Source organism: Ferrimonas senticii DSM 18821 (genome assembly GCF_000422665.1).
Lineage (GTDB): Bacteria > Pseudomonadota > Gammaproteobacteria > Enterobacterales > Shewanellaceae > Ferrimonas > Ferrimonas senticii.
The window spans coordinates 343,709-459,051 of sequence record NZ_AUGM01000001.1 but is presented as its reverse complement, the minus strand read 5'-3'; the positions used below and the strand labels follow the sequence as shown (position 1 = coordinate 459,051).

General features: G+C 52.1%; 92 protein-coding genes, 4 tRNA genes, 1 pseudogene and 1 CRISPR repeat array (2 of these 98 running past the window's edge). Of the genes and pseudogenes, 35 read left to right on the top strand and 62 right to left on the bottom strand.

Annotated elements, in window-relative coordinates; translation table 11 throughout:
* The 11 genes from G506_RS0102115 to G506_RS0102065 all read right to left on the bottom strand — a co-directional run.
* Positions 1-3,696, bottom strand: the 5' portion of a protein-coding gene (locus tag G506_RS0102115) for an NAD-glutamate dehydrogenase (RefSeq protein WP_028115436.1). 1,146 nt of this gene lie to the left of the window's left edge; 3,696 of the gene's 4,842 nt are visible here — the first part of the coding sequence; the start codon lies at positions 3,694-3,696; its stop codon lies beyond the left edge, outside the window.
* A gap of 230 nt (positions 3,697-3,926) precedes the next feature.
* Positions 3,927-6,275, bottom strand: coding sequence for an efflux RND transporter permease subunit (locus G506_RS0102110; RefSeq protein WP_028115435.1), 2,349 nt, complete (start codon positions 6,273-6,275; stop codon positions 3,927-3,929).
* A gap of 44 nt (positions 6,276-6,319) precedes the next feature.
* Complete coding sequence (locus tag G506_RS0102105) at positions 6,320-7,312, bottom strand: WD40/YVTN/BNR-like repeat-containing protein (RefSeq protein ID WP_084631076.1); 993 nt, start codon at positions 7,310-7,312, stop codon at positions 6,320-6,322.
* A gap of 62 nt (positions 7,313-7,374) precedes the next feature.
* Positions 7,375-8,736: a DUF1329 domain-containing protein gene (locus G506_RS0102100; protein ID WP_028115433.1), complete on the bottom strand. Its 1,362-nt coding sequence runs from the start codon at positions 8,734-8,736 to the stop codon at positions 7,375-7,377.
* A 12-nt stretch (positions 8,737-8,748) separates the two neighbouring features.
* A complete protein-coding gene (locus G506_RS0102095; protein ID WP_028115432.1) occupies positions 8,749-10,884 on the bottom strand; it encodes a DUF1302 domain-containing protein in 2,136 nt (711 codons plus the stop codon).
* Positions 10,885-11,198: 314 nt separating this feature from the next.
* On the bottom strand, positions 11,199-11,426 hold the full coding sequence (locus tag G506_RS0102090) for a DUF2835 family protein (protein WP_028115431.1): 228 nt from the start codon (positions 11,424-11,426) through the stop codon (positions 11,199-11,201).
* 2 nt (positions 11,427-11,428) lie between these two features.
* Entirely contained in the window at positions 11,429-14,032 is a 2,604-nt protein-coding gene (gene pepN / locus G506_RS0102085; RefSeq protein ID WP_028115430.1) for an aminopeptidase N, read from the bottom strand.
* Between the two features lie 166 nt (positions 14,033-14,198).
* Positions 14,199-16,241 (bottom strand): carboxy terminal-processing peptidase, encoded by a 2,043-nt coding sequence (gene prc, locus G506_RS0102080; RefSeq protein ID WP_028115429.1) that lies wholly within the window; start codon positions 16,239-16,241, stop codon positions 14,199-14,201.
* Between the two features lie 30 nt (positions 16,242-16,271).
* The gene (gene proQ / locus G506_RS0102075; RefSeq protein ID WP_028115428.1) at positions 16,272-16,940 is read right to left on the bottom strand and encodes an RNA chaperone ProQ; all 669 of its coding nucleotides are present in this window, start codon (positions 16,938-16,940) and stop codon (positions 16,272-16,274) included.
* Positions 16,940-17,230 (bottom strand): hypothetical protein, encoded by a 291-nt coding sequence (locus tag G506_RS18490; protein ID WP_051201824.1) that lies wholly within the window; start codon positions 17,228-17,230, stop codon positions 16,940-16,942. The genes proQ and G506_RS18490 overlap by 1 nt, the downstream gene beginning before the upstream one ends.
* On the bottom strand, positions 17,227-17,703 hold the full coding sequence (locus G506_RS0102065) for a GAF domain-containing protein (protein ID WP_028115427.1): 477 nt from the start codon (positions 17,701-17,703) through the stop codon (positions 17,227-17,229). Before G506_RS0102065 ends, G506_RS18490 begins: the two co-directional genes overlap by 4 nt.
* Positions 17,704-17,870: 167 nt before the next feature.
* Here G506_RS0102065 and G506_RS0102060 point away from each other — a divergent pair, with 167 nt between their 5' ends.
* The 4 genes from G506_RS0102060 (at position 17,871) to rsmF (ending at position 23,173) form a co-directional block, all read left to right on the top strand.
* Positions 17,871-18,476: a paraquat-inducible protein A gene (locus tag G506_RS0102060; protein ID WP_051201823.1), complete on the top strand. Its 606-nt coding sequence runs from the start codon at positions 17,871-17,873 to the stop codon at positions 18,474-18,476.
* Positions 18,460-19,071, top strand: coding sequence for a paraquat-inducible protein A (locus tag G506_RS0102055; RefSeq protein ID WP_028115425.1), 612 nt, complete (start codon positions 18,460-18,462; stop codon positions 19,069-19,071). Before G506_RS0102060 ends, G506_RS0102055 begins: the two co-directional genes overlap by 17 nt.
* Positions 19,061-21,688, top strand: a complete 2,628-nt coding sequence (locus tag G506_RS0102050) for an MlaD family protein (protein WP_028115424.1) — start codon at positions 19,061-19,063, stop codon at positions 21,686-21,688. Before G506_RS0102055 ends, G506_RS0102050 begins: the two co-directional genes overlap by 11 nt.
* Positions 21,689-21,763: 75 nt before the next feature.
* Complete coding sequence (rsmF, locus tag G506_RS0102045; protein ID WP_028115423.1) at positions 21,764-23,173, top strand: 16S rRNA (cytosine(1407)-C(5))-methyltransferase RsmF; 1,410 nt, start codon at positions 21,764-21,766, stop codon at positions 23,171-23,173.
* A 70-nt stretch (positions 23,174-23,243) separates the two neighbouring features.
* Here the strand turns inward: rsmF and gnd are convergent, their stop codons facing one another.
* On the bottom strand, positions 23,244-24,698 hold the full coding sequence (gene gnd, locus G506_RS0102040; protein WP_205619464.1) for a decarboxylating NADP(+)-dependent phosphogluconate dehydrogenase: 1,455 nt from the start codon (positions 24,696-24,698) through the stop codon (positions 23,244-23,246).
* Positions 24,699-24,817: 119 nt separating this feature from the next.
* Between gnd and G506_RS0102035 the strand changes: the two genes are divergently transcribed.
* The gene (locus G506_RS0102035; protein WP_028115421.1) at positions 24,818-25,243 is read left to right on the top strand and encodes a DUF2057 family protein; all 426 of its coding nucleotides are present in this window, start codon (positions 24,818-24,820) and stop codon (positions 25,241-25,243) included.
* Positions 25,244-25,603: 360 nt separating this feature from the next.
* On the opposite strand, the gene G506_RS0102030 is transcribed toward G506_RS0102035, so the two are convergent.
* From G506_RS0102030 to apbC, 9 genes are all read right to left on the bottom strand, one after another.
* The gene (locus tag G506_RS0102030; protein ID WP_028115420.1) at positions 25,604-26,371 is read right to left on the bottom strand and encodes a TatD family hydrolase; all 768 of its coding nucleotides are present in this window, start codon (positions 26,369-26,371) and stop codon (positions 25,604-25,606) included.
* An 85-nt stretch (positions 26,372-26,456) separates the two neighbouring features.
* Entirely contained in the window at positions 26,457-26,783 is a 327-nt protein-coding gene (locus tag G506_RS0102025) for a PilZ domain-containing protein (RefSeq protein WP_028115419.1), read from the bottom strand.
* Positions 26,784-26,821: 38 nt separating this feature from the next.
* Entirely contained in the window at positions 26,822-27,751 is a 930-nt protein-coding gene (gene holB, locus G506_RS18485; protein ID WP_084631072.1) for a DNA polymerase III subunit delta', read from the bottom strand.
* On the bottom strand, positions 27,748-28,356 hold the full coding sequence (tmk, locus tag G506_RS0102015) for a dTMP kinase (protein WP_028115418.1): 609 nt from the start codon (positions 28,354-28,356) through the stop codon (positions 27,748-27,750). Before tmk ends, holB begins: the two co-directional genes overlap by 4 nt.
* A gap of 5 nt (positions 28,357-28,361) precedes the next feature.
* Positions 28,362-29,372 carry an endolytic transglycosylase MltG gene (gene mltG / locus G506_RS0102010; RefSeq protein WP_035386891.1) on the bottom strand — a complete coding sequence of 337 codons (1,011 nt, stop codon included), beginning with the start codon at positions 29,370-29,372 and terminating at the stop codon, positions 28,362-28,364.
* The gene (pabC, locus tag G506_RS18480) at positions 29,360-30,178 is read right to left on the bottom strand and encodes an aminodeoxychorismate lyase (RefSeq protein WP_051201821.1); all 819 of its coding nucleotides are present in this window, start codon (positions 30,176-30,178) and stop codon (positions 29,360-29,362) included. Before pabC ends, mltG begins: the two co-directional genes overlap by 13 nt.
* Positions 30,178-30,762, bottom strand: a complete 585-nt coding sequence (dcd, locus tag G506_RS0102000) for a dCTP deaminase (protein ID WP_028115416.1) — start codon at positions 30,760-30,762, stop codon at positions 30,178-30,180. Before dcd ends, pabC begins: the two co-directional genes overlap by 1 nt.
* 80 nt (positions 30,763-30,842) lie before the next feature.
* Positions 30,843-31,484 carry a uridine kinase gene (udk, locus tag G506_RS0101995; protein ID WP_028115415.1) on the bottom strand — a complete coding sequence of 214 codons (642 nt, stop codon included), beginning with the start codon at positions 31,482-31,484 and terminating at the stop codon, positions 30,843-30,845.
* Between the two features lie 59 nt (positions 31,485-31,543).
* Entirely contained in the window at positions 31,544-32,653 is a 1,110-nt protein-coding gene (gene apbC, locus G506_RS0101990) for an iron-sulfur cluster carrier protein ApbC (protein WP_028115414.1), read from the bottom strand.
* A gap of 145 nt (positions 32,654-32,798) precedes the next feature.
* Here apbC and metG point away from each other — a divergent pair, with 145 nt between their 5' ends.
* Positions 32,799-34,853 (top strand): methionine--tRNA ligase, encoded by a 2,055-nt coding sequence (gene metG, locus G506_RS0101985; RefSeq protein WP_028115413.1) that lies wholly within the window; start codon positions 32,799-32,801, stop codon positions 34,851-34,853.
* Positions 34,854-35,121: 268 nt separating this feature from the next.
* Here metG and G506_RS0101980 read toward each other — a convergent pair whose 3' ends face one another.
* Complete coding sequence (locus G506_RS0101980) at positions 35,122-35,877, bottom strand: Nif3-like dinuclear metal center hexameric protein (protein ID WP_028115412.1); 756 nt, start codon at positions 35,875-35,877, stop codon at positions 35,122-35,124.
* A 2-nt stretch (positions 35,878-35,879) separates the two neighbouring features.
* The gene (locus tag G506_RS0101975) at positions 35,880-36,878 is read right to left on the bottom strand and encodes a 2-hydroxyacid dehydrogenase (RefSeq protein ID WP_035386889.1); all 999 of its coding nucleotides are present in this window, start codon (positions 36,876-36,878) and stop codon (positions 35,880-35,882) included.
* Positions 36,879-37,094: 216 nt separating this feature from the next.
* Here G506_RS0101975 and G506_RS0101970 point away from each other — a divergent pair, with 216 nt between their 5' ends.
* Complete coding sequence (locus G506_RS0101970; protein WP_028115410.1) at positions 37,095-37,412, top strand: hypothetical protein; 318 nt, start codon at positions 37,095-37,097, stop codon at positions 37,410-37,412.
* A gap of 125 nt (positions 37,413-37,537) precedes the next feature.
* Positions 37,538-38,332 (top strand): DUF1853 family protein, encoded by a 795-nt coding sequence (locus G506_RS20270; protein ID WP_051201819.1) that lies wholly within the window; start codon positions 37,538-37,540, stop codon positions 38,330-38,332.
* A gap of 94 nt (positions 38,333-38,426) precedes the next feature.
* On the opposite strand, the gene rplT is transcribed toward G506_RS20270, so the two are convergent.
* The 4 genes from rplT to thrS form a co-directional block, all read right to left on the bottom strand.
* Positions 38,427-38,786 carry a 50S ribosomal protein L20 gene (rplT, locus tag G506_RS0101960; RefSeq protein ID WP_028115409.1) on the bottom strand — a complete coding sequence of 120 codons (360 nt, stop codon included), beginning with the start codon at positions 38,784-38,786 and terminating at the stop codon, positions 38,427-38,429.
* Positions 38,787-38,808: 22 nt separating this feature from the next.
* Entirely contained in the window at positions 38,809-39,006 is a 198-nt protein-coding gene (gene rpmI, locus G506_RS0101955) for a 50S ribosomal protein L35 (protein WP_028115408.1), read from the bottom strand.
* A gap of 93 nt (positions 39,007-39,099) precedes the next feature.
* A complete protein-coding gene (infC, locus tag G506_RS0101950; RefSeq protein ID WP_084631070.1) occupies positions 39,100-39,645 on the bottom strand; it encodes a translation initiation factor IF-3 in 546 nt (181 codons plus the stop codon).
* A gap of 3 nt (positions 39,646-39,648) precedes the next feature.
* Entirely contained in the window at positions 39,649-41,583 is a 1,935-nt protein-coding gene (gene thrS / locus G506_RS0101945; RefSeq protein ID WP_028115406.1) for a threonine--tRNA ligase, read from the bottom strand.
* Between the two features lie 277 nt (positions 41,584-41,860).
* On the opposite strand from thrS, the gene G506_RS0101940 reads away from it, so the two are divergent.
* Genes G506_RS0101940 through G506_RS0101930 form a run of 3 tightly spaced genes read left to right on the top strand, consistent with a single transcriptional unit; the run spans position 41,861 to position 43,729 of the window.
* Positions 41,861-42,736: a fructosamine kinase family protein gene (locus G506_RS0101940; protein ID WP_028115405.1), complete on the top strand. Its 876-nt coding sequence runs from the start codon at positions 41,861-41,863 to the stop codon at positions 42,734-42,736.
* 10 nt (positions 42,737-42,746) lie between these two features.
* Positions 42,747-43,502 carry a pteridine reductase gene (locus tag G506_RS0101935; protein ID WP_028115404.1) on the top strand — a complete coding sequence of 252 codons (756 nt, stop codon included), beginning with the start codon at positions 42,747-42,749 and terminating at the stop codon, positions 43,500-43,502.
* A gap of 20 nt (positions 43,503-43,522) precedes the next feature.
* Positions 43,523-43,729, top strand: coding sequence for a CPXCG motif-containing cysteine-rich protein (locus G506_RS0101930; protein WP_028115403.1), 207 nt, complete (start codon positions 43,523-43,525; stop codon positions 43,727-43,729).
* 1 nt (position 43,730) lies between these two features.
* Here G506_RS0101930 and G506_RS0101925 read toward each other — a convergent pair whose 3' ends face one another.
* Positions 43,731-44,348 carry a riboflavin synthase gene (locus tag G506_RS0101925; protein ID WP_028115402.1) on the bottom strand — a complete coding sequence of 206 codons (618 nt, stop codon included), beginning with the start codon at positions 44,346-44,348 and terminating at the stop codon, positions 43,731-43,733.
* Positions 44,349-44,395: 47 nt separating this feature from the next.
* Between G506_RS0101925 and G506_RS0101920 the strand changes: the two genes are divergently transcribed.
* Together G506_RS0101920 and G506_RS0101915 are read left to right on the top strand one after the other, a co-directional pair.
* Positions 44,396-45,763, top strand: coding sequence for an MATE family efflux transporter (locus tag G506_RS0101920; RefSeq protein WP_028115401.1), 1,368 nt, complete (start codon positions 44,396-44,398; stop codon positions 45,761-45,763).
* The gene (locus G506_RS0101915; RefSeq protein WP_028115400.1) at positions 45,732-46,754 is read left to right on the top strand and encodes a DUF3080 family protein; all 1,023 of its coding nucleotides are present in this window, start codon (positions 45,732-45,734) and stop codon (positions 46,752-46,754) included. Before G506_RS0101920 ends, G506_RS0101915 begins: the two co-directional genes overlap by 32 nt.
* A gap of 52 nt (positions 46,755-46,806) precedes the next feature.
* Here the strand turns inward: G506_RS0101915 and G506_RS0101910 are convergent, their stop codons facing one another.
* The gene (locus tag G506_RS0101910; protein WP_205619452.1) at positions 46,807-49,629 is read right to left on the bottom strand and encodes a TonB-dependent receptor; all 2,823 of its coding nucleotides are present in this window, start codon (positions 49,627-49,629) and stop codon (positions 46,807-46,809) included.
* A 387-nt stretch (positions 49,630-50,016) separates the two neighbouring features.
* Between G506_RS0101910 and G506_RS0101905 the strand changes: the two genes are divergently transcribed.
* The 3 genes from G506_RS0101905 (at position 50,017) to G506_RS0101895 (ending at position 50,289) form a co-directional block, all read left to right on the top strand.
* Positions 50,017-50,093 (top strand) — tRNA-Val (locus G506_RS0101905).
* 28 nt (positions 50,094-50,121) lie between these two features.
* Positions 50,122-50,198 (top strand) — tRNA-Val (locus tag G506_RS0101900).
* Between the two features lie 14 nt (positions 50,199-50,212).
* Positions 50,213-50,289, top strand: a tRNA-Val gene (locus tag G506_RS0101895).
* A gap of 350 nt (positions 50,290-50,639) precedes the next feature.
* Positions 50,640-51,869: a CRISPR direct-repeat array (repeat unit 28 nt; unit sequence TTTCTAAGCTGCCTGCGCGGCAGTGAAC).
* Between the two features lie 151 nt (positions 51,870-52,020).
* Here the strand turns inward: G506_RS0101895 and cas6f are convergent.
* The 6 genes from cas6f to cas1f are packed head-to-tail and all read right to left on the bottom strand — an operon-like array spanning position 52,021 to position 60,236.
* On the bottom strand, positions 52,021-52,659 hold the full coding sequence (cas6f, locus tag G506_RS0101890; RefSeq protein ID WP_028115398.1) for a type I-F CRISPR-associated endoribonuclease Cas6/Csy4: 639 nt from the start codon (positions 52,657-52,659) through the stop codon (positions 52,021-52,023).
* A gap of 9 nt (positions 52,660-52,668) precedes the next feature.
* Positions 52,669-53,712 carry a type I-F CRISPR-associated protein Csy3 gene (gene csy3 / locus G506_RS0101885; protein WP_028115397.1) on the bottom strand — a complete coding sequence of 348 codons (1,044 nt, stop codon included), beginning with the start codon at positions 53,710-53,712 and terminating at the stop codon, positions 52,669-52,671.
* Between the two features lie 14 nt (positions 53,713-53,726).
* Positions 53,727-54,614 (bottom strand): type I-F CRISPR-associated protein Csy2, encoded by an 888-nt coding sequence (gene csy2 / locus G506_RS0101880; protein WP_028115396.1) that lies wholly within the window; start codon positions 54,612-54,614, stop codon positions 53,727-53,729.
* A complete protein-coding gene (csy1, locus tag G506_RS0101875) occupies positions 54,611-55,873 on the bottom strand; it encodes a type I-F CRISPR-associated protein Csy1 (RefSeq protein ID WP_028115395.1) in 1,263 nt (420 codons plus the stop codon). The genes csy2 and csy1 overlap by 4 nt, the downstream gene beginning before the upstream one ends.
* A gap of 14 nt (positions 55,874-55,887) precedes the next feature.
* Complete coding sequence (gene cas3f / locus G506_RS0101870; protein ID WP_028115394.1) at positions 55,888-59,253, bottom strand: type I-F CRISPR-associated helicase Cas3f; 3,366 nt, start codon at positions 59,251-59,253, stop codon at positions 55,888-55,890.
* The gene (gene cas1f, locus G506_RS0101865) at positions 59,250-60,236 is read right to left on the bottom strand and encodes a type I-F CRISPR-associated endonuclease Cas1f (RefSeq protein ID WP_028115393.1); all 987 of its coding nucleotides are present in this window, start codon (positions 60,234-60,236) and stop codon (positions 59,250-59,252) included. Before cas1f ends, cas3f begins: the two co-directional genes overlap by 4 nt.
* A gap of 691 nt (positions 60,237-60,927) precedes the next feature.
* Here cas1f and G506_RS0101860 point away from each other — a divergent pair.
* Entirely contained in the window at positions 60,928-61,536 is a 609-nt protein-coding gene (locus tag G506_RS0101860) for a TonB-dependent receptor domain-containing protein (RefSeq protein WP_028115392.1), read from the top strand.
* Positions 61,537-61,586: 50 nt separating this feature from the next.
* On the opposite strand, the gene G506_RS0101855 is transcribed toward G506_RS0101860, so the two are convergent.
* The gene (locus G506_RS0101855) at positions 61,587-62,195 is read right to left on the bottom strand and encodes a TMEM165/GDT1 family protein (protein WP_028115391.1); all 609 of its coding nucleotides are present in this window, start codon (positions 62,193-62,195) and stop codon (positions 61,587-61,589) included.
* A 517-nt stretch (positions 62,196-62,712) separates the two neighbouring features.
* On the opposite strand from G506_RS0101855, the pseudogene G506_RS18470 reads away from it, so the two are divergent.
* A pseudogene (locus G506_RS18470) lies at positions 62,713-63,998 on the top strand (IS4 family transposase).
* Between the two features lie 105 nt (positions 63,999-64,103).
* Here the strand turns inward: G506_RS18470 and G506_RS0101845 are convergent.
* From G506_RS0101845 to G506_RS0101825, 5 genes are read right to left on the bottom strand one after another with little or no spacing between them, the layout of a single operon-like run.
* A complete protein-coding gene (locus G506_RS0101845; RefSeq protein WP_028115390.1) occupies positions 64,104-66,167 on the bottom strand; it encodes a heavy metal translocating P-type ATPase in 2,064 nt (687 codons plus the stop codon).
* Positions 66,164-66,502, bottom strand: a complete 339-nt coding sequence (locus G506_RS0101840) for a YtxH domain-containing protein (RefSeq protein ID WP_028115389.1) — start codon at positions 66,500-66,502, stop codon at positions 66,164-66,166. Before G506_RS0101840 ends, G506_RS0101845 begins: the two co-directional genes overlap by 4 nt.
* The gene (locus G506_RS0101835; protein WP_028115388.1) at positions 66,489-66,797 is read right to left on the bottom strand and encodes a magnetosome protein MamC family protein; all 309 of its coding nucleotides are present in this window, start codon (positions 66,795-66,797) and stop codon (positions 66,489-66,491) included. Before G506_RS0101835 ends, G506_RS0101840 begins: the two co-directional genes overlap by 14 nt.
* Complete coding sequence (locus G506_RS18465) at positions 66,784-67,449, bottom strand: hypothetical protein (protein WP_051201816.1); 666 nt, start codon at positions 67,447-67,449, stop codon at positions 66,784-66,786. Before G506_RS18465 ends, G506_RS0101835 begins: the two co-directional genes overlap by 14 nt.
* Positions 67,442-67,786, bottom strand: a complete 345-nt coding sequence (locus tag G506_RS0101825; protein WP_028115387.1) for a hypothetical protein — start codon at positions 67,784-67,786, stop codon at positions 67,442-67,444. Before G506_RS0101825 ends, G506_RS18465 begins: the two co-directional genes overlap by 8 nt.
* Before the next feature lie 167 nt (positions 67,787-67,953).
* Between G506_RS0101825 and G506_RS0101820 the strand changes: the two genes are divergently transcribed.
* On the top strand, positions 67,954-68,310 hold the full coding sequence (locus G506_RS0101820; RefSeq protein WP_028115386.1) for an HMA2 domain-containing protein: 357 nt from the start codon (positions 67,954-67,956) through the stop codon (positions 68,308-68,310).
* 75 nt (positions 68,311-68,385) lie between these two features.
* Here the strand turns inward: G506_RS0101820 and G506_RS0101815 are convergent, their stop codons facing one another.
* From G506_RS0101815 to G506_RS0101760, 11 genes are all read right to left on the bottom strand, one after another.
* Complete coding sequence (locus G506_RS0101815; RefSeq protein ID WP_205619451.1) at positions 68,386-68,694, bottom strand: hypothetical protein; 309 nt, start codon at positions 68,692-68,694, stop codon at positions 68,386-68,388.
* Positions 68,695-68,940: 246 nt separating this feature from the next.
* Positions 68,941-72,090 (bottom strand): efflux RND transporter permease subunit, encoded by a 3,150-nt coding sequence (locus G506_RS0101810; protein ID WP_028115384.1) that lies wholly within the window; start codon positions 72,088-72,090, stop codon positions 68,941-68,943.
* 8 nt (positions 72,091-72,098) lie between these two features.
* Complete coding sequence (locus G506_RS18460; protein WP_051201815.1) at positions 72,099-73,754, bottom strand: efflux RND transporter periplasmic adaptor subunit; 1,656 nt, start codon at positions 73,752-73,754, stop codon at positions 72,099-72,101.
* Positions 73,755-73,769: 15 nt separating this feature from the next.
* On the bottom strand, positions 73,770-74,276 hold the full coding sequence (locus G506_RS18455; RefSeq protein ID WP_035386958.1) for a heavy metal-binding domain-containing protein: 507 nt from the start codon (positions 74,274-74,276) through the stop codon (positions 73,770-73,772).
* Positions 74,277-74,384: 108 nt separating this feature from the next.
* Positions 74,385-74,771, bottom strand: a complete 387-nt coding sequence (locus tag G506_RS0101795; protein ID WP_169628059.1) for a hypothetical protein — start codon at positions 74,769-74,771, stop codon at positions 74,385-74,387.
* Between the two features lie 696 nt (positions 74,772-75,467).
* Entirely contained in the window at positions 75,468-75,785 is a 318-nt protein-coding gene (locus tag G506_RS0101785) for a DUF3861 domain-containing protein (RefSeq protein WP_028115382.1), read from the bottom strand.
* A 23-nt stretch (positions 75,786-75,808) separates the two neighbouring features.
* Complete coding sequence (locus G506_RS0101780) at positions 75,809-76,750, bottom strand: siderophore ABC transporter substrate-binding protein (protein WP_028115381.1); 942 nt, start codon at positions 76,748-76,750, stop codon at positions 75,809-75,811.
* Between the two features lie 21 nt (positions 76,751-76,771).
* Positions 76,772-77,527 (bottom strand): iron ABC transporter ATP-binding protein, encoded by a 756-nt coding sequence (locus G506_RS0101775; RefSeq protein ID WP_205619450.1) that lies wholly within the window; start codon positions 77,525-77,527, stop codon positions 76,772-76,774.
* A complete protein-coding gene (locus tag G506_RS0101770) occupies positions 77,527-78,507 on the bottom strand; it encodes an iron chelate uptake ABC transporter family permease subunit (protein ID WP_051201813.1) in 981 nt (326 codons plus the stop codon). The genes G506_RS0101775 and G506_RS0101770 overlap by 1 nt, the downstream gene beginning before the upstream one ends.
* A gap of 4 nt (positions 78,508-78,511) precedes the next feature.
* A complete protein-coding gene (locus G506_RS18450; RefSeq protein WP_084631069.1) occupies positions 78,512-79,480 on the bottom strand; it encodes an ABC transporter permease in 969 nt (322 codons plus the stop codon).
* 99 nt (positions 79,481-79,579) lie between these two features.
* Positions 79,580-81,484, bottom strand: coding sequence for a TonB-dependent receptor plug domain-containing protein (locus G506_RS0101760; protein ID WP_028115378.1), 1,905 nt, complete (start codon positions 81,482-81,484; stop codon positions 79,580-79,582).
* Between the two features lie 535 nt (positions 81,485-82,019).
* Here G506_RS0101760 and G506_RS20260 point away from each other — a divergent pair.
* The 5 genes from G506_RS20260 to G506_RS0101730 all read left to right on the top strand — a co-directional run bounded on the left by G506_RS20260 (position 82,020) and on the right by G506_RS0101730 (position 87,976).
* Positions 82,020-83,717: a sensor domain-containing diguanylate cyclase gene (locus G506_RS20260; protein WP_156904758.1), complete on the top strand. Its 1,698-nt coding sequence runs from the start codon at positions 82,020-82,022 to the stop codon at positions 83,715-83,717.
* 378 nt (positions 83,718-84,095) lie between these two features.
* On the top strand, positions 84,096-85,208 hold the full coding sequence (potA, locus tag G506_RS0101745; RefSeq protein WP_205619449.1) for a spermidine/putrescine ABC transporter ATP-binding protein PotA: 1,113 nt from the start codon (positions 84,096-84,098) through the stop codon (positions 85,206-85,208).
* Complete coding sequence (potB, locus tag G506_RS0101740; protein WP_028115376.1) at positions 85,192-86,052, top strand: spermidine/putrescine ABC transporter permease PotB; 861 nt, start codon at positions 85,192-85,194, stop codon at positions 86,050-86,052. Before potA ends, potB begins: the two co-directional genes overlap by 17 nt.
* On the top strand, positions 86,049-86,843 hold the full coding sequence (gene potC / locus G506_RS0101735) for a spermidine/putrescine ABC transporter permease PotC (RefSeq protein ID WP_051201811.1): 795 nt from the start codon (positions 86,049-86,051) through the stop codon (positions 86,841-86,843). The genes potB and potC overlap by 4 nt, the downstream gene beginning before the upstream one ends.
* Positions 86,844-86,941: 98 nt before the next feature.
* A complete protein-coding gene (locus tag G506_RS0101730; protein WP_028115374.1) occupies positions 86,942-87,976 on the top strand; it encodes an extracellular solute-binding protein in 1,035 nt (344 codons plus the stop codon).
* A gap of 125 nt (positions 87,977-88,101) precedes the next feature.
* On the opposite strand, the gene cydH is transcribed toward G506_RS0101730, so the two are convergent.
* Positions 88,102-88,194: a cytochrome bd-I oxidase subunit CydH gene (gene cydH, locus G506_RS20820; RefSeq protein WP_156904757.1), complete on the bottom strand. Its 93-nt coding sequence runs from the start codon at positions 88,192-88,194 to the stop codon at positions 88,102-88,104.
* A 181-nt stretch (positions 88,195-88,375) separates the two neighbouring features.
* Here cydH and gloA point away from each other — a divergent pair, with 181 nt between their 5' ends.
* From gloA to G506_RS18435, 3 genes are all read left to right on the top strand, one after another.
* Positions 88,376-88,786, top strand: a complete 411-nt coding sequence (gene gloA, locus G506_RS0101720) for a lactoylglutathione lyase (protein ID WP_205619448.1) — start codon at positions 88,376-88,378, stop codon at positions 88,784-88,786.
* A gap of 10 nt (positions 88,787-88,796) precedes the next feature.
* Complete coding sequence (locus G506_RS18440; protein ID WP_051201810.1) at positions 88,797-89,135, top strand: DUF1294 domain-containing protein; 339 nt, start codon at positions 88,797-88,799, stop codon at positions 89,133-89,135.
* 75 nt (positions 89,136-89,210) lie between these two features.
* Positions 89,211-91,208 carry a diguanylate cyclase gene (locus G506_RS18435; RefSeq protein WP_051201809.1) on the top strand — a complete coding sequence of 666 codons (1,998 nt, stop codon included), beginning with the start codon at positions 89,211-89,213 and terminating at the stop codon, positions 91,206-91,208.
* Here G506_RS18435 and G506_RS0101705 read toward each other — a convergent pair.
* A complete protein-coding gene (locus tag G506_RS0101705; RefSeq protein WP_028115372.1) occupies positions 91,205-91,927 on the bottom strand; it encodes a hypothetical protein in 723 nt (240 codons plus the stop codon). The genes G506_RS18435 and G506_RS0101705 overlap by 4 nt on opposite strands.
* Before the next feature lie 124 nt (positions 91,928-92,051).
* On the opposite strand from G506_RS0101705, the gene G506_RS0101700 reads away from it, so the two are divergent.
* Both G506_RS0101700 and G506_RS0101695 read left to right on the top strand, forming a co-directional pair.
* On the top strand, positions 92,052-92,774 hold the full coding sequence (locus G506_RS0101700; RefSeq protein ID WP_028115371.1) for a pseudouridine synthase: 723 nt from the start codon (positions 92,052-92,054) through the stop codon (positions 92,772-92,774).
* A 72-nt stretch (positions 92,775-92,846) separates the two neighbouring features.
* A complete protein-coding gene (locus G506_RS0101695) occupies positions 92,847-94,124 on the top strand; it encodes a metal-dependent hydrolase family protein (RefSeq protein WP_028115370.1) in 1,278 nt (425 codons plus the stop codon).
* A gap of 12 nt (positions 94,125-94,136) precedes the next feature.
* Here the strand turns inward: G506_RS0101695 and G506_RS0101690 are convergent, their stop codons facing one another.
* The 7 genes from G506_RS0101690 to hrpA all read right to left on the bottom strand — a co-directional run bounded on the left by G506_RS0101690 (position 94,137) and on the right by hrpA (position 106,674).
* A complete protein-coding gene (locus tag G506_RS0101690; RefSeq protein WP_028115369.1) occupies positions 94,137-95,555 on the bottom strand; it encodes an FAD-dependent oxidoreductase in 1,419 nt (472 codons plus the stop codon).
* A gap of 116 nt (positions 95,556-95,671) precedes the next feature.
* On the bottom strand, positions 95,672-96,160 hold the full coding sequence (locus G506_RS0101685) for a hypothetical protein (protein WP_156904756.1): 489 nt from the start codon (positions 96,158-96,160) through the stop codon (positions 95,672-95,674).
* The gene (locus G506_RS0101680; protein ID WP_156904755.1) at positions 96,157-97,734 is read right to left on the bottom strand and encodes a hypothetical protein; all 1,578 of its coding nucleotides are present in this window, start codon (positions 97,732-97,734) and stop codon (positions 96,157-96,159) included. Before G506_RS0101680 ends, G506_RS0101685 begins: the two co-directional genes overlap by 4 nt.
* A gap of 298 nt (positions 97,735-98,032) precedes the next feature.
* A complete protein-coding gene (locus G506_RS0101675) occupies positions 98,033-99,700 on the bottom strand; it encodes a mechanosensitive ion channel domain-containing protein (protein WP_028115366.1) in 1,668 nt (555 codons plus the stop codon).
* A gap of 837 nt (positions 99,701-100,537) precedes the next feature.
* Positions 100,538-100,628, bottom strand: a tRNA-Ser gene (locus G506_RS0101670).
* A 144-nt stretch (positions 100,629-100,772) separates the two neighbouring features.
* Positions 100,773-102,677: a methyl-accepting chemotaxis protein gene (locus G506_RS0101665; RefSeq protein WP_028115365.1), complete on the bottom strand. Its 1,905-nt coding sequence runs from the start codon at positions 102,675-102,677 to the stop codon at positions 100,773-100,775.
* Between the two features lie 124 nt (positions 102,678-102,801).
* On the bottom strand, positions 102,802-106,674 hold the full coding sequence (gene hrpA, locus G506_RS0101660; protein ID WP_028115364.1) for an ATP-dependent RNA helicase HrpA: 3,873 nt from the start codon (positions 106,672-106,674) through the stop codon (positions 102,802-102,804).
* Positions 106,675-106,891: 217 nt separating this feature from the next.
* Between hrpA and G506_RS0101655 the strand changes: the two genes are divergently transcribed.
* The gene (locus G506_RS0101655) at positions 106,892-107,923 is read left to right on the top strand and encodes a hypothetical protein (protein WP_028115363.1); all 1,032 of its coding nucleotides are present in this window, start codon (positions 106,892-106,894) and stop codon (positions 107,921-107,923) included.
* 123 nt (positions 107,924-108,046) lie between these two features.
* On the opposite strand, the gene folE is transcribed toward G506_RS0101655, so the two are convergent.
* Positions 108,047-108,688, bottom strand: a complete 642-nt coding sequence (gene folE, locus G506_RS0101650; protein ID WP_028115362.1) for a GTP cyclohydrolase I FolE — start codon at positions 108,686-108,688, stop codon at positions 108,047-108,049.
* A gap of 198 nt (positions 108,689-108,886) precedes the next feature.
* Between folE and G506_RS0101645 the strand changes: the two genes are divergently transcribed.
* The 5 genes from G506_RS0101645 to cbiB form a co-directional block, all read left to right on the top strand.
* Positions 108,887-111,697, top strand: coding sequence for an FAD-binding and (Fe-S)-binding domain-containing protein (locus G506_RS0101645; protein ID WP_028115361.1), 2,811 nt, complete (start codon positions 108,887-108,889; stop codon positions 111,695-111,697).
* A 195-nt stretch (positions 111,698-111,892) separates the two neighbouring features.
* Positions 111,893-113,191, top strand: a complete 1,299-nt coding sequence (gene hmgA, locus G506_RS0101640) for a homogentisate 1,2-dioxygenase (protein ID WP_028115360.1) — start codon at positions 111,893-111,895, stop codon at positions 113,189-113,191.
* A gap of 156 nt (positions 113,192-113,347) precedes the next feature.
* On the top strand, positions 113,348-114,094 hold the full coding sequence (locus G506_RS0101635) for a hypothetical protein (RefSeq protein WP_028115359.1): 747 nt from the start codon (positions 113,348-113,350) through the stop codon (positions 114,092-114,094).
* 378 nt (positions 114,095-114,472) lie between these two features.
* Complete coding sequence (locus tag G506_RS0101625) at positions 114,473-115,012, top strand: histidine phosphatase family protein (RefSeq protein WP_028115358.1); 540 nt, start codon at positions 114,473-114,475, stop codon at positions 115,010-115,012.
* On the top strand, positions 115,012-115,343 hold the 5' end (the start) of the coding sequence (gene cbiB / locus G506_RS0101620) for an adenosylcobinamide-phosphate synthase CbiB (protein WP_035386885.1). 592 nt of this gene lie beyond the right edge of the window; only the first 332 of its 924 coding nucleotides appear in the window; the start codon lies at positions 115,012-115,014; its stop codon lies off the right edge, out of view. The genes G506_RS0101625 and cbiB overlap by 1 nt, the downstream gene beginning before the upstream one ends.

Genomic DNA, 115,343 nt, shown 5'->3' with positions numbered 1-115,343 from the left:
GCGGACGTGTTCTTTAAAGCTGGCAACATCACGCAGTTGGGTGACCGAAATTGATAAGGTTTGATCGCGACAATCCTCCAGCACAATCTCGGCGACTTCATCGGTCATCTCCACCAGCAACTGGTTACGTTGCTTCAGAGTTAACTCCCCTTCAGCCACTAACTGGTTGAGCAAGATCTTGATGTTAACTTCATTATCGGAGCAATCGACGCCACCAACGTTATCGACAAAATCGGTATTGATGCGGCCGCCGTGCTGGGCATATTCGATCCGCCCTAACTGAGTTAAGCCAAGATTCCCGCCCTCGCCGACAATTTTGGCATTCAGTTCACGGCCATCGATGCGCAACAGATCGTTAGCGCGATCGCCCACGTCAAAATGGCTTTCGCTGCTGGCTTTAACGTAGGTTCCAATGCCACCGTTCCACAGCAGATCCACCTGCATCTTCAGCGCTAGTTGAATCAGCGCATTCGGGGTCATCTGGGTTTCGCTGGTGGCAAACAGTTGCTGCATTTGCGGGGTTAGCTGAATACTTTTGGCTGACCGTTCAAATACGCCACCGCCGTCAGAGATCAGACTGGCATCGTAATCAAGCCAGCTAGAGCGCGGCAGAGCAAACAAGCGTTGCCGCTCTTGATAGCTGCTTGCGGCATCGGGATTGGGATCGATGAAGATATGCTGATGGTTAAAGGCGACTTGCAAGCGAATGTGCTCGGACAGCAGCATGCCGTTGCCAAACACGTCGCCAGCCATATCACCGATGGCTAAACAAGTGAAATCGGTGGTTTGACAATCGATGCCGATCTCACGGAAGTGGCGTTTTACCGATTCCCAGCCACCACGGGCGGTAATGCCCATTTTCTTATGGTCGTAACCAAACTGGCCGCCGGAGGCGAAGGCATCGCCGAGCCAGAATTGATACTCCTCGGAGATGCTGTTGGCGATATCAGAAAAGGTCGCTGTGCCCTTGTCGGCGGCGACTACCAGATAAGAATCATCTGCATCATGACGAACGACATTGTGGGGATGAACCACTTCGCCTTGGATGATGTTATCGGTGATATCCAATAAACCGCGGATAAAGGTGCGGTAGCACTCCTGCCCTTCCGCCAGCATCGCTTCACGTTCGTTTGGCAGTTTTTTACAAACAAAACCACCTTTGGCGCCGGATGGCACGATTACGGTGTTCTTTACCTGCTGGGCTTTAACTAAGCCGAGCACTTCGGTACGAAAATCTTCGCGGCGATCTGACCAACGTAAGCCACCGCGTGCCACTTTACTGCCCCTTAAGTGAACCCCTTCGACGCGGGCAGAATAGACAAAGATTTCGTATGTAGGCACCGGAAGTGGGATCTCTGGAATAAGGCTGGGATCAAACTTAAACGACAGGTAATTTTTAGGAATCTCGCCATGGCTTTGATAGAAGTTGGTGCGCACCGTTGCTTCGATTAGCTCGACAAAGCGGCGAATAATACGGTCATCATCGAGGTTAATCACCGCATCCAATTGACTGTTGATGTCGGCTCTAAGGGTTTTGGCATCGCGATCAGTCGATGCTGGATCAAAGCGCCGTTTAAACAGCTGCATCAATAAGGTCGAGATCTGTGGGTAGCGCTCTAACGTGTCAGCGATATAACGTTGCGAAAAATTAGCCCCCAGCTGGCGCATATACTTAGCGTAAGCGCGCAACATCGACACTTCCCTGCCGGTCATGCCAGCACTTAGCACTAACGCATTAAAGGCGTCGTTTTCTAAAATCCCTTGCCAAGTTAGCTCTAACGCTTGTTCGAAACGGCGTTGATAGTCGCCAATCTTCTCATTGATGCTCGGCTTAAATGACATTGAGAAGTCGAGGATCCAGTAGTCGCCAGCGTCTTCACTAACCACCCGATAAGGACGCTCGCCAATCACTCGCAGGCCAAAATTTTCCAACATCGGTAAAATGTCGGATAGCGGGATCGGGTGGGTTTTATGAAACAGCTTTAGTGACACCAACTGTTGGTCGCTGTGCCCCTCTTGAGGCTGGTAAAACAGCATCCCCAACTGATTGGCGTCGCTAAGTTGCTCCAGAAAATTGATATCGACTAATGCTGCTGATGGCAACACATCCTCTTTGTAGCTGCGCGGAAAACCATGCAGATACTTACGAGACAGTGCGCGGCCATTGGCTTCGCCACGACTTTCGACCAGCGCACTATCGAGTTTGTCATCCCAGGTACGAGCCAATTCCAACAGGTTGGCCTCGAGTTCGTTTATATCAACTTCCATTTCGTTATCAGCCACTTTGACTTGGTAGTGGGTTCGAGCCAATTGCGACTCGCTAAAGTAGGTGGTGAACTCAACCGGCTCTTGGCTACCGAAATAGTTAGCCAGCAGCGCTTGAGTGCGGATCCGCAGCTCGGTGTTGTAGCGATCTTTACTGGTGTATACCAACGCCGAGATAAAACGACCGAACAAATCTTTGCGAATAAACAACCGCACTTTGTCGCGATCCTGCATCTGTAAAATGCCGACGGCGGTGTCATACAGTTGCTTTTCACTGGCTTGAATAAGTTCGTCTCGCGGGTGGGTTTCTAGAATATTTAGCAGTGCCCGATAGTCGTGGCTCGATGGTGCCATCCCTGACAACGTCATAATGGCGCGGATCTTTTGCTTTAGCAGTGGGATCTGATCGCTACTTTTGTTGTACATGGTTGAAGCATACAAACCAATAAAGCGATGTTCGCCAATCACTTGCCCCTGCGCATCAAGGCGTTTGATGCCAACGTAATCGGTATAAGCTTGGCGATGAATGCGACTGCGAGCGTTGGTTTTAGTCAGCACCAAGTAGGTCGGTTGCAAGGCTTCTTTACGGGCGGTTTCTGGCAATTTAGAGAACAACAATCCGTGATGCTTCTTCGGTCTGACCCGCATGGTGCCAAGACTGCTTGCTTGCTGGGCGTTCAGCGCTAAATCGCCCTCTACCCGGTCTAAATCGTAATAGCGATAGCCCAAAAAGGTGAAATGGTGGTTCGAGAGAAAACGCAGAAACTCCAAGGTGTTTTCTCGGTCATCACGGCTTGCGATTTGCGGTGAGTTACCAATTTCATCGATCACCTCAAGCAGTTTGGCCTGCATCTTGGGCCAATCATCAACCGAGGCTTTAATGTCCACCAACACCGAGGCCAGTTCGTCGCTGAGCGCTTGGCGCCGCTCATCGTTTTGCTGATTCTCAATTTCGACGAAAAATACCGACACTCGTTCATAGTCCGCCTCGGCCGCCATCACGGTAGTGATCGCCACCACCTTACCGGCATCGTCGCGCTTAATGGCGATCGGTGCGTGCACAGTTAAGTGGGTATTGATTGCAAACCGCTTTAACGCCATCGCCACCGAGTCGACTAAAAACGGCATGTCGGGCTGGATCATCTCGATGATGGTGTGCGGGCTTTCCCAGCCATGGCTACGAAGGTCTGGGTTATAAACCTGATTGAAGCTTTGCCCTGCCCCGGTATTGTTAAGGTTGCGCCACAAACTTAGGGTGGCACCATACAGTTCGCTATCGCTGCGTTGATTGAGATCGGTCTGCGACAAGGTGGCGTAGATGATCCGCGCCAGCGCTTCAATCAATGGCGCTTGTTGTTCGTCGTTTTTGTTATGGATCAGAGCTAAAACGTTGTCCAGCATAACCGATGGACTGGCTTGCATTATCGCCATAGATGTAATTCCTTCACTGGCCCGATAGGGCTAAATCCTTCGCAATGCCTTGGGCATTTGCTGGCAGCATATCACCAAAAATCAGCCAATGTGAGCCAGTGCAGATCGGATCTGTTTACCTCTGCGTCACAAACCAACAACGGCTGCGAACCATCGCAGTTATTTGTCGGTTTTATGCAAAAAGGCCACCGCTAGGTGACCTTTTATTCAATGGCAGATTTTACCGAAATTTAAGCGGCCGGTTGTCGCCACAACAGTTTGATCAATGCCGGTAACAGTAAGATCGCTGCAAGCATGTTCACTAAGAACATAAAGGTCAGCAGAATGCCCATATCCATTTGGAACTTAAGATCGGAGAACACCCAAGTACTGACACCAACGGCCAAGGTAATGCCGGTAAATACCACGGCGTTGCCCCGCTCTATCAACGCCTGACGATAAGCTTGCGACACCGGCATACCGTCACGCAGCAGCGGCGCCATGGTCGATAAGATGTAGATGCCATAGTCAACCCCGATACCCACACCAAGGGCAATCACCGGTAAGGTCGATACCGTAAGCCCAATTTGCAGATAGGTCATCAGCGCTTGAGCCAATACGGATACCAACAGCAGCGGCACAACTACGGCTATGGTCGCCATAATCGATCTAAAGCTGATTAAGCACAGCACAAACACGGCCGCGTAGACGTATACCAGCATTGGCATCTGCGCCGCTTCGACCGCTTCATTGGTTGCTGCCATCACCCCTGCAGGACCAGAAGCCAACTTAAAGGTCAGTTGATCGGAGTTAAAATTGGCCGCCTGCTCTTTCACTGCGGCAACGACGCGATTAAGGGTTTCGGCTTTGTGGTCTTCCAAGAACAGGTAGATTGGCATCACTGAGCAGTTACCATCAAGCAATCCCGATGAGGTCGGTACGCGACCAACGGCCTGCACTAAGGTTGGCGTAGTTCGTGGCAACACCCGCCACTTCGGATTGCCTTCGTTAAAACCGCCATTAATGGTTTTCGCTACCGACGCCAGTGACGCGGTGGATTGTACCCCGTCGACATTTTCCAGCCGCCATTGAAACTCATCAATCTGCGCCATCGCCGAATGGTAGGTACAAGCTTCAGGGAATGCTTCCACCAACACCGTCATCACATCGGTGGTGATGGTGAAGTTTTCGGTGATAAAGAAGGTATCCTGGTTGTAAACTGATTGCTCTTTCAGCGCTGGTGCACCGGCATGCAGATCGCCAATCTTCATGGTTTGCGCCTGTTTGCTACCAAAGCCAAACAGCAGCGCCGCAATGGCAATCACCAGTAACGAACGTTTACCCTCGGCAAACTTGGCCATCCAGTCCCACACCGGGCTGGATTTACCACGGCTGGCGTGAACCCGAGCCAGATAACTTTCGCTAAAGCGTGCATAAGACAGCAGTACCGGCAACAACACTAAGTTGGTCAAGATTATCACCGCGACCCCAAGCGATGCGGTGATCGCCAGTTCGCGAATAATGCCAATATCAATCGCCAACAGGGTCAAAAAACCAACAGTATCAGACAGCAGTGCCACCATCCCCGGCACCAGCAGACTACGAAACGCCGCTTGTGCGGCAACCTTGGCGCTTAAGCCATCGGCGACGCGGTGACCAACGGCGTTGATCATCTGTACCCCATGACTGACACCAATAGCGAACACCAAAAACGGCACCAAAATCGACATCGGATCGAGCCCGAAGCCAAGTACCGTCAACCCGCCCATTTGCCAGATCACCGCGACCAAGCTACAGCTCAGTGGCAGTAATGTCAGAATGATGCTGCGTGAGAACGCAAACACCATCACGGCGGTGATCGCCAGCGCGATCATAAAGAACATCACCACACCTTTGGCGCCATCGGCGACATCACCTGCCATTTTGGCAAAGCCAATGATGTGCACCTTGATCTGGTCATTTTGGTATTTTTGGCGGATCTCGCGCTCCAGTTGCGCGGCAAACGCCAGTACGTCCATCGGCTTACTGGTTGGCCCGCCAGCGACGATCTGCTCTTTCGGCAGTGGTTGCCAATCCAGCAGTGATGCGGTGATCATCGCTGCGCGATAATCATCCGCCACCATCCGGCCAATGATCCCGGCTTTCTCGACATTTTGTTTAACTTTATCAACGCTGGCCTGACTGCCATCAAAATCGGCAGGGATCACCGGACCACCGCGAAAGCCGTCTTCGACTACCTCAGTGAATCGAGTCGATGGGCTAAACAATGATTTGACTTGGGTACGATCAACTCCGGGAATAAAGAACAACTGATCATGGATTTGTCTCAGCGCGTCAAAAAACTGCGGGTTGTAGATATCTCCACTGGTGTCCTCGACCGCCACCATGATGCTATTGGCACCACCAAACTGCTCACGGTGCTCCATGTAGGTCTGCATATAGGGGTGGCTAAGCGGGATGTTTTTGGTAAAGGCGGCATCCATCCGCAGCTGTGATGCCGAATAACCCAGCGCCATGGTGACCAGCGCAAACAGCGCCAGCACCACCGTGCGGTGGCGAAACAGGGCGCTTTCCACCAAGTTAGTCCATTTATCTAACATATCTCTTCCTTGCTACATCGTGATGGCAATTATTGTTATTGGGATCAGTTAATCCAGCGCACACCGGCGCTGCCTGAAATCACCACTTTGCCGTCTTGCTGTTGAGCAACACTGACCAGATCTTCACCTTTGGCAAATAACTGTGACCGAAACGTTTGACCGTCATCATTGCTCACCATCACATAGCCGCCATTAGCAACCATGACGATTTCGCCATTATCAAGCTGCATTAGGCTATTGATGGTGGTTTCAACGGTTGAGTCGACCTCGTCCCAGTACTGACCGCGGTCGGTACTGCGAAACACATTGCCTCGCAACCCCGTTGCCAGCCAGGTGCCGTCTTTAGTCTCAAGGAAATCAAACAACGAACCGTCATAGAACGGCTCTAAGTGCTGCCAACTTTGGCCACCATCGCTCGATTGCACGATGGTGCCCATCTCACCAACCATCACGAGGGAATCATCAGCCAATTTACTCACCCGGTTAAAATGCGGCAGCATGGCACTGCGCTCATCAAGGTAGAGCGCTTCATCTTCAAGCTTAAGTTCATTCAAGTAATCAAGATCATCGGGATGCAGCAGCTCTTCGAAATACTGCTGCTGCCAACTGATGCCGCCATTGTTTGAGCGAAACGCCAGCCCATAAGCACCGACGGCCATCACCGTAGTTGGCGTCACCGAAATCACATCCAACAGTGGCTTATCTAGCTCTGGCATAGCTTGTGCTAAGCGCCAGCTAAAACCGCCATCTTTAGTGGTTAAGATGGTGGCATCATGACCGACAGCCCAACCGCTCTTACCATGAAATGACACCGCAGTAAGCATCGCCGTAGAGGGCACAGTCAGTTGCTGCCACTGATTATCAAGGTAGGCCAGCAGATGACCGCGATCGCCAACGGCGACCATTTTGGTGCCATTAAAGGCCATATCCAGCACCGGTGAATTGATCGCTTTGGGAGCGACCAGCGAGGTGGTATCCGCGTTAACGGCGGATATACATAACCCTGAAAGCAATATCGTATTTATTATTTTTTGCATATTTTTATTGGATCCCTAGCACCACAAGAGCGCCCGAAGGCGCTCGTTTTAAGGGTGGCTAATTAACGACGGCCAGCACGACGCAACGCTTGCGGGGTAAAGTCGCGTTGGCGTAACGGCTTGTTGAAGTTAACCACGTCACCTTGGTTATCGAGCCCCATCGCGATGTAGCGTTTGGAGTTCAAATCGTAAAAGGCTTCTAGGGTCGACCACATCAACGGCTTCTCGTAGTAGTTGATGCTGTGCAACATCCCTACCCGGTAGAGTTCACCACGGTTGTCGTACAGATCCGCCAGTGCGATCTGCCAGCTGTCTTCATCCAGATAATAGGTGCGAGTCTTATAAGTGTGGCGAACCCCCTCTTTTAAGTTGGCCTCCACTTCCCAGACGCGGTGTTTTTCCCAGCGCACCAGATCCATATTGATGTGGCCTGGCTTCAAGATTTCGTCGTAGCTGAGGTTGTCGCTATGTAGGCGATAATCATTGTAGGGAATATACAACTCTTTCTTGCCCTTCAAGGTCCAGTTGTAGCGCTGCGGCGAGCCGTTAAACAGATCAAAGTCATCGGTGGTTCGCAGACCATCGGATGCGGTACCTGGCGCATCAAAGGCAACGTTAGGTGCACGTCGAACACGGCGTTGACCGGTATTGTAAGTCCACGCCTGACGGGGGTCCTTTTCTTGGTCCATGGTCTCGTGCACCAACAGCGCGGTGCCAGCTAACCGTGATGGCGCCGTGACAATCTGCTTGAAGTAAAACAAGTTGTTGTCTTTGGCCATCTGCTGCGGGTCAATCTCAGTGTCGCCGTAGGAGAAAATGATCGATTCTTCAGTTTCCACTAGGGTGTAATCACCAGCGGCGGTTGGCGTCGCTTGGTTTCGCTGCAGCTGGGCGGTTTTACCGCGATAACGCAGAGTGTGGTTCCAAATGGCCTCAAGGCCGTTTTGCGGGATTGGGAACGGCGATCCGGCGGATGCGCCGATAATGCCATTACCATTGGCAGCCAGTTCGGCGCTGGTGGCGTTTTTCTTAACCTGATCGTAGATGTACTGCGGGTAAGAGGCGGTTCGGTGGGTCGGATAGATGTTCATCTTAAAAGTATCTGGGTATTGGGCAAACATCGCCTTAACCCCAGGCGTTAAGTACTGTTGGTACTCCGCCATGTTCGCCGCGGTAATGGTAAACAGCGGTTTATCATCGGCAAATGGCATGGGGTGGAAATCGCCCTCTTTATAACCCGCTGGTGGCGCGGTAACACCGCCGGTCCACTCTGGAATTGAGCCATCCGCATTGCCAGCACGTTCCGCCCCCATTGGCGTCAGTTCATTACCTAATTTGGCCGCTTCGGCCTCAGAAACCTTGGCTGCGGCACTAAAGCTAAAGGTTAGCGCCAGCGTCGACGCCATAATCGTTAATTTGTTCATCTTCGGTCCCTCTTAGATGGAGAACTTCAGGTTAAAGGAGACGAAATCTTTGTCGGACAAGGCGTTAGTACTGCCCTTGCCGCCGAAGAAGGCGTTGTAGCTAAGATCCCAAGACCAAGTCGATAGGTAGTCAGCCGACAGCGTAATTGCCGCAGACTTACGTTCTTCTGTGAATAGGAACAGTGGATCCGGAGTGGTTCCCTGTACGTCGTGGCTAAACACGATTCGCGGTGACAAGTTCCAACCCATAAAGGCGTTGTTGTAATCCGCTTTGGCAACCAAACGATAACCCCACGCAAAATCGTCGGGGAACGCATCCTCTTCCGGCCCGTTGTGAAGGATCCCCAGTACCGCCAGATTGTCCTCTCGTCCTTGTGAGCCGGCACGCTCAGTGCCAGGACCGTTTAGACGCAACTGATCATGGCTCGGCATGTCGTGGATCCAAACCCCACCGACTTCCGCCAGCATCACCAAGTTGCTTGAACCAAAGGTTGGGCCAAAGATATGGGTAAAGGTCATCTGCGCTTGGGTCGAGTCCACTAAGATGTGGCCCGGCGCGGCTTCGCCTGGCTGCAAGCGGGTTCCGTCTGGCGTGACGTATTGCGCCAAATCGGTAAAGGTTGGCGCAATACCGGCATTGGCAAGCTGTTCTGGCATAGCGGCAAACAGCAGTTCAACGTCATCAATTTGCAGTGGCTCATCTTGGCGATGGGCAATTTCGCCAGCAACCGAGGTTTCGCCGATATTGGTATTGAACGACGCACCGTAAAGCTTAATGTCTTCTTGGTAGGTCAGCTGCGCTTTGGTGAACATATTGAGGTTAAGCAGATCCGCACGAGTTAACTGCTGACCTGCACCCGCTACCCCAGCAAGATAAGCAAGATCTTCGCCTAGCGCTTGGGCTCCGAAGTTGGAGGCGGTACCCGCGCTAATCGGACGACGGCTGTGGTAATTCATAAAGTAGAAACCAAACTCAGTTTCGTTCAGCTCTGGGGCAAAGTAGCCTAGCTTAATACCGTACTGGCCTTGGTCATCAGGCTCTTGGGTGTAGTCAACTAAGGCGACCTTGGTTGAGTACGCGATGGTTGGTGCCGTCAGCGCACTAATTTGGGCGAGCGCCGCCGCGTCATTACTTGGATCACCATCGGCCAGGGCAGCTAGCTGGGCGTTATACAGTGCAGACATACCGCCAGCGGCGTTTTGCGCCAAAATGTCATGCTCACTCAGCAGGTGATCGAGGGTGATGTCAGGATTACCGGCAAAACCAAGCTGGCCGTTATTGGCGTAGCCGCCGGCACCGGCAAAATCATTTGACGCAAAGTAGGTTCCAGCAACCGGCAAACGGGTCTCTTCCCAGCGGTATTGATAGAACGCGTCGATATTGAGATTCTCGGTCACCCCAAGGCTTGCCCAAATCATTCCAACCGGAATAAAGGCTTCCTTGAGCTCAGACCCAGGGGCTTGCAAGCGCGCCAAATCTACTGGGTTGACTTGGTTAATACCGTGACTAATCAGGGTGCTTTCACCCCAGCTTACCACCTGATCACCAATACGAACCGACAGTGGCATGTCGCCAATATCAAAGTCAGCAAATAGGAAATAGTCGAGCATGCGGATGTCTGAACAGGCGTAGTCCGACGCGGTAGAATCGGCACAGACGTCATAGCCTTCACCGGTCATGGTGTTGCGATAATCGGAGCTGCTGTTCTTCAGCTTGTTGTCGTAAAAGTACAGGCCGCGGGCAAACAAACCGAAGTTGTCATAAACCAATTCAAGTTCGTGGGTGCCTTTAAAGATTTCGCTAAAGGTGTCGTACTGGTCATACAGTTGGTTGCCAAGATCTCCGTTGGCGCTGTAGCTACCGCGACGGGCAAATACATCGGGTGAGTCCAAAAACTCGTTAAAGCCGGTGATCTGGCCATTTACCGTGGTGTAGCCGTAGTCTTGCCATTGAAATAGGTTGTTTTTACCAATTTTGTCCAAATCACGACTTTCAACACGCCATGCGGCGCCGGCGGTCCAGGTTGAATCGAAACGACCTTCGATATCTCCCCAATTGAACGAGATAGCTTGAGCCGGCGTAGTTAGGATAGTCCCCACTACTGCGGCTAAAGCCGTCTTTTTAAAGCGCAATGCATTGGATGACATTCTTCGCTTCTCCCCTTCCCTGATTGTTGTGTTTGTCGTCTCCCTTTAATGGGAGTTATACCCATTGTTAACTTAATGGCACAGATGTGACAACCATTTGGCAACATTTAAACTCACTAAAAACAATGAGTTTCTGGTCAATTAAAACGACCATTTGAAACTGCTGTTTTCATTAAACAGATAAGCGCACAACCAGCAACAGCCAGCGACGCTTAAGGCATTGGTTTTAAATAACTTTTGAATGAAGCAAAAGAAAAGGGAGCCGTTGCAGGCTCCCTTTGTTGTTTTAAGTTTTTGCTCTAGCTGTTTTCCAACTACGAGGTAGTTAGGCGTAACAATGAGTGAACCTCATTAGTTTCCGTTAACGTTAACTGGAAATGGCCATGCAAACCGTTGCTACTTAATAGCGAACGAAAATGGCGCGCGTGGATCAGCAGACGCTGACCACCATCGGCAATTACTTCGACCCGACTGGCATCACCGCGATAGTAGTGCGCAAAGTGATGCCAGCTCAGATCAAGCCGAAATCGATAGCTTTTCATGGCTACGCCAGCGACTTACTTACCTTTTCATACAGATCACGGCTTAAGTTGGGCAGTGCCGCCAGACGCTGCAGTTGCGCCTTCATCAACCTTTGACGCTCCTCATCTACCTCTTTCCACGCCATCAACGGGGTAATGATCCGCGCCGCGCATTGCGGATTGATGGCATTAAGTTCGATCAACTGATCGGTCAAGAAACGATAGCCGCTGCCATCAATGGCGTGGAACTGATTACGGTTGCCGCTCGCAAAGGCACCGATAAGCGCGCGCACTCGATTTGGATTAGCGATATCAAATTGCAGATGTTGCATCGCGACTTGAATATCGGCCAGCACATCGCCTTTCGGCGCCATCGCAACCTGACTAAACCATTTATCCATCACCAACGGATTGTCACGCCACTGCGCTTCAAAGCTTGCCAGCGCGTCGGTTACCGCCGGTAATTGCCCCTGATTCATGGCGTTCAGTGCCGCCAATCGATCGGTCATGTTATCCGCTTCAGCAAATTGGCGTCCGCACAGTTCTTGAGTAGTCGCCTTGCCAGCAATCGCCAGAATAAACAAACAGGCGTTTTTCAACGCGCGGCGGCCAACCGCTTGGCCGTGCTGTTGATACTCGCCATCGTGGCAGTCTCGGTAGCGAGCCAACAGTTCATCATCAAGATCTTGACCTATCTGCGCTAACAACTGGCGCCGGCTTTGATGCAGCAGCTCGACATCAACGTCGCTGCGCTGCTGCGCTAGGGTGGCTTCGGTTGGCAATGCCAGCATCAAGGCAATCAGCGCGGGATCGCGGCGTTCATCCAACAGCACCTGACGGATGGCATCCAACAACAGGTCACTGCCACGGCTCTGCGCGCCATCGACAATTGCCAAAATTTCATTGGTCAGCAATCGTTGCCCTGCATCCCAACAGGCAAAGTCATTACTGCCGTTAGCCATGATCAACGCTAAGTCAGCATTGCTGATCTGCTGTTGCAGTTTGACCGGCGCCGAGAAGTTCTCAAACAGCGACGCCACCACCGGACCAGCAACGTTATCAAACACCCAGGTTTGTTCCGCTTCGGTGAAATTCAGCACATTAGCAACCGGTTGTCCGTCAGAGACCAGCGTAATCGCTTGCCCGTTTGCATTCAGTAGTTCTATCGCAACTGGGATGTGCAGAGGCTGTTTGTCAGCTTGATCGGCAGTCGCCGGCGTATGCTGCGTTAAGGTCAAATGATATTGGCCTGCGCTAGCATCGTAGCGCTCGGATGCGGTTACAACCGGCGTGCCCGATTGGCTGTACCAGCGACGGAAAAGTTTCAGATCGACGCCGCTGGCGTCCTCCATTGCTGCGACAAAATCATCACAGGTTACCGCTTGACCATCGTGCCGCTCAAAGTACAGTTGCATCCCCAGTTGGAACTTCTGCTCGCCCAACAAGGTGTGCATCATCCGGATCACTTCGGCGCCCTTATCGTATACGGTAACGGTGTAGAAGTTATTCATCTCCAGCACTTTATCAGGTCGGATCGGGTGCGCCATCGGACCGGCATCTTCGGCAAACTGATGGCTGCGCATCATATTGACCGCATCAATACGTTCTACTACCGGTGAGCCTAAGTCAGAGGAGAATTCTTGGTCGCGGAATACCGTTAAGCCCTCTTTCAGGCTCAATTGGAACCAATCTCGACAGGTAACTCGGTTACCGGTCCAGTTGTGGAAGTACTCGTGGCCGATGATCGACTCAATGCGGTGATATTCATCGTCGGTGGCGGTTTGTGGATCGGCAAGCACCGCTTTGGAGTTAAAGACGTTTAAGCCTTTGTTTTCCATCGCTCCCATATTAAAGAAGTCGACCGCGACGACCATGTAGATATCAAGATCGTATTCAAGGTTAAAGCGTTGTTCATCCCACTTCATCGCTCGCTTGAGCGATGCCATGGCGTGCTCACCACGGTAAAGGTTACCCCGATCAACAAACAGTTGCAGCGCCACATTGCGGCCGGAACGGGTGATAAAGTTGTCTTCTAACAGATCAAAATCGCCAGCCACTAAGGCAAACAGATAGCTTGGTTTTGGGAACGGATCTTGCCAAATGGCAAAGTGACGACCCTCAGCCAAATCTCCGCTGTCGATCTTGTTGCCGTTTGACAACAGGTAGGGGTACGCGGCTTTATCTGCTTCAACGCGAGTGGTGTACTTAGCGAGGACATCAGGACGGTCTAGAAAATAAGTGATGCGACGGAAGCCCTCGGCTTCGCACTGCGTACAAAACGCACCACCAGACTTATACAGGCCTTCTAGCGCGGTGTTATTAGCCGGATCAATCTCAGTGACGATGGTCAGTTCAAACTGATCCAGATCGGCCTCTAGCAGCAGCCCACCGCCAATTTGCTGGTACTGGTCATCCGCCAAAGCGTTGCCATTAATGGCAACCGACCGCAACGTTAGGTGATCACCATCCAAATGAAGTTGGCTGGCATCGGCATCGTTACGAATAACTTGTGAGGTTGCGGTAACAACGGTGGCGTGATCGTCCAGTTTCACATCAAGGTGTAACTGATCAATGGTGTATTGGGGCGCGCGATAATCGCTGCGCAATTTGGCTTGCATGGCCTCCATGTGGCACGGCCTCCATTTGCTATAAAAGTTTTTACCGCAACGAGTATATCAATGCCGGAGGCAATAACGATGATGGCAACCACTAATCGATTGGTTCATCCTGAAGTTGTACCCTTTAGACACAAAAAAGCGCCGCTGGAAGCGACGCTTTTAGAGAATCATCAGGTTATGACGCTTTTCTTGCGGTCAGATTGTAATCGACCAAATCAAGGGTGATGGCACCGGCCTCTTGCAATTGATAATCCGGCAACTCCATATCATCACCATCCGCCAAATCGGTCACTGCCGGCAAACCTTGCTGTTGCCGACGTTCATTTAACCGTTTTAACGCCCGAGCGTCATCATCTTGTTGCTCCGATTTACGTTCGGCTTCAACCAAGGTGATCCAGTTGCGATCTTTATCGGCGCGATAGCGAGCGATATCTTCCTTTAGCAGATCAAATTCGTAGTTACCTTGCAGCCGCTGTTGATGACGGCCATCCAGGTAGCCAATCAGGTTGCTATCAACGTCCTGCAAATTGCGGTAGCGGGCACTTGGGATTGAATCCCACGGCAAGGCGTTCTCTTCCTGCGATTCACCATACTCACCTTCAACCACAAAGCTTGGGAACAGCAAGTCAGGGGTTACCCCTTTCAATTGGGTTGAACCGCCGTTGATACGATAAAACTTGGAGATGGTATAAGTGACGTTACCCATCGGCTTATCGTATAGGTCGTAGATCCGTCCCAGCGGCCGATGCTGTTGCACGGTACCCTTACCGAAGGTCTGCTCACCAAGCACTACCGCACGGCCGTAATCTTGCAGTGCGGCGGCAAAAATTTCAGATGCCGAGGCGCTGTAACGGTTAACCATCACCGTCAATGGCCCGCCGTAAGCGATGGCCGCGTCGCTGTCGCCATTAACGGTGACCTTATTGCGTTGGTCGCGGATCTGTACCACTGGCCCTTTGCTGATAAATAGGCCAGTGAGCAAACTGGCTTCGCTAAGCGAACCGCCGCCGTTGTTACGTAGATCAACCACAATGCCTTCCACCTGCTGCGCTTGCAGTTCGGCAATCGCTTTAGCGACATCAGCAGAGACATTCATGTAGAAACTTGGGATATCAATAACCCCAACTTTGCGTTCGCCATTACCGGCAGTCGCCGGCACCGTGATTACTTCCGCTTTAACGGCACGGTCTTCCAAACGCACTTTGTCACGGACGATCTTAATCGTTTGTGGCCGGGCGTTGTTGCCGTCTTTGGCCGCCAGCACCTCGAGCGTTACGGTAGTGTCTTTTTTGCCTTTGATTAGCTCCACTACGTTATCGAGGCGCCAACCGATGACATCAACCACCTCCTCGCCCTCTTGACCAACGCCAATGATGCGATCGTCCGGACGCAAATCACCTTGTTTGTCGGCTGGGCCACCGGTAACCAATTCGCGGATCACGGTGTAGTCGTCTTCTACGGTAAGCACCGCGCCGATGCCTTCAAGTGACAGGTTCATCTCGGTTTTAAAACGGTCGGCGTTACGTGGCGAGAGGTAGCTGGTATGCGGTTCCAATGAATAGGCGAAAGAGTTCATCACCGATTGGAACACATCTTCACTTTGGGTCTGGCTTAGACGCTTGATCGCGTTGTTGTAACGCTTACCTAGCATCTCTTTGATTTCCGGCCACTGTTTGCCGGTCATCGCCAAATTGAGTGCGTCGTTTTTAACACGCTGGCGCCAAATCTCGTTAAGTTCGGCGGTCGTTGTCGGCCACGGCGCTTCAGTGCGATCAAACACATAGCGGTCGCCAGCAACAGAGAAATCCATTGGGGTGTCAAGCAGTGATAGCGCGTACTCAAGACGCTGATAGCGACGCTGCATCGACAATTCGAACATCTGGTAGGCATCGACAAGCTCTCCTACACGGATGTCGTTCACCAGATCCAGTTTCAGCTTGTCAAACTTGGCGATATCGCTGGCCAGCATGTTGGAGCGGTTGGCGTCCAAATGCATCAAGAAGCGATCGTACACGGTTTCGGCAAACTGCTGATCAAACTGGATTTGACGGTAGTGAGAGCGAGTAAAGAGATCAGTTACCCTTTTGCTGGCGATTTTATGCTGGGATTCTTGTTCAAGATCCGGCAGGGAATCAATCGGCAATGTCGGTGCTATCGCCCACGCTTGAGACGAAAACAACACGCCTGCCAGTAAAGTGGTAATGACGTTTTTTCTCATTTACTCGCTACTCCTTGTTGCGGGTGTGAATTACACGCGCAGGTGCTCTGCTTTAACTTTTACAGTCAGACCAGAGTCTAGGCTAACCATTACGTCGCCTTTGGACAGATCGCTGATCACGCCTTTAGCCGGGTTGCGGCCCAGGGTAACCATCACAGTCATGCCCACTTTCAGCTTATCAGCTTCGACTTTCTCCAATGGCTTGGAGTTCCGCTCTACCGCTTCTTTTTTGATTTTAGAAGGTTTTGCTTTAGCTGCTTGTTGGGCGCGAGCAGGACGTGGCTTGGCATTTGCTGGACGCTTAGCTTTGCGTTCAGCAGACGCTTTTTCTTGACGCACTTGCTTGGCACGGTCTTGGCTTTCTTGCAGGGTCTTTTGCGCGTGTTCAACGTGCTCCTGTTCCAGTTCACCGCAATCGTTGCCATCCAGATCAACACGCTGCGCACCCGCTTTAGAGCCGCGCAGGTAACGCCAGCTGTTGGTGTAACGACGGATAGCTTGACGCAGTTGAGTCTTGCTTACCTTGTCGTCGCCTTCCAGACGCTCGGCCAGTTCTTGGAATAAGCCGATTTTCAGTGGTTTGGCGTCGCCTTCAAGGCTAAAACACAGCGGGAACTTTTCCGCTAGATAAGCGATTACCTCTTTTACGTCCTTGAGTTTGTTAGAGTTATCCGCGGTTGGTTGTTGTTCAGTGGTCATTAAAAGTCTTCCTGGCCCTGTTCTGGGTCGAAATGGTTGAATAGTGCGTCGACGAATGCGTCAATCATATCGTCATCCAACTCTAGGAGTTGGGGGTTGTATTGCCAATTTGGCCATACGGACTCAAGCATCTGCTCGAGTTGGCTAACTTCAATATCGCTGTCGGCACGGTCATACACCGCGTGAAACAGCTGATTGATGTGTTCGGCGGCAAGTGCTTCTTGCCCTTCCCATTCACCAACCTCATGGGCTTCCATCAGGTAGGAGTGAATATGGATAAACTCTTTCATTGATGCTCTTCTAAGTGGCGCTCTAACACGCTGACCAGCTTGGCCATGCCGTCGGCATCCGCTTGGCTAAACCGTGCCAATTTCGGGCTGTCGATATCCAACACCCCAACCACCTTACCGGCAACCCGGATCGGGATGACCAGTTCAGACTCGCTGGCGCAATCGCAGGCGATATGACCAGGGAAGGCATGGACATCGTCAATGCGCTGGATCTCGCCGCTGGAAACGGCGGTGCCACAAACCCCTTTACCAACCGGAATGCGCACGCAGGCGACCTTGCCTTGGAAGGGGCCTAACACCAACTCCTCCGGGCTCTCAAGCCAGTAAAAACCAGCCCAATTTAGGTCATTCATTGAATGGAAAATCAAAGCAGAAAGGTTTGCCAAATTGGCAATGCGGTTGGACTCTCCGGCAATCAAGCTCTGCGCCTGCTCACTCAGCAATCCATAGTCGAGGGTTTCAGCGGACAACATGTTCGAAACTTAGGGTAATAATCAGTCTGCCATTAACCCAGTTTCCCTACACTGAGTCAAGGAAAAGGCCTGTGCGACCGCCTATTTGTACAGATTATTGTCGCTATTGCGATCGGTGCGGCAGTGATAGACTGAAACAATGAGCTTTAAAAACATTGGAAGTGCCTGTGAAACAGCGAATTTTGCTATGTCCGACCTGTGATCAGCGCATTAAACTGAAATCATTACCAAGCGGCGTAAGAGCCCACTGTCGCCGTTGTGGCAGCAAGGTCTATGAACGAGCGTATGGCGATGAAAACGTGTTATTGGCGTTGGTTATCGCTGCCCTATTGGTTTACCTGCCAGCAAATCTGTTACCGGTGGTGCAGATCGATCTGCTTGGCAATTTACGCTCGGCCACCATCGCCAGTGGTGCCATCACCGTTATTGAGGCGGGCTTTGGCCTGGTTGGACTGGCGGTGCTGCTTACTGCGGTGGTTGCGCCACTGCTGTTTTTGCTGTCGGTGCTGGCGCAGTTGCTGCTGATCCGACGGCCAGTTGCACCAAAGTTATTACGCTGGTTACTGCTAAAACACCGCTTATTGGCCAAGTTGTCGATGGTTGAAATTTACCTTATCAGTTACTTCGTGGCGGTCTTTAAATTGTCCGATTTCGCGCGCCTTGAGTTCGGCGCCGGCAGCGTCTGTTTGGTGCTGCTGTTTATCGCCATCTTCTACGTACAATACGAATACAACGCCAAAGGGATGTGGCAGCGCTATGAACAACAACAGTGAATCGCCGCAGTTAGTGTTGTGTAACGCCTGTCGGTTAACCACTGAACTCGCCGAGTGCTGTCCCCGCTGTGGTAGCCGGTTACATCAGCGCAAACCTTACTCGCTACAAATCAGTGCGGCGCTGTTGTTAACCGCATTGTTTTTATTATTCCCCGCCAATGCATTGCCAATTACGCAAACGGTTAACCAAGGGGGTAACGCTTACGACACCATCCTTTCCGGCATCGGTTTTCTGTTTCGTTCGGGGATGCACGGTATTGGCCTGATCGTATTTGTGGCGTCAATTTTAGTGCCAGTCGGCAAAATCATCGGCTTGGGGGTGATTCTCGCCACCATCGCTTTGCGATTGCCATTATCGAAGCGGCAACTGACGACAGCATTTCATATCATTGAATTTATTGGCCGTTGGTCAATGTTAGATCTGTTCGTGATTGCCATTATGGTCAGCGTGATCAACATCGGCCAACTGTTATTCGCCCTGCCCGCGCCGGCAGCCACCTATTTCGCGCTAGTGATTCTGTTTACCCAACTGGCCGCCCAACAACTTGATACCCGTTTACTGTGGGATCTGGAAAAGGACAAGAATGAGCAGTAATACCCCTACCAAGAGTGCTGACCCCGAGGCTCCGGTGCTCAAAAAGAAAAAAAACCTATCGCCAGTGTGGATCCTACCGATATTGGCCGCCGTGTTAGGGTTGTGGTTGTTGGTCGGATTTATCCAAGAACGCGGTAGCGACATCGTAGTGCGCTTTCCCAGCGCCACTGGCATCGAAGCCAACAAAACCCTAGTTCGCTATCAAGGGATTGTGGTTGGGCAAGTAAGCAAAGTGTCGCTAGCCGAAGATCGCAGCTCGGTCGACGTATCACTGCGGATGCAAAACAGCGTCGATGAACTGCTGCGTCAACAAACCCAATTTTGGCTTGTCAGCCCCAAAGCCTCTTTAACCGGCATTGATGGTCTGGATGCACTGTTTTCCGGCAACTACATCGCCATGCAGCCCGGCGAAGGCAAACGCCGCACCGACTTTATCGGGCTCGCTGAGGCGCCGTTGCTGGCAGCCCACAGTGAAGGGTTAATGCTGCAACTGCTGGCAAAGCAGCGCGGATCGTTGAACATCGGCAGTGGGCTTTACTATCAACAGATAAAAGTCGGTGAAGTGATCGACTATCAACTGCAAAGCGACGGCAGTGGCGTATTGTTTACCGCTTTTATCGAGCGTGACTACCGTCATTTAGCCCGCAGTAACAGTCGTTTTTGGAATATCTCTGGGGCGGCGGTGCATGCCGACAAATCCGGAATTGATGTGCAGGTTCCAAGCTTGGCGACGTTGGTGGCTGGCGGTATCGCTTTTTCCTCTCCTGACGATGGCCAGTTGGCGCAGCCAGAGCAGCAATTTACCCTGTTTGACAACGATCGTGATGCCAGTCCGAAGCTGCCGTTTACCCTAACCGCAACCGCCGCCAATGGCCTGAGTGTCGGCAGCGCCATTCGCTACCGTGGCGTCGATATTGGTGAGATCAGCGCAATTAATTTGGGCGCAGAGGGTGTCACCATTGCCGCATTTGTTGAGCCGCAATACCAACAATTGCTCAATAGCGGCACTCGTTTTAGTCAGGTCAAAGCGCAAATCGGCCTAAACGGGGTTGCCAACCTTGATACCCTGATTTTCGGTGATGTTATCCGCTTATGGCCTGGCAGCGGCCAGCCCCAAAGCCAGTTTGCGCTATTGGATAAGGCCCCCGATGACGCCACCGTCGGCAGCCGCTTTATTCTGCGGCAAGATAAGCTCAAGGGCGTTAGCGTTGGTGCCCCGCTGCGCTACCGTGGAGTGGCTGTCGGCGAGGTATTAGCGGTAAAACTGACCCCCGATGAGGTCGACATTGAGGTATTAGTAGAGCCACAATATGCCAACTTAGTTCGCCAAAACAGTCGTTTCTGGCTTCACGGTGCCGTTGCTGTAAGCGCCGATTTCTCTGAACTGTCGGTCACGGCCGCACCACTGGCCGATGCAATCCATGGCGGCATCGCCTTTTCCAGTTCCAGTAACAGTCCGCAAGCTGACGCCGGTCAGCGCTTTGATCTGGCAGACAGTCGCGACGCCGCGTTGGCACCAACACCGATTAGGTTGACACTGACCACGGATTCGCTGATCGGCTTAAACCCGGGTGCACCGGTGTTTTACCGCGATCTGCAAGTTGGCAAAGTGGCCGAGTTGTCACTGCAACAGCAAACTCTGGCGGTTGCAGTGGAGATTGAGCAGCGCTATCAGTATCTTATCGGCCGCAATACCCGCTTCTGGCACTACTCGGGTATCGAAGTAGAGGGATCGTTGGCATCGCTGAAAGTGCGGGCTAATCCACTGATTTCAATGGTGCGCGGTGGCTTAAGCTTGGGCCATGTCGACCACACTGTTGCCGAGGGTGAATTCAGCGATCATCACATATACGCCAGTGAGGCGTTGGCGTTACACAACAGCCACACGGTACGGTTAATCCTAAACGGCGCTGCGCGCATCGACAATGGCGCCCCGATTCGTTACCAGGGCCACCAAGTTGGCGAAGTGACCGACGTGCAGCTGAGCGCCGATCTGCAACAGCAACAGGTGACAGCCAAGCTTGAGATGCCTTGGGCCAGCCAGTTTGTTCGTAGCGACGCCCAATACTACTTGGTGCAGCCAGAGATCGGCCTATCTGGGGTACGCAACGTACAAACCATTCTTTCTGGCAACCACATTGGCGTGTTACCTGGCCGCAATCAGGTTGAGCAAAGCCGTTTTACCATCGCCACGGAAGAACCGTTACAGCTGCCATTTGCCGATGGTCTGCGACTGGTGCTAAATCAAACCCGTTTGGGATCGCTGCACATTGGCAGCCCGGTGTTGTACCGCCAAATACGCGTCGGCGAAGTAGTCCATACCCGGTTGGCAGAAAACGGTAACTCGGTTGATATCGAAGTGCAGTTGCAGCCGCAGTACCAGCACTTGGTTAACGCCAGCAGCCGGTTTTGGAACGCCTCAGGCGTCGACATTCAGCTTGGGGTGTTCAGCGGTGCCGACATTAAAACCGAATCGCTGGAAACCATCCTAAGCGGCGGCATCGCCTTTGCGACCGAAACCTCCACCAATGATCGCAATCGTCTCGATGAGGGGCAGCGATTGCCATTATACGACCAAGTCAACAGCCGTTGGCTTGAGTGGGCACCGCGGTTGTAGGACGACGTAGCCAACCGGTAAGAATACGGCGGCACTATGTTATAGTGGCCGCCGTTTTTGTTTGTGGAACCCACCATGGCTCAGTTTCCTGCCGAATTTGTTGCCCTGTTGCAGCAACAGCTGCCTGCACACCTGCAACTTGATGATGTTATTGCCTATAGCCAGCAGCCGCTGCGCCGTTCGATCCGCGTCAACACGCTCAAGATCAGTGTCGACGCGTTTTGTGAGCGGATGGCAGCCAAAGGTTGGCAACTGCAGCCGGTGCCATGGTGCGCCGAGGGCTTTTGGTTGCAAGGCGAACAGGATGAAAAGGCGTTAGGTAACACCCCCGAACATTTAGCTGGCTTGTTCTACATCCAAGAAGCCTCGTCGATGATGCCACCGACGGCACTGTTTCACTTTGCAAGCCAGCCCAACGAAGTGCTGGATGTCGCCTCGGCGCCTGGTTCTAAAACCTCGCAGATGGCGGCACTGATGAATAATCGTGGCTTGCTGATCGCCAACGAATACTCCGCCTCTCGGGTTAAGGTACTGCACGCCAATTTGCAGCGCCTTGGGGTGCGCAACGTTGCCCTAACCCACTTTGATGGTCACGTGTTTGGTCCAACCCTGCCAGAGCAGTTCGATGCCATCTTGTTGGACGCCCCATGTGGCGGCGAAGGCACCGTACGCAAAGATCCTAACGCTTTAGGAAACTGGAGCTTAAGCTCGATTGCGGAGATCGCCGAAGTTCAGCGTGGCTTGATCCAATCCGCGTTTGCGGCACTCAAGCCTGGCGGCGTGATGGTTTACTCTACCTGCACACTGAATCGCCAAGAAAACCATGAGGTGTGCCATTTCCTCAAAGAGCTGTACCCGCAACAAGTCGAGTTTTTATCGCTCGCCGAACTGTTCCCTGGCGCCGACAAAGCGTGCGAGCCAGAGGGCTTCTTGCACGTTTGGCCGCAAATTTTCGACTCCGAAGGGTTCTTCGTTGCAGCGATTCGTAAAAACGGTAGCATCGACAGTGACTATATCAAACCACGCCTCGGCAAGTTTCCGTTTAAGCCTGCCAAAGCGGAAATCGCCACCGCCATCAATAGCCATTTGGCCGACTTGGGCTTAGCTCTGCCAGAGGCCGGGACGGTGATGGAACGGGATGACGAGCTGTGGTGGTTCCCGGCGCCATTGATGGCTTATCTGGATAAAATCCGACTGCAGCGGCTTGGGGTTAAGCTGGCGGATCGTCATAAGAAAGGCTTTCGCACCACCCATCAAGCGGCAACCGCGTTACCGCTTGATGCAACCCAAGCGGTTGAGTTAACGCTTGAGCAAGCCGAGCAATATCTGATGGGGCGGGACGTGGCGATGGGCTACGCCGGTGGTAAGGGCAAAGTGGTAGTCTGTTTGGACGGTGCTCCGTTGGGACTGGCCAAATGGATCAACAGCCGCTTGAAAAACGGCCTACCCCGTGAATTGGTACGCGACAAAATCAGTCATTACTAAGCGGCAACTATCAGTAATAGCAAAAGCCCGGCTCCTTGAAGCCGGGCTTTGTTTATTAATGTCAGCTCACTTAAGCGTCGTAGGTGGTTGAAGCAACATCGCCGCCGCTGCCGGTCCAATCGGTGTGGAAGAACTCGCCCCGAGGGCGGTCGACCCGTTCGTAGGTGTGGGCACCAAAGTAATCTCGCTGCGCTTGCAGCAGATTCGCCGGCAATCGGCCGCACAGATAACCATCAAGGAAGCTCAGCGCGGCGGTCATGCACGGCATCGGAATGCCTGATTCAATCGCTTTGGCGGCGACCTTACGCCAAGCAGGTAAGCTCTGTTGCAAAATCTGTTTGAAGTAAGGATCAAGACCAAGAAACGGCAATTGTGGATCGGATTCAAACGCATCACGAATGTTGCCCAAGAACGCTGAGCGGATAATGCAGCCGCCACGCCACATCATGGCGACATTGCCGAAGTTCAGATCCCAATGGTTTTGCTCAGACGCCTCGCGCATCAACATAAAGCCCTGCGCGTACGATATTATTTTCGCCGCCAGCAACGCTTGGCGCAGTGCCTCCAACCACTCGGCGCGATCACCGCTTACGGCACTGATATCGGCACCGAACAGTTGCTGTGCCTGTTGACGCTGATCTTTTAGCGCCGACAAGCAGCGGGCAAACACCGCTTCACTGATCAGCGTCAGCGGAATACCTAAATCTAAGGCGTTGATGCCGGTCCACTTGCCGGTGCCCTTTTGCCCTGCGGTATCAAGAATTTTATCCAATAGCGGCGCGCCGTCATCGTCTTTGACTGCCAAGATATCGGCTGTGATCTCAATCAGATAACTGTTCAGTTCGCTGTCATTCCAATCACTAAATACCTGCTGCATCTGCGCGGCATTCAAGCCAAGGCCCGCCTGCATAAATTGATAGCACTCGCAAATAAGTTGCATATCGCCATATTCAATGCCGTTATGCACCATCTTAACGAAATGGCCCGAACCCGCCGCCCCAACCCAGTCACAGCAAGGTTCGCCGGCGTCGGTTTTAGCGGCAATGCTCTGGAAGATCGGTTTCAGTGCTGGCCACGCTGCTGCGGCACCACCGGGCATCAACGAGGGGCCAAAGCGAGCGCCCAGTTCACCTCCTGACACACCGGTGCCGACAAAGTGAATGCCATGTTCGGCCAGTTCTGTCATGCGCCGGTTGGAATCAGGAAAATTGCTATTGCCACCATCGATAATGATGTCGCCTTCATCAAGCAACGGGAGCAGCGCCTGAATAAAATCATCAACTACCGTGCCCGCGCGCACCATCAGCATCACTTTGCGCGGCACGCTCAGCTGCGCCACCAATTGCGCCAATGAATGGGCACCAACGATGTTGGTTCCCTTTGCTGGCCCTTCAAGAAACTGGTCCACTTTGGCGGTGGTGCGATTATACGCCACCACCTTGTAGCCGTTGTCATTCATATTGAGGATCAGGTTCTGCCCCATCACCGCCAGCCCAATCACACCAATATCTGCATTCATCCTGATTTTTCTCCGTTGTCGAACAGCCCGGCAAGTTTAGCCGTAACTGGACTGCAACAAATATCAGTTTGCCTCGGTCAACTGATAGCGATGTTGTAACGATGCCTTTGCATCAAGGAGTTGTAATGAAAACTGCCTTTTTAGCCATCACCGTCGCCGCCCTGAGCTTACCAATCGCCGCCGCTAATCTCAGTATCGACGACGACGTTCGAGTATTAAGCATCAACGGCGAACGCGTTGCCCATTACGCCGATCATGTGCCGTTAACTGACGGCAAACAGATCCTATTTGTGCAATATGAAGCGCTGTTTGATTACTCGTCAGAGGATTACGAGATAGTTCGATCGCCAGTGCAAGTTATCCGCTTTACCGCCAATGCCGACGATAATTACCACATCGGGGTACCGGGCGGTCACCGCTTCGACCGCGACCGTGCCCGCGATTTTGCCAAAGCCCCAAGTTTCTTGTTGGTTGATGACCAACGCTTTGCGGTACAGCATCAGTCGCTAAGCCGCGATGCGGCCTTGTCGCAAATGCTGCGGGAGTATTAAGCGGCGCTGTTATCACTGACACGCCTAATATCGTAGTGATCAGGGCGAGTAACACGCGTTGGTTGCACAATTAAGCGAAATTGTCGCTCGCAGACTATAGTTAATTGAACATCTGCTTATGCTCATAAGCGCGGCGTTGCCTTTTTTGCAATAACAGTTCCCCTAAGTGCAATAACAGTTCCCCTAAGTCTGCGACAACTGGAATAGTTGCAGGCTTTTTTTTCGTCCGTTAACCGCGCAACCATCTAAAGCGCCACCAGCAAACTGTATGTTTATACAGTAAGTCTTGAAAGCCGCACATTTGCTTAATGGATAAACAAAAGGCGCCGACAAATGCGGCGCCTTAGCACTAGCAGGGCGTTATTTCGCCAATGGAAATAAGCGATAGAAGTTGTCGGTGGTGATCTGACACAACTGTTCAAAACGCAGCTGTTTTAGATCGGCCACATATTGCGCCACTTCGCGCACATAGGCTGGCTGATTGGTTTTGCCGCGATACGGCACCGGTGCCAGGTAAGGTGAGTCGGTTTCAACTAACAGTCGATCCAGTGGCATCTGCCGAACCACATCGCGGATCTGTTCGGCGTTGCGAAAAGTCACAATGCCGGAAATCGAGATATAAAACCCCAAATCCAGCGCCGCTTTGGCCATCGGCCAATCCTCAGTAAAGCAGTGCAGCACGCCATTGACCGGCCCCTGCTCTTTAATGATTGCCAAGGTATCAGCTTTGGCTTCTCGGGTATGTACAATCACCGGCTTATCCAAGCTTTTGGCAATCTCAATATGATCGGCAAAAGCGCGCTGCTGCAGCGCCACGCTCTCTTTATCGTAATGATAATCCAAACCGGTTTCACCCAGTGCCACTACCTTAGGATCTGCCGCATGGGTTGCCAGCCAATCACGGTTGTAACCGTCTTTAACATCCAGTGGATGGACCCCACAGGAGATCGCAACCTTGTCAAATCCGGCCACCGCCGCGCGCATTGGCGCAAAGCCATCTTGGCTAACCGATACACACAGCATTTTGCTGACTCCCGCGGCTTCGGCGTTGGCAATGTATTGGGCAATGGCGTTGGGGTTGTCGTCACTCGCAAGACGATCCAGATGACAATGGGAATCTACAAGCACAGTTTCACCGTCCTAAAACAAAAACAGCGCACAGGGTAATGGTTCCGGTGCGCTGTTGCCAATTTATGTTAGGTGCTACGGCTGATCACATGGTCGAGGTCAATTGGTCTTGGGTGGCATGGCCAACTAACGCCTTCTCTATCCGATCCTTATGAGGATTGTTTTCAATTTCAAAACCTAGGCCGACCCCTGGCGGGCGTCCCCCCTGTGAACCAAGTGGGTTACACCATACCACCGGCCCTTCAAAGGTATGCCATTCCAAATCACCCGGTAGGCGGTAGCGGGCGCTGATCCGCTCCCCGAGTTGATACTCTTTGCTGGTAACGAAAAATAAGCCGCCGTGGCGAATAAACGGCATGTAGGCTCGATAGAGTTGAGTGGGATTTTCAAAAATCGCCTCAAGCGCAAACATAGACTTCCTTGTAAAACTTACGACCAAACTTAACTTGCCTAGCCTTTGCTACGCAGTTCGGTGACCATTTGTTGCATGATTGCGACTAGGTTAATGCCAGATTGCCGCTGTAACCAAGTGATTTTTTCCGAGATCTGCTGCAATGAAGCATAGTGGCTTGCCAACCACTGCGGACGTTTACGGCCGATATACAGCAGTTCGTAGTACAACACTTTGACCACCAGCGGTGCCTGCTCGCTGTCTACCGCCGCCAAGGATTGTTCCAGCACACCGCTTTTCAGGCTTTGCCGCCACAATTTGCGCCAGTTGACGATCTGTTCGGCACCATTGCCCTGTTGGAGCCACTGCGTTAACGCCAGCGGCCCCCCCAACAGCGCCTGCCAGTACGGCCAATCGCCCAGTTGCTGGGCACTATCACCGTCGTGATTACCAAGACTTTGATCCAAATAAGCGCAGCTTTGTTGCCAGGTTGGCAGCGCAACCAGCAGCCGCTGACAACGGCTAACGATGGTTGGCAGCAACTGTTGCGGCATCGCCGTCAGCAGCACTAGATGCACCCCCGGCATCGGCTCTTCCAAGGTTTTGAGCAAGGCATTAGCCGCCGCGCCATTTAATCGCTCAACTTGATGGAGGATCACTACTCGGCCGCCACCCTGATGGGCTGTGCTTTCCAAGGCGGTGATAAGCGCGCGGATCTGTTCGACTTTGATCTGGTTGCCGTCCGGTTCGATATCGATTCGATCCGGATGATGGCCACTGTTAAGCAACAAGCAGCTTTTACAATGGCCACAACCGCCAGCAACACTCGGTTGCTGACACAACAGTGCTTGGGTGATCTGCTCTGCCAGCAGTCCTTTGCCAACCCCTACGGCGCCTTGGATCAGCAAACCGTGACCAAGGCGACCACTGCTGCGCCGCGCCAGCCACTGCTGCCATGGTTCGGTAAGCCACTGCGGCAATGTTGTCACAGATTCAGCTCCAGCAAGGCGCGGATCTGCTGATGGACGGCCTCGATGGGTTGGCTCGCGTCAATGGTTACGATCCGTGGATCGGTCGCCGCTGCCGCCTGATAGCAAGCGCGCGCCCGCTCAAAGAAGCTCAGCTTCTCCTGCTCGATGCGATCGAGTTCACCACGTTGCCGGGCACGCTCTAAACCAATCGCCGGATCGATGTCCAAATACAGGGTCAGATCTGGGCTAAATTCGCCAAGAGTGATGGTCGATAACGCCGCCACTTGGTCGGCCAGCATCCGGCCACCACCTTGGTAAGCAACCGAACTTAGGTTGTGGCGATCACCAATCACCACGGCACCGCGCTCAAGCGCCGGTTTAATTACAGTCTCAACCAATTGGCCGCGGCAAGCGTAGACCATCAGCAATTCAGTGATCGGTGCCATTGGTTCTTGCCGTGGCTGCTTCCAGATCTCGCGGATCTCCTCCGCCAGCGGCGTACCGCCAGGCTCGCGGGTGTTAACGATTTCGCGCTCAGGAAAACGCTCAGCCACGATTTGATTAACCAGTGCCACCGCACTGCTCTTGCCGGCTCCTTCGAGCCCTTCAATTACGATAAACATCTGTGTTACTGCTTTTGCAGAGCCAAATAGCGCTTAACGGCGCGATTGTGCTCTTGAAGTGTTTTGCTAAAGGTGTGGCCACCATCGCCGCTGGCAACAAAGTACAGATAGTTGCTGGTGGCGGGATTGGCAGCCGCTTCGATGGATGCCAACGACGGATTGGCAATCGGTGTTGGCGTCAAGCCATCGATGCGATAGGTATTGTACGGCGTCTTGGTCTGCAAGTGCTTGCGAGTAATGTCGCCGTTGTAAGCGTCACCAACGCCGTAAATTACCGTCGGATCGGTTTGCAATCGCATCTTTTTATTTAAGCGATTGATGAATACCGACGCTACCGTTGGCCGCTCAGAGGCTACCGCAGTTTCTTTTTCGATGATCGACGCCAGCGTCAGCAGTTCATAGGCGTTGTTTAGCGGCAGTGGCTGCTGGCGGTCTTGCCAGACCCGCTGTAACTCCTGCTCCATCTTTAGATGAGCGCGGGTCAACAACTCTAGATCGCTGCTGCCAGCGTTAAACGAATAGGTGTCAGGGTAAAACCACCCTTCTGGATTGCTCTGGTCAATCTTAAGCGCTTGCGCCAGCGCCTGTGGCGATTCAATGGTGTGCTTTAATCGGGGGTGTTCGGCGATTTGAGCCAGCCACTGCTTGATGGTGCCCCCCTCGACCAAGGTGATCGAGAACTGTGCCTCAACGCCTTTAACCAGCAGCGCCAGCGCTTGCTCAACGGTCAATTGTTCTGGCAGCTGATAGGTACCGACCTTGATGTTGGCCAGTTGCGGTTTGAGCTTCAGTGCCAATCGCAACCACAGTTCCGATTCCACCCAACCTTGCTGCTGCCAACGAGTCAGCAAAGTACGCACGTTTTCGCCGGATTTAACCACTAACTCGGCAGAGTTACCGTGAGCCAGCGGCGCCGCCAGCGATTTTTCAACCTGTTGATAAGCGACGACGCCAGCGGCAATCGCGATGGTAGCGGCAACGCCGATAAGCTTTAAAATTCGAGCTAACCAGCGCATAACAACGCCTCTTGCAGCGGGCGACAGTGCGCCACTGAATCAAGGGCGATGCCCTCAATGTGGGTTAATGGAACAATCGACATCAAACTATTACAAACAAAGGCGGCGGTCACTTGGCTAAGTTCACGCCGATGGATTGGCCGCACCGTAACGGTGTGACCTAATTCAGAAAGTTGGTTTAACAACCATTGCCGCATCACCCCAGCTATGCCGCTGCGGCTTAATTGCGGCGTCTGCCAAATGCCGTCAATTTGGACAAACAGATTGGCGGCAGTTGCTTCGAGCAGATAGCCATCGCTGTCGCAGACTAGCAGTTCGGCGGCGCGGCGCTGGTCAGCTTCTTGTTTTAACAACACCTGCTCGGCACGCCCCAGCGTTTTCAAGCCAACCAAAGCACTACCACTGGCAAGCGTCTGCTGCGCCAACAATGCGGCAATGCCCTGCTGCTGCCATTGCTGATAGTGACTTGGGTATTGGCTAAGCGCCAGCAGCCACTGCGGTTTGACCTGCCAGTTGCCGTGATAACCGCGACCAGATTGACCACGGGTCAAGCTTAACCGCAGTACCGCTTGCTTTAAATTACTGGCGACTTGGCTTAGGTGCTGTTCAAGTTGGTACCAATCGGCGCTGTCCATGGCAAAGCCAAAGACGAGATTGGCGTGTTGCAGTCGCTGTCGATGCAGCGGCCACAACTGAATTTCGCCATCGCATACCAACATCGTGGTGAAGTGGCCATCACCCAAGGTAAGACCACGTTCAGCCAGCGAGGTGTGCGTGGCCGCTTGGCCATTAAGCCAGAATGCCATTAGCCGTCCTGACTGATGCGGCTAGCAACCGCACCATTTTGGCCACGGTATTTGGCATCGGCGCGTGAATTGTATGGGCGAGCACAATCACGCCCCAGCTTTTCAAAGTTCAGGGCGCCAATTGCCATTCGTGGGCTCAATGCCAATGGCAATTTACCGCTGTTGAAGAACTCCAATACGATGTTACCAGACCAGCCTGGATCGATGCGGTGGGCGGTTACGTGAACCATCAACCCTAAACGTGCCAACGACGAACGGCCATCCAACCAACCAACGATATTGGCCGGCAGCGTCACCGATTCATGGGTGATCCCCAACGCCAATTCGCCTGGGTGCAGGAAAAATTGTTGGTCGTCGGCGATATGCAGCTCGTCGCTCATCACCTGATCCAATTGGGTTTGCACGTGCGAACGTGGACCGGACAGATCAATGTGCGATGCGGTGTGATCTTTAAACACTCGAAACTTATTGCCGAGGGTTACATCCAAGCTGACACCACTGATTTTGTCGTCGCTTGGGCGCGGCTCGACCACAATCAGGTTGCTGTTCAAATGTTCAATGATCTCAACATCGGTAAGACGCATTTTAGGGTGAATCCTTGTTCTAATAGTTATTGCTTAAAACAGAGGGCTGTTAAAAACAGCCCTCTGGGTAATGCTTGTTGTTACGCGTTTAACAACTGACGGATTTTAGCCTTCAGAATGTCGATGGCGATACGGTTTTTGCCACCGCGCGGCACGATGATATCAGCGTGCTGCTTAGATGGGTCAATAAACTGCAGGAACATCGGCCGCACAGTTTCTTGATACTGGGTGATCACCGATTCCATCGAACGACCACGCTCTTTTACGTCGCGGGTCAAACGGCGGATAAAACAGATGTCCAGCGGCGTATCCATAAACACGGTGGTGTGCATCTGATCGCGCAGCGCTTGGTTGGTCAGCAGTAGGATCCCTTCAAGGATAATCACCTTTTTCGGGGTCACAGTGTGAGTTTCCGCGGTGCGGGTGTGCTCAACGTAGCTGTAGGTTGGAACCTCAACAGCGGCACCGGATTTCAGCATCTTCAGGTGGTGTACCAGCAGATCATGATCCAGCGCATTCGGGTGGTCATAGTTGGTCTTAACCCGCTCTTCCATGGTTAGGTGGGATTGATCCTTGTAGTAGGAATCCTCGTTGATCACCTCAATTTGATCAGTCCCTAGATCGGCAGTCAGCTCTTCGTAAATGGTACGAGCGATCAGGCTTTTGCCGGAAGCGGAAGCACCGGCGATGCCGATGATGACGCATTGCTGTTGTGAGGTCATAGTGTTGCAGTCTCTAACAGAATAGTTTGGACTGGGAGCAAAGCGCCCCCAGCGATAGCTTATTCTTCCGTGATCTCGATACTCAGCCCCTGCGGCTGCGAGCGTTTGATAAGAGCAGCAGCAACGTTTCGGGCAATGTGGCGATAGTCATCGCTGATTGCGCCGTCTGGTTCGGCTACTACCGTTGGTGTGCCACCATCTAAATGCTCACGAACTGAAACATTTAGCGGTAACTCCCCCAAAAGCGGCACATTGTAGCGTGTTGCGGTTTCCAGTCCACCGCCTTGTCCAAATGGATGCTCTTTACTGCCGCAATTACTACAAAGGTGATAGCTCATGTTCTCGACAATCCCCAGCACCGGCACATGCACCTTATTAAACAAGGTGATCCCTTTACGGGCATCCAAGGTGGCGATCTCTTGCGGAGTAGTAACGATCACTGCCCCAGACACCGGAATTTTCTGAGCCAAGGTTAGCTGAATATCGCCGGTACCCGGTGGCATATCGATCACTAGGTAATCCAGTTCCGGCCAGTTGGTCTCTTCCAGCAGTTGCACCATCGCGTTAGCCGCCATCGGCCCGCGCCATGCGGTGGCGTTATCGTCGCTTGCTAAAAAGCCCATCGACATCGCCGCAATATTGTGGACGAACGCCGGTTGCATGGTTTTACCATCGTAGCTTTGCGGCTGAAAATCGGTACAACCAAGCATGGTTGGGATCGATGGCCCATAGATGTCGGCATCCAGCATTCCAACCCGAGCGCCTTCACTGGCAAGTGCCAGCGCCAAGTTAACCGCGGTAGTAGATTTGCCTACCCCGCCCTTGCCAGAACCGACCGCAATCACGTTGCGAATGTTCGGATGCGGTGCAGCACTGCCACTGCTAACGGCAGCCACGTTAAGGCCGATTTCACACTCAACCTGAGCCACTTCATCAACGTCAGCAAAAGCGCTGGTAATCGCCATCACCAATTCACGATATTGGCTTTGCGCCGGGTATGGCATCACCATCCCAAGCTGCAAACAAGCGCCATCCATCGACAACGTGCGGATGATCCCGGCCGTAAGCAGATCGGTGTCCAGCAGTGGCGCTGGGATCTGGGCCAGTTTCTCAAGCACCAGGGAAGATAGCGGCTCGGCTAAGGTATTTTGCAACGGCATTTCAGACACAGAGTAAATCCTTGTTTTTGGCTGATTTGCTGAGTGTATCAAATGGTGGCGATAAAACCTGCGGAAGGTACTCGCACAGATGAAAAAATCGGGGAGTTCAGTTAGACTTGCCGCTTTCCTACGTATCAGTCAGAAGCAACAAACGATGGCAGTCGACACTCGAAAGATTTTGGTAACCAGCGCGTTGCCATACGCCAACGGCCCGATCCACTTGGGCCATATGCTGGAATACATCCAGACCGACATCTGGGTTCGTTTCCAGAAGCTGCGCGGCCACAAGTGTACCTATGTGTGCGCCGACGACACCCACGGCACCCCAATCATGCTGAAAGCCCAGCAACTTGGCATGACTCCAGAAGAGATGATCGCCAAGGTTGCCATCGAGCACCAAGCTGACTTCGCCGACTTCCTGGTGGAATTTGATAACTATCACTCCACCCACTCCGATGAAAACCGCAAGTGGGCGACTGAAGTTTACAACCGTCTGAATCAAGGCGGTTACATCGCCACTCGCACCATTGAACAGCTGTTCGATCCTGAAAAAGAGATGTTCCTGCCGGATCGTTTCGTTAAAGGCACCTGCCCGAAATGTAAGGCGGAAGATCAGTACGGCGATAACTGTGAAGTTTGTGGTTCTACCTACAGCCCAGCTGAACTAATCAACCCACAATCTGTGGTATCTGGTGCAACTCCGGTAATGAAGCAGTCCGAGCACTACTTCTTTGATCTGCCGCAGTTTAAAGAAGTACTGCAGCAGTGGACCACCTCTGGCGCGCTGCAGTCAGAGATGGCCAACAAACTGAACGAGTGGTTTGAGCAAGGTCTGCAGCAGTGGGATATCTCCCGCGATGCTCCGTACTTTGGTTTCGAGATCCCAGGCACCGACGGCAAGAAATTCTTCTACGTGTGGCTGGATGCCCCAATCGGTTACATGGGTGCTTTCGACAACCTGTGTCAGAAGCGCGACGATCTGAACTTTGAAGAGTACTGGGGCGCCGATTCCGACGCCGAGCTGTACCACTTCATCGGCAAAGACATCATCTACTTCCACAGCCTGTTCTGGCCAGCGATGCTGAACGGCGCCAAGCTGCGGATGCCAACCAACGTGTTTGCCCACGGTTACGTCACCGTAAACGGGGAGAAGATGTCTAAGTCCCGCGGTACCTTTATTAAGGCGCGCACTTACTTGGATCACCTGCACCCAGAATACCTGCGCTACTACTACGCCGCGAAGCTGAACGACCGCATCGACGATCTGGATCTGAACCTGGAAGATTTCGCCCAGCGCGTAAACTCCGACATGGTTGGTAAACTGGTTAACATCGCCTCTCGTACTGCGGGCTTTATCGCTAAGCGTTTCGACAGCAAATTGGCCGCTGAAGTGGAAAACCCAGCGCTGCTGGCGGAGTTCCAAAACGCCCAAGAGTCGATCGCTAAGCTGTATGAGTCTCGTGAATACGGCAAAGCCATTCGCGAAATCATGGCGCTGGCGGACAAAGCTAACGGCTACATCGCCGAGATGGCACCGTGGGCAATGGCCAAACAGGAAGGCATGGAGCAAAAAACTCACGAAGTCTGCTCCATGGGTATTCACCTGTTCCGCATTCTGATGACCTATCTGAAGCCGGTACTGCCGCAGATGGCACAGAATGTAGAAGCGTTCCTAAACAGCGAACTGCGTTGGGAGCGCATCGACGATACTCTGACCGGTCATGAGATTGCGCCGTTCAAAGCGCTGATCCAGCGTATTGAACCGGCCAAAATTGAAGCCATTGTTGAAGCCACTAAGCAAGACTTAGCGGCAGAACAAGCAGCGGCGGCACCAAAAGCCGAGCTTGAGCAAAACGACGAACTGAGCAAAGAGCCGATCGTTGATACCATCGATTTTGACACTTTCGCTAAAGTGGATCTGCGTGTCGCCCGCATTGCAAAAGCATCCCACGTTGAAGGTGCCGATAAACTGGTACAGCTGACGCTGGATCTGGGCGGTGAAACCCGCAACGTGTTTGCCGGCATCAAGTCCGCGTACAACCCAGAAGATCTGGAAGGTCGCCTGACCATCATGGTAGCCAACTTAGCACCACGTAAGATGAAGTTCGGGGTATCTGAAGGTATGGTGTTGGCCGCCGGCCCTGGTGGTAAAGATATCCATATCCTAAGTCCGGATAGTGGTGCGATTCCAGGCCAGCGCGTTATGTAACTACTTTTGCTTGCCTAAACGGCCTCACTCGTCGTTGGCCAACTCACTGTTAGAGCCCACTAGCAGCTTCGTTGCCCGCCTTGATTGAGACCATTTATTCGGCGCAAAAGCACGCTAAATAAAAAACCGAAGCAGCACGCTTCGGTTTTTTATTTGTTCAGAAAAAGCTGGCACTAAGACTGCCGCAAGTTAGTTGTTTTCTAAAAACTAATCACTGATATCTGATGGCTTCCCAAATGTTCACGACTGGCTACTTTACTCTCAGGTATTAAACCGGATTTGGGGTATCAACAAACACCACTTCTAAACCCAACTCTTCGGCGATCTGCTCACCCAACGCCTTAATACCGCCACGTTCGGTGGCGTGGTGACCAGCAGCGAAGTAGTGAACGCCCTGCTCTACCGCACTGTGGTAGGTGCGCTCTGACACTTCACCAGAGATAAACGCGTCGATGCCGAACTTAGCCACTTCATCAATGTAATCTTGGGCGCCGCCACTACACCACGCAATGGTTTCAATTAGCTTGTCGCTGCCGGCAATATGCAGTGGCTGGCGGTTAAGTTTGTCACCAATCAAACCGGAAAGCTCGGCACCGGTCATCGGCGTCGCCAACTTTCCTTTCAACACTAGGTCGGTGTCATTACCCAGATGCAGCGGCTCAACCTCAATAAAGCCAAACAACTTCGCTAATTGGGCGTTATTGCCCACCACTGGATGAATATCCAGTGGTAGGTGATAGCCAATCAAATTGATGTCGTTTACCAACAACGCCTTAATCCGTCGCTGCTTCATACCGGTGATCACCGCCGGTTCACTTTTCCAAAAGTAACCGTGGTGCACCAGCAAGCAATCCGCGCCCATCTCGACCGCTTGATCGACCGCATTTTTATCGGCAGTGACGGCGGTAGCGATTTTAGTGATCAGTTCACTACCCTCAACTTGCAGGCCATTCGGGGCATAGTCCGAGATCTGCCAAGGCTTCAGAAGGTTATCTAGATAGCTAATAAAGTCGCTGCGTTTCATGGTTACTCAACTAATTCGTTACCACTGAGTTCACCATTAAAAAAGTGCTCAAGATTGGTAAGCGTGGTGGCTGCGATCTGTTCCAAGGCTTCTTTGGTGAAGTAACCTTGGTGACCGGTGATCAAAACGTTAGGGTAACTCAGCAGCAAGGCGAACACATCATCATTAAGGACGTGATCCGAGAGGTCGCGGAAGAAAATATCGCCTTCCAATTCATAGACATCCAAACCAAGGTAACCAATTTTGCCTGACTTCAAGCCATTCAACGCGGCTTGTGCATTTACCAGCCCACCGCGGGAAGTATTAATGATCATCACGTTGTCTTGCATCTTGGCGATACTGTCATCGTCAATCAAATGGTAACTGTCACTAGTTAACGGGCAGTGCAAGCTGATAACGTTACTGCGCCGGTACAGCGTATCAAGATCAACATAGGTCGCCAGTTGCGCCGCCGCATCGCTTGGATAGGGATCATAACAAAGCAGCTCCGCCCCCAACCCTTTTAGCGCACGCAAGGTCGCTAGGCCGATTTTGCCGGTGCCAATAATGCCAATGGTTGCTTTCGCGAAATTAAATCCAAGCAGCCCTTCCAGCTCAAAGTTGTGTTCATGAACCCGACTATTGGCACGGGTGATTTTGCGATTAAGGGCGAACATCAGCGCCAAGGTGTGTTCGGCCACCGATTCTGGAGAATAGCTTGGAACATTGCAGACTCGGATCCCACAAGCTTTAGCGGCATCGAGATCGACATTGTTAAAGCCTGCACAACGCAAAGCGATAACTTTGATACCGTTGGTCGCCAGTTGCTGCATGACATGGGCATCGACGATGTCGTTAACAAAACAGGAAACCGCGTCGAAGCCCTCGGTTAACTTTACCGTCTCTTCGCGCAAACGCTCTTCGAAGTAACATAATTCGACACCCTGTTGGTTAACCGCATTTAAAAACCGCTGATCGTAGGGTTTAGTGGAAAACACTGCAACGCGATAGCCTGATGACATAGAGCACCTCTTCATCCTGAAAACTTCTGTTGAGCATAATTGCTACTCGCTTATTTCGCAGGCAAAAGTGCGATAATGTAAAGGCGGTTGTTGTTAACTTATGAGCAAGCGCACTTTGGCCAAAAGATGGCGAACAATCAACCAGCCAAAGTTGAACCCGAATCGGCAGACCGGTATTATGGCGCGCTGAATTTCAACCCACTACAGAACCGATCCATGTCAAAACTGATTAAGGAAGAGGTGATCGCGCAATTTACTGCAGCGTACGTCGCCCAACACGGCAAACAGCCAGTTATCGAGCAAAAAGGCAGCTGGTTTAAAATTGACGACGGCAAATCCGTACGTCTGGCCGAACTTGCCGCGATGGCAACCCAATTTGGTGACCTGATCCCTGCCCAGCCACAAGCTGTGGTAGCGAAAAAAACCGCTGCGGCGAAAACCCCAGTCAAAGTAACCGGCACCGGTGGAATGACTCCAAAACAGTTATGGGCAGAGCAGATCGCCAAAGGCAGTAAGTTGCCACGGGGCCACTAAGCGCAGTCAAGCCAGACAACGCAATCTCGCGCTAACAAGGTTACAATCAAGCCGGTCACATGTGACCGGCTTTGTTTTGCCTGTTTTTCACCAGCTAGACCCAAAAACCAAAAGGAAAATTGGGAATGTTTGCGTTGCCTCGCTTAGTTCGCGATCTGCATTGGTGTTTAACCTCGCCACCGTTGTATCAGCAAGGCGCTTTTGTTGATAGCCAATGGCTTAGCGAGTTTGCTGCGCCGTTATTAGCTAAGTTGCCGCAGATCGCCGCAGCGGCTAATCAACTTGGCCGCCCTGCTCGTCTCGGCCACTACTATGAACAGTTGTGGTGTGCGTTGGTTAACGACCATCCACACTACCAATTGTTGGCGCACGATCTGGTTATTGCCGATCACCGTCGTACTCATGGCGCTTTAGATCTGGTGGTGCGCAATCTGAAAACGGAACAGATTGAACATTGGGAGTTGGCGGTAAAGTTTTACTTAGGTGAGATCGATGGCAGCGATCCCGGCAATTGGATTGGTCCCAACCGCAAAGACACTTTAGCGAATAAGTTGGAACAGCTACTCAGCAAACAGTTACCGCTAAGCCAAACCCAATTAGCAAAAAAGTTACTAGCAGAAAAAGCTTGGCCAATAGCAGCGCAGCGGATCATTCTGCAAGGCCGGCTGTTTCAACCCAAAAGCCAATTGGCACTGCCACCACGATTAAGTGAACAAGCGATCATCGGTCGTTGGTATCGGCAAGCGCAACTACCTAGTCAGGATTGGCGAATGCTTAGCCGTCAAGATTGGTTTGGCGGTCACGATTGGCGCACGCTACCCCGTTGGCAAAACCAACATCGGTGCGCTTATGCCCAGCAATTGTTTGACCCACTGCATCAATGCTACGCCTTTGTGGTAACCGACTCTTGGGGAGAATAGGAACTATTACCACCAAAAAAGGCAATAAAAAAGGGGAAGCTTGAGCTTCCCCTTTCTTTTGGATAATTAAGCTATTGCCCGAAGGCAATCAATCTTACTTAGCCAGAGCTTCTTTAGCTTTTTCTACCAGAGCAGCAAATACTACTTTGTCGAATACAGCGATATCAGCCAGGATCTTACGATCGATTTCAACAGATGCCTTTTTCAGACCGTTGATGAAGCGGCTGTAGGACATACCGTTCTGACGAGCAGCAGCGTTGATACGGGCGATCCACAGCTGACGGAAAGTGCGCTTTTTAACGCGACGATCACGGTAAGCGTATTGACCAGCCTTGGTAACGGCTTGGAATGCTACACGATAGATACGGCTACGGGCACCGTAGTAACCTTTAGCCTGCTTCAGTACTTTCTTGTGACGAGCGCGAGCGGTCACACCACGTTTTACACGAGCCATGTTTTAACTCCTAGCCAATCAATTAAGCGTAAGGCAGCATGCGGCGAACCGATGCTACGTCTACTTTTGCAACCATCGCAGCGGCACGCAGGTGACGCTTACGCTTGGTAGATTTCTTGGTCAGGATGTGGCGCAGGTGTGATTGCTTGCGCTTGAAGCCGCCAGAGGCGGTCTTCTTGAAGCGCTTTGCAGCGCCACGGTGAGATTTCATCTTCGGCATTTGAAGAAACTCCGCATTGTTAATTAAATGAACTGTAAGGCGAACAAAGAAGCCGAGGCAAAGCCCCGGCTGACTTTGTTACTTGGAATGCGCTTACTGTTTCTTTTTAGGTGCAAGAACCATAATGGCTTGGCGACCTTCCATTTTCGGGAAGGATTCAACAACGGCCAGCTCTTCTACATCGGTTTTGATTCGATTCAGAAGGTCAAAGCCTAACTGTTGATGCGCCATCTCGCGACCACGGAAACGCAGTGTACATTTCACTTTGTCACCGTCTTCCAAGAAGCGAACCAGGTTGCGTAGTTTTACCTGATAGTCGCCTACATCAGTTCCAGGACGGAATTTAAGTTCCTTAACCTGAATCTGTTTGGTTTTCTTACGCTGTTCGTTGGCAGCCTTGCTCTTTTCGTACAAGAACTTACCGTAGTCCATGATGCGACATACTGGTGGCTCGGCGTTCGGGCTAATCTCAACCAGATCCAAATCGTGGTTTTGAGCGATTTTCAGCGCCACTTCCAGAGTTTGGATGCCAGCTTGTTCGCCTTGGGCATCGATCAGTCGTACTTCACGAGCACGAATTTCACCATTGATACGGTTACGATCCTTGTCTAAAGGACCCTGTTTTTTTCCGCCTTTAATCGCTTATTCCTCCAGCATATTAAGACTACGGGTATTGATCTCTTTGGATACCGCATCGGCAAATTGCTCGATGGTCATTTTACCCAAATCAACACCATTACGAGTACGAATCGCGATTTCGCCGTTTTCCATCTCTTGATCACCACAGACCAATAGATACGGGACGCGCTTCAAAGTGTGCTCGCGGATTTTAAAGCCAATCTTTTCGTTTCTCAAGTCAGCTTTCGCACGAATGTTGCGATCGTTGAGAATTTCGACAACCTTGCGTACGTAATCCGCTTGGTTATCGGTGATATTCATCACCTGAACCTGAGTCGGACACAGCCAAGTCGGCAGTTTACCCGCAAACTCCTCGATCAGTACACCGATAAAACGCTCAAGTGAGCCCAAAATCGCACGGTGGATCATTACCGGTACTTTACGAGTGTTGTCTTCAGCAACGTAGGTCACATCCAGACGGTCCGCCTGCGGCATGGAGAAGTCCAACTGAATGGTACCCATCTGCCACGCACGGCCCAGACAGTCGTGCAGGGTGAACTCGATCTTCGGACCGTAGAACGCGCCCTCGCCCGGCTGCAGATCGTAAGCCAAACCGTTAGCTTCCAGCGCATCCGCCAGCGACTTCTCGGATTTGTCCCACAGCTCGTCGCCACCAATGCGGTGCTCTGGACGGGTAGACAGCTTGATCTCGATCTCTTCAAAACCGAAGGTCTTGTAGGTGTCGAACACCATCTTAATGCACGAGGTTACCTCATCGAGGATCTGCTCTTCGGTACAGAAGATGTGGGCGTCATCCTGAGTAAAGGAACGTACGCGCATCAGACCGTGCAGCGAACCGGATGGCTCGTTACGGTGTACCAGACCAAATTCCGCCATGCGGTATGGCAGATCACGGTAGGACTTCAAGCCTTGCTTAAAGATCTGCAGGTGACCTGGGCAGTTCATTGGCTTAACCGCGTAGGTACGTTTTTCAGATTCGGTAGCGAAGATCATCTCGGAGTACTTGTCCCAGTGACCGGAACGCTCCCACATCACCTTATCCATCACCAGTGGGGTGCGGATCTCTTCGTAATCGAACTTACGCAGCTGCTTACGCATGTAAGTTTCCAGCTCTTGGTAGATCGCCCAACCGTCGGCGTGCCAGAACACCATGCCCGGTGCTTCTTCTTGCCAATGGAACAGATCTTGCGCTTTACCGATTTTACGGTGGTCGCGCTTAGCCGCTTCTTCCAAGAACTTCAGGTGCGCTTTCAGCTGCTTCTTATCGGCCCAAGCGGTACCGTAGATACGCTGCAGCATTTTGTTGTCGGAGTTACCGCGCCAGTAGGCACCGGCCACACTCATCAATTTAAAGTGCTGGCAGTGGCGCATGTTAGGAACGTGCGGGCCACGGCACATGTCGACATATTCTTCGTGATGGTACAGACCTGGCTTGTCATCCTTAGCGATGTTCTCGTCTAGGATCTCAATCTTGTAGGTCTCGCCGCGGGCTTCGAACACATCACGCGCTTCCTGCCAGCTTACGGTTTTCTTAATCACGTCGTAGTTGGTTTTAGCCAACTCCAGCATGCGCTTCTCGATGGTCACCAGATCTTCGTCGGTCAGACGATGCTCCAGATCGATGTCGTAGTAGAAACCGTTGTCGATGGTTGGACCAATCGCCATCTTAGCTTCTGGCCACAGCTGCTTAACCGCGTGACCAATCAGGTGAGCACAAGAGTGACGAATGATCTCCAGGCCATCTTCATCTTTAGCGGTGATGATCGCCAGTTCAACGTCTTGGTCGATGATTTCGCAAGCATCAACGCGAACGCCATTGATGCGGCCAGCTAAGCAAGACTTCGCCAGACCCGGACCGATGTCCGCGGCCACGTCCATTACAGAAACTGGCTTGTCGAATTGACGCTGACTGCCGTCAGGAAGGGTAATAATCGGCATGATTTACTCCAGCAGTGGTGACCCATACCAAGGGCCACATGGGAATTCAAAGTAGTAGATTAGTAACTCATGAACGCTGCGGCCTTACCAAAGCCCAAAACGCGCATGAAGGCCTAGTCTAAGTCCTCATCCCTGCGGCAACAAGACTGAGATCCACTTGCAGCAACTTTTTGTAAAAACAAGGTCATTAATCAAGCAAATGGCAAATCAAATCGGTTTGTTTTTGCACAACCTATGCTAAAACCAAGATCAGAGTTGTTTCTGAGGAGGTAAAACAATGTGGAATGCAATTGGAATGCAGATCTCCGACGCCCTTGGCCGAGACTTTAGTATCAGCAATAGGCACAGCATCACCGGTGGCGACATTCATCAAGCCTATCTGGTCAGTGACGGTCATTGCGATCTGTTTTTAAAGTACAACAGCAAAGACGCGGCTGAACCATTTCGGATGGAAGCGTTGGCGCTTACCCGACTCAGTAAACACCGCGGTTTAGTCATCCCTGAAGTGATCACCTCCGGCCAAACCGCTACTAACGCCTTTTTGGTGTTACAGCACTTAAACTTCGGCCCAGGTAACAGCAGCGATTGGTACCAGTTCGGTCAAGAATTGGCACGCCTGCATCGGGATCATTGCCAATCTCAATATGGCTTCGATGAAGATAACTTTATCGGCATGACCCCACAGCCCAACCGCTGGCAGAGTAACTGGGCGCAGTTCTTTGCCGAGCAACGTATCGGCTGGCAAATCAAATTGGCACAAGACAAGGGCCATAACTTAGGTAACTGCGATCGCTGGGTCGAAGCATGCGCTGCCGCTCTGCAAGGACATAAACCCGATGCCAGCTTGCTGCACGGCGATCTATGGCGGGGCAATATGGCGTTTGTTGATGGCGTCGGTTGTTTGTTCGATCCCGCTTGCTATTACGGCGACCGCGAAACCGATCTGGCTATGACTGAACTGTTCTCGCCGCTGCCGAGTGATTTCTATCACGGTTACGACGCCGAATGGCCATTGGATAAAGGCTACCAACAGCGCAAGCCGATTTATCAACTGTATCACCTGCTCAACCACCTCAACCTGTTCGGTGGCAGCTATTTACAACAGTGCCAAAGCCAGCTGCAAGCGCTGTTTTGCGAGCAATCGGTACACTAGGGCTTAATTAATGACAATCAATAACGACAAGGTGGCGCTGGTCACCGGCAGCGCCAAACGGATTGGCGCGGCGATCATCCGCCAGTTTCACCAACAAGGTTATCGGGTGCTGATTCACTGTCGTCACTCCAAAGATGAAGCCGAGCGCCTAGCCGCCAGCCTTAACCTTACCCGCGCCGACAGCGCCCAAGTACTGCAAATGGACTTAAGCAGCAGTGAAGGCCCGCTCGATTTAGCTCGTCATGCACTGGCCTGCTGGGGCCGAGTCGATTGTTTAGTCAACAACGCCTCATCGTTCTACCCTACCCCTATTGGTCAGATCGATGACCAACACTGGCAGCAATTGGTTGGCTCCAACATGCGCGCGCCACTGCTGCTGGCGCAGGCGCTAGCGCCGACCCTTACCCAGCATCACGGCAGCATCATTAATTTGATTGATGTTCACGGAGACAGCCCGCTAAAGAACCACACTCTATACTGTATGGCCAAAGCGGCACTGGCGATGATGACCAAATCACTGGCACTGGAATTGGCACCCAAGGTACGGGTCAATGGTGTATCACCCGGGGCAATATTGTGGCCAGAGCAGGCTATCTCGGCCGAAAAGCAACAAGCATTGTTGGCAGAGGTACCCTTGGGGCGTTTGGGTGAACTCGACGACATTGCCAAAACGGTACTGTTTTTAGCTGTCGATGCGCCCTACATTAGCGGTCAAATTATCGCCGTGGATGGCGGCCGTTCCCTTGGGGCATTAACCGGGGCGTAATGCGGATGATGAGGTAAGTGATGAATCCAGGTAATCAGGTGCACGATATAGCATGCCCCCATTGCGGCGAAACCACCCGCACGGCGTTTGATGTCAGTGGCGGCGAACTTCAGTTTATCGATGATTGTCAGGTCTGTTGTCGGCCAATTCATCTTCGCGTCGACATCGACGAGCAGCATCAAACGCTGCGATTGTTTGTCGATGCCGACAGTGATCAGATCTACTGAACTAAACCAGATTCGATCGCGCCGCCAACACGCGTTCAACCGTATCGACAATGGTTTGGGTTTGGCTGTCAATTTCGATATTTAGCTTATCGCCGATAACCCGCTCCGATAGGTTGGTGAGCCGCAGGGTTTCTGGGATCAGATGCAGATCGAAACCGTCATCGTAAACGTCACCAACGGTCAGGCTGCAGCCATCGACACCAACAAAGCCTTTGTGCAAGATGTACTTCATCCACTGACTTGGCAGTTGCAGGCGGAGCCGGCAATTGGTGGCGGTTTTATCGATTTCGCTTAGGGTGGCAACGGTGTGAACATGGCCTGACACAATGTGGCCACCGATCTCTTTGCCAAACACCAATGACCGCTCAATATTTACTAGGTCACCCGGTTGCAACTGAGCCAGGTTGGTTTTGTTCAAGGTTTCTTCCATCACGTCGAAAAAGACCTTATCATCCGCCAGTTTTGTCACCGTCAAGCAGACGCCATTATTGGCAACACTGGCGCCGATCTGCAGATCTTGACGCAACGCTTCAGGTAATGGCACCACCAGAGTGCGCAACTGCGGCTGGTCGATGATTTCTGCCACTGCAACCGCAGCTTGAACGATACCGGTAAACATACTTCTCTCTTACTTTATCTTTTTGATAGCAACATTGGCCGTAGAACATGCTTAACAAAGGCTACCAAGTCAAAAAACTGGTGCAACTGGCGTTGCCCGTATTAGCGGCACAGATCGCGCAAACCATGATGGGATTCATCGATACCGTTATGGCGGGTCAAGTTAGCCCTTCCGATATGGCGGCGGTGGCCGTTGGTGCCAGCCTATGGCTGCCAACCATTTTGCTGTTTGCTGGGATCTTAATGGCGACGCCGGCAGTGATTGCCCAATTCCAAGGCGCTAAGCAAGAAGACAAGATCCGCCCGCTGATCCATCAAATGCTCTACCTCACCGCGTTTTGTTCGGTGCTGGCAATGCTGATTTTGGACAACGCCACCGTGGTATTGAACAAGATGGATCTGGAACCGCAACTGCAGCAACTGGCGGTAGGCTACATTGATGCCATTCTGTGGGGAGCGCCGGCATTTTTGCTGTTTGTGGTGATCCGCAGTTTTACCGAAGGGTTGTCCTGTACCAAACCATCGATGGTGATCGGCTTCTTAGGTCTACTTATCAACATTCCGGTTAACTACATTTTTATCAATGGCCACTTTGGCATGCCTGCGATGGGCGGGGCCGGATGTGGCGTGGCAACCGCTATCGTGTTTTGGGTAATGGCATTGGCAATGGCAGCGTACGTCACTTTCGGCAAACGCTTTGGCCATTTCAAGTTGTTTAGTGAATTTGGCAAAGTGGAATGGGCGCAGCAAAAAATGCTGTGCAAGCTCGGTTTACCGGTGGCTTTAGCGGTATTCTTTGAGGTAACCCTATTTGCCTTTGTGGCGGTAATGATCGCCCCACTGGGTTCTATTGAAGTGGCTGGTCACCAAGTAGCAGCCAACTTTTCTAGCCTAATCTTTATTATTCCGCTGTCCATCGGCATCGCGGTGACTATCCGTATCGGTTACTACCTAGGCCAGGGCAAGCCAGATATCGCGGCGATGGTTGCCAAAATCGGCATGATTTTAGGCATCGCGGTCGCAGCTGTCACCGCCGCGATTACGGTGCTGGGCGCAAACTGGATTGCCGGACTCTACAGCAATGACGTTCTGGTACTAACCTTGGCGGTAGAACTAATGTTGGTGTGCGCTATCTACCAGATCTCTGACTCAATTCAGGTCGTTTCCGCTGCCTGTCTGCGGGGTTACAAAGACACCATCCCACTACTGTGGATCTCGTTCATCGCCTACTGGCTGATCGGCATGACCGTCGGTTACGTATTCGGTCTTACCGATTGGGTAGTACCAGCGATGGGTGCCAAAGGGTTCTGGATCGGCTTTATTGCCGGCTTGACTTCCGCTGCCATCATGCTGATTGCCCGACTTAAGTTGGTACAGCGTCGATATGAGCAACAACACTTGGCAAACGCCGCATAAGTCGTTAGCGGCTATCTTCCTTATCGTTGCGCTTGGCGGTTGCCAGCGTGATGATTTGGGATTCGATGACTATGTTAGTCGTCTTGAGCGGGTGCTCGACACCGAGCGCCAACCCGCCGCCTTAGTGCTTCCAGACAAACCCCACAGACACCAATTCCAACCGCTTGCGGAGAATCGCTATGGCTTATTCGAGAGTTTCTCGCTAAAGCCCTGTGGGGTGATGAACTTGATTGGCGAACACAACAATCAACTCGGTAAAACTGCCCCACCATCGCAGCAACTTATCTATCACCACCAATTGGCGCAGCAGTTGCTGCACTGTGACGATGCAAAACTCGATGCCGCTGCCATCGAATTGAAAAGCACTGTGTTGACCGAAAAGCAGGCTCGGTTACCAAGTTATTCAGCGCGACTGATGCTAATTTCCGACGAAATTTGGCACAACCTCGATGCCAGTGCCGCTGCCGACTACCAAAGCAATTCGCAAGTTGAACAAGCACTGACAACACTAGCTAAGTTAAAACAACAACTTAGCGATCCACAGCAACCGATTGTCAACAGTTCGGCCCACCTAGAGCAAGCGCTTAAGATTCTGCATCATCATCGTCAACCACGACAACTGCACCGTGCCATGGTGATCGCCACAGACGGCCTCAACCAAGCGATCTCCATACTAGAGAGCGTCGGCAGCAACCTGTGCGGTAGCGACGAGTTTAAGATAATGAATAACATCTTGCATCGAATTTACGCCACGCGACTGCAACCACGGCTGGCTCAAATCCAAAGACTGGATCGGCAACTGACACCGCAGTTGCAGCAGCTGCTGTCGCCGTGGCCAGCCCAGCACTACTTTAACTTTTATCTCAGTGACGCCAAGGGCAGCCTGCGGCAACAGTTCTATCAAGCGATTGGCGATCATCAACAACAGTGGCAACGACTTCTTAGTAACTGCGACGTCGGCCCCAACGGCAAGAACTTTGCGATTCGGTGAATCACACAAAAAACTCGGCAAGCGCCGAGTTTTTTGTTGGCAATAGCAACAGCTAAAACTTAACCCTTAGGCCAAGCGTATATCGACGGTCCGATTCTAAAATCTGATAACCAGTACCGGTTACGCCGCTGTTGATTGTGGCTTCACCGGTGATGTTGCTGACGTTAGCTACCAAAGTCAGATGCTCATTGACATCAAAACTCGAGGAGAAATCAAGCTGCTGCAGATCTTCGCGGTAAGCGTTACCGGCGGTCGGATCATCAGCATCAGCACCAATGCTCTGTCCCAATGGGCGCACACGTTTAGTGTCATAATCATCCAAGAAGCGGTCGCGGAAGGTATAGGCCAATCGCAGCGATACGGCGCCATATTCCCAATAACCTTGCAAGTTATAAGTGTTCTTGGAGATATCCTCTAACGGCACACCATCTGGATCTTCACTGTCAGCGTAGGTGTAGTTTGCGCTTAACCCTAAACCACTAAAAGCGCCAGGCAGAAAATCAAACTGTTGCTGGTAGCCAAGTTCAAGCCCCTGCACTTTACCGCTTTCGCCATTGGTGCGGGTGGTGGTTTCAATCCCCATAAAATCAATCTGGGAGTCGGGATCAGTGGCATAGGTCCAGTTGTCAGAGTCGCCGCGCTCGGTTGGTCGAATACAGATCTTCTCAAAATCATCACGGTTAGTTTGGTTGCGTACGATGTCAGGCAGATCGGCACAATAGGAATCGCTACGTAGGAATGATTCGACATCTTTGTAGAACAGTGCAGCGGTCAGAACGTTGCCTTTACCAAAATAGTGTTCTACCGAAACATCATATTGAGTGGCACGATACGGCTCTAGGCCTGGATTGCCACGGGTTGCTGTGGTGTAGGCGTCTTGAAAGTTATAGGCCGGGCTTAGCTCGTCAAAATCGGCGCGGCGCATCACCTTACCGGCGGCAAATCGCAGCAAGGTGTTATCAACCACCTCCCATGTCACATTCAAGCTTGGCAACCAATCGTCATATTTTTGCGTATCGGTGACAATTACTCCCTCTTGGTAGGCGCCGGCGGTGATTTCGGTCTCAACCCAACGAGCGCCAAGTACCGCGCGCACCGAATCAAAATCCAAGTGAGTTTGAAAGTAAAACGCCTTAGTGTCTTCACTGATGGTGGAATATGCCCCCTGTTGATAAGCCAAGTTATCCGCAAGATCACCTGCAACTTCATAATTGCTGCCTGCCAGCAACTGCTTGACGATATCGAAGGTCGCTTGTTGATCCCGCAGCAACGAAACATTGAAAGCCGAGATCCGATTTAGATGATAAATGCCACTGCGACCTGAATTATCAAAGGCATCGTCCCAGGCGTAATCGACGATCGCCCCTGGAAACTGGCTGGCAATGTCTTCCATAAAGATGATGTCCGGATTGCCGTCGCCATCCTCTAAATAGCGGTAGATGTTAGTTAACCGAAATTGTTTCTGCTGCCGCTGATAATCGCGATTGGTGAAGCGCACGCCGGTTTTAATGTTGCCAATCCACTCAATTCCAAACGGCTCATCGTATTGCAGATCAAAGCGGTAGGCGTCCTCCTCGTTATCGGTAAAGGTTCGGGTATCCTCGTAGCGACGAAAGGCTTGATTTTGCTGATTGGTAAAGACATAGCCATCCTCAAAGAAGTCCACCGTCGGCGCCCGGTCTTGGCCGTTAAAGAAAAAAACCGGCACATACCATTGGTTCGTTTCCGCTGGATCAGCAAATTCTAGTGCCTGCTCAATACCACGAAAGCGAAACTCCGACTTAGGCTGATAGCTTTCAGACTTGGCAAATGAATATTCTGCTGATATCAACAATTTGTCGGTTAAGGTCCACTCGCCCCCCAGCGCATGACTGTAACTGTCGGTATTACGAAACTCTGATGCCGCAGTTTGCAAGGGTAAGACACTGTCGTAGATAAAATTTTGCAGTTGACCATTGCTGTCCTCAAAGGTTGCGTCGCTTTGTCTGGGGGTGCCGCTAACGTGCAAAATCGAAAACGCCTCTTGCCAGCCCTGACGTTCGGTTTTGCTTAAATCCAAATAGATATTGCCATCGCCGGATTGTGGTTCCCATTGCAGCGATAAGTTATAAGCCGTTCGCTCACGACTCTCGGTGCGAGGATTAAAGGTGTGCTCACGGCCGTAAATGTAGTTACCGCTGGCGCTATTTTGCGCAGGATCGGCGTTGCCATCGCCATCCAAATCGACCGCACCGACCTGCAGTTGTAACAGCGATTCATCTCGACGAAGTTCGCGGTCTTGATAAGAGATCATCGCTAACGCCCCAAAGGTACCGGCATCACCTAGATCCCAGTTATCACCGGCGGAGGCATTTAAAATAGGCGCCCAGTGATCGGCTTTATCGGCGTACTCAGCATCAATTGACGCGGCGAACAGCGGTTCTGATAGCGTTAATGGCCGGGCGGTTTTCAAGCTAATAGTGCCACCAAGGGCCCCTTCGATCATCTCTGGTGTTGGTGATTTAATCACTTCAACTGCAGACAGAAAACTTGATGGGAAGTCTTGGAAATTCACGCCGTTACGGCCATCACCAAGGGTCGAGCGGCCGTTAATCTCCACCCGGTTTTGCGGCAATCCACGAATGGAAACCTCAGAGCCTACGCCAAAATCGCGATTGATTGACACCCCTGTAACCCGCTGCAGAGCCTCAGCAATGTTGTTGTCCGGCAGCTTACCAATATCCTCGGCGACAATCGCATCAACAATGCGATCATCGCTTCGTTTGAGCATCGCCGCTTCGCGCAAACTGGAATAGATCCCACGAACTTCAATGGCTTCGATGTTGTCATTGATCTCTGAAACCGCTTCATCCGCAACCGCAGCGGATGAAAACAAGCCTGCAACTGTTGCGGTTGCGATTAAAAGATGGGCCTTGCCGATACCACTTTTAGCAAGGGCGATACAGACTGGATTGAGTCTCATGATAGTGCCCATGGTTGCCTTAACAATAAAGTAACAACGAACCTATATTTTTAAAACGTCGTTTCACATAAGACCAAAGTCGTAATCGTAATGTCTAAGATAAATCTAACACCGGCCTTCCTTAGCCATTAATATCGGATTAAAAATCAGCAACTAAGTATTAATCCACAATGCCATTACGCGGTTCGATAGGCAGATTGTCGAAACTAACAGCACTTGCACCTAAGTTGGCGAAATTGGCCTTGCACGACCCAATTCAGCGTTTTACTATGGCCACCGCTGTCGACGAGCAGCAACAGTGGGTCCATAGCTCAGTTGGTTAGAGCGCTACCTTGACATGGTAGAGGTCGGAGATTCGAGTTCTCTTGGACCCACCACTTTTCTTGATTAGTTTTACTAATCCTTGCGCCTGTAGCTCAGTTGGTTAGAGCACCACCTTGACATGGTGGGGGTCGGTGGTTCGAGTCCACTCAGACGCACCAAACAATCAGATTTTGCGTCCGTAGCTCAGTTGGTTAGAGCACCACCTTGACATGGTGGGGGTCGGTGATTCGAGTTCACTCGGACGCACCATAATCGGCAAAAAGCCCGCTTTCAAAGCGGGCTTTTTGCTTTTCTGGCGTTAGCTAATTCTATCATTGCCCTACCCCATCATTTTGCCAGTTTTGGCCAGATCGTAAATTTGTGCCCAGTTTGTGCCCAAAATTCCTGTAGCCCATCATTGGCCCGAAAATAAAAATGACCTCTACCCGAGAAAAGTAGAGGTCAATATTTAGTGATGAATTGACGGCCTAACCTCTACTTTTGACTGCGGTTAGAAATTGGAGGGCTGCCACTCTCTCACCGGAACTGCATTTGTCGGATCAACACTCAGATGTGCCTGCGAGGCAGTGAACGCAAACCCTATAGTTCCGCCCCGGAGCTTTCTAAGCTGCCTGCGCGGCAGTGAACCTGGCCTTTGGTGCCGTGCGCGTGGATGTAGTTTTCTAAGCTGCCTGCGCGGCAGTGAACGGCTAGATCGCGGCCACTTCAAACCGGCCAAATTTCTAAGCTGCCTGCGCGGCAGTGAACGAACCGATGGCCTCAGACGCCACAATGCTAGTTTTCTAAGCTGCCTGCGCGGCAGTGAACGCTGGCAAGTGCCGCCGGTCGCCGTGGGGCGTTTTTCTAAGCTGCCTGCGCGGCAGTGAACGAGTTGACGGCCAGCACTGGCGAGTTGTGCGATTTCTAAGCTGCCTGCGCGGCAGTGAACTGAGCGATTCGACGCTCTGCGCCTTTTTTCATTTTCTAAGCTGCCTGCGCGGCAGTGAACGACGCCCTCAACTCGTTGTTGCTCAAATTGCTTTTCTAAGCTGCCTGCGCGGCAGTGAACGCATTGGGCCAAAGATGGCGAGTGTTGATTGATTTCTAAGCTGCCTGCGCGGCAGTGAACGCAACGACGTGTTGGCGAACGCCTTCGATCGTTTTCTAAGCTGCCTGCGCGGCAGTGAACTGATCAACGTACTGTTTAACGTAAAATTTCATTTTCTAAGCTGCCTGCGCGGCAGTGAACTTTCGGTGCCACCACTGTCTATCCAGCAACTTTTTCTAAGCTGCCTGCGCGGCAGTGAACTGCTGAGTTCCTGAGTCAGACCGCAGGGGTGTTTTCTAAGCTGCCTGCGCGGCAGTGAACGATGAATAGATCCATGGGTTGTTGCTCCTTGTTTTCTAAGCTGCCTGCGCGGCAGTGAACATGCACAGCAAAGCAATTGCCAGCCGCCCACGTTTCTAAGCTGCCTGCGCGGCAGTGAACCGAAGCGCTGGCCGCTGGCTGCTGCTGCGACTTTTCTAAGCTGCCTGCGCGGCAGTGAACATCACCACCAACCAGATCATGGTGGATGAATTTTTCTAAGCTGCCTGCGCGGCAGTGAACGAATCGCTGCAGGTGGATGAGTCGATGTTCATTTTCTAAGCTGCCTGCGCGGCAGTGAACTTTGGCTTTGCTTGCGGCTTGCGCTTCAGCCTTTTCTAAGCTGCCTGCGCGGCAGTGAACTGACAAGCTCAGCAGTCGATCGCGCAGTTGGGTTTTCTAAGCTGCCTGCGCGGCAGTGAACTTTTTGAGTTAACCCGATAATCAACATGGAATTTTCTAAGCTGCCTGCGCGGCAGTGAACAATAGGCTATCGCAAAAAAATGGATTTACAACAAACGGTTATAACAAGAATCAAACTTTTACCTTGTCAAATGACTAAATTCACAACAAATTGTTTTTATTCAACTTTTTAAAGAACAAAAAAATAAAGGGTGAAAATCACCCTTTACTGCTTAAAAGTGCGGAACCACCGCCGACATTTGCTGGGTGCTCGTTTTCTTACTCAGCCCATAACAGTCAAAGTGCCCTTGGGTCTGCTCCCCCCTAGGATGAAGATCAATAAACAACGGGAACTTACTGCTTTTTTCCGGTGAACGTTGTTTGGTCTGCTGGCTATGCAGATAGATAAACGGCAGTTCGCTGTGTCCTCGGGGTTTGCTTTTTTCAAGCTCAGCCAAGCATTCCGTTAGTGGTTTGCCTGATTTTTTTGCCCACAATGCGGCTTTTTGCGCCATATCTCGCTCAACACGTTCAGCTGATTTCACTTGCTTGCGTACAAAACTCACGTAGCTAACTTCATCCGGCACAGCTTTAATGCCTTTAATGTGCACATAATCTTCAAGCCGATTGAGCCATTGGTTGATATTGAGCTTTTCCAATATCTGTTTGTCATTGGCAAACAACCGCAACCGCTTACCCAGTGGGAACTGGGCGTTGCGATAATCAGGAAAGCCCACCGCCACCGCCGACTCATTGGGGCCAACTTTGTTTTCCACCAAAGCAATATGTACTTGCTGGAACACATTTTGCCAAAGAAAACCAAGCGAGATATCGGCATCTGGCAACAGGGTGATCTCTTGGTAGACGTTCATCGCCGCCACCTATTTATCACTTTCGCCAAACACCCCACCGCGCACCAATACGGCGACCACATAGTGTGCGTCTTCTTCACGCGGCAGCTCTTCGCCACGAGCCCATTTGTCAAAGAAAGTATAAAAATCTTGCTTCTCTTTCGGAGTGCGGAATGCCTTACCTAAATTAGTGACTGCGCCATAAGGCTCGATGGCAATCGCGCCAGCGCTGTGCTCTTCCGATGCATAATCTGGGTACCAGGTATCAATAGAGCGCAGTGCATTGCCAATTTTTTGCGAGTGCATCGCGGCTTGCTCGTTGACCGCATAAAGAATTTTGTTTTTCTTGATTTTGCTGTTGCCTTTGTCGAGCACGAGCTCTTCGCTCGGATAAACCTCTTGCGCTTTACCCACTTTAGCGAAGCAATCGATTTGCAGCATAAGGTGGTCGGATTCGCTGGAAAGGGTTTGCGCAATGCGGTCGGCCAAGCTGTTTACTTGTTCATCGGAGTGATCAAACGAGCGCGTGCTGAACTGCTTGGCATCGAAGGTCCATGTTTGTTCCGCGCCTTTGTTCAGTGCGGTGACCTGTACTTCGATTTCTTCTGCGCCCACTCGGTTGCGCCACAAAAAACGGCCATTGGCGAGGTTAGTGGCATAGCGTTGCGCCAACTCAAAACAGCCATGCTTGGCAATATATTGCTTCACCGCTGCAGCGTAACTTTGTTTAAACAACGCGTTATTACACGCTGAGGGCTGGGCAAGGCCGCCAAGCACTTTTAGGGTGAACTGTAGCTTTAGTGTGTCTTGCCCTTGGCCCAATGCGCACGCATCAACGCGTTGCAAGTTGGGGCTTTCAACTTTTGCATCCAACTTTGCTGGGTCTTTCGTAAACTCCCCAGTGTCTTTTTTATTAAAACGGTTAGAAATTGTGCCGCGTACCGATTTTTCTTGCAGCGCCAATGGCGTGAGTTGCGCTTTGTTTTCCCAGTTGGTGCCAAACAAGTAACCATCGGATGGAACCAGTTTTTTCTCAAACGCTAATACCGATGCGGTGTCTTTGTTTTTCGCCATGATATTTTTCCTTATTAGTTTTCGTAGGTCGCATTAACTTGCTGACAGAGGTAAAGATCGTTATCTAAATCGGGTGCGTGTTGCCAAAGCATCTCGTTGATGTGCTGAATTTTATGTGCCATGACGAACTCGCCAAGGGTCACCACACTTTCGGCAAAGCGGTGCGGCACGTTAGGGTCTCGTTGGTTTTTGGCCTCTCCCAGCGGCGAGATGCCCTGGAATCCTGTCGCAATCGGCACAATCCAGCCTGCTTCCTTGCGTTCACTGCGCCAAGTCACTGCGTCATTTTGCTGCTCACAGTGGTGGTTGATGGTGAGGTAGCCAATCAATGCATCTAGCGCATCTTCGCCCTGCTGCATCGCGTCAATCATCAGATCACGACGTTCAATCAGCACGTAACCCGGCATCAGTTGTTTAACTAACGCTTTGGTTTCCTGCTCGCTCTGTTCGTTAAGGTTTTTAATAAACGGCGTTCGCAAGCTCAAAACATCTCCGCCAGCAATTTTCATGGTGGCGATCACCGCTTTGAGCGTGTCGATAAAATCCGCTTGTTCGAGTTTTTCTTCATTACCGTTCCACTCAATCACCAATGAAACCTCTAAATGACAACGGGCTTCTTCGATGAATGCCGAGCGAGAGCCGTCTTTATCGAGCGGGTTACCTGTACCAACAATAGAGTGAACAAAATCACCGTCACCACGATACGTTTGCAAATCACAGTGGTGGCTGACCACCGCAGTGCTGTGCAGCATCAAATCACTTAAACCCGCTTGGTTGAGTTTGCGCTCAAGCGCATGGGTAAAACCAAGCCATGCCGTCATCGCCGGAAAACCAATCGTAAACGGGCTAGAGAGGGCATTGGCATTGTGAATTTTAATATGCGGGAGGATCAATAGATTCATCGCAGAAGCTCCTTGCTATTGCTCACCACTTTTTCAATCGCCAGTAACTCTTCGTCAGCCAGCAATACGGGAGACGCAATCACCTTACCTTTGTTGTAATGCCTGAGTAAGCCGCGTGAAATGTAGCGTACGATTTCATCCAACCACTCATCTTGTTCCGAACGTTGCGATTCAAACTCAGGGTATAACCAGATCTTTTGCTCCAGCGGCAGATCTGAGGCAAGTTCACCTTGATACTCGGTAAGTGCAAACCGCACTTGCCACATGCGTTCAATCACCAGATCAACATATTGTTGAATGCGATAGTCGCGTCCGTCACGAATATGGATGTTGTTGTGCTCAGAGGTAAACAAGCGATGTAAGGCGTCTAATACCTCTTTGGCTTGCCATGCGGTGAAGCACTCTTTGAAGAAGTCGCTTTTGGGCAGGCGTGTTTCTCTGGATTTCAAAGCTGGCGGCAGTGAGCTAAGTAAGTGCGCTTTACCGGCATTTTGATTGTTAAGCACACTGATATTTTGCGGCTTAGTGCCACCAAATCCTATGGTCGTCAGGCCGTAAATTTCTCGATAACCATTAGCATAGAACTGGTTCTGTTTGCGGCACTCACGAGCTTGTTTAACGTCTTCGCCAAAGCGCAGCCCATCAAGTCGGCGGCGCAGTTCATACAAGTGCCCCGAATGGGTCAATAGCGAGAGCAAATGATATTCTCCGTCTGCGATAGGAAAGTAAACCTGCTTGATTTTGGAGCTTGAGACGTCTTCTTGGTCTGAACGCACCATATTTAAAAAACCATCACGCAAGGCTTGATAACCAAGGTTTGGCAAACTGAGCAAAGACTTCACTAACTCACTTTCTTGCTCAATATGCGATAGCAAAGTTTGACCGTCTTCCAGCTCTAAATGGAGGAACTTGTACACATCTAACGCAGCAGCATTGCCCAATGCATCGGGTTTTACATTCACATTGCCCGCACGCAAAAAGCCATCGGCGCTTGGCTTGTTGTGAGCAATAATCGACGAGGCGTAACCATTTGTATTTTTTCGTGCACTGGGATGGCTGAAAGTGCACGGGTGGGTCGATACCGAGATCTGCCCTGCCCGTTTAGCGGCATCGGGGAGCCAATTTGCCAAGGCAAACACCTGTTCGCACTCTTGCTCTTTCTCCTTCACAGCATCCTCATGCATCGAGGCGCTGATATTTTTTTTACGCCACGCTTCTTTTCGTTCTGCAAAGAACGAGGTGATTGCTGGGTCTAACACGTAGTTCCCCTCCATCATTTCACATTAACCAACCCAAGCTGGTCGTTATACTTGTATGCCTGCTCATCCTCACGATGAATAAAGCTGAGTTCGCCATATTTCAGCGAGGTGATAAGCTCCTGCTCCTCATCTGCGCTGTACTGAGTGATAAGTTGGCTGTAATCACGCGTCAGCCATAATTTTCCTTGCTGTTCTGGTAAGAGTGGTTTGTGCTGAATATTGAGCGTACGCTCAATCGGTGACAAACCACCTTGCTCATCGCGGATACCAAATTCGATGCTGCGTGCTTTCTTAAGCAAATAGATCGGCACGCTCGGCTCGCTTTGCCGAAAACGTTTGAATTTCTGTGGCAAGGCCGTCAGCCCCCAATAGCCCTGAATATGACCGTGCAGGTGATCACTCCAAAATGTATTAGGGCCGCGGCGGCGATTAAACCTATCTTGCCGAGTGGTGCCGTTTTGTGGTGTTTGGCCAATCTGCGCAATGCCGACTGTTTTTGCCGTGGCAAAATGCTCTAAATCGGCCAGATTATTGTGTGGTGTAAGCTGGCTCGGCTTTTGAATACGCGCAATCGCATTTACGCTATTCAATAAGCTTTCTTCATCCACCAGCTCGGTTAGATCATGGGTTTGCAGCTGGGTAGTTTGGTCTATTTCGTAACCTGGGCGTTGAAACACTCGCTGCTCTCCACCTTTGAACCCTTTGTAGTTAAATTGCAAAAGGCCAATATTGGGCACACTCACTTCGCCATCACGGTGTCTTCTTACCCGCCCTGCCATTTGAATAATCGAGCGATAAGAAGAGGGTTCAATCACCGCCCAGTCAAAATCATGATCACGGCCAACTTCTTCGACTGGTGTAGCAACTAACACAAAAATCAAATTCTTGGCTTGGCACTGCTCTAAATGACTGCGGATGATAGGGTGAGCAAATGCCACAGGTAATTCATCGCCTTTTTCTTTGCGCTTGAGCACCTCATCCAAATGCTTTTCTTGTTCGTGACGCAATAACAGCACTTGCTGACTGTGATAGGCCATGCAACGCACCTCCGTCTCTTCTAGCCAATCACAACTAAGGAGGTATTCGGTTAATTCTACGCAGGGCTGGATATTCGCCATGCGCACTACACCAAACGACACCTGCACTTGGCTGTGCGGATCAAGTGTGCTGTGCGCGGCGTGTTTGGCGAGGATCGCCTGCTGGATCTGCGCGAAATATTGTTCGGCAATCGGAAGTTCCGGCTGCTTGGCACAAGGGATGATCTCTGCTTTTCGTTTCGCGGGTTGTTGCTTGAGTTTAGTGACCCTTTTTTGGATGAACGCCTGCTGAAACGCTAGGTAACTGGCTAAGTCATTGTCATTACAGCCTATAAGCTGAACTTGAGCGGTAAATTCATCGACAAACACGCCATTGACACTAGATACGCGGTTACGACTGGCGGCAAAAACCGCCCAGCCTTGGCGGTAAGCATTGAACAAGCCCAAGGCCAAATCTGGTGGGATCGTGGCAGAGGAGATCATCACTTTGCGCCCAAGCATCCCAGCCAAATGCACTAAACGGCCAATCGCGATCAAATCATCGCCGCTAAAATCGTCAATTTCATCAATCACCAGATCGGAAGACATTAATCGCAAACACGGCAGAATGTATCGCCCGCCGCGCTTGGTCTCAGACGCAGCCATAATGTGATCGATGGTGCATGCCAATACAGGGGCATAAAGCAGCTTGCGGTCTTTCTCGTTAGTCAGTACGGTAGTGAGCTCTTCTTCTGGCAAAATGCCTTGCCAATGCAGCTCATCCGTTTCTTCTTGTAAGCTTTGCGCTGATTCTGACCCCGTTTGCGCTTGCTCTAGCTCGCACTCTTGCTTGTCAATTTGCTGACCAGATTGATGCAATGCCAAAATGGATTTGGAGCCTATCAATACCGCCAAATCACTCTCATTTAGCTTTAAGCGGCTTTTGTATTCATCCCCTGTTTGCAGAGTCAGCGTGCGCAGGCCAAGCGCAAGGATAAAGCGTAAGCTTTCGCCATCTTCTGATAGAGCCTGCATGATTTTGGCGTTCGCCATGGTTTTGCCGCAGCCAGTGCTCGCCATATTGACCACAAAGTAACCTTGGCTTTTGTCTTCACTGCCCAGTCGCCACTGAACTATCTTGCGCACTGCTTTATCTTGCCAACGAAACGCTTTGGGGGTGTTTGCTCTAGGGGAGAGTGCCGCCAGCCCGGTTGCTTTAAGCGGTTCCGATTCAAAAAATGGCAGCAGTTTTACTGTGTTGACCGCAACTTTCGCCACATGAACCAAATGCTCATCAAGTTGTTGCTTTAGGGCTTTAGTGTTGGGATCGGTATTCGCATAAAGTTTTATCGGTGATTGCCATTGGGCATCTTGAGCTTGCGATGAGTAGTAATGATCGCCCAACATCAAGCAAAGTCGCGCATGGTGTAAAATAACACGCCAACTACCATCATCCATTGCCTGTTCAAGTAACGGCAATTGATGAAGTAAATCATTGCTACGTTGTTGCAGTGCGGTGAGCCAAGTTTTGGACTGTGAAAGTCCTCCGTTAGAAAACGTCAAACACTTAGCCAGTAGCGTGTTGTAATCGTCAAAACGGTTTTCATACCCCCACTCTTGGGTAATTCTTGCCAGTAAATCTCCCAAATCAGCATTGTGCTTTTCGCGCTGGCGGTGACAGATTTCCTGTTCTTTGGGCAAGGGCAAACGGTGGTGAGAAAGGATCAGCCACGCAATCAAACTCGCCGCCTGAGGCAGATTGGCTAAAGGGTTTTCGACGCTCAACGTCTGGCTAGAAAAAGCTTTTTCTTCAATGCCTTGATTAAGCAGTGCCTTTAACCAACCTTGATCGAAGTTATCGTTGGAGTTGCTTACCACATGCTGGCGGAACAACAAGCAGGAGACCCACTCATGGCGCAATGGGTCGCCTTTGTGCTTGGTGTGGATGTCTGGGTTTAGTTTCTCTTGAAAGAGTAAAGAGGCTTTACCCCAGTCATGCAGCAAAGCGGCCATTGCCGCGAGCGACTTGATCAGAGGTAGATATTTCCAATCATTTTCATACTCGCTGTTGAGCAAGTCTTTTTCCGTACTATTAACCGGCACATAACCCTCTGCATTGAAATTCTTTTTGTTGCCGACGACCCACAGAAACTGGCTGCGCGAGCGAGAGCGAATCCAGTGGCAACTGACCGCGGTGCTGCGGCTGGCGGTTTGGCGCAGCATTTTTTGCACAGTTAATAGCCCCTCTTCGGTGATCAGGGTTTGCCATGTGTTGTCACCAATTCGGTTGGCGAATGCATCCAGTATGCGGCGACTTTTCTTCAGCGCGTTTTTTTCACATTGCGAGACAAAAGTGACCATCATAATGCGAGATCATCCTCTTGTTCATCTTGCCCCTGTAGCGCGACTTGTTTGACGGTATCGAACATAAACCCTGAGGCTTTGTGCTCGATAAAAGCCTGCAATACTTGTTGGCGAAACTCTTGTTCGGTGGCGTTTTCTTTGGCGCAAACAAATGCCCAAGGGAGCACGATGGCATCTTTGATTAAGTCTGCGACATCAAACACCAAGGCCCCACGCCGAGTTTTTCCATGCATCACTGCAAAGCCATGCGGAATGCCAAGCACCCATAGGCAACTTGCCGCAAGCCCGTAGGCTAAGTAGTTACCGTGGTTAAGAAAGCGGTTGGCTTTATCGGTACTTTTCTTATCGAGCTGCTGCTTACGGGTAAACGCTTCTTTGCCCGTGTTATTCGCCGCGTATTTATACAGCGCTTTAGTAAGCTGGGCTTCAATAAGAAGCAGATCCGCCGATTTGCTGGCAGATTCCGTGCGCTGGTGAAAGGTTGCCAACGATTGTTGGATCACATCGTCGTTCAGATTAAAATTTTCCAGTCTGAGTTCACGGTCTGATCGCCACACTTTATTTAGATATTCAATTCGTGCGTTTTGAAACTGCTTGGCCGCAGCAAAGCGCTGCTCATCATCAAACCAAAACGACAGCCAGCCTTGCAGGTATTCTGTAGGCCGATATTCACTTTGTGGCGTGAACCATTCGACTTCGGTTGCCATGTGCAGCGGCGTGCCACCACCACCGCAAAAACCAACCAATACCCCCGCTTGTGACAGCATGCGCATCGCTGCTTGGGTAACCGAAGTGCCATTACCTAGTAATAACACTGTGGTATTCGCTATTGGGATATTGAAATAGAGGTTCTCTTTATCAGCCTCAGTCAAATACAACACGCGCCCATCTTTTTGCATTACACGGCAATATTCCAAGTAATACATATTGGCGCGCTTTGAGTGGAGTATTGATTTCAAGTCAGATGGGGACAGATTATCCATTTTCTCACCCATTAGCTTTAATCAGTGACTGAGTAGCAGCCACTTTCATGGGCAATCCAAAACGCTAATTGGACTACCAAATTGACTATATACCTCTAATGGTGCGGATATTAACCGAGCTAGATCACAAAACAGATTTGTCTTTAGTTGGCCGAGCACCTATCGATGTCTAGTCCTTAAATAAGTTGACGCTTTTTGTTAAGGCCAGTAGCTCATTGTCAACTGGTGTTAATGCAAGCAAGTCGCAGTATTAAATTCATTGCTCGATAACTCTAGCTCTACCACACTGTATATCCACACAGTAACGTAAAGAGTCATCATGTCCGGTTATCCCATAGTCGGTTGGCCATCTCAAGCGAGATGCGAAAGCGCTCAACCCCTCTCCCTCGACCGGTATTTAATCGATCAGCCTGCCGACACCTTGTACATTCGAGTCTGCGGGGCCGTCCAGTACGTCGAGATTTATATCGTATGGCACTTGAATCGGCACGATGATGTTGCCGTCTTTATTGCACGCCACACGTGCGTGGGAATATTTTCTAGAATTCTATCTTTTAAGCGCTCTGCGCATGGCCATGGCCTTTACCCTCGCCGGTCATCCAGTTTACTTGCGTTAGATCGTCACCGCTTATTTCAAACGCTTAGCCAAAGCCTTTAACGTATAGCCCTTTGCTTGGCACCAATTTTGTACATGTTGAAATCCGCACTGACAGCCTATCTGACCGATTACGATAATTTTATTATCAATACTGCCGACTTCAGCAATCCGGCCTACCCCTTTGGTCAATACCAATACAACAATGTTGACCAAGCTCGGATTAAAGGGATCGAAGCACAAGCTCAGTGGTGGCTGGATTTTATCGCCGAAGGATTGGCGCTTAATCTGGCGGCCGCTTACAGCGATGGCGAAAACCGCACTGAAGATCAGCCGCTTAACTCAATCGTGCCACTCAATGCCACCGTTTCCTTAAGCTACCTTGACCCGCAGGATCGTTTTGGTGGCAGCATCGATGGTCGTTTCGACGCCAGTAAAGACCGTGATAATGTCGCTGATGCCTTTGACGGCTTCACCGACTCCGAAATCGATCCTTACCAAACCGCTGGCTATGCGATCATCGATCTTAACGGCCACTACAACATCACCCCACAGGTGACCTTGCGTGGCGGTATTTTCAATCTGCTTGATAAGAAGTACATCCAATGGATTGATGTCGCCGGGATCGAAGCGGGTCGTAGCAATATCGACCGCTACAACCAACCGGGCCGCTATGTTGGTGCCTCACTGAGCTATCAGTTTTAGCCAATAACCAACAAGGGAGCCGCTTGGCTCCCTTGTTTAGTTAGCATTCGTTACTGCCACAGCCGCAGCAACATCACTGCACTTATCAGCAAAAACAATGCACCGCTTACTTTCGACATCAACACCGGGTTGACCTTAGCCAACAGCTTACGGCCGATCACCACCGCTAACACTGTGGTTAACAGCAGTGCCGCCGATGCCCCCAGCCAGACGCCGATGACACTTTCGGTGGCCGATAAGGTCGCCACACTCAATTGGGTTTTATCGCCCAGCTCCGCCAAAAACAGCAGCATAAAAGCACTGAGCGCGATGCTTTTGCTAGAGCGAGTTAAGCTAACCTCATCCTCTTCCTCTGCGCTGGCGCGCAAACTGCTGATCCCGAACCAGGCAAACAACAGCGCAGCAAGCAACGATACCCATTCGATTGGCAGCAAATTGGCCAACAGCGAACCGGCAATCACTGCCAATGCGTTCAACAGTAAAAACGCCAACATCGCGCCGATAATCACTGGCTTGGCTCGATAGCGGTTAGCCAAGGTCATGCACACCAGTTGGCTTTTGTCGCCGATTTCCGCCAGCGCTACCATCACAAAGGTCACTGCAGCAGAAGATAAGCCAACACTGTTTGCCGGATCAGCAAACGCCCAATCAAAGCTCATCGTCGCTCTGCCCCTAAAAAAGCGCCTTTATTACCAATAAATGCCGCCATCAGCAAACGATCAGCTGAAGTTTGCGACGCTGGTCTTAGCCGAACCGCAGATGCAAACTAATGCCCTAAAGCCTCCGCTAAAACCGACAATGCTGACTAGGGCGGGTTGACGTTTGGTGTTCGGAATTTGGTCGAGGATAGCAGCTGTCAATCGAGGATTGCGATTGAAGGCCCTCTCTTCTGAAATCAACATCAGGGCTCTACGTCGAAATCGCATGACGAAGAGTGACAGTTGCTAGTCCGACCCAGCAAGGCGCCACTCAGTGATCACTGAGCAGCAAAATTAACCAATCAAGATCAATTTGCAGTCAAAACAGCCAGCAATGGGCGTAAAAACATACAGCAAAGATCAACACGCCCTCATAGACAGGATCTTTAGCCCTAACCTAATAAAAAACCTAGAAAAAAGGCTCTTGATGTGATCAGATTTAATCGCCAAAAAAAACCAAGTCACAACCCAAGAGCCGATGTCCATTATCAATCCAATTCAGCACCTAACTCAACTGTTCGATGAAGCTTGGTTAAATAAAGTCGCCAAGCAGCATAAATTTTGCAAACGTCTGCGCGACATCCAACCGTTGGCATTAGTCAGCAGCTTGGTTAAGGCCTTTGGTGATGGCAAAGTGGATGCGATTGCTGATCTACATCGCGCCTTCAATGGCATTCAGATGGATCCCGCTACATCCGTAGCCTATAAGCCATTTCATAACCAGCTGCGAAAAGCTGAATTTGCCCGTTTTATGGAAGCCGTAGTGGCGCAAGCCATTCAGGTGTTTGGCAATCAACTCAGCGCCGAGTTGCCGTCTAAATTGAAGCAGTTCAACCAAGTATTGCTTCAGGATGGATCATCTTTTGCGATCCATCCTGATTTAGCCGAGGTATTCCCCAATCGCTTCAAAGGTAAATCACCAGCGGCAGTTGAATGCCACATGACAATGTCACTGCAGGACGAGCAACCGGCAAAGCTGAGCATTTCAGCGGATACGGCATCGGAACGCCAGTTTTTGCCGGCAGCAGAAAGCCTGAGCAATTCGCTGCTACTGGCCGATGCGGGCTACGTCGGCATTGAGTACATGAGCAATGTGCAACGACATCACGGCTACTTTTTGATGCGGTCGTCGAAGTGGTTTAACCCAACGATTACTCGAGCGTTGAACAGCAAAAGCAAAGAGCTCAAGTCATACGTCGGAGTTAAGTTAAAGGCACTACAGCAGCGCCGAGGCTCCAAGGCTCCGATGTTGGATTTAGACGTAAAATGGCCAAAGTACCAGTGCCGTATGGTGATGTTCTGGCACGCCGAGGAGAAGCGCTATCTGTGGTGGATAACCAACCTGCCTCGAGAGCAGTTCAGCGCCGAAGAGGTCAGCCGCCTATACCGCGTACGTTGGCAAATCGAACTGTTGTTCAAAGAGTGGAAGAGTTACAACAACTTGAAGAAGTTCGTAACTCGACAGCCACACATGGTTGAAGGGTTAATTTGGGCCAGTCGTTAAGTTTGCTGGTCAAACGTTTCATTGGCCGAGCGGCCCAACAACGTCTGCAACGTCGATTGTCGTTGTTCAAAATCGCCAAATCAGCACAGAACTGGTTTGAACCCATAATGAACTCGCTGGCATCAAAGTCGTTAACCCAATTAGCCGCTGATTTAGCTTGGGCGTTCGACTTTATATGTCAAAACTGTCACCGAGCCCAGCAGTCAAAAGCCAAACAGGGCAACAGTTTCGAGGTGATTTTGGAGGGGTTTAATGCTTAAGGTTCAGTGTATGAACACGCCCTAGGCCCAAATGGACGCACTGAAAAAACTAAAAAGCCCTTGCACTGCAAGGGCTTGTTACTTTGAGAACTGGACACGCTACGGCTATTGATAACGGGCGTTAACCGCTCGAGCCAGTACCGCCAAGGTAGTGCCGTTATGCAACAGGGCGCTGTAGCCTGGGCTTAAATAGCCCAATGCTGCCGCGACCATAATGCCGCTGTTGACCACCTCAGCTAAACGGATGTTACTTTGGATCAACGCCATCGCCTGTTGCGACAGCTGCCGCGCTTCAGCCACCCCCATCAGGTTGTCATTCAGCAAAGTCACGTCAGCGGCCATGTGCGCCAGCTCGGTGCCAGAGGCCATCGCCAAGCCAACATCAGCAGCGGTCAGGGCTGGTGCATCATTGACGCCATCACCGACAAACAACACCTTGTGGCCGTGCGCCTGCAACTGGGTGACAATCTCGGCTTTGCTTTCTGGGGTTGCCTCAGCAAAGTAGCGATCCAGGCCAAGTTGCTCGGTCAGTTGCCGCGCTTTGGCGTCGGTATCGCCGGTTAACAGCACCTGATTTACCACCCCAGCTTGGCGCAGCGCCGCCAGCGTCTCATGCACTTCTGCACGCAAGGTATCGCGCAGGGCAATCACCCCAATCGCTTCACCAGCACTGGAGATAAACAACATGTGTTTACCGGCCTGCTCTAGCTCGCTGATGGTCAGTTCCAACTGATTAAAGTTGACCCCTTCATGGGCTTCGAGAAAGTGGCGTGAACCAATCACCACCTTGGCACCATTAATGGTACTGGTTAGACCGTGGGCTACCACGTACTCCACTTCACCGTGCTCAATGTGCGGCAACTTGGTTTGCTTGGCGGCGTTAACCACCGCTTGCGCCAATGGGTGATTACTGTGCTCCTCCACCGAGGCCGCCAGCGCCAACAGATCTTTGGCGCATTGCTGCTCGGTCATGCAGATCACATCGGTCACTTCCAGATCGCCGTAGGTCAAGGTACCGGTTTTATCGAACACCACGGTATCAACTTGGGCCAACTCTTCCATCGCCCGACCGCCTTTAAGCAATAAGCCTTGCTTAGCGGCGCGGTACATCATCGATTTGAAGGTCACCGGCGTCGATAGCTTGAGGGCGCAGGAGTAGTCCACCAAAAATACCGAGGCCAATCGCTGCAGATCGCCGGTCAGCGCGTATACCGCCGCGCCAATGCCCAAGGTGATCTTAACGCGGCGATCGGCCATCTGCTGGGTCGCCAACTGGGTTTGGCTTTTCTCATCCAAGGCATCGGCAATGATGGCGCTGATCTTGGCGGTGGTGGTTTCGCTGCCGATCTTATCCACCACCATCACGATGTTGCCATCGGCAATCCCGGTACCGGAGTAGAGAAACGCCCCCGGCTCGCGGCGTACCGGCAACGATTCACCGGTTAACGATGCCTGATTGACCAAGGCGGTGCCCGACTCGATGCGACCATCGGCCGGGATCGCATCCCCTGGCCCCAGCAGCACACAGTCACCCACCAGCAATTGTTCGGAGCTGAGCTGTTGCTCGATACCACCGCGACGAACCCACACTTGGCTGTGTTTCGGCTGCATCAACTGCGCCAACAACTCGTCACTGGAGCGGCTGGTGTGTTGCTCCATGTACTCACCCAGCGACAGCAGGCTTTGGGTTAGCATTGCGGTCTTATGATCGCCACGCCAAGCCGATAAACCGATGGCGATGGCATCCAGTACCTCGACCCCGAGCTTACGCTCACGCAGCTGTTCGGCCCCTTCTACCACCAACGGCGCCACTAAGGTTGCGGTGGTCGCGGCGGCCAATGGTTTTGGCAGAAACGCCGCCGCTAACAAGCCCATCAGATTCAGCGCAATATCACCACGGGTGTATTGATGCTCTTCATCATCGATAACTTTCGCTTGCTGCCACTGCCACTCATCGAGCCGCTGTTGCAGCTGCTGTTGTGACAGCAACTGGGGATCGTACTGCACCACGATCGACTGCGCGGTTTCGTTAACCCGCACCGTGCGCACCCCTTGAATGGCCAAAAGCCCATTACGGAGCCAATTACCTATGCCATCAAGCGGCTGCTCTGCAGCGACTTTAAGCCGAACCCGCCCCGGCAGGTGATGCCGGATCTGGATTAGGCTCATTGCTGCTCCTTGTGCAGGTTACGGTAGTATTCCAGCTCCGCTTGCGTGTCTTCCAAGCGCTCTTTCAGCTCCTCAACCTCGCCACGCACGGTTGACCACGCCTTGGTGCCCACGTTGCTGACGCTCTGCTGCACTTTTTTATTGCTGAGCAGATACGCCACCGCGGCACCGGCGATCAACCCGGAGATGAAATGAGTGCGGCCATTTTGCTGGGCATAAGGTTGCGGATAACCTGACTGATAAGGGTTTGGGTAGCCGTTGCCATAAGGCTGCTGTGGCTGATTGCTTGGCGGCATCGCCCCGTAATAGCCAAACGGATCGTTATTGTGGCTCATGCTGCTTTTCCTTCACATCATCAATCAAATACAGGGCGGCGGCACCGCCAAGTAGCAAGGTGGCGACCGACAGGGCTGGACGCCCGGCCATCACCCCACCCATGGCGCTGGCAACACCGCCAGCCGCACCGGCTTTAGACGCATCAATCAATGCTTTTTTGGTTAGCTCGGCGACGTCGATTTCACCGCTTTGATACTGTTGCCATTGGCAGGCAACCGACGCCGTGCCGCCCAGCAAGGCGCTGGCGATCATGGTGCGGGTGGCGGTATTCAGTTCATGACTACTGTTGCTCATGGTTTGGCTCCGCAACCGCTTGCTCTTCGGCAATCGGCGCAGCGACGTCGGCGGCTTCAGCTGGAGTGCGATGACGCGCTACCGACTCTTTAAAACCGGTGGTGCCAGCCTGCATGGCGTCACGCAGAACGTCAGCGCCCATGGCAACCCCGCCGGTCACATTGGAAGCGGTGGTTGACGCCGCGGATTTAACCTTTTCGCCACCGGATTTGAGCAGATCGCCGGCGTTACCCAGCAGCCCCAACAACTGATTGCGAACGTTTTCGTTGCTTAAGATCAGTGCTGCCGCGGCACCGACCATGGCGCCTTTCCAGAACTCTTTGTCGTCAACACCCAGCTTATGCAACAGGTCTTTAAATACCCCGGCTTGCTCGCCCATTAACCCTTCCAGCATGTGCTGCGACTGCGCCATCAAAGGATCAAAGTGATCGTGCTTAGGCTGCTGTGGCTGCGGTGCCATCATCTGCGGATGGTAGCCATGGTAGCCCTGAGGCGGCATCTGTGGCTGCATGTGGTAATAATGCGGGTGCATATGAGGAGGCATGTGCATCTGTGGTGGCATCTGCGGATGCATTGGTTGCTGCATCGGCGCACCGTATGGGTAGCCATAAGGTGGGTAAGGCATGGTTTGTTGTTCGTCCTTGTTAGCCATGATGGCCTCCTGCTTGATAGTAAGGGGTTAACAGTTCAATCAATTGAGTACAGGCCGAATGGGCCTGTTGATGATCAAGGCTGAATGCCTGATCCAATAGCGCTGGCGGCACGATGGCCGGCTGATATTCCAGCAGCACACTGCTGGTATCGGAATTGATTTGGTAACGAGTCAGAGGCTCGAATTGCAATGCGTGCTGCATCGCTTGCTCGGTTTGCTGATTCGCTAGTCTGGCGACCAAGGCAGAGTTAAACCGCAAGCGGATGCGACCGGGAATGTGGTGGGCAACGTGTACCCATTGGCGCAAAGCTAAGATCTCATCGGACAGTTGTGACATGAATGTAAACCATTTGTTGAAGCAGAATATCTGGCGATGCTGCCACAACAACGCGTTAACACACTGGATCTAACTCAATAAACAACGCATTCGTGACATATTTTTTTGGCTAAATTCAGGTAAACTCATTACGGTTAATGCGAATCAGTTTCATTGAGGTTTATCTAGTGTCTGCCTATATCCACAAGACCGACCGGCGTCTGCGAGTACGTTCTGACTACATCCTGCGTAACCCGCAGCAGGTAGAACAACTGATTGATCAGCTTAAGCAAATTGAAGCTATCGACACCATCAGTCACAAGCGGTTTGCCGGCTCGGTGGCGATTACCTTTAACAGCAGCGAAATGTCCGCCGACGATCTGCTCGAAACCGTGGAAAGTCACGGTTGGCTGCGTAGCGAACAGCGCCACGCCTTTGTCGAAAACGCAGTAAAAAACGGCTCAAAAACCCTAGTTAAAGGCATCGCTGCCCTCGCCTTACGGCAATTGGTTGGGCCAACCCTAGCCAAGGCGCTACCAATCTGAGTTCGCCGAATAGCCGAATAAAACCAAACAGGCCGCGCAATTTGCGCGGCCTGTTTGCTTTTGAGGCGTAGCCTCTTAAACGCCGAATTTCTTACGAGCACATTTGCATAAGCCACCGACTTTCGCTGGGCAACTTTTGCATGGCGGTGATTTCAGCGGCAGCTGGGCGATGCTCGATACCGCCGCACGATTGGAGCTAACCGCAGCGCCAATTTGGTTGGCCGCAGTAAATCGAAGGTTATGACCCCCTTCAAACCAACTGAGTAGCGGATTAAGCGGCGTTGCCAGCTCTCGCACTGCGCTCAATCCCGCTTGTTTGGTAATGCCACCCAGTTGCTGCATCACCGTCGCGTTGCTATTGCCAGTAACCGGCGCTGTCGCCACTGGCCGTCTTAACTTGGCCAGCTGTTTATTGCCAGCTTTAGCGACTTTGTTGAGCTTTTTTAACTTCTTTAGTGATGACATACTGCAAGTGATAATTATTATCCATTGCGTTGATTGTCTGCCAAAAATCGCTAAAGCTCCAGTCCCTGCGGTACGAAAAAATCGATAGCCTGAAGAGCAAGTTCGTTATCCTGCGGCAACAAATAAGGGAGCGAATTCGCTCCCTTATGTTGGCTGGACTACTGGTTACTCATTTGGCAACCTACGCCCGTACCACAGTAGGTAAATCGCAGGAATAACAAACAGCGACAACAGTGGTGCGGTGATCATCCCACCGACCATCGGCGCGGCGATCTTTTGCATCACTTCGTTGCCACTGCCGCCGCCCCACATGATCGGCAGCAAGCCAAAGAAGATGGTCGCTACCGTCATCGCTTTCGGTCGAATGCGCATTACCGCCCCTTCCATCAATGCCTGATACAGATCGCCACGATTGAACTCCCGGCCCTGCTTCTCTGCCCGCGCTTTCGCCTGCTCAGTGGCATTATTCAGGTAAACCTGCATCACCACTCCGAACTCGGCGGCCACCCCGGCCAGTGCAATCATACCGACGGCAACCGCCACCGACAGATCGATCTGCAATTGCCACAACAACCAGGCGCTGCCAACCAAGGCAAACGGCAAGCTCAAGAGGATCACTAAGGCTTGGGTCATCGAATTAAAGGTCAGCATCAACAGCAGCAAGATCACCGCCACCATCAGCGGCACCACTAACTCAAGCTTGGCTTGGACGCGCTGCATATACTCGTATTGGCCAGCAAAGCTGACGCTGTAGCGCGGCGGCAACGACAATTCGTTATCCAGCGCGGCGCGTGCGGTTTTGATGTAATCACCAATGGACACCCCATCGATATCGACAAACACCCACGAGATCAGTCGGCCATTTTCACTGGTTAACATTGGCGCGCCGTCGCGCAGCTCAATGGTGGCCAGATTCCCCAGCGGCACGTACTTACCGGTTTTGGTCAGCACTGGTAGGTTACGCAGTTTGTGGATGTCATCGCGCAGCGCCCGCGGGTAGCGAATGTTGATCGGATAGCGCTCTTGCCCTTGGATCGACTCACCAACGGTCATGCCACCAATCGCCATCTGCACTACATCTTGCACCTGTTTTAAGGTCATGCCGTAGCGTGCCGCAGCGGTCAGATCCGGTTTAATGTCGATGTACCGACCACCACCGGTACGCTGGGCAAAAGCGCTACGGGTACCCGGTAGTTTGCTGACGATAGCTTCCACTTCGGCGCCCACTTGCTGCAATTGCTCGACGTTGCCGCCGGCAATCTTGATCCCTACCGGTGTACGCACCCCGGTAGACAGCATATCGATGCGGGTTTTGATCGGCTGCACCCAGGCGTTGGTGATCCCCGGCACCTTCACGGTACGCTGCAGCTCATCAATGATGTCCGCCATCTCGATGCCGTCACGCCACTGATCGCGTGGTTTGAGCATGATGGTGGTTTCCAGCATGGTCAGCGGCGCTGGATCGGTGGCGGTATCGGCACGGCCAACCTTACCGAATACCCGCTCGACCTCGGGAATGGTTTTAATCAAGCGGTCGGTTTGTTGCAGTAGCTCCGATGCCTTACCGGCACTTAGCCCCGGTAAGGTGGTCGGCATATACAGCAGATCGCCTTCGTCCAGCTCGGGCATAAACTCACTGCCCAGCTGCGACAGCGGATAGTAAGCCGAGCCTAAGATCAACAGCGCTGCCAGCACCGTGACTTTAGGGAAGCGCAGCACCGCCTTAAGCAGCGGCGTGTAGCCCGCGATCAGCAGTCGGCTTAATGGATTTTTACGCTCCGACGGGATCTTGCCGCGCACCAAGTAGCCCATCAGCACCGGGATTAAGGTGATCGCCAGCAGCGCTGAGGCGGCCATCGCAAAGGTTTTGGTGTACGCCAGCGGGTGGAATAAGCGTCCCTCTTGCGCCTCCAAGGCAAATACCGGCACAAAGCTTAAGGTGATGATCAGCAAACTGAAAAACAGCGCCGGGCCAACTTCGACGGCGGCTTGCTGCACCAATTGCCAATGGGCGGCACCTCGGGGCGCTTGGCCGTCATGTTCTTCACGGTAATGCTCTAGATGCTTGTGGAGGTTTTCCACCATCACAATCGCCGCATCCACCACCGCGCCAATGGCAATGGCAATGCCGCCAAGGCTCATAATGTTGGCGTTAACGCCAATTAAGCGCATGGCGATAAAGCTTATCAGGATCGCCAGCGGCAATGAGATCACCGCCACCAACGTTGAGCGGGCATGCAACAGGAACAGTAAACACACCAGCGCGACGACCGCCATCTCCTCAATCACTTTCGATTTTAGGTTATCAACCGAGCGCAAGATGAGACTGGAGCGATCGTAGGTGATCCGCAGCTCAACCCCTTCCGGTAGACCGCCCTCAAGCTCCAGCAGTTTCGCTTTGACGTTATCAATGGTTTGCAGGGCATTTTCGCCAAAGCGCATCACTACGATGCCACCGACCACTTCACCCTCGCCGTCCAGCTCAGCGATGCCACGACGAGCGCTGGGACCGGTGCGGATGGTGGCCACATCTTTCATCAACACCGGAGTACCGGACGCGGATAACACCCCTAATGGGATCTCGGCAAAATCGGCAATACTCTGGCGATAGCCGGAGGCGGTGATCATGTACTCCGCTTCAGCCATCTCCAGCACTGAACCGCCGACCGAGCTGTTGGCGCTGTCCAGGGCACTTTTAACCGCCATTAGATCCAGTTGATAGAGCGCCAGTTTGTGCGGATCGACCACCAACTGATAGCTGAGCTCCATGCCGCCAACGGTGGCGATCTCAGATACCCCAGCAACACTTTGCAGTTCCAGCTTTAAAAACCAATCTTGCAGCGAACGTAGTTGTGCCAGATCGTGCTTACCGGTGGTATCCACCAAGGCGTATTGAAACACCCAGCCAACCCCAGAGGCATCCGGTCCCAACGCTGGGGTTACCCCTTGCGGCAGCTGCCCTTGGATCTGCGACAGGTATTCCAGCACCCGCGAACGGGCCCAATAGATGTCGGTGCCATCTTCGAAAATCACGTAAACGAACGAATCGCCAAACATCGAAAAACCGCGCACGGTTTTAGCGCCGGGCACCGACAGCATCGCACTGGAGAGTGGATAGGTGATCTGCTGTTCCACCAACTGCGGCGCTTGGCCTGGGTAGGCGGTTTTAATGATCACCTGCACATCAGACAAGTCTGGCAAAGCATCCAGCGGCGTGGTGCGCATCGCTTGCCAACCCAGCAACGCCACCACTGCGGTAAGTACCAGCACCAACAACCGCTGCCGCAGTGAGGCACGAATAATTGCAGCTAACATCGCGCCTCCTAGTGGTTGTGCTCAGACGGTTTGGCGTCAGCGCTTAAGCGGCGCAGGCTGCCTTGAATGCTGGCTTCGGAATCCAGCAAAAACTGACCCGATACCACCACTTGGTCGCCTTCATTAAGACCACTGAGGACCTCGGCTTTGCCTTGACTGATCATCCCCAGCGTCACCGCCACCGCACTGAAACTGTCGTCGCGGCGCTTAACCACCACTCGGTTTTCACGGCCGGTTTGGATCAGCGCTTCGGTCGGCACAATCAGCAAATTACGACGCGCGCCGCCGTACAGTTCGACATCCACCAACGAGCCCGGACGCAGCACCTCATCGGCGTTGTCGAGTTTGATCCGCACCTGCATTGCGCGGGTCACCGGATCAAGGGTTGGATAGAGGTAATCAATTACCCCTTCGCGGGCAAAGATCCCCTGCGAGGCGGCGGTGACATCGGCAAAATTGCCGACTTTGAGCCAGCTCTGCTCATTTTCAAAAACATCGGCAATCACCCAAACGCTGCGCAGATCCACCAGCTCGATTTGGGTTTCACCAGGCTGAATGTACATACCATCACGCAGATTTAGCTGACTGACAATACCGCTTTGCGGGGCGTAAAACGGCACCCGATACAGGCTGGATTTGGTCCGCTCTAACTGGGCAATCACCGACTCATCAACCCCCAGCAGTTGCAACCGTAACCGCGCTTTACGCAGCAGCGCTTGGCCATCTCGGCGCTGTTGTAGGTAATCCAGCGCTTGCAGGTAATCATCTTGGGCAGTTACCAGCTCAGGCGAGTACAGCTGATATAACAGCTCGCCCTTGTTAATGCGCTGACCGACGTTGTGCACTTGGGTTCCCTCTACCCAACCGGTGACTCGAGTGTGGATATGGCTAATCGCATCTTGGTTGTATTCCACGGTGCCAAGGGTTGGCAGGTAACGCCACAAGGTGCCGCGTTCAACCGCAGCGGTACGCACCGCCAGCGCCTGCTGCATATCTCCAGAGACATTGACCTCGATGGCATCGGCACTGCCGCCAACGGTTACCGGCTCCAGATCCATGCCACAAATCGGGCAGGTATCGCCCTCTTCGCCAACGATGTGTGGGTGCATTGGGCACAGGTATTGAGTGGTCGTCTCGCTGCTGGTCGCCGACGGCAAAGCACTCGGTAGCGGCGCCAGCGCGGCCGCAACCGGCGACGCCACAGGCTCAGGATGATTGTGAGCGGCGTGCGGATCGCTATCGGCTGGCACCGGTTCATTGATGAACATGTTGCAGATTGAACAACGATCGTTCAGTGCACCGGTTTCATCCGGATGCATTGGGCAGCGGTACAACGGCTCAGCGGTGGCGGCTGGCACTGGTTCGTTTATGAACATGTTACAGATTGAACAGCGGTCGTTCAGCGCACCGGTTTCATCCGGGTGCATTGGGCAACGGTACAACTGTTCAGCGGTGGCGGCTGGGATCGGCTCGTTGATGAACATGTTACAGATTGAACAGCGATCATTCAGTGCACCGGTTTCATCCGGGTGCATTGGACAGCGATGAGTCGCGGCAGCAGCCGACTCAGTTGCAGAATTCGGAGTGATTTCGGCGTAGCTGGGTACGGCGCTGCCCAAAAGCAGTGCCGCCAGCAGCCAACCGTAGGTATGGCTGATTTTCATAGACTCCCCCAACCGTTAGTGGCTGTGGTGGGCGTGGCCGCCCGCTATGCCACCACGGGTCAACTTCATGCCGCATTTCGGGCACTCATCACCCATCTGGCCAGTAACCTTTGGATGCATCGGACAAGCAAAGCCTGCCAATGGCTCTAATGCCATACCGCACTTAGGGCATTCGTCACCGGCTTGGCCGGTAATGCTCGGGTTCATCGGGCATGCGTGAGTCGCTGCACCGTGTCCCTGATGGTGCTTCATTTTGCTTTTACAGCCTGGCTTATGCTGGCCATGAGGGCAGGAATCAGCTGTGCCGGTAGCCTCAAGCTTCATGCCGCATTTCGGGCATTCATCCCCCTGCTGGCCGGTCACTTGCGGATGCATTGGGCATGCATAAGCAGCCACTTCAGTAGACTGAGCTTGATGATGCTGACCGTGATGTGGGTCATTCGCGTTGGCCGCAGAAAACGGTGAGGTAAAGGTTAACAATGCCGCCAGTAGCGCAGCAGAACAGGAGTACAACGTTTTCATGGAAATCTCCAAGCGGTGATCGGTCACCGTAATACCATAGCAATCGCTGCGCTGCATCTATCTGCAGTCGCGAGCGAAACAATAAATTTACTTTAAGTTACTGAGGGCTTACGCCAACGGAGGTGGGGAGTCTGGGAACAGAGTAACCGAAGTAAAATCTGGCAAGGATGCGCGGGCGCGCGGACCATGAAAATAGGGAAATGAAGCTTGTTCGGCAAACAACGCGGCAACCACCGAGATCACCTGACACTGGCCGCATTCTCCAGCGCAATTATCGTCGCTGCAGTAGTGTCCTTGACCATGTTGATCGACATCACTGTGGCTCAGTGATGCGAGCGGCAAATTATGTTGCTGGTCGCCATGGCAACTCATTGGCTCAACGGTGGTCGCTAGTTGGAGCGGGCCAGACATTGGCGCAGCGATATGGATACGCGCAGTGGCGCCCTGACACAACAGCGCCAGTAGCAACAGCAACACTCCAAATGATCGCGTCAAAGCCAAGGTTGATATCCATTAACAGTTATTATCGACAGTTTACCACTCTCTGGTGGCATCAACTAAGACTCTAACTTACTTCAGTTAGTTTCCATTAAGTTGCAGCTATTTTTGCAGCGCTGAGATGATAAAAACGCCGCGACAGTGATTGCGCCACGGCGTTTTACTCATTGCGTTGGCTTACGCAGCGGTGAGCAGTAGCAGCATAAATCCAACCGCTACCAACAACATCAGCAGTTGCCGTTTGTGCTCGCGGGTATGCATACACTACCTCCTAGGCTGTTCCCTTATCGCTATCATAGGCAGCTAGATCGGTCGCAACAATCAACTTCGGATGGCGGCAGAACGCTTTGTTGATCGCCATCAATCGGCTTAGGGCGTGTTGACGTTTGGTGTTCAGAATTTGGTCGAGGATAGCGACTGTCAATCAAGGATTGCGATTAAAGGCATAGTGGCTCTACGTCGAAATCGTATGACGAAGAGTGACAGCCGCTAGTCCGACCCTGCAAGGCGCCCCTCAGTGAGAGCAGAACCGCAAAAATAACCAATCAAGATCAATTGGCTTTCAAAAACAGCCAATAATGGGCGCAAAAATATGCAGCAAAGGTCAACACGCCCTAGCTACAGCCATAAAAAAGGGTTCTGAATCGCTTCAGAACCCGTTGTTATCGCTCGGTTTAACCGAATATAACCGCTTTAAGCTTCAGCTTCCGCTTCATCCGCACCACGAGGCTTACGGCCTTTTACGCAGCCCATGATTTCACGAAAGTGCGGACGGATCTCTCGCATCAGTTCGTGCTTGCTGTTCTTCATCATTACTTCGCCCAGCAGCTTTAGGCCAAAGGCAAAAGCGGCGGTGTCGTTTTTATCCAGCTCAAGACGCTTAAGCTTTTCAACGATGGTGAACAGTTCATCGTGGTTGCGTACGGCAAAGTCTAACGATTGATCGGCAATTGGATTGCCTTTCTTATCTTCTTTGTACTCAACGTGAAATTGATACAGGTGGCCTTTCATTCTGTGCTCCTATCAATTGCTAATTACAGCTTCATTGCCGCTTCAACGTTATCCAACATCATATCCAGCGCTTCGATACCACCGTCGGTCAGGTACCAAGTATCGCCTGGCTGCAGGAACACCACACGACCATTTTTATGGGCGTCGGTCTGCATGATCAGTTCGTTGTTCATCAGCATGGTCGCAGATTTAGCATTGCGGCCTACCGCGACGTCTTTATCCAAAATGAACAGGTAATCTGGGTTCTTCTGTACGAACAGTTCGTAAGAGGAGGTGTTGCCGTGGTTTACGTCAACGCCAACCGCTTGGTTGTTAAAGCCGATGTCGTGAGTAATCAACGACATCCGGCCTTTATCACCCAATACGTGCAAGGAACCACCGGTGAACAGACCCAGCATCGCGGTTTTGTCGTCCGCCTGCGCGCGCATTGCGGCGATGCGATCGCTATACTGCTTGATCACCTCAGCCACCTCCGCCTGCTTGCCGAAGATCTCGCCGTGACGGATCAGGTTAGCTTTAAAGCCTTCAAAGAAACCGCTTTGGTATTCCACGTAGCTGGCTACGGTTGGCGCGATCATCGAAAACGTCTTGTACTGACGCACGGTACGGTCGGAGGAGAAGATCATATCTGGCTGCAGCGACATCAGCGCTTCCAGATCCAACTCTTTCATGGTGCCGAGGTTAACGATCTTTGGATCGTCAGCGTACTTCTGCAGGTGCGCAGGTACCGCCGAGCTTTTCACCATACCAACAATGCGATCACCCAGACCCAACTGGTCCAAGATATCAACGGTGGTGTAGTTCAACGCCGCGATGCGCTCTGGCATGTACGGCACTTCCAGTTTGATTGGCTGCTTCTTGTCGTTAACGGTGGTGATGTCGATGGTGCCAGCCGCTAGCGCGCTACCAGCGAAACCGATACACAGCGCCAGTGCGCCTGCCAGTTTGGTTAGAGTCTTGTTCATGGGTTGATCCTTAACGCAAAGTTAGTAATAGATGGCGATGGCTTTGCCATTCATCTGTTGAATTTCAAAATCGACGTTGTACAGCGCCTTTAGGTGCTCTGAAGTCATCAGCGCTTCGGCGGTATCAAACTTGTACAACTGGCCCTGTTTAAAGGCGGCAATGTAGTCGGAGTAGCAAGAGGCGAAGTTAATCTCGTGCAGCACCACCACAATGGTTTTGCCCAGTTCGTCACACATCCGCCGCAGGGTCTTCATCATCTGCGAGGAGTGGTAGATATCAAGGTTGTTGGTCGGCTCATCGAGGATGATGTAGTCGGTATCCTGCGCCAGCACCATCGCGATGTAAGCGCGCTGACGCTGACCGCCGGAGAGCGCATCGATATGACGATCGGCAAAGTCGTGCAGCTCCATGTAGCTGATCGCCTGCTCGACCATCATTTTATCGTCTTCGGTCAGCTTGCCGCCACAGTGCGGGAAACGGCCAAAGGCCACCAATTCACGTACGGTCAGCTTCATAGTGACGTTGTTGTGCTGAGTCAGAATCGACAGGCGCTTGGCCAGCTCGGTGCTGTTCCAATCACCCAGTTCAATGCCATCCACCTCTACCCGACCGCTGTCGCGATCCAACAGGCGCGCGATCATGTGCAGCACCGTGGATTTACCGGCGCCGTTAGGGCCAATAAAAGAGATCAGTTTGCCTTTTGGCAGTTCAAAACTAACGTCGCTAACGACTTTTTTGCTGCCGTAAGATTTGGAGATATTGCTGATTTTAATCATTACAGCTGTTGCCCTTTCACAATCAGGTAGAGGAAGTACGCGCCACCAAAGACGTTGATAAATACCGAGATAACCGAGCCGAAGGTAAACACGTGCTCAATCAATAGCTGCCCCATCAGCAGCACAATCACGCCGGCGAAGAACGAGCCCAGCAGCAGATAGCGGTGACGGTAGGTTTGCAAAAATTCGCGGGCAACGTTGGCGATGATCAGACCTAAGAACGAGATCGGCCCCACCAGCGCGGTAGCGATGGTGATAAAGATGGTGACCCCCAGCAGCAGCTTAACCACCACCTTGTCGTAATTAACCCCAAGGTTGATCGCTTGATGCTTACCCAGAGTGATCACATCCAGCAGCATGATCTCTTTGCGCAGCCACACAATCACCGCCACGATTAGCGCCGCCGCCAACCACAGAATGTCGGCGTTAACGTTGTTGAAACCGGCGATCAGGCTGTTCAGCAACATGTCGTATTCGTTCGGATCCATCGCCCGAAGCAAAGTGTCGGAGATGCTGCCAAACAGGGTTGCCATCACGGTGCCGGAAAGCAGCACAAACAGAATGTTGTAGTTGGTTTTCTTAAACAGATAGCCGTAGATCAGGGTTGATAGCACCGACATCAGCACCACATCGATGCAAAACGCGATGTTCTTATCCGCCGACAGATCACTGGTGGCGCCAAACACAAACGCCACCGCGGTATGGATCAGAATGTACAGCGCGTTCATCCCCAGCAAGCAGGGGGTAACGATGCGGTTGTTGATGATCGACTGGAACACCATGGTGGCCATACCAATACAGAACGCCGCAACGATGATCGCCACCAATTTCGGGGTGCGCAGCATCATCGCAAATTCAATAAAGCGCCAGTCGACAAAGATAAACTGGTACACCGCCGCCAGAATCAGGCTGATCACCGCCATCGCGGTGACCTTTTGCAGCGGCAAATTACGCGGCGCCGGATTATTCAATACAGTCATGCCGTTACTCCTTCGCCGGGCTTAGGCGTTTAAACATCAACACCAAAAACACCACACTGCCGACCACGCCAGCAATCAGGTTAATCGGTAACTCATACGGGAAGATCACCAAGCGACCAAAGATGTCACAGGCCAGCACAAAGAGCGCGCCGAACAGCGACACGTCCAGCAGACAGCCGCGAATGTTATCACCACGGAACATCGCCACAATGTTCGGCACGATCAGTCCCAGATAGGCCACTGCACCAACAGTAACCACAATGCTGGCGGTCAGCAGCGCCGCAATCGACAGCCCGGCAAACAGCAGCAGGTTGTAGTTCACGCCCAAGTTCTTGGCGAAGCTCTCGCCCAGGCCAACGATGTTGAAATGATTGGCAAACCAGTAAGAGACAATCAGCAGCGGCACCACTAAGAAGACCACTTCATATTGGCCCTTAATGATCAGCGAGAAGTCGCCCACCAACGCCCCCTGCAGGGACTGCATTACGTCGTAGACGTAGGCAAAGTGGGTAGTAATACCGCCAACCACGTTGCCAAGCATGATGCCGATTAGCGGCACCATGATGATGTCTTTAAATTTGATCTTCTGGGTGAAGTAGATAAACACCCAAGTACCCAGAATTGAGGTAACAAAAGCGATGGCGGTTTTCTGCCACAAGCTGGTGTCGGTGAACCAGATCAGCGACAGCAGTACCCCCAACTGGGCAAAAGCCACAGTCGAGCCAGTAGTTGGCGACACGAACTTGTTCATGCACAGGTTCTGCATCAGCAGACCGGCAACACTCATGCCGACTCCGGTACAGAGGATCGCCATCAAACGTGGCAAACGGGAGATCAGCAGCACATTCAGCTGCTCTAGATCGCCAGCCATGATCGCGGCGATGGAGACATCCATAGCGCCGATAAACAGCGAAATGGTGCCCAGCACCACAATCGCCACGGCCATCAGGATTGAATATTTGTAGTATTGCATTTCGGCGAATTTACTTACTTTTCTAACGCATCAAGCCCCATGCCTGAAATCAGGGATGGGGCTGTCGTGTCGCTAAGGGTTAGCGTGAACTGGCAAGGCTTAGAACTTCATGTCGAAGGTTAAGCGCCATTCCATTGGATCCAGCGCGGCGTCATTGTCGCTATCACGCTCGCTCTGCAGGAAGTTGTAAGCGCCAAAGCTGACCGCGTAGGTGTCGCCAAAGTTCTTCTTCACCGCAGCGTTGAAGTTGTAGTAGTCGAAGATGGTGTACTTGCCGGTCTTGCCATTAACGCTGGCGAAGTCACCGAAGTAGTTACCCCAAACATTCACAGTCAAATCATGTTCGTTGTTGGTGTAACCCAGATCCAAACCAAAGTTATCTTCCGCGGTACCAGACAGGCGCACACGACCTTGGTTCGCGCCGCCGTAGATCTTTTCACCTTCCAGAACTTCCGCATCAATGTGGTTGTAGCTGACAGTCACATCCAGCTGCTCAGTCATGCGGTAAGCCAGCTCGGTTTCAATGCCGCGAATTTCTACTTCGCCAACATTGACTCGTAGCCAGTCACCTTTCGGATTTTTGTCGTCAACGAACGAACAATTGCTGCTGTAGTCACACTTTTCACGGTGCAGGAAGTCAGTCACATCGTTGAAGTACCAACCGACGTTCACATCAACACGATCGCCACGGTATTCGTAACGCAGTTCGTAGTTTTTCGACTCTTCCGGTTTCAGATCTGGGTTACCCCAGAAGGTGCCGATGCCAGTCGCTTCGGTACCGTACAGCTGCATCAGGGTCGGTGCTTTGTAGCCGGTACCAACGTTGGCTTTCAGGCGGTGATCTTCGATCACTTCCCAAGTGCTTCCCAACTGGTAAGTAGTTTGGCCACCAAAGGTTTCATGGTCGTCGTAACGCACCGATGGCACCAAGAATACCCGCTCATCAAACAGCGAAATTTCATCTTGCAGGAATACCGCAAAACGATTCAGCGATTCGCTGGTTACTTCGGTATCCGCTTTATCAACCACGAATTCGCCGCCAACCAAGAAGGTATGGGTTTCATTAAATTCCCAAGCCACTTGGCCATCAACCACGATATCTTGAAACAGATCGGTGTGACCGTTGTTGAGGTTTTCAGTACGGTTGTAAGAGACGCCGGCAGAGTAGTTCAGTTCGTCGGTGTAACCGTCCCAGATCAGCGCAGTATTGAGCAGAGTACGGTCAGTATCACGGCTAACAACGTTGTCGGTGTACTCTTTGTTGCGATCAACGATGTAACCAACTTCAGTACGCACGCGGTTATCGTCATTTACCTGATAGCCCACAGTAGCGTTGATGTTGCCCAAGTATCCGTCACCGGTTTTGGTGGTGCCGCTGCCATCTGGTTTGTCTTCTTCGATACCAGCAACGTCAGCGAAGTTGGCGGCGATGGTGCCATCCCAGTTACCGTTAACGCCGAAGTCATGGACCATGCTCAGCTTGGTGGTGGAGTTACCAACGGTGGCCGAGAACACGGTCATTGGCTCAACCGACTGCTTGGTGATGATGTTGATTACACCACCAATGGCGTTAGCGCCGTACATTGCGCCCGCTTGACCACGCAGCACTTCGATACGCTCGATGTTATTCACGTTCAGGGTGGAGGTGATCATTGACTGGAAGTCTTTGATGTTTTCCAGACCGCCCGGCTTACGGCCATTCACCAGAATCACGGTGTAGTCGGCGCCCAAACCACGGATGTTAACCCCGCCCTTCTGCGCCCCCATCTGCACGTTGCCGGCTTTGGTCAGCACGTCACGTACGGTCACTGCGCCCATGTTTTCGATATCGGCCGCACTGAACAACTCTGTGGTGTTTGGCACGTTTTCGATCAAGTTAGCAGTACGGGTACCGGTAACTACGATCTGTTCGATCTCGTCAGAGGCGGTTTGCGCCCAAACTGGCGCGGTAGTGGCAGCTAGCAAGGCAGCGCTAACAGAAAGAGCAAGAAAATTACGGTTCATCACTACGTCTCAAAATGATGTTATCTGGTTATATCGCGGTCGGTGGTTCGACTAAGCCCAACCGCGACCGTAATTCGGAGTCCATTAGCACCCGAGAAATTGAATGCGAATTTGTCGCATTGCCCATTACAGATCAACAGGTAAATGCGAATTACTGCCATTTGCAATCGGAATTGTTAGCTGGCTCACACCAGCATTCATTGAGAGACGGCGAACTGAGCGAATTTTTATCGCGTTGCTAGGGCGAAAGGTCAACACGCCCTAACCACTTTTAAGGCAAAAAGGTGGCAGCAACGACAACCCACTACGACGCTGTACCACTACCTAGTTATGGATAAACAGACTGGCAAATATCGCAATTGTTAACTAAACCCTGAATACGTTCAAAGCCGTTGCCCGTGACGCCAGCAACCGGATTGGGCTCGTCCTTAACCATAAAAACATGCAATGGATTGCGTTATGACGCTTGGGTTCTCTGCAGCAGCAAACCACATCGACAGCACGCGCGCGCCGCGAACCGCCGCAGGTGGCGCCGGTGAACCTGCGTAACAAACTGCTGATCATCCTAATTGCGGTGGCATTGGCATCGCATCTGCTGATCACCGTTAGCTACTTTTACTACGCGCAGCAGCGCGTCACCGAACTGTCGTTGGATCACCTAGAGGCGATCGCCAACATCAAGCAACAGCGACTGGCCAACTTCATCGCCAACAACAAAGAGAAGCTCAGTCTGATTGCCAGTCGCACCCAATTGCGCAAATCACTGCAGCACTATCAACAACAGCAAGACACCGACAGTTTTTTGCTGATCAAGCGGATCCTTAACGATGCCTTGCAGGCAACCGAATCGATTGCGGAGATCTTCATCACCGACAGCAACGGCGATCTGCTGTTTGCTACCTCCGATCGCTTTAATGGCAACAACTTCAAACACCACCCACTGTTCCTGCAAGGGCAGCAAATGCCCTCCGCCTCGTTGCTGCTAAGTCAGCAACCACAGCAATCACCGGCATTGGTGTTTTCAGCACCGTTACTGCAACAAGAGCAACTGCTTGGGGTAGTGGCAATGCAGGTCAAGACCGCTGGGTTTCAGCAGATGTTTACCGATCACAGTGGCCTTGGCCGAAGTGGAGAGGTATTAGCCGCAACCTATACCGATAACGATGCAATACTGCTGTTTTCGCCGCTGCGATTTGCCGCCACACCACTGTTGATCGCCACCACCAGTGTCAGTGCTGAACCAATGAGGATGGCGCTGCAACAGCAGCAGCGGATGTTTGAACGGGCATTGGACTACCGCCAGGTGGAGGTGGTCGCGGTCAGTCGTTATCTAGGTGAATTGCAATTGGGCATTGTGGTCAAAATGGATCGCAGCGAGGTGTTAGCCACCAACAATGTCCTCAAAGGGCTATTTCTTGCCTTAACTGCAGTGATAGTTGTCGCCACCATTGTTCTGTCGTTGTGGCTGGCTAACAAACTTACCCAGCCAATCTTACGAGTCGCCAACGCCGCCCGCCGCATCGCCAATGGCAAACTGGATACCGCAATCCAAGTCAACAGCAACGATGAGCTAAGTACCCTTGCTATGGCGCTGAACGCGATGGCGGAAAACTTGATTGCGTCAAAGCGCCAACTGGAACAGAAAGTGCTAGAAAAGACCGCCGAATTACGTCGAGCGAATGTGAAGTTGCAACGATTGACTCATACCGATGCACTCACCGATCTCAACAACCGCCGCTACTTTGACCAACACCTTAACGCCGAATGGTCGCGCTGCAGTCGCACTGGTGTGGCACTAATTCTATTGATGATCGATATCGACCATTTCAAGCAAGTAAATGACAATCTGGGCCATCACAACGGTGATCGCTATCTGCGGATCATCGCGGCCGTATTACGAGAGGTGTTTCAGCGCAATCACGATGTCGTTGCCCGTTACGGTGGCGAGGAGTTCGCGGTGATCTTAACCAACACCTCGATTAACCAAGCGCAGCAATTGGCCGAACGTTTCCGCCACAAAGTGGAACAGCTAAAGCTTAAATATGGCGATGGCAGCAACCGCGTGGTTACCGCCAGTATTGGCGTTGGCCGTTGTCAGCCACAAAGCCACCAGCAGCCAATCAGCTTAGTGCAGCGCGCCGACCAAGCGCTGTATCGAGCCAAGCGACAAGGGCGAAACCGCAGCATCATCGACATGGCCGCCACCACGACTGCCGACAGCGACAGCGTTTAAGCCAATAGCCGCAGCAGCGCCGCACTGATCAGCAAAAACAGTACCCCGCTGGCTTCGCCTCTTGCAGCCACGGCGTTACCCGCCCTGCTCTAGCGCTCGCTTTTCGCTGCCGATATTGGCCAGAGCGCGTTTATTTACTGGCATTTGCGGCCAACTGAGCCGGTTGATTTTGCTTCAGCTAGACTTTTGAGTTTTACGCCACAGCAATCAACAATGCCGTCGCGCAGCAGCGACTTGGCCGCCGTGGTGAAATTGATTGTCAAAGTTGGGCTGAAAAGACTTTGTTTTCAAGTCCGTGGTGATTATCATGCGCTGCCTTTTTAGCGGTGCCCAGCACCAAACGATCCATATCACTACAACGTGGGAGAAAAACAGACGTTGAACGGACAGACAGCAGCACAACCAGTTATCCGTCTTACTGGGATTAGCAAGAGTTTTGATGGCAAACAGATCATCAACAACCTTAATCTGGATGTGAATCACGGCGAATTCCTTACCATTCTGGGCCCATCAGGTTGCGGTAAAACCACCGTGCTTAGAATGATTGCCGGTTTTGAAACCGCCGACCAAGGCGAGATCATTCTTAACGGCCAAGATGTGACTCAGGTTGCTGCTGAGCATCGCCATGTAAACACCGTTTTTCAAAGCTACGCGTTGTTCCCACACATGACCGTGTTTGACAACGTGGCGTTTGGCCTGCGCATGCAAAAAGTTGCAGCCGCCGAAATCGAACCACGGGTGATGGAAGCGCTGCGCATGGTCCGTCTGGACGCCATGGCACAGCGTAAACCACACCAGTTGTCTGGTGGTCAGCAGCAGCGTATCGCTATCGCCCGCGCGGTGGTGAATAAGCCAAAAGTGTTGCTGTTGGATGAATCGCTGTCGGCGCTGGATTACAAACTGCGTAAGCAGATGCAGATCGAGCTGAAGCAACTGCAGCGTCAACTGGGCATTACCTTTATCTTCGTAACCCACGATCAGGAAGAAGCGCTGTCGATGTCTGACCGCATCATCGTGATGCGTGATGGCGTGATCGAGCAAGACGGCTCGCCACGTGAGATCTACGAAGATCCTAAGAACCTATTCGTGGCGCGCTTTATTGGCGAGATCAACGTATTCCACACCAGCGTTATCGAACGTCTTGATGACAAACGCATTCGCGCCGAAATCGAAGGCGTTGAGTCGGTGGTGTACTGCGATCTTGATGTCCAGATTGGCGATAAGCTGCAGGTACTGCTGCGCCCTGAAGATCTGCGCATCGAAGAGATCAAAGAGTCTGAACAGCGTGGCATCGTTGGCCACGTGACCGAGCGCACCTATAAAGGCATGACTTTGGAATCGATTGTTGAGCTGGATTCTGGCATGCGCGTGCAAGTTAGCGAGTTCTTCAACGAAGACGATCCAGACGTAGACCACTCTTTGGGTCAGAAAGTAGCCATCACTTGGGTTGAGAGCTGGGAGGTTGTACTCAACGATGACCAAGAAGCTTAATCTGCAAAATGCCATCATCGGCGTGATCGTCGGTTGGCTAACACTGTTTGTGTTAGTGCCAAACCTGATGATCATCGGCACCAGTTTCCTAACCCGAGACGACGCCAACCTGATTGAGATGGTATTTACCCTCGACAACTACGCTCGTCTGCTTGATCCGCTGTACGCCAAGGTAACGATCCACTCGTTCTACATGGCGCTGGTGGCAACCTTGCTGTGTTTGCTGATCGGTTACCCGTTCGCTTACATCATCGCCCAAATGCCGGAGCGCTGGCGTCCGTTCATGCTGTTTTTGGTGATTGTGCCGTTTTGGACCAACTCGCTGATCCGCACCTACGGCCTCAAGATCGTATTGGGCACCCAAGGGGTTTTAAACAAAACCTTGCTGTCGCTGGATCTGATCGATAAACCACTGCGGATCATGTACACCGAATCGGCGGTGATGATCGGTCTGGTCTACATTCTGCTGCCATTTATGATCCTGCCACTGTACAGCGCCATCGAAAAATTGGACGGCTCTTACATCGAAGCAGCGCGCGATCTGGGTGCCAGCAAGTTACAAACCTTCATCAAGGTGATCTTGCCACTGACACTGCCGGGGATCATCGGCGGATGTTTGCTGGTGCTGTTGCCGGCACTGGGCATGTTCTACATCTCCGATCTGCTCGGCGGTGCCAAGAACCTGCTGATCGGTAACGTAATTAAGAGCCAGGTACTGAACGCCCGTGATTGGCCGTTTGGTGCGGCCACCAGTATCGCCCTGACTCTGGCGATGGCGGTGATGCTGTACGCCTACTACCGTGCTGGCAAGTTGATGAACAAGAGTGTGGATCTAGAGCAATGAGCCGCAACGGAAAATTGAGCCTTACCGCCAAATGCGGTTTTACCGGATTGGTGTACGCCTTCTTGTACCTGCCAATCATCGTGCTGATTGTTAACTCCTTCAATGCCAACCGTTTTGGTTTGAAGTGGGATGGTTTCACCACCAAGTGGTACGAAACCTTGGTCAACAACGACAGCTTGGTTCAGGCCGCATGGCATTCACTGAGTGTGGCGGCGTTCTCCGCCACCGCAGCAACAGTGATCGGCGCCCTGACCGCAGTAGCATTGTTCCGTTACAGCTTCAAAGGCAAGAAGCTGGTGAACGGCATGCTGTTCGTGGTGATGATGTCACCAGACATCGTGATGGCGATTTCACTGCTGGCACTGTTCCTAGTGATGGGCGCCAAGCTGGGCTTCTTTACCCTGCTGGTGGCACACATCACCTTCTGTCTGCCATTTGTGGTGGTGTCGGTATACAGCCGTTTGAACGGGTTTGACGTCAAGATGCTGGAAGCGGCCAAAGATCTGGGGGCATCGGAATGGGTGATCCTAAAGCAGATCCTTATGCCACTGGTGAAACCGGCACTGGCCGCCGGTTGGGTACTCAGCTTCACCCTGTCTTTGGATGATGTGATCATCTCCAGCTTTGTGACTGGCCCAACTTACGAAATTCTGCCATTGAAGATCTATTCAATGGTGAAAGTGGGGATCTCTCCGGAGATCAACGCACTAGCAACCGTGATGCTGATTGTATCGCTGCTGCTGGTGATTGTGTCGCAACTGCTGGCACGGGATAAGGTTCAACAACCTTAATAACTACTCATCAGCGCCGCGGGCGGCGTTGATGTTTTTATCTTACTCATCAATTATTTAAACGATGAGTGCCCCTCTTGGTTTGGAGACTGACGTCAATGAAACAATTGACCAAACTTATTGCTGGCGGTGCTTGCGCACTTTCTTTGTTCTCTGGTGCGGCGATGGCCGAAGCCAATAAAGAACTGGTATTTATGAACTGGGGGCCTTACATCAACAGTAATATCCTTGAACAGTTCACTAAAGAGACCGGCATTAAGGTTATCTACTCTACCTACGAGTCTAACGAAACTCTGTACGCGAAACTGAAAAGCCACAACGAAGGTTACGATCTGGTTGTTCCATCCACTTACTTCGTAGCCAAGATGCGCGATGAAGGCATGCTGCAGAAGATCGACAAATCTAAGCTAAGCAACTTCAACAACTTGGATGCTAACTATCTGGATAAGCCGTTCGATCCAAACAACGACTACTCTATCCCACACGTTGTGGCGATCACCGGTCTGGCAGTTAACACCGACATGTACAATGTTGAAGACTTCCAAAGCTGGGGCGACCTGTGGAAGCCTGAGCTGGCTGGTCAGTTGATGCTGATGGATGACACCCGTGAAGTGTTCCACATCGCTCTGCGTAAACTGGGCTTCTCCGGTAACTCCACCAATGAAGCGGAGATCGACGCCGCTTACGCCGAACTGCAAAAGCTGATGCCAAACGTACTGCTGTTCAACTCTGACAACCCAGGCGCACCATACATGTCTGGCGAAGTTGGTCTGGGCATGCTGTGGAACGGTTCTGCTGCTGCGGCACAGAAAGAAGGTCTGCCACTGCAACTGGTATTCCCGAAAGAAGGCGGCATCGGCTGGGTTGATAACTTCGCGATCTCCTCTGGTGCAACCAACGTAGAAGCGGCTCACAAGATGATCGACTTCCTGCTGCGTCCAGAAATCGCTGAGCAGATCTCCGCTGACACCGGTTACCTGACTGCAGTTAAAGCGTCCAACGACAAGTTCAAAGATGTTGCTCCGCTGTTCCCATCTCAAGAAGATCTGGATCGCGTTGAGTGGCAGGACTCTATCGGCGATCTGACTGTGAAGTACGAAAACTACTTCCTGAAGCTGAAAGCCGGTCAGTAATTCTGACGCTTTGCTCGTTAACAAAAGGCAGCCTCGGCTGCCTTTTTTGATCCCGACACGCGCGGCCATAAAAAAACGCCGGTTCATAATGAACCGGCGTTTTTTACGGAAGTTACTGACGCTTGTCAGAAAAACATAAACGAACTGAATACCACAATCACCCCAAGGGCAAAGGTGGTCATTGCCAGCGCGTACTTCAAGTCGGTAGACATTGGCATTTCCTAGCGAAACGTTAGCACTTCCCCCCAGTTGCAAGATTACCGAGCTAGCGCCGCAATTTCAGCTAACAACCTCAACAACGTGAAACCGGTCACAAGTTAACTGCGACCGCCAGCAGCTGCTGGGTTAATCGCCCTACTCTGCTATCATTGCGCTGTTTTTAGTTTGAAGGAAATCAACATGTCTCAAGTTCTACACACCATGCTTCGAGTTGGCGATCTGGATGCCTCGATCAAGTTTTACACCGAAGTGTTGGGGATGAACCTACTGCGCAAATCGGAAAACCAAGAGTACCAATACACCTTGGCGTTTGTCGGTTTTGGCGACGAGAGCCAAGGACACGCGGTTATCGAACTGACCTACAACTGGGGCACTACCGAGTACGATCATGGCAGCGCCTTTGGCCACATCGCCCTGGGTTACGACGACATCTACCAAGCTTGTGACAAAATCCGTGCCGCCGGTGGCAACGTGACTCGTGAGCCAGGTCCGGTACTGGGCGGCACCACCCACATCGCCTTTGTTACCGATCCAGACGGTTACAAGATTGAACTGATCCAACGGGAAGACGCAACCGCTTCCATCGGTTAATTGGCGCGTTATGATCGCCTACCTACTGCCTTTGGCGTGGTTTACGGGTCTGCTACTGGCAGGCCCGCTGTTGCTATTGCCAGCCTACCTCGCGTTAAGTCTATTAACTGTGCTGTTGTATGGTTTGGACAAGCATCGCGCCATCAAGCAACAACGACGGATCTCGGAACGCACGCTGCATCTGGCGGCGCTGTTTGGCGGTTGGCCCGGAGCGCTGTTTGCCCGCGCACGCTTTCGCCACAAACTGCACAAACGTGGTTTTAACCTGATATTACTGGCGATCGTGCTGCTGCACGCGCTACTGCTTAGTGGCTACCACTACGGTCATTTCCTGTTAGCCAATCCATAGCCAAATGCGGTAGCTTTACCTTGTGTTAACAATTAACTCAAGGATTGAGTCATCAAGCTACGGACTACCCTGCTATTGCTTGCAAGCCTGCTGCCGACCATCGCGCTGGGGTCATTAGAGGCGCAGATCAACGCCGCGCGTAACTCTGGCGATATTGACCACGCCGAACAACTCACCGAACAACTGCTCACGGCAGCAAACGCCAATCAAGACCCAACCGATGTTGCCAACGGCCATTATCATCAAGGCAAAAATGCCATGGCGCGCGATCAGTTTGCGGCGGCGTTAACTCACCTTGAATTGGCGGCTAAGGGCTTTACACCGCAACAGCAGCGACGGCTTGGTCAAACCTATCGTGCTATCGGCAGCAACTATTACCTGCAAGGGGATTATCCCGCTGCCATCGAATATATCTTTATGGCGATGGCGGAGTTTCAACAGCTTGGCGATCAGCAACTGATCGCTGATTGTTACAACGCCATCGGCATGGTGTGGGTCAAAGTTGGTCAATTAAGCGAAGGGATTGAGGCGCACCAACACGCGCTGGCAATCGCCAATCAGCTGCAATTGCCAAATGAGATCGCCAACGGTCTGTTTAACCTTGCCGATATCCATTACAAACTGGGCGACTATGAGATCGCGCTGCGCCATTTCGAGCAAGCGCTGGCGATTGATAAACAAAGCGGCATTCCCAAGCAGATTGCTTATAGCCAACAAAAACTGGCCAAAGTGCACAATGCGCTTGGCAATCATCAACTGGCGCTTGAATATGCCCTGAACGCGGCAACCACATTCCAACAAATTGGCGCCAAACGCGACAACGACTGGGCCTTAACCTCGGTCGCGTTGGCGCGCTTTTATCTTGGCGATGTGGCAAATGCAGAGCAGTTAATCAGCGAAGTCATCGAACGTGCCGGTCACAACGGTTTTCAAACCCTGTTAGTTGAAGCGCTGCTGGTGGCGGCAGAGATGGCGCTGGATAGCAACAATGTTGATGTGGCCAAGAGAACAGTAGACCAAGGGTTGGCACTGACCAAACGCTTGGGCGAAAGCTACAAACAGAGCTTATTTAGCCAATTGCAGTTGCGTCTTAGCCAACAGCAACAGGATTTTCAAAGTGCGTATTATGCATTAAGCCAACTTCAGCAACTGCAACGGACACAGTTCGATCAATCCCGGCTGACCACCATTGCCGCCAAACAAGCGCAAACTGAATTTATCCGCCGCGAAAGCCAAATTCGTCAGTTGCAACAACAACAGGCGCTGCAGCATCAACAACGCTTGCAGCAGCAACGATTATACGGCCTATCGCTGTTGCTGCTGGCCACCATAGCGCTCATCGCTGCCCTGTTTTATAGACGGCGGTTACTGCGGCACAACAACCAGCGCCTGCGCCAACAAGTGGCCGCTCGTACTACTGAGTTACAGCAAAAGAATGCCGAGTTGCTCGATGCCTATCAACGAATGGAAAATTTAAGTCTGACCGACAAACTTACCGGACTTTATAATCGGCGCTTTTTGGAAAGCCATTTGCACGCCGATTTGCAGCAGTGTCGGCGGCTTTATAAAAAGTGGCAACAGCAACCAGACCAGCGGCCACGCTCTGGCGATCTGGTGCTGTATCTATGTGACATCGATGACTTTAAAGCAATCAACGACAATTACGGCCACCATGGTGGCGACCAGGTGCTTAGCCAATTTGCCAATCGCTTAACCCGCTTGTTTCGAGATTCCGATTATCTGGTGCGCTGGGGCGGCGAAGAGTTTTTGGCGGTGGCCCGATTTGTTTGCGGCAACGAGGCGGAACAGCTGGCCGAGCGCTTGCGGCGCAGCATCGCCGAGCAGCCATTTGTGCTCGACGACCAACGTCAACTTAGGGTAACTGTCTCAATCGGCTTTGTGATCTTCGACGGCGCAGCAACCAGCGCAAACAGTGGCTTGCCGCAACTGCTGCAGAGCGCCGATCGACACCTTTACCGCGCCAAGCAACAGGGAAAAAACCGCTGTCGTGGTTCCGTATTTAGGGATGCTGACAAAGTAGCCACGAGGAGCCCAACCGGACAAACTGCTTAAGCTAGCCGCGGCCAAGCGCCATAACTGATGCCGTTTAAGGCGCCGCGGTGTTCCTCGTCCAGACCCTCCGCCAATTGCTCAAAATCGACCGCTAAGGCCATCTCCAGCTGCATGGTGATGTAATCGACCTGAGCGCCATCAATCTGCGCTTGCTCTAACAAGCCAAGCAACATCGTCGCCAGATCAACCACATGTTGCTGTGCTGAGTTCAATTGCTGGTAATGACGCTGACGTTCGCAGGCATTGTCGTAGGCTTGTTGACCGTTAATCCAATGCTGGCCGCCCTGCGCCGCTCGTAATAACCACGGCGAACCACCCAAGCCTTGGGCAATCGCCAAGATCCGCTGGCTGCTGCTGTCCTGATGTTGCTGCGGCTGCGCCAACACCTGCGCGATGCCAACAAATCCGCGCAGTTGCGGATGCAGCGCCAGCAGCGATGGCAATTGGGTAACCAGTTCGCTGGCCAAGTAGTGACTACGCTGATGGGGCAATTGCAGCAGATGGCGCAGCAGTTGGTGTAAGCGGTGATTAAGCGCCGCCTGTGGATCGGATTCCGCGTCCGGTTCATCGACAAGACCGTGTTGTTGCAACACCGCTTTGCCTTGTTCGGTGATCGCCTCAATCTTATCTTGGTGCGGTTCAAGCAGCGGCTCTACCTCTTTTAACAAGCCATTTTCCAGCACGCCATTTTCCAAGATCCGTTTAAACCAAGAAGCCATATCAACTCAACATCAAGCAACTAAAGAGCATCATTATCGCAGTGTGCCGGCACAATTGCAGAAATTAGGTGACAAACCGTGGCTCTGCTAACATCTGCGCCCTGATTTAGCTCACTGTGCAACCATGTCACTGCCCATCCTGTTTGAAGACGATCACTGCGTGGTGATCAACAAACCCGCCAACACGCTGGTTCATCGCGGCGAACACCCACATCATCGTGGCAAGCCCCTATTGCAACGGCTTCGAGATCAGTTGGATCTGGCGCTCTACCCAGTTCATCGTCTCGACCGCAGCACTTCTGGTGCGTTGCTGTTCGCCAAATCCAGCGAAGCGGCCAGCGCCATCATTGCCGATTGGCAAACCGCCGAAAAATCCTACCTCGCAGTGGTGCGAGGCTTTGCCCCAGCCGCTGGCAGCATCGATGAACCCTTGGCATTACCACGGGATCGCAGTAATCCCGACTGGCAACCTGGACCGGCTAAACCGGCATTGACCCACTATCAAACCCTGGCCACGGCCGAATTGGCCATCGCCATTGATAAGTATCCCAGTTCGCGCTATTCGCTGGTCGCCTGCCAACCGCAAACCGGTCGCAAACATCAACTGCGCCGCCACCTTCGCCATATTGGTCATCCAATTTTGTGTGACACTCGCTACGGCAAAAATCGCCATTACCACTATTTCCGTGACCAATTCGCCGTCGATCGTATGCTTTTGCACGCCAGTTCACTCACTTGGCACAATCCACTAACCGGTCAACATCAGCGGGTATTGGCGCCGCTCGATCAAACCTTCACTGGCATTATTGAGCGCTTAGGCTGGTCAGAGGTAATAGCGCGCCAATAAAATAACGCTATTGCGAATGTAGATTCACAAGTGGCAGTATATCTTTTGTCATGTTTGTCAAAGGATTGTGAAATGAATACTACCACCCGCCTCACCGCCGCCATCGCCTTGTTGGTTAGTCCAGCAGCGCTGGCCGAACACTACTATCTGCACGCCCAAAATCTGTTTGATGGCGTTGCTGATAAACTGCGATCGCAGGTGACGGTTGAAGTCAAAGATAACCAGATTGTTGCTATCCACGATGGCTATCTGAACAGCGACAGCGCCGCCATCATCGATCTGCGCCAACATACGCTGATGCCGGGGCTGATGGATATGCATACCCACGTCGATATGGTGCTTACCGGCAGCAGTTACGCCGAACCCTTTTTTAAAAATCCCCCCTACTTCGCCCTACGAGCCAGCAACTATGTGGAAGACACCTTAATGGCGGGCTTTACCACCGTGCGTAATCTTGGCGGCACCGTTTCTTTGGATCTGCGCAATGCCATTAACGACGGTCATATTTTGGGGCCGCGGATCTACGCTGCCGGTAACGCCATCGCCTCCACCGGCGGCCATGCCGATCCAACCAATGGCTTTAGCAAACAAGTTAGTCTGTTACAGGGACCACCGGGGCCAACCGAAGGGGTAATCAACAGTTACGAGCAAGCTCGCCAGGCGGTGCGTCAACGCTACAAAGATGGCTCGGACGTCATTAAATTAACGGTCACCGGTGGCGTGCTAAGTCTCGCCAAAAGCGGCGACAACCCGCAGTTTATGGCGGATGAACTCAAAGGGGTGATGGACACTGCCAAAGATTACGGCTTTGTGGTAGCGGTACACGCTCACGGTGCCGAAGGCATGAAACGCGCGGTCCGCGCTGGGGTCGATTCGGTCGAGCATGGCACCTATATGGACGATGAAACCATCGAACTGATGAAGCAAAACGGTACCTTTTACGTACCGACTATCAGCGCCGGCAAGTGGGTCGCCGAACACGTTGATCAATACCCGGTAATTGTTCGCCCTAAAGCCCTTGCGGTGGGTCCGAAAATCCAAGCCACCTTCACCAAGGCCTATCAAGCCGGGATTAAGATCGCCTTTGGCACCGATGCGGGAGTATTCCCCCATGGCCTTAATGGTCGCGAGTTTGGCTATATGGTTGAAGCCGGCATGCCAGCGATTGAAGCGCTGCGTTCGGCTACCCTGCACAGTGCGCAGTTACTGCGAATAGATGATCAGTTGGGCAGCGTTGCACCGGGCAAACTGGCGGATTTGGTGGCAGTTAAAGGCAATCCACTGACGCAGATTGAATTGATGGAACAGGTAAGCTTTGTGATGAAAGATGGGGTTATCGTTAAACAATAACCCCACAGCTTTCTATGCCGGAATGCGACGAGCGAGTGCCGCTGGATAGTTGCGCTCACAAGCGATCTGCTCGCCTCGTTGCTGCACCTGCAGTGGTGATAACGCTATTGCCGCTGCGGCGGTATCGGCACAATCGGCAAACAGTTGTCGCTCGATTGCCTTTGCCGCCGGCAACGCCGAATTAGCTTTAACAATTTCGGCACGGGCGTAGTGCGGGGCAGGAAACTCGACGTCGGCAGCCCGTAAGCTCACGTCTTGCCCAGGGATCTGCTGCGCACCATAGAGCGGCTTACCCGCCGGATTGGCATTGGCAAAGTTGGGTAAAAACACCGCCAAGTGGTCAATTGCCGCGCGACTGCGCTGCTCCACCAGTTGCTGTGGCCAACCATCTTTGAGCTTGCGCCGCAGTGGCAACGGCAGTTTAGGTTGGGCACTGCCACCGTGTGCACGGGCTAGGCCATCGCTAAACAAGGTGATCGATTCCGTCATACCATGCAGCTGAAACAGACCATCGGCGTACGGGGTAAGCTGTGCCATGCCGTTGGGGGTGCCACGCTCACCGTGGAAAATCACCTCTGGCCAGTGACCTTGTCCCGCCCAACTGGCTAAGTAAGCCGCTTTAAATTCGACCATCCGCTGCGCTGGCACTTGCAGTTCATCGTCAACGCTGCCACTTAAATGGCCGCAGGCATTGATCAGATAATCGACATAGACGCTGTCTTGGCTACTGCCGCCGAAGGTTAACCGAAAACCGCCACCACAGCGCTTAACCGCGGTGACTTTATGATTCAGCTTTACCTGACAGTTGGTGCGAGCGGCCAAGGTTAGTTCTGCACTAGCAGCTAACCGGAACAGGCTTAGGCCATATTCTTGCACCAAGATCAGCGGCCATTTAACCGAATCAAAGTCCAACTCCTTGGCCAGCGGGATTAACCAGTCATCGTGCTGCGTGGGCGCCGCTGGTAACGGCTTTAACGCCAACTGCTGCAACTGCGCTTCACTGTAACAGCGAAAGTAGTCGCAGGGCTCACCCAACACCTGATTGCTGGGATCCGCCGCCACCAACTGCTGATAGTGCTGTTGCAGCAGTTGTAGACGCGGCAGCAATGCCGCGACATCACCGGCATCGCGCTGCGGTACAACAATCACGGTTGGCCGCACATTTGCGCAGTGGGGAAACAGCTTTAAGGTATCGATAGATTCCTGCAGCAGCGTTAGACACTGCTGATCATCGATTTCTCGGTAAAGGTTGCCGCCAGCATGCAGGTGGCAGATTGGCGGACCATTAACCAGGGATTGCCCCTGTTCAAACAGGGTAACTTCGACATCATCACGTGCACTTAGGTGCATCGCAATGGTAGAGCCGGCAACTCCACCGCCAATAATGCCAACTCGAATCGGTTTGGCAGCCGCTAGGGCGTGTTGAAACATGGGAAACAAACTGCGATTGATAAACTCAGCCACAATATACGCAGTTGTGAGCAATTGGCACAATCGAACCAGCACAACAGCTTACCTTGCTGTTCAAACTCACTTCAGCAACAGGTTTATCTTTGGCTTAGTAACGCTTGTGGTTGGGTTCGCTGATGCAGTACTGCAGTGATCGGCACCACCTGCGACAGCAGTTTTTCAGAGTAACGCTGACCGTCAGCATCGGTTTGCCGATGATCAAGCGAGATCTCCAAATGCGACAGGCTGACGGTGTCTTCATCACCAGAAAAGTTTTGCGCAACCAAGGTCAGCGTTACTTGGTTGCGACCGGCGATCGCTCGGACCGGCGCATGAGCAACAAAACGACTGCGATCAGCTGGGGCGATATGGATAAATACTTCGCTGCCAAGACTGCCGTCGTAGCAGTAGTCTAACTCGTAGATGATGTAGTTTGGGGTGTTGGCGATGGCGCTGACCGCGGCAATGTCAATTGGCTCAGAGCAATCCGCTGACGGCGGCGTCAATACCGACTGCAGCAGTTGCTGCTGTTGACCGCAGCCAGCTAGGAACACAGTTGCCAACACAGCGAACCAACTTGTTCTCACTTGCACTCCTTGTTGTCCGTTACCGCTGCTATCTGTCGTCCGGCAATTGGCGTTAACGGCTTAAGCCGCGAACGAAACGACCAAAGATCTTTGCCAGCCCGGGCACCAACATACAAACTTATTAACGCCGTCGGCCAGTTAACAAACGGTGTAAAGCCAGCACTGGAGCTTAAACCAACCATCAACATCATCGACGCAAACAGCAAACCAGTCACTAGGTGATTAGGGTACCCCATCGCCGAACCGCCATAACGGTAAATAATGTAGGGCACCCACTTGCCTAGGGTCCACGCTAAACAAAAAATCCCACCGGAGATAATGGTCGGAAACAGCACAATGTAACCGCAGTTACGGGCAAACTGCAGCAACAACATGGGTAAAATTCGCCCCTGTACCGGGGTACGATTAAACCAATAAAACACCGTGCGCACCGCAACCATAAAGCCGACAAAGGTTAGCCACACCGCCAACACTGCCGCCGCACCGGTTACTCCAAAGGCGGCTGGCAGCCAACTTGAGCCTAAACTGGCTAGATAGGCGGCGGGGATGGCGATAATCAAGCCACAAAGCCACGCAAAGTTCGGGTTAAAGTTGTGTCCCAGCCGCTTAAATTGTTCGGATACGCGCGGCTTTTCTTCAAATAACAAGCCTAAGCGGTCGTTCTCGAAGTATCCGGTTTCGTAAATCGCGAAGTAGGCCAGCACAAACAGCAGCAGACTGATGGCGCACAACAGCGGCTGACTACTGACCAGCACAAACGCCAGCACTAAGCCGATGTAATCGTGGCCTAAAATCACCCGGGTAAAATACTGTTCAGTCGGTCGGTTTACCTTTTTGGTAAACACCAGTGGCAACATCGGCGCCATCCCAGCGGGATCGCCACTGGCTAGAGGCCACTTAACCAATATCCCAGTGTTAACTGCCGCCAGCAGATCTCTATCAAGCAGGCTATCGGTAATACAGACCGCACGTCGAAGCGCCAATTCGCCAAGTTGTTCAGTTAAGATCTGCGCTTTGCCACGTTCTCGAATAGCAACCGCATCGTCCATGGTTAGGCAGATCTGCAGCGGCCACGAACATTCCAACGCCTGCAACAGCGGTTGCAGGACAAAGTCAAAACCAAACGAGACAATCCGGATGTTTTGTTGCGGCTTTTGCCGCAGTACAGCAACCAATTGTTGGTTGAGGTGTTGCGCTGCCAGCTGCGGTGCTTGCTGCTGCCAGCGTTTCACTGCCCCAGGGCAAAGCGCTAACACCACTTTTAACCGTATCCAGTCACGTCGATGCTCTGGATCTTCATCGCCAAACCAACGCCAAGGTTTAAGCAGGCCGAGTAACTGAATGATGATCGCCGCCCACCACGATGGCTGGATCGAGGCAAGGAACATCTCGGTCGAATTGCGCAGCCACAAGGTTTCATCAAAATCGACCAAATACAGCCCGTCGTCATCCGCTCGCTGCAGTTGCTCTAGCCCTTGTTCTGGCGTCTGCTGATAGGTTTGCTGTAACTGCTGGCGATCGCTTTCCCGCTGTTTGGCGGCATCGGCTTTGGCCTGCTGCACCGGATTCATCATGGTTACTGCCCTTCCCTGAACGGTTTCATATCAAGGATAGACAACTTCACCCATCGCTTCGGAGTCTTAGGAAAAATTTAACAAATCAATGACGTATGGATGAATGGGAAATGGTCAGGAGGTAAAAGGTACAACAACGGGCTTCGATCAGATAGCCGTGCTAACCGCTGTTACTGCTCGCGGCAAACTAGGGCGTCCATGTGATGGCCCATCAATGAATGTTCAATCACCAAAGCGATCTCTTTCAAGATGGTGGGACGCCCTGCTGTGCTAACTTGCTGATCCTACAGATCGGCCATCAAGTTGTTGGCGCAGTGGCACTGCCGTTGACCATATGCAGGTGAACATCTTGTTGTGGGAATGGGATCGAAATACCCTGCTCGTCAAATTTAAGCTTTACCGCCCTGGTAACATCCCAATAGACATCCCAATAATCATCGGTTTTGACCCAAGGTCTGACGATAAAATCTACCGACGAGGTATTCAAAGTATGTAATTTGATCATCGGTTCCGGAGAGCGCAGTACACTGGGGTGTGATTCAACAATTTCGGCCAACAACGCTTCCGCTTTAAGTACATCGTCACTGTAGCCAATGCCAAATACCATATCTACTCGTCGTACCCGTTCATGGGTAACATTCTTAATAACGTCACCCCAGATTTTACTGTTCGGCACAATAATAATTTGATTATCAAAGGTCTTAATTGTGGTGTTGACCAAACTCATCGAATCAACCTTGCCATCAACCCCACCAGCAAAAACAAAATCGCCAACGTCAAATGGCCGATATATCAGCAACATCATCCCAGCAGCAAAATTAGATAAGGTGTCTTGCAGTGCAAAACCGATAACTACCCCGGCAATACCAAAACCAGTTAATACTGGGGTAAGATCTAAGCCAACTTGAGACAACGCCATCAAAATACCGATAAACCAGACAGCTTTACTGGATATCGACTCAAAGAAGTTTTGCATAAGCGTTGATAATCGAAAGCTTTTATTGCTAACGATATTGCCGACCAGCTTTCTTACAAACCGTGCTGCAAACCAAGTTATCGCCAGCACCGCAGCAAATATAGTAACTTGGATAAGCACTTGTGATAGATTGTTTTTAATCCAATCCACCAGAGTTGTAACCCAATTGCTTAGTATCGACTTAAGGACACTCCAATCCAACAAATTAACGGTTACATCGCCGGTCGTTTCAAACAGTTGCCGCTTGTATTCGGAAGTATCTTGGCCAAGTGCATCAGCAATAGTTACCATCGCTGATAATGAGTTTGACGAAATATTAAGTCGCTGTTCCGTTATTAATCGCTTTAACTGTAGTGATGAAACTTCGGAATCCGGGCTTACCGATAACTGTTGTTCAATCAACTTTATCTGTTGCCCGTAGTACTTGGTCGATGCCGAAGCTTGCCGCAATCTTTGTGCAAGCCGTTCTTCTAAAACTTTCTCTAATCGACTCGCAGCCTTTGGCCATTCGATATTTCGATACCACTCTATGTTCTGCTGGCTTACTTTAAACAAATTATTTAAAGAACTTTCAACCTCTTTGAATTTACCAATAAGAGACAGCTTATTTTCATCACTGCTACTTTCTATCTGTTCAGCAAGTTTGACCGAATAATTTTCGAGATAGTTATAACTGCCGTTGACATACTCCTCTTGAACTTTTAGATACTTTAAAAATTCATCTTTCGATATCGCACCGCGTTCAAAATCTTGCGCAAGCTGTTCCCTAAGTGAGTCATTGGTTTGAAAAAGCTGAAATAATAACGCTTCTCGATCAGTGCCCTTGGCGTCTTTTAGACTGGCAGACAAACTTAAAAGCTCTTGATTTAAGTTTTCCAATCGAGTCGGCTCAGTTGTGGCTGACGTAGGCTCTTCGGCCATCACTAAAGCACTTAAACTTAATAGCAGTAGCAAGCCCACTGCCAGTAAGCGGTTAATCGCCAGATTCATGTAACTACCCCATCTTTGTTGCTGTTGCTCGCGAGTCTTCTGCAGTTAACCATAGTCGCAAGCCTATAACCTTGTGACGCAACAGGTTTGCGGCAGTTCTGGACGGACGTTTTGTGTAAACCGTTGCTGGGTGTTGATCTGAGCAAAGCTGATGAATTGCACCGGCTAAGACAAATGCCGATGTTACTCCTGCGTTATTAGCTGATGGCGAGCAGTCGCTCTGCTACTAATTTTTGGTTGACCAAAACAAGACACCCCAGCACTAAGGCTGGGGTTTGGCTAATCTGGCACAGTGGCGGAGGAATAGAGATGGATTGGGCTGTGCCCTCGGCACTTCGTGCCGCACTACGCTGCGCTAGTTGGTCCCTTGCTACGCAGAGTCGATGCTTCGCATCGCGACTACGCTGCGCTAATTGATCCCCCGCTACGCAAGGTCGATGCTGCGCATCGCGACTACGCTACGCTAGTTGATCCCCCGCTACGCAAGGTCGATGCTGCGCATCGCGACTACGCTGCGCTAGTTCAAACCCTTGTCTAGGATTCTCACCCTATCCCATCAACGGTTAATATTTTGAACCGCCTAAAACGAGAAACCCCAGCACTAAGGCTGGGGTCTAGAATATGGCGGAGGGATAGGAATGGATCGGGCTGCGCCCTCGGCACTTCGTGCCGCACTACGCTGCGCTAGTTGGTCCCTTGCTAAGCAAAGTCGATGCTTCGCATCGCGACTACGCTACGCTAGTTCAAACCCTTGTCTAGGGTCCTCGCCCTATCCCTATATTTTTTCATAGCAATAGATACGATAAAGCCCACCGTTTGGTGGGCTTTGCCTAAATATGGCGGAGGGATAGGGATTCGAACCCTAGATAGGCTACAAACCTATGCCGGTTTTCAAGACCGGTGCATTCAACCGCTCTGCCATCCCTCCGACGCGTTGAATAGTACTGGCTTCTATCGGTTAGGTAAAGCCCCCAAATGTTCAACTGCCTATTGCGCGATCAGTTTGTTTTAATAATCGGCTATTTCGCTAAAACATTGTGGTTAACTGATTAGTTTTTATCTTCAATCTACCCTATTCAATCTTAAATTGGCCAACCGCTTGCAGTAGCTGATTATTGGCGCTGGCTAAAGTTTGTGCTTCAGCGGCAGTGTTGGCTCCGTTTTCGCTAAGCTGCTGGGCAATTTGGTGAACTTCATTGATGCTGTGCACTAACTGCTGGGCGATTTCATTCTGCATCGCTGCGGCATTGGCAATGTCAGAAGACAATTGATCAATCCGATCCACCTGTGTTCCAACACCATCTAGCCGCAGCGCCACCGCTTCGGTCTGCTCAGCCGTCAATTCACAAGTTCGCTTGGCCGTTTCCATAACCGCGATGGTCTGCTGCGAGCTGTTATTCAAATTACCCAAGGTTTCACTAACTTCAGCAGTGCTGTTTTGAGTACGCCCAGCTAAGTTGCGAACTTCGTCAGCCACCACCGCAAAGCCTCGACCTTGTTCGCCGGCACGGGCCGCTTCAATGGCAGCGTTCAGTGCCAACAGGTTAGTTTGCCCAGCAATCCCCTCAATCACATGCAATATCGACGAAATGGCTTCGGTATCTTTACTCATGCTGGCAATCTGCCCTGCGGTGCGCTCTACCTCGGTCACCAACTGGGTCACGGTCGAACTGGCTTCAAACACCAACTGCCGTGATGACTTAGTCGCTTGGTTGGTGTCGTGGGTAAACTGGGAAGCCTCAGCTGCACTGTTAGCCACTTGCGCAGCACTGTTGTTCAGCTGCTCAATCGCCACCACCGCCTCTTCGGTTGCCGACTGGTGCGCCGACAGTCCGTGGCTGGTATTGGTCGCTAACCGATGTACCTGTTCAATACTGCCAGAGATATGATCAGACGCTTGTGCGACCTCTTTAAGCATCGCCTGCAAATTGCTAAGCAGCGCATTGATCGCTCCGCCAATTTGGTCAATGTCATCGTCATTACCACGCACTGGCAAACGCTTGGTCAGATCGCCGTTGCCACTGGCTAGGCCTTGCACCAACGTTTTAAGCAAAATAATTGGTCGGAATAGTCGACGTAGTACCAGCAGTACCACCAGCAGACCGCCTAAGGTCATCAGTACTGAACTGATGACTTTGTCAATGAGCGCTTGTTGAAGCTCGGCAAAGGCGTGCTGCTTATCGACGCTGATAAACAGCGACCATCGCGTGTCTTCATTAAGTATTATCGGCGCCACCATCCCCAGCCGTTCAGTGCCCATTTGATATTCAAAAGCGGCGGTTTGCCCCTGCTGCATCCGTTGCCAAATTGGCGCCATATCGCCGGCCTTAATGATTTCACCAACCAGCCGTTCGCTATCGCTGCTGGCAAGCACATGGCCATAATCATCGACCACAATTGCCACTGCGCCGTCAAAGCGCAACTGGTCTACCGCCGTTTGCAACATCGTTAAGTCGATATCGCCACGGACAACACCATCTTCGATCGCGCGCAGCATCGCCACCTTAAGTTGACCAGATTCAGTCAGGTAGCTTTCAGTCACGGTTAAATTTCGGCTGCCCTCACCGGCTTGATACCAACTTTCGGTGGTCGGATCGTACTGCGACGATTCACCGATACCGTTATGCCACAGCGTGCCCTGATAGGTGGCATAAGCCTGCCCCATATCGGTGGCAATCATCACATCATCCAGCTTACCGGTGGCTTTTGTTAATTGCGCCAGTTCGACATAGGTTTCACCCGAATCGCCAGCTTTATAAAAATCCGCCAACGAGTTGAGCGCATCGGCACGGCGAACAAACCAGTCTTGAATCAGCCGTGCTTCGGCACGAGACTGGATGGAAAACTGCGACACAATCTGCTCTTCAGTCGCATCTCGTAACTCAACGTAGCCCATGTAATTGGCCACGGTGAGACCCCCTGAAAGCACCGCCATCACGGATGCGATGATCGAGCCTTTAAATCCTAGAGTTTGCATTGGCGGTCGAACCCTTAACCTTCCTAAGCGTTAACAATGACTTATGTTTGCTTAGATAAACAAACGCCGATATCAAAGTATCGGCGTTTACGGGTAAAGGTTTAGCTAAATCTTCAGACCAGATTCAGATTTCAGCCAGTGCGTTAGTAATTCGTTTGTCGGAAATCGGATACTTGGTGCCGAGGTTTTGGGCAAAGCAACTGACTCGATACTCCTCTAACATCCAGCGCACCTCAATCAAACCCTCCGGCAATGGTTGCCCTTTCGGCTGCTTAGTTAACTGCTGCTGATACGCTTGTTCAACTTTCTGAATTTTCAGCAACTGCAAGCGGTCACGATTAGGATCTACCGGAAGTTTCTCTAAGCGACGTTCAACCGCTTTCAGATAACGGACAATGTCATCCAAGCGCGCCCAACCACTGTCGGCAACAAAGCCTTTGTATACCAACCGATCCAAGTGAGCTTGAATGTCAGACATGGCAAAGGCAATCTCAAGGCTAATACGGCCTTTGATGCGTTTTTTCACTGCGCCCCAAGTCGTGAGGATCTGCTCAACCTTCTTGCCGATCTCCACCACGGTATCGCCAATCTCGCCGCGAATGATCTCTTTGGCGTTATCGAAGCTGGCTTGATCGCTGACCTCGAGCTTGCGCTCCGCCAGCAGCTGATCGATACCGGCATCGATGCAATCAGCAATCAGCAGATCGACTCGACCAAACGGATTGAAGTACATCGCCAGTTTCGACTTGTTCGGCAGATGCTGCTGCAGGTATTTCACCGGGTTTGGCACGTTGATCAGCAGCAATCGGCGTAAACCGGCACGATTGGCCAGTTGCGCTTGGTGTTCACTGTCAAACAGCTTGACGGCCACGCTGTCACCTTCATCAACCAACGCCGGATAGGCTTTAATCTGATAGTTACCGCGTTTCTGCTGGTAACTGGCTGGCAGCGCGCCAAAGCTCCACTCGGTTAAGCCGGATTGCTCGATACCAGCGTCCGCGACCTTGGCGATCACCTGCTTGACCTTGCCTTGCAGTTGTTCTTTCAATGTCAATAAATCGCGGCCTTGCGCTAACAGCTTGCCGTTATCGTCTTCCACTTTGAAGTTAAACTGCAGATGCTTTGGCAGCGCGGTTAGATCGAAATCCTCTGGCGCAATACGGGTGCCGGTCATTCGCAGCAGTTGCTTACACAACGCCTCAAGTAGCGGCATCTCAAATGGGGTAATGGCGCCCAGAGCCGCATCGGCGTAATTAGGCGCTGGCACAAAGTTACGGCGCAGCGGTTTTGGCAACGATTTAATCAACCCCACCACCAGTTCATGACGCAGGCCTGGCACCAGATAATCAAAGCCTTCCGGTTCAACTTGGTTCAACAGCGCCAGCGGCAGATGCAACGATACGCCATCGTCCTCGGCGGTTGGTTCAAACTGATACGACAGCGGCAGGCTGATCTGATTTTGGCTCCAGAAATCGGGGAATTGATTGGCAGTAACGCCGGCGGCGTCGTGTTTCATCAACTCGCTTTTATCAAAATCGAGCAGATCGGGGTTTTGCCGCTTGGCATTGCGCCACCAGCCTTGGAACAATTGGCGGGTGAAAATCCCCTCGCCAACTTTGTCATCGTAGAAGCCAAACAGGGTTTGCTCATCGACCAAGATATCGCGACGGCGAGACTTATGCTCCAACGCTTCGACTTCATCCAGCAGCGCCATATTGCGGCTCAAGAACTTCTCATTAAGCCCCAAGCCGCCATTAACCAGCGCTTCACGCAGGAAGATCTCCCGCGCTTCTACCGGCTGAATCGGGCCAAACTGAACCTTGCGCTTTGGCACGATAATCAGGCCATACAGCGATACCTGTTCGAAGGCTAACACCGAGCCAGGCTTTTGCTCCCAATGTGGTTCGCTGTGGCTCTTCTTGACCAGATGGCTCGCCAGCGGCTCAATCCATTCCGGATCGATTTTGGCCACGGTACGGGCAAACAAGCGGCTGGTTTCAGTCAGCTCCGCCGCCATCACCCATTTCGGCGATTTCTTGGCAAGCTTAGAGCCTGGGAAGATGTAAAACTTAGCGTTACGGGCGCCTTTAAAGTGTCCCTCGGGATCTTTCATGCCGATGTGCGACAGCAACCCCGCCAGCAACGAACGGTGAATTTGATCGTAATCGGCCCGCTCACCGATGGTCATGCGGATATCTAACTCGCTGATGGAGTGACGCAACTGCGAGTACAGATCCTGCCACTCACGTACCCGCAAGTAGTTTAAGAAGTCGCTCTTACACTGACGGCGGAAGGCATTGCTCGACAGCGCCTTTTGCTGTTCCCGCAGGTACTCCCACAGATTCAGATAGGCGATAAAGTCCGATTGCTTATCGGCAAAGCGGTTGTGTTTTTCGTCACTGGCTTGTTGGCGATCCAGTGGTCGTTCCCGTGGATCTTGAATCGACAGCGCCGCAGCGATCACCATCACTTCATGCACACAGCCATTGCGATGCGCTTCCAGAACCATTCGCGCCAAGCGTGGATCGATCGGCAGCCGTGCCAACTGGCGGCCACGGTCGGTCATGTTTGGCAAGCCGCGTTTAACGGTAATCGCACCGAGTTCTTGCAGCAAGGTCATGCCGTCGTTGATGTGGCGATTATCCGGCGGCTGAATAAATGGGAAGGCACTGATGTCGCCTAGCCCTAACGCCAGCATCTGCAGGATCACCGAGCCTAAGTTGGTACGCAGGATCTCAGGATCGGTAAACTGCGGCCGAGATAGGAAATCCTCTTCGCTGTAGAGGCGAATGCAGATCCCTTCGGATACACGACCACAACGACCGGCACGCTGATTGGCGGAAGCTTGGGAAATTGGCTCAATCGGCAATCGCTGCACTTTGGTGCGGTAGCTATAGCGGCTGATCCGCGCCGTACCGGGATCGATCACGTATTTAATCCCCGGTACCGTTAATGAGGTTTCGGCGACGTTGGTACTAAGTACAATCCGACGGCCATAGTGGCCGGCAAAGATCCGCGCCTGTTCAACATGGGACAGACGGGCATACAGCGGCAGAATTTCGGTGTCTTTGAGGTTGCGACGGTTAAGCGCATCGGCGGCGTCACGAATTTCCCGCTCGCCGTTCATAAAGATCAGAATGTCACCCGGGCCCTCTTCACAAAGCTCATCCACCGCTTGGAAAATCCCTTCCAGTGGATCCAGATCCGGGCCTTCATCACGCACCAATGGACGGTAGCGCTGCTCAACCGGATAGGTACGGCCTGAAACTTCAATCACCGGGGCACTATCAAAGTGGTTCGAGAAGCGCTCGACATCGATGGTGGCTGAGGTGATCACCACTTTCAGATCCGGACGTTTCGGCAGCAACTGCTTTAAATAACCCAGAATAAAATCGATATTAAGGCTGCGTTCGTGGGCTTCATCGATGATGATGGTGTCGTATTGATCAAGCCAACGGTCGTGTTGGATCTCCGCCAACAAGATGCCGTCGGTCATCAGCTTTACGTAGCTGTCACTGCTGGTTTGATCGGCAAAACGCACCTTAAAACCAACGTGTTCGCCCAGCTCGGAATTGAGCTCTTCCGCCACTCGCGCTGCCACCGCCCGCGCCGCCAGACGACGCGGCTGGGTATGGCCAATCAAACCTCGGCTACCCCGGCCCAGTTCCATACAGATTTTTGGCAGCTGGGTGGTTTTGCCCGAGCCGGTTTCCCCCGCCACAATCACCACCTGATGGCCGGCAATCGCCTTGGCAATTTCATCGCGGCGCTCCGATACCGGCAGATCCGGATAGCTCACCGCCGGTAAATTCAAGGTACGAATTGCCACTTGCTCTTGGCTCTGCTCTAACAACTGTTGCAGCTGCGCCATCACCTGTTGGCGTTTATCTTCGCCCTTAACCTTTTTTAGGCCACTTAAACGGCGACGAATGGTAGCCGCGTCTTTAGCAAGGCAAAGCGCCAGTTGATCGGCGGCAAAGGGATTGGTCTGACTCAAAACGGTTCCGAATTCTTTTCAATAGTAACGGGGCGATCCTAGCAGGGCTGGGATCCGATGCGAAGCATCCTGCGATCCTAACCCCCTGTTCGCTGGTTAATTGTTCAGTTCTTCAAACTGGCTAATCTGGGCAATTTTTTACGCAATGCAGTCGCAGGCGGTTGAAATCTGACCATTAGACCCGCACTAGATAGAAAACGCATCAACAAGGACTGTTATGACCACTGCCAATCGCTCTCGCCTGCTTTATCTGTGTTTATTGTTCATAGTTTACGCCACCAGCCTATGGCTGATGCCTGATTCACTGAATCATTCCGAAGCACAACGGCAGTTCGCCTTAGCTTCCGCATTGATGTTTCTGGTGTTACCGCTCATGAACTGGTGGTTGTTGATCCGCACTGGAATCAACAAAGCGTGGCGATTGCTGTTGGTATTTGGCCTAAGCTCGACCCTGGCACGATTTACCTTTCCCGCCGAACTACAGCACTACTTTGAATTTATCATGTGGCTGCGTTTTCCCATCATTGCCATCGTAGTGCTGTTTGAACTGGCTTTAGTCGGTTCCGTGCTGCAAAGCCTGTGGCAATGTCGTAAACAAACCGGCGATCCCCGCGTCAGCGCCGCCATCAACAACCGCAGCGAAGCCGACGAAAAGCGACGCACACTTAAGATGATATCGATTGCAGAATTAACCGCGTGGCTGCATCTACTGCCATGGCTGCGACGTACACAGGCAACCGCAATAACCAATCTTAATACGCTTATGGCACACCGAGTTCATCTGCTGGCGATATTGACGCTGTTGCTGCTTGCCAGCAGCGGCAGTTACGTGCTGCTGTTGCCAGTCCATAGCTGGCTCGCCGTTGGCGTTAGCGGCATTATCGCTTATGGCCTGATCCACCTGCTGGCCAACCATTTCATCGCCCGCGACCACAGTGTTTATCTGAACCAGCAGGAACTGGTACTAAACGTCGGTCTCTGGGGGATGATGGTGGTAAACATCAACGACATTGCTCAAATTGAGCTCGGCGACGACGATGTGACTACCGACGCGTCGCAATTAACCCTAGGCCGAGCCAATCAACAACCGATATTACGGCTGACATTGGCCAAACCACAGCACTATTACAGCGCTGGCGGCATTCACTGCGATACGTATGAGCAACTGCAATTACACCTAGATAACCCCGAAGTGCTGCTAGAGGCGATTAACGCCAAGCAAACGTCACCGCTTGCAATCGCCAGCTAACAGCGCTCATCGACTTTGAGCGCTCACTGCCGCTCGCTTGCGCAAATCCACCAAAAAGGCCAACTGTTGTCGCTAACAGTTGGCCTTTAGCTGGCTAATGGCTATTGAGCGTACAGCTACAAACTACAACGCCAAAAATTCTGAGCGCGTTCGCGCGTCGCTGCGAAAGTTGCCACCGAGCGCGGTGGTAGTGGTGTTGGAATTGACATCCATAATGCCACGGGATTTAACGCAGTAATGGGTGGCGGTGATGGTGACGGCGACATTATCGGTCCCCAGCAAGGTTTGCAGTGACACCAACACTTGTCGCGTTAAGCGTTCTTGTACCTGCGGACGCTGGGCAAAAAAGCGCACTATACGGTTTATTTTCGACAAGCCAATCACCTTCGATTTCGGTATGTAGGCAACTTTGGCATAGCCATCAATGGTGACAAAATGATGTTCACAGGTGCTGGTCAGGTTGATGTCATTGACGGTGATCATCTCCTCGACCCCCATCTTGTTGTCGATCACCGACATCTTCGGAAATTGCGCGTAATCGAGCCCCGCAAAGATCTCATCAACGTACATCTTGGCGATCCGATGCGGGGTGCGCTCTAGGCTGTCATCAGTACGGTCTAGGCCCAACACATCCATCATCTGCGCCATCAAGCCTTGGATCTGTTCGCGCTTTTGCGCTGCGGTTAGCCCGTTATCGATCATTGGGGTCTCAAGCCCCTGCGCCTCTAGGGCGGCTCGCACCAACTGCGCTTGTTCGGAAATCATCCGTAACTCCAAAAAGTTAAATCAATGTTGATTACGACAAGTGTAGAAGAACGGATCGTGACACAAATCAAAGCCGATAGAAAATGGTTGCCCTATTTTGACCCGCAGTTGTGGCGATAATTTGTGCCACTAAAGTCGCACTTCACCGCCAAGAATGGCGGCGGCTATTCTTAAACGACCGCTTTGATGGAGAGCAGCATGAGCATTGATTATCAGATCGTCTATCAACAACTGCTTGAGCAATTAGGCCAGCACGCCGTCAGTAACGATCCGGTGCGGCGCTTTGCCTGGTCAACCGACGGCAGCTATTTTCGCATCGTTCCTGAAATTGTTGTCACCGCCAACAGTCGCCACGAGGTCGAACAAACTCTGGCGGTGGCCCGCCAACACCAGGTACCGATTACCTTTCGCGCCGCTGGCACTTCGCTGTCGGGGCAAGCCTTAGGCGAAGGGATCTTGTTGCGTTTGGGCTACGACGGCTTTCGCAATATCGACATCAGTGATGACCAGCAACTGGTGTCGCTTGGAGCCGCCGTGATTGGCGCCGATGCCAATGCCAAACTGAAACCATTTAACCGTAAGATTGGCCCCGATCCCGCCACCCTCGCCTCGTGCATGGTTGGTGGCATCGTTAACAACAACGCCTCGGGGATGTGCTGTGGCACCCACGAAAATAGCTACAAAACCATTGAGAGTGCCAAATTACTGTTTGCCGATGGCACCTTTTTGGACACCGGTAACGAGGCATCAAAACAGGCATTTAGTCAGCGTCACCCAGAGTTGCTGCAACAACTGCACGATTTAGCCCACACAACTCAAAACAACCAACAACTGAGCCAACGCATTAAGCAAAAGTTTGCCATCAAAAATACCACTGGTTACAGCCTTAACGCCTTGGTCGATTATCACCAACCGTTTGATCTGATTAATCACTTGGTGGTTGGCTCTGAAGGCACCTTTGCTTTTGTCGAAGAGGTCACTTATCGCACCGTTGATGAGGCGCAGTTTAAGGCCTCGGCAATGGCGGTATTTTTCAATATGGTCGATGCCGCCAGCGCCATTCCGCCACTGAAAATCCCAGCGGTGGCGGCGGCAGAGCTGCTCGATTGGGCCTCAATCAAAGCCATCACCGGCAAAAAGGGGATGCCAGACTGGCTAGATAAATTGCCCGAGGGCGCCGCAATTTTGCTGATCGAGTGCCGGGCCAATGACCATGACACCCTAGAGCAATATACCCAGCAAGCGATCGATGCCATTGCCCATATTGATACCGAACGGCCGGTGGAATTCAGTGATGATCCAGCGGTGTATGGCACCTACTGGGCAATGCGCTCGGGGCTATTTCCAATCATCGGCGGTGAACGTCCCGCCGGTTCTTCGGTGATTATCGAAGATGTCGCCTTTCGGGTTGAGGATCTGGCCGCCGCCGCCGCCGATCTGACGGAGCTGTTTCACAAGCATAACTACCCAGAAGGGGTTATCTACGGCCATGCCCTTGATGGCAACTTCCACTTTATTATCACCCCGACCTTCCGCGGCCAGGCCGATGTCGATCAGTTCGACCGCTTTATGGCCGATGTCGCCACCTTGGTGATCGAAAAATACGACGGTTCGATGAAAGCCGAACACGGTACAGGCCGAGCGGTTGCCCCCTTTGTCGAGATGGAATGGGGCGCTGAAGCCTACGCCTTGATGAAACAGTTAAAGCAGCTGTTTGATCCGAGCGGATTGCTTAATCCCGGTGTGGTGCTAAACGACGATAAAGAGATACACATCAAGGCGATTAAGCAGGCGGCAGTCGTCGATGGCTACGTCGATCGCTGCATCGAATGTGGCTTCTGCGAGAAAACCTGCCCCACCAGCGAACTGAACATGACCCCGCGTCAGCGGATCACCACCTTGCGGGAGATCGCCCGTTTAGAAGAATCTGGCGACAGCGCCGCTGCAGCAAAGCTCAAACAGGATGCACAATATGACGTAATCGATACCTGCGTCGCCTGTCAGTTATGTCTGATCTCATGCCCGGTAGACAACAACATGGGGATGTTGGTGCGCAAACTGCGCGGGCCGCAGATCGACTCGACGGCGCAAAAGGTATTGGACTTCCAAGCCAACCATTTTGGTATGGTCAATCAGGCGCTCAGCAGCGGTTTCAATCTGCTGCATGGCATTCACAAACTCAGCGGCGATACCGTCACCCAAAAACTGATGGATGTCGGCCGCAAGATATCCACTGAAGTGCCCTACTGGGATCCAAGTTTTCCCAAGGGCAGCAATTTACCTAAACCCTCGGTTGTTTCATCCGACAAGCCGACGGTGGTCTACTTTGCCGCCTGTGGTGGTCGCACTTTTGGCCCAACCCCAAGCGATCCCGACGACACCACACTGCCCGATGTGATGGTAACCCTACTGGAACGCGCCGGTTACCAAGTGGTGATCCCCAACGATACTCGCGCCTTGTGTTGCGGCCAGATGTGGGAGTCCAAAGGCGATTACAAAAACGCCGATTTCAAACGTAATGAGTTGATCAGCGCACTGGCCGAGATGACCAACAACGGCGAATATCCAGTGATCATCGACGCCTTGTCTTGCACCAAGCGCACCCTGCAAGAAGCCGAGGTCAACTTTAAACTGATGGATGCGGTTGAGTTTATCCATGATCAAGTGATGCCGAAACTGCCAGCCAAGCGCCGTAAAAGCTCGGTTGCTCTGCACGTCGGCTGTAGCGCCAGCCACATGAATGCCGGTGGCATGATGACCGCCATCGTTAATCACTACAGCGATGAAATTGTTCGCCCCGAGGGCATCCATTGCTGCGGTTTTGCCGGAGAAAAAGGGCTGTACAAGCCAGAGATCAACGCCTCGGCGCTGCGCAATATCAAGGAGAAACTGCCCAGTGAAATTAGCGAAGGTTACTACGCCAACCGGATGTGTGAGATGGGGTTAACCCGCCACAGCGGGATCTCCTACCGCCATCTGGCTTATCTGGTTGAGGAGTGCACCCGCTAACGGCTGGACGCAGTGCCAATACCGCAGCAGCAACCCGTTTGCCGATGGGCAAGCGGCGTTGCTATTTGCTGTTGGTCACTGCGGCGTTAGCCAATGTTTACAGCGCTGCGGTGGCTTCAATCGGCGTTTACGCTTGTCGCTGGTCAAAGGCCCAACATAGGGTAAGGATCTATTCAATTTAGGGATCGCTGGCAAATGGACTCGCTTAACTACCTTTATGGCTTTGGCAATGAACATCAAACCGAAGCATTAACTGGAGCGCTGCCCATCGGCCAATTCAGCCCCCAGCGCTGCCCCTACAACCTGTATGCCGAACAGTTCAGTAGTACCGCTTTTACCGCCCCTCGGGCGACGAACCGCCGCAGTTGGACCTACCGCTTACGGCCATCGGTAGCGCAACTGGGCTTTCGTGCTTATCCACTGGAGGGGCTCAAAACCGCGCCGCTCAATCTTGTTACCCCACCGGATCCGATGCGCTGGGACCCGCTGCCATTGCCAAGCGAACCCACCGATTTTATCCATGGGATAACCACCATCGCCGTTAACGGTAACGCAGATGCACAACACGGCGTTGCCGTTCATCTGTATGTTGCCAATCAAAGCATGAACAGCCGGGTATTTAGCTGCGCCGATGGCGAGTTGCTGTTGGTGCCACAGCACGGTAGTCTGCATCTGGATACCGAATTTGGCCAACTGCAACTGGCACCCGGCGAGATCGCGGTGATCCCCCGCGGCGTTAAGTTTCGGGTACAACTGCTTGATGACAGTTCCCGCGGTTATCTGTGCGAGAACTATGGCGCCGCGCTTGAGTTACCCGAGCGTGGCCCAGTTGGCGCCAACGGCTACGCCAACGACCGCGATTTTCAATATCCGCAAGCGTGGTTTGAAGATAACGACACGCCGCATCAACTGATCACCAAATTCGCCGGTCATTGTTACTTAACCGAACTGCCATTCTCGCCATTTGATGTGGTCGCTTGGACTGGCAACAGCGCGCCCTACAAGTACGACTTAAGCCGCTTTAATGTGATCAATACCGTCAGTTTTGACCACCCCGACCCGTCAATTTTCACCGTACTAACGTCACCGTCCGATGGCGCCGGCTGGGCCAACTTGGATTTTGTGATCTTCCCACCGCGCTGGATGGTGGCAGAAAACACCTTCCGGCCACCGTGGTACCACCGCAACGTCATGAGCGAACTGATGGGTCTAATTGAGGGCCAATACGACGCCAAACAACATGGCTTTAGCCCGGGTGGTACCAGCTTGCATAACTGCATGACCCCGCATGGCCCCGAAGCCGAGGTATTTGCCAAAGCCAGCAACGACACATTAGCGCCGCAACGTTATCAAGACACCATGGCGTTTATGTTCGAGTCGCGCTATCGCTTCACCCCGACCGAATGGGCGATGCAAACCCCACTCAAGCAATCTGACTATGCCAACTGCTGGAACAACATCAGTAAGTTATTCGATCAAAACGATAAAATTTAAGCCATTGCTCTAGAACGTCGACGGTTGAGCGCCGAAAGTGGGTACTGCACCAACATTTTCACAGCAGGATCCCATTGCGCACGTAGTCGCACGTGATTGCATTTGCAAATTCAATGGGTTAAACAAATGTTAATCGTCTTTTACCTTGTTTAACTCATGAACGCACTGAAGTCCCTACTGCTGCTTACAGTTAGCCTCTCAGCCACGGCTTACGCTAGCGACTACCCTAATTTTTATAAGAATGTCGATAAACGCAGCAATTACAAAAACGCGCTGCAAAAAGACGACTGGTATATGCCTACCGCGCAGCAACGCGCCTTAGTCAAAGGGATCTTAAGTCACGACTTGATTGAATGGGGCTTGCAGTGGAAAGTGCAGCAGATCATTTACGATCCCAACTTCTATCAAGGGATCCGCTTACTAGGCGCAGAGACCGGATGCTTACTGTACCGCCACCTGCGTGGCTACTTGCAGCGGCCACGGTGTTTTGCCGAAGCTAACTCGGAACAAGCGGAAGCCAAACCGTTTGTCGCTCCGGCGAGCCAGTTTTACCAGCAACCATTGATCATCAACTCACCGGCCGAAGCCAGCGCTGATGATGACCTACGCTACGAATTTTGGGTGCCGGCCGGCATTGACTACGCGCCATCCCGCCACTATTACCCGATCCATCGCTTAGGCTTAGATGCCGGGGTATCCAGCCAAGACAACATGCTGATTACCGCCTTTGTCACGGTTTATCAAAATGACGATGGCCAGTGGCGCAAACTGAAACTGTCTAACTCGCCGATAACTCTGGTACTAAAATTGCCTACCGAGGCGCAAATTAAAGCCAAGAAAAATCCGCAACAGGCCTATCGCTACGCCGATCATCGGGTTCGAATTTTGGATTTTCGCGAATAGAAGTCACAGTTAATTTATTACAAAAGCGTAAAAAAGTTGATAACAACCACACAACAACAACCGCGCGCGAGAGCAATAACAACATCACAACGCCGGTGCAATATGATTAATCAAAGCCCACCACCGCGATGTATAAGATCATGGATGACTTGTTTGCCGCCATCGTTTGGTTTCCACCAATCTCACTACTGATCATTGCATTGCTACTGCCATTTTGGCGCCGTTTCAAAGCAAACCAAGAACGCAAACGCAGCAAGCGCGTCCAACGTGCCAATGCTCTATCTGGCCGTTAATTCTCCAGCGCCATTGAAATAGTTACTCGGCGCTTGGCAGCCCCGTTCGGACTCTGCGACAATCGCCGTTTTGCGCCGAAGTTCAATGCAGTTTTATCTGGTCCGCCATGGCCAAACCCAATGGAATCAGCAGGGGATCTTGCACGGTCAACTCGACAGCCCACTGACCCCGCAAGGACGAGCTCAAGCGCTCGCTCTGCATGGTCAGTTACCGGCACTTGAGGTTGATGCCATCTTCTGCAGTGATCTGCGCCGTTGCTATCAGTTTGCGCAATTGGCTTGCCCCAACCAAAACCTGATTCAATCGGCGCTGCTGCGTGAACGCCATTTCGGTCAATTGCAGGGGCAGATCCTAAGTCAACACCCGCTGTGGCAACAGGCCTATCAACAGCGATTTACTCAAGATCAACTGGCGATTAGCGGCAGTGAATCCGCCAGCGCCGTCAGCACTCGTATCGATCTTTGGCTTAATCAAGTGCAGCGTCTTGGTGCCGAGCGAGTGTTATTGTTCGGTCATGGCGAGTGGCTGCGCATATTGCAAAATCGCTTAAGCGGCGAGTTCCCGTGGTCAAACCGCTATCCACTGCCAGATAATGGCCGATTGTTTTCGCTACGGACCGATTAATGCTGTTTATTAATTCGCTGCTTGAACTGCTGCTGGCATTAACCCTTGGTCTTGGTCTGGATCTGCTCTTTGGCGAAGTCAAACGTTACCATCCGCTAGTGGCTTTTGGCCGTTATGCTCGCTCTATTGCCGCTTATTGTTACCGGCCGCGGCGTATCGCCGGGGGTATGGCAACCCTATTGGCCGTGATGCCAGCGGCGCTGTTCTGGTTTTGGCCGAGTCACTGGTTGGCGCAAGGGTTGGTGCTCTATGTGGTTATCGGCGGACGCAGTCTTGGCGAACATGGCCGGATGGTCAGCAGCGCCTTAGCCGCTGGCGATATTGCCGAGGC

Coding starts and splice junctions, on each gene's coding strand:
- G506_RS0102110 (WP_028115435.1), bottom strand. CDS start 6,275: ATGTTAGATAAATGGACTAACTTGGTGGAAAGCGCCCTGTTTCGCCAC.
- G506_RS0102105 (WP_084631076.1), bottom strand. CDS start 7,312: ATGCAAAAAATAATAAATACGATATTGCTTTCAGGGTTATGTATATCC.
- G506_RS0102100 (WP_028115433.1), bottom strand. CDS start 8,736: ATGAACAAATTAACGATTATGGCGTCGACGCTGGCGCTAACCTTTAGC.
- G506_RS0102095 (WP_028115432.1), bottom strand. CDS start 10,884: ATGTCATCCAATGCATTGCGCTTTAAAAAGACGGCTTTAGCCGCAGTA.
- G506_RS0102090 (WP_028115431.1), bottom strand. CDS start 11,426: ATGAAAAGCTATCGATTTCGGCTTGATCTGAGCTGGCATCACTTTGCG.
- pepN (WP_028115430.1), bottom strand. CDS start 14,032: ATGGAGGCCATGCAAGCCAAATTGCGCAGCGATTATCGCGCGCCCCAA.
- prc (WP_028115429.1), bottom strand. CDS start 16,241: ATGAGAAAAAACGTCATTACCACTTTACTGGCAGGCGTGTTGTTTTCG.
- proQ (WP_028115428.1), bottom strand. CDS start 16,940: ATGACCACTGAACAACAACCAACCGCGGATAACTCTAACAAACTCAAG.
- G506_RS18490 (WP_051201824.1), bottom strand. CDS start 17,230: ATGAAAGAGTTTATCCATATTCACTCCTACCTGATGGAAGCCCATGAG.
- G506_RS0102065 (WP_028115427.1), bottom strand. CDS start 17,703: ATGTTGTCCGCTGAAACCCTCGACTATGGATTGCTGAGTGAGCAGGCG.
- G506_RS0102055 (WP_028115425.1), top strand. CDS start 18,460: ATGAACAACAACAGTGAATCGCCGCAGTTAGTGTTGTGTAACGCCTGT.
- G506_RS0102050 (WP_028115424.1), top strand. CDS start 19,061: ATGAGCAGTAATACCCCTACCAAGAGTGCTGACCCCGAGGCTCCGGTG.
- rsmF (WP_028115423.1), top strand. CDS start 21,764: ATGGCTCAGTTTCCTGCCGAATTTGTTGCCCTGTTGCAGCAACAGCTG.
- G506_RS0102035 (WP_028115421.1), top strand. CDS start 24,818: ATGAAAACTGCCTTTTTAGCCATCACCGTCGCCGCCCTGAGCTTACCA.
- G506_RS0102025 (WP_028115419.1), bottom strand. CDS start 26,783: ATGTTTGCGCTTGAGGCGATTTTTGAAAATCCCACTCAACTCTATCGA.
- tmk (WP_028115418.1), bottom strand. CDS start 28,356: ATGTTTATCGTAATTGAAGGGCTCGAAGGAGCCGGCAAGAGCAGTGCG.
- mltG (WP_035386891.1), bottom strand. CDS start 29,372: ATGCGCTGGTTAGCTCGAATTTTAAAGCTTATCGGCGTTGCCGCTACC.
- pabC (WP_051201821.1), bottom strand. CDS start 30,178: ATGGCATTCTGGCTTAATGGCCAAGCGGCCACGCACACCTCGCTGGCT.
- dcd (WP_028115416.1), bottom strand. CDS start 30,762: ATGCGTCTTACCGATGTTGAGATCATTGAACATTTGAACAGCAACCTG.
- udk (WP_028115415.1), bottom strand. CDS start 31,484: ATGACCTCACAACAGCAATGCGTCATCATCGGCATCGCCGGTGCTTCC.
- metG (WP_028115413.1), top strand. CDS start 32,799: ATGGCAGTCGACACTCGAAAGATTTTGGTAACCAGCGCGTTGCCATAC.
- G506_RS0101980 (WP_028115412.1), bottom strand. CDS start 35,877: ATGAAACGCAGCGACTTTATTAGCTATCTAGATAACCTTCTGAAGCCT.
- G506_RS0101975 (WP_035386889.1), bottom strand. CDS start 36,878: ATGTCATCAGGCTATCGCGTTGCAGTGTTTTCCACTAAACCCTACGAT.
- G506_RS0101970 (WP_028115410.1), top strand. CDS start 37,095: ATGTCAAAACTGATTAAGGAAGAGGTGATCGCGCAATTTACTGCAGCG.
- G506_RS20270 (WP_051201819.1), top strand. CDS start 37,538: ATGTTTGCGTTGCCTCGCTTAGTTCGCGATCTGCATTGGTGTTTAACC.
- rplT (WP_028115409.1), bottom strand. CDS start 38,786: ATGGCTCGTGTAAAACGTGGTGTGACCGCTCGCGCTCGTCACAAGAAA.
- rpmI (WP_028115408.1), bottom strand. CDS start 39,006: ATGCCGAAGATGAAATCTCACCGTGGCGCTGCAAAGCGCTTCAAGAAG.
- thrS (WP_028115406.1), bottom strand. CDS start 41,583: ATGCCGATTATTACCCTTCCTGACGGCAGTCAGCGTCAATTCGACAAG.
- G506_RS0101940 (WP_028115405.1), top strand. CDS start 41,861: ATGTGGAATGCAATTGGAATGCAGATCTCCGACGCCCTTGGCCGAGAC.
- G506_RS0101935 (WP_028115404.1), top strand. CDS start 42,747: ATGACAATCAATAACGACAAGGTGGCGCTGGTCACCGGCAGCGCCAAA.
- G506_RS0101930 (WP_028115403.1), top strand. CDS start 43,523: ATGAATCCAGGTAATCAGGTGCACGATATAGCATGCCCCCATTGCGGC.
- G506_RS0101925 (WP_028115402.1), bottom strand. CDS start 44,348: ATGTTTACCGGTATCGTTCAAGCTGCGGTTGCAGTGGCAGAAATCATC.
- G506_RS0101920 (WP_028115401.1), top strand. CDS start 44,396: ATGCTTAACAAAGGCTACCAAGTCAAAAAACTGGTGCAACTGGCGTTG.
- G506_RS0101915 (WP_028115400.1), top strand. CDS start 45,732: ATGAGCAACAACACTTGGCAAACGCCGCATAAGTCGTTAGCGGCTATC.
- cas6f (WP_028115398.1), bottom strand. CDS start 52,659: ATGAACGTCTACCAAGAGATCACCCTGTTGCCAGATGCCGATATCTCG.
- csy3 (WP_028115397.1), bottom strand. CDS start 53,712: ATGGCGAAAAACAAAGACACCGCATCGGTATTAGCGTTTGAGAAAAAA.
- csy2 (WP_028115396.1), bottom strand. CDS start 54,614: ATGAATCTATTGATCCTCCCGCATATTAAAATTCACAATGCCAATGCC.
- cas3f (WP_028115394.1), bottom strand. CDS start 59,253: ATGATGGTCACTTTTGTCTCGCAATGTGAAAAAAACGCGCTGAAGAAA.
- cas1f (WP_028115393.1), bottom strand. CDS start 60,236: ATGGATAATCTGTCCCCATCTGACTTGAAATCAATACTCCACTCAAAG.
- G506_RS0101860 (WP_028115392.1), top strand. CDS start 60,928: ATGTTGAAATCCGCACTGACAGCCTATCTGACCGATTACGATAATTTT.
- G506_RS0101855 (WP_028115391.1), bottom strand. CDS start 62,195: ATGAGCTTTGATTGGGCGTTTGCTGATCCGGCAAACAGTGTTGGCTTA.
- G506_RS0101845 (WP_028115390.1), bottom strand. CDS start 66,167: ATGAGCCTAATCCAGATCCGGCATCACCTGCCGGGGCGGGTTCGGCTT.
- G506_RS0101840 (WP_028115389.1), bottom strand. CDS start 66,502: ATGAGCCACAATAACGATCCGTTTGGCTATTACGGGGCGATGCCGCCA.
- G506_RS0101835 (WP_028115388.1), bottom strand. CDS start 66,797: ATGAGCAACAGTAGTCATGAACTGAATACCGCCACCCGCACCATGATC.
- G506_RS18465 (WP_051201816.1), bottom strand. CDS start 67,449: ATGGCTAACAAGGACGAACAACAAACCATGCCTTACCCACCTTATGGC.
- G506_RS0101825 (WP_028115387.1), bottom strand. CDS start 67,786: ATGTCACAACTGTCCGATGAGATCTTAGCTTTGCGCCAATGGGTACAC.
- G506_RS0101810 (WP_028115384.1), bottom strand. CDS start 72,090: ATGTTAGCTGCAATTATTCGTGCCTCACTGCGGCAGCGGTTGTTGGTG.
- G506_RS18460 (WP_051201815.1), bottom strand. CDS start 73,754: ATGAAAATCAGCCATACCTACGGTTGGCTGCTGGCGGCACTGCTTTTG.
- G506_RS18455 (WP_035386958.1), bottom strand. CDS start 74,276: ATGAAAACGTTGTACTCCTGTTCTGCTGCGCTACTGGCGGCATTGTTA.
- G506_RS0101785 (WP_028115382.1), bottom strand. CDS start 75,785: ATGAAAGGCCACCTGTATCAATTTCACGTTGAGTACAAAGAAGATAAG.
- G506_RS0101780 (WP_028115381.1), bottom strand. CDS start 76,750: ATGAACAAGACTCTAACCAAACTGGCAGGCGCACTGGCGCTGTGTATC.
- G506_RS0101775 (WP_205619450.1), bottom strand. CDS start 77,527: ATGATTAAAATCAGCAATATCTCCAAATCTTACGGCAGCAAAAAAGTC.
- G506_RS0101770 (WP_051201813.1), bottom strand. CDS start 78,507: ATGACTGTATTGAATAATCCGGCGCCGCGTAATTTGCCGCTGCAAAAG.
- G506_RS18450 (WP_084631069.1), bottom strand. CDS start 79,480: ATGCAATACTACAAATATTCAATCCTGATGGCCGTGGCGATTGTGGTG.
- G506_RS0101760 (WP_028115378.1), bottom strand. CDS start 81,484: ATGAACCGTAATTTTCTTGCTCTTTCTGTTAGCGCTGCCTTGCTAGCT.
- potB (WP_028115376.1), top strand. CDS start 85,192: ATGACCAAGAAGCTTAATCTGCAAAATGCCATCATCGGCGTGATCGTC.
- potC (WP_051201811.1), top strand. CDS start 86,049: ATGAGCCGCAACGGAAAATTGAGCCTTACCGCCAAATGCGGTTTTACC.
- G506_RS0101730 (WP_028115374.1), top strand. CDS start 86,942: ATGAAACAATTGACCAAACTTATTGCTGGCGGTGCTTGCGCACTTTCT.
- cydH (WP_156904757.1), bottom strand. CDS start 88,194: ATGCCAATGTCTACCGACTTGAAGTACGCGCTGGCAATGACCACCTTT.
- gloA (WP_205619448.1), top strand. CDS start 88,376: ATGTCTCAAGTTCTACACACCATGCTTCGAGTTGGCGATCTGGATGCC.
- G506_RS18440 (WP_051201810.1), top strand. CDS start 88,797: ATGATCGCCTACCTACTGCCTTTGGCGTGGTTTACGGGTCTGCTACTG.
- G506_RS0101705 (WP_028115372.1), bottom strand. CDS start 91,927: ATGGCTTCTTGGTTTAAACGGATCTTGGAAAATGGCGTGCTGGAAAAT.
- G506_RS0101700 (WP_028115371.1), top strand. CDS start 92,052: ATGTCACTGCCCATCCTGTTTGAAGACGATCACTGCGTGGTGATCAAC.
- G506_RS0101695 (WP_028115370.1), top strand. CDS start 92,847: ATGAATACTACCACCCGCCTCACCGCCGCCATCGCCTTGTTGGTTAGT.
- G506_RS0101690 (WP_028115369.1), bottom strand. CDS start 95,555: ATGTTTCAACACGCCCTAGCGGCTGCCAAACCGATTCGAGTTGGCATT.
- G506_RS0101680 (WP_156904755.1), bottom strand. CDS start 97,734: ATGATGAATCCGGTGCAGCAGGCCAAAGCCGATGCCGCCAAACAGCGG.
- G506_RS0101675 (WP_028115366.1), bottom strand. CDS start 99,700: ATGAATCTGGCGATTAACCGCTTACTGGCAGTGGGCTTGCTACTGCTA.
- G506_RS0101665 (WP_028115365.1), bottom strand. CDS start 102,677: ATGCAAACTCTAGGATTTAAAGGCTCGATCATCGCATCCGTGATGGCG.
- G506_RS0101655 (WP_028115363.1), top strand. CDS start 106,892: ATGACCACTGCCAATCGCTCTCGCCTGCTTTATCTGTGTTTATTGTTC.
- folE (WP_028115362.1), bottom strand. CDS start 108,688: ATGATTTCCGAACAAGCGCAGTTGGTGCGAGCCGCCCTAGAGGCGCAG.
- G506_RS0101645 (WP_028115361.1), top strand. CDS start 108,887: ATGAGCATTGATTATCAGATCGTCTATCAACAACTGCTTGAGCAATTA.
- hmgA (WP_028115360.1), top strand. CDS start 111,893: ATGGACTCGCTTAACTACCTTTATGGCTTTGGCAATGAACATCAAACC.
- G506_RS0101635 (WP_028115359.1), top strand. CDS start 113,348: ATGAACGCACTGAAGTCCCTACTGCTGCTTACAGTTAGCCTCTCAGCC.
- G506_RS0101625 (WP_028115358.1), top strand. CDS start 114,473: ATGCAGTTTTATCTGGTCCGCCATGGCCAAACCCAATGGAATCAGCAG.